The 111,239-nt window shown below is 71.5% G+C and carries 111 protein-coding genes, 3 tRNA genes and 2 pseudogenes (3 of these 116 cut by a window edge); 68 read left to right on the top strand and 48 right to left on the bottom strand.

Going from position 1 to position 111,239, the window contains the following annotated elements:
* Position 1 carries a 1-nt sliver of a response regulator gene (locus tag BJY16_RS07130; RefSeq protein WP_185038307.1) on the bottom strand. The gene continues 674 nt to the left of window position 1, outside the view, so just 1 of its 675 coding nucleotides falls inside the window; the start codon is cut by the window's left edge — 1 of its three bases falls inside, at position 1; its stop codon lies off the left edge, out of view.
* A protein-coding gene (locus BJY16_RS07135; protein WP_239177417.1) for a sensor histidine kinase crosses the window boundary here: on the bottom strand, positions 1-1,131 show its 5' portion. The gene continues 3 nt to the left of window position 1, outside the view; 1,131 of the gene's 1,134 nt are visible here — the first part of the coding sequence; its start codon is at positions 1,129-1,131; its stop codon lies beyond the left edge, outside the window. The genes BJY16_RS07130 and BJY16_RS07135 overlap by 4 nt, the downstream gene beginning before the upstream one ends.
* A 124-nt stretch (positions 1,132-1,255) precedes the next feature.
* On the opposite strand from BJY16_RS07135, the gene BJY16_RS07140 reads away from it, so the two are divergent.
* Entirely contained in the window at positions 1,256-1,813 is a 558-nt protein-coding gene (locus tag BJY16_RS07140; RefSeq protein ID WP_185038308.1) for a DM13 domain-containing protein, read from the top strand.
* Positions 1,814-1,903: 90 nt separating this feature from the next.
* On the opposite strand, the gene BJY16_RS07145 is transcribed toward BJY16_RS07140, so the two are convergent.
* Positions 1,904-4,168 (bottom strand): Ig-like domain-containing protein, encoded by a 2,265-nt coding sequence (locus BJY16_RS07145; RefSeq protein WP_185038309.1) that lies wholly within the window; start codon positions 4,166-4,168, stop codon positions 1,904-1,906.
* 244 nt (positions 4,169-4,412) lie between these two features.
* On the opposite strand from BJY16_RS07145, the gene BJY16_RS07150 reads away from it, so the two are divergent.
* The 6 genes from BJY16_RS07150 to BJY16_RS07175 all read left to right on the top strand — a co-directional run bounded on the left by BJY16_RS07150 (position 4,413) and on the right by BJY16_RS07175 (position 9,115).
* Positions 4,413-5,570: an acyltransferase family protein gene (locus BJY16_RS07150; RefSeq protein ID WP_185038310.1), complete on the top strand. Its 1,158-nt coding sequence runs from the start codon at positions 4,413-4,415 to the stop codon at positions 5,568-5,570.
* Positions 5,567-6,145, top strand: coding sequence for an RNA polymerase sigma factor (locus BJY16_RS07155; RefSeq protein ID WP_185038311.1), 579 nt, complete (start codon positions 5,567-5,569; stop codon positions 6,143-6,145). The genes BJY16_RS07150 and BJY16_RS07155 overlap by 4 nt, the downstream gene beginning before the upstream one ends.
* Positions 6,142-6,930, top strand: coding sequence for a hypothetical protein (locus BJY16_RS07160; protein WP_185038312.1), 789 nt, complete (start codon positions 6,142-6,144; stop codon positions 6,928-6,930). The genes BJY16_RS07155 and BJY16_RS07160 overlap by 4 nt, the downstream gene beginning before the upstream one ends.
* A 127-nt stretch (positions 6,931-7,057) precedes the next feature.
* Positions 7,058-7,711, top strand: a complete 654-nt coding sequence (locus tag BJY16_RS07165) for a fasciclin domain-containing protein (protein ID WP_185038313.1) — start codon at positions 7,058-7,060, stop codon at positions 7,709-7,711.
* A 650-nt stretch (positions 7,712-8,361) separates the two neighbouring features.
* Positions 8,362-8,619, top strand: a complete 258-nt coding sequence (locus tag BJY16_RS07170) for a hypothetical protein (RefSeq protein WP_185038314.1) — start codon at positions 8,362-8,364, stop codon at positions 8,617-8,619.
* A 325-nt stretch (positions 8,620-8,944) separates the two neighbouring features.
* The gene (locus tag BJY16_RS07175) at positions 8,945-9,115 is read left to right on the top strand and encodes a hypothetical protein (protein WP_185038315.1); all 171 of its coding nucleotides are present in this window, start codon (positions 8,945-8,947) and stop codon (positions 9,113-9,115) included.
* Positions 9,116-9,226: 111 nt separating this feature from the next.
* Here the strand turns inward: BJY16_RS07175 and BJY16_RS07180 are convergent, their stop codons facing one another.
* The 3 genes from BJY16_RS07180 to BJY16_RS07190 form a co-directional block, all read right to left on the bottom strand.
* Positions 9,227-10,162: an NADP-dependent oxidoreductase gene (locus tag BJY16_RS07180; protein ID WP_185038316.1), complete on the bottom strand. Its 936-nt coding sequence runs from the start codon at positions 10,160-10,162 to the stop codon at positions 9,227-9,229.
* Between the two features lie 636 nt (positions 10,163-10,798).
* Entirely contained in the window at positions 10,799-11,944 is a 1,146-nt protein-coding gene (locus tag BJY16_RS07185; protein WP_185038317.1) for a hypothetical protein, read from the bottom strand.
* Positions 11,941-12,513 carry an RNA polymerase sigma factor gene (locus tag BJY16_RS07190; protein WP_185038318.1) on the bottom strand — a complete coding sequence of 191 codons (573 nt, stop codon included), beginning with the start codon at positions 12,511-12,513 and terminating at the stop codon, positions 11,941-11,943. The genes BJY16_RS07185 and BJY16_RS07190 overlap by 4 nt, the downstream gene beginning before the upstream one ends.
* A 341-nt stretch (positions 12,514-12,854) precedes the next feature.
* On the opposite strand from BJY16_RS07190, the gene BJY16_RS07195 reads away from it, so the two are divergent.
* Both BJY16_RS07195 and BJY16_RS07200 read left to right on the top strand, forming a co-directional pair.
* Positions 12,855-13,433 carry a SigE family RNA polymerase sigma factor gene (locus BJY16_RS07195; RefSeq protein WP_307835728.1) on the top strand — a complete coding sequence of 193 codons (579 nt, stop codon included), beginning with the start codon at positions 12,855-12,857 and terminating at the stop codon, positions 13,431-13,433.
* Positions 13,430-14,185, top strand: a complete 756-nt coding sequence (locus BJY16_RS07200; protein ID WP_185038319.1) for a hypothetical protein — start codon at positions 13,430-13,432, stop codon at positions 14,183-14,185. The genes BJY16_RS07195 and BJY16_RS07200 overlap by 4 nt, the downstream gene beginning before the upstream one ends.
* Before the next feature lie 113 nt (positions 14,186-14,298).
* On the opposite strand, the gene BJY16_RS07205 is transcribed toward BJY16_RS07200, so the two are convergent.
* The 4 genes from BJY16_RS07205 to BJY16_RS07220 form a co-directional block, all read right to left on the bottom strand.
* Positions 14,299-16,770, bottom strand: a complete 2,472-nt coding sequence (locus tag BJY16_RS07205; RefSeq protein ID WP_185038320.1) for an ABC transporter permease — start codon at positions 16,768-16,770, stop codon at positions 14,299-14,301.
* Positions 16,767-17,501: an ABC transporter ATP-binding protein gene (locus tag BJY16_RS07210; RefSeq protein ID WP_185038321.1), complete on the bottom strand. Its 735-nt coding sequence runs from the start codon at positions 17,499-17,501 to the stop codon at positions 16,767-16,769. Before BJY16_RS07210 ends, BJY16_RS07205 begins: the two co-directional genes overlap by 4 nt.
* 105 nt (positions 17,502-17,606) lie before the next feature.
* Positions 17,607-18,263, bottom strand: coding sequence for a response regulator transcription factor (locus tag BJY16_RS07215; RefSeq protein ID WP_185038322.1), 657 nt, complete (start codon positions 18,261-18,263; stop codon positions 17,607-17,609).
* The gene (locus BJY16_RS07220) at positions 18,251-19,468 is read right to left on the bottom strand and encodes a sensor histidine kinase (RefSeq protein WP_185038323.1); all 1,218 of its coding nucleotides are present in this window, start codon (positions 19,466-19,468) and stop codon (positions 18,251-18,253) included. Before BJY16_RS07220 ends, BJY16_RS07215 begins: the two co-directional genes overlap by 13 nt.
* Before the next feature lie 118 nt (positions 19,469-19,586).
* Between BJY16_RS07220 and BJY16_RS07225 the strand changes: the two genes are divergently transcribed.
* Together BJY16_RS07225 and BJY16_RS07230 are read left to right on the top strand one after the other, a co-directional pair.
* Positions 19,587-19,811 carry a hypothetical protein gene (locus BJY16_RS07225; RefSeq protein WP_185038324.1) on the top strand — a complete coding sequence of 75 codons (225 nt, stop codon included), beginning with the start codon at positions 19,587-19,589 and terminating at the stop codon, positions 19,809-19,811.
* 448 nt (positions 19,812-20,259) lie between these two features.
* Positions 20,260-21,102, top strand: coding sequence for a hypothetical protein (locus BJY16_RS07230; RefSeq protein ID WP_185038325.1), 843 nt, complete (start codon positions 20,260-20,262; stop codon positions 21,100-21,102).
* Positions 21,103-21,116: 14 nt separating this feature from the next.
* Here BJY16_RS07230 and BJY16_RS07235 read toward each other — a convergent pair.
* From BJY16_RS07235 to BJY16_RS07245, 3 genes and pseudogenes are all read right to left on the bottom strand, one after another.
* Positions 21,117-21,386: pseudogene (locus tag BJY16_RS07235) on the bottom strand (transposase family protein); the annotation flags it as partial.
* A 91-nt stretch (positions 21,387-21,477) separates the two neighbouring features.
* A tRNA-Arg gene (locus tag BJY16_RS07240) sits at positions 21,478-21,553 on the bottom strand.
* Between the two features lie 40 nt (positions 21,554-21,593).
* Positions 21,594-21,684, bottom strand: a tRNA-Ser gene (locus BJY16_RS07245).
* Positions 21,685-22,300: 616 nt separating this feature from the next.
* On the opposite strand from BJY16_RS07245, the gene BJY16_RS07250 reads away from it, so the two are divergent.
* Complete coding sequence (locus BJY16_RS07250) at positions 22,301-23,422, top strand: hypothetical protein (protein WP_185038326.1); 1,122 nt, start codon at positions 22,301-22,303, stop codon at positions 23,420-23,422.
* Here the strand turns inward: BJY16_RS07250 and BJY16_RS07255 are convergent.
* The gene (locus tag BJY16_RS07255) at positions 23,417-24,190 is read right to left on the bottom strand and encodes a CPBP family intramembrane glutamic endopeptidase (RefSeq protein ID WP_373873447.1); all 774 of its coding nucleotides are present in this window, start codon (positions 24,188-24,190) and stop codon (positions 23,417-23,419) included. The two genes, BJY16_RS07250 and BJY16_RS07255, sit on opposite strands and share 6 nt — an antisense overlap.
* 117 nt (positions 24,191-24,307) lie before the next feature.
* Between BJY16_RS07255 and BJY16_RS07260 the strand changes: the two genes are divergently transcribed.
* The gene (locus BJY16_RS07260; RefSeq protein WP_185038327.1) at positions 24,308-25,417 is read left to right on the top strand and encodes a globin domain-containing protein; all 1,110 of its coding nucleotides are present in this window, start codon (positions 24,308-24,310) and stop codon (positions 25,415-25,417) included.
* A gap of 131 nt (positions 25,418-25,548) precedes the next feature.
* On the opposite strand, the gene BJY16_RS07265 is transcribed toward BJY16_RS07260, so the two are convergent.
* Positions 25,549-27,081, bottom strand: a complete 1,533-nt coding sequence (locus BJY16_RS07265; protein ID WP_185038328.1) for a peptide deformylase — start codon at positions 27,079-27,081, stop codon at positions 25,549-25,551.
* Positions 27,082-27,453: 372 nt separating this feature from the next.
* Between BJY16_RS07265 and BJY16_RS07270 the strand changes: the two genes are divergently transcribed.
* On the top strand, positions 27,454-28,170 hold the full coding sequence (locus BJY16_RS07270) for an IucA/IucC family C-terminal-domain containing protein (protein WP_185046314.1): 717 nt from the start codon (positions 27,454-27,456) through the stop codon (positions 28,168-28,170).
* Positions 28,171-28,359: 189 nt separating this feature from the next.
* Here BJY16_RS07270 and BJY16_RS07275 read toward each other — a convergent pair whose 3' ends face one another.
* Positions 28,360-30,348, bottom strand: a complete 1,989-nt coding sequence (locus BJY16_RS07275) for a DUF6311 domain-containing protein (RefSeq protein WP_185038329.1) — start codon at positions 30,346-30,348, stop codon at positions 28,360-28,362.
* A gap of 279 nt (positions 30,349-30,627) precedes the next feature.
* Here BJY16_RS07275 and BJY16_RS07280 point away from each other — a divergent pair, with 279 nt between their 5' ends.
* Positions 30,628-31,341 carry a class I SAM-dependent methyltransferase gene (locus BJY16_RS07280; protein ID WP_185038330.1) on the top strand — a complete coding sequence of 238 codons (714 nt, stop codon included), beginning with the start codon at positions 30,628-30,630 and terminating at the stop codon, positions 31,339-31,341.
* A 60-nt stretch (positions 31,342-31,401) separates the two neighbouring features.
* Here the strand turns inward: BJY16_RS07280 and BJY16_RS07285 are convergent, their stop codons facing one another.
* The 4 genes from BJY16_RS07285 to BJY16_RS07300 form a co-directional block, all read right to left on the bottom strand.
* Positions 31,402-31,932, bottom strand: coding sequence for a YbhB/YbcL family Raf kinase inhibitor-like protein (locus BJY16_RS07285; protein WP_185038331.1), 531 nt, complete (start codon positions 31,930-31,932; stop codon positions 31,402-31,404).
* A 306-nt stretch (positions 31,933-32,238) separates the two neighbouring features.
* A complete protein-coding gene (locus tag BJY16_RS46950) occupies positions 32,239-33,114 on the bottom strand; it encodes a C40 family peptidase (RefSeq protein ID WP_239177412.1) in 876 nt (291 codons plus the stop codon).
* Between the two features lie 237 nt (positions 33,115-33,351).
* A complete protein-coding gene (locus BJY16_RS48310) occupies positions 33,352-33,963 on the bottom strand; it encodes a DUF4352 domain-containing protein (RefSeq protein ID WP_185038332.1) in 612 nt (203 codons plus the stop codon).
* A 154-nt stretch (positions 33,964-34,117) separates the two neighbouring features.
* A complete protein-coding gene (locus BJY16_RS07300; protein ID WP_185038333.1) occupies positions 34,118-35,080 on the bottom strand; it encodes an NAD(P)H-quinone oxidoreductase in 963 nt (320 codons plus the stop codon).
* A 77-nt stretch (positions 35,081-35,157) separates the two neighbouring features.
* Between BJY16_RS07300 and BJY16_RS07305 the strand changes: the two genes are divergently transcribed.
* A tRNA-Ser gene (locus tag BJY16_RS07305) sits at positions 35,158-35,242 on the top strand.
* Positions 35,243-35,295: 53 nt separating this feature from the next.
* On the opposite strand, the gene BJY16_RS07310 is transcribed toward BJY16_RS07305, so the two are convergent.
* The gene (locus tag BJY16_RS07310) at positions 35,296-36,297 is read right to left on the bottom strand and encodes a PKD domain-containing protein (RefSeq protein ID WP_185038334.1); all 1,002 of its coding nucleotides are present in this window, start codon (positions 36,295-36,297) and stop codon (positions 35,296-35,298) included.
* A gap of 48 nt (positions 36,298-36,345) precedes the next feature.
* Positions 36,346-36,789: a redox-sensitive transcriptional activator SoxR gene (gene soxR / locus BJY16_RS07315; protein WP_185038335.1), complete on the bottom strand. Its 444-nt coding sequence runs from the start codon at positions 36,787-36,789 to the stop codon at positions 36,346-36,348.
* Positions 36,790-36,836: 47 nt separating this feature from the next.
* On the opposite strand from soxR, the gene BJY16_RS07320 reads away from it, so the two are divergent.
* Positions 36,837-37,490, top strand: coding sequence for a thiamine pyrophosphate-binding protein (locus tag BJY16_RS07320; protein WP_185038336.1), 654 nt, complete (start codon positions 36,837-36,839; stop codon positions 37,488-37,490).
* A 2-nt stretch (positions 37,491-37,492) separates the two neighbouring features.
* Positions 37,493-38,362, top strand: coding sequence for a transketolase family protein (locus BJY16_RS07325; protein WP_185038337.1), 870 nt, complete (start codon positions 37,493-37,495; stop codon positions 38,360-38,362).
* On the opposite strand, the gene BJY16_RS07330 is transcribed toward BJY16_RS07325, so the two are convergent.
* Positions 38,354-38,767, bottom strand: coding sequence for a hypothetical protein (locus tag BJY16_RS07330; protein WP_185038338.1), 414 nt, complete (start codon positions 38,765-38,767; stop codon positions 38,354-38,356). The genes BJY16_RS07325 and BJY16_RS07330 overlap by 9 nt on opposite strands.
* An 88-nt stretch (positions 38,768-38,855) precedes the next feature.
* Here BJY16_RS07330 and BJY16_RS07335 point away from each other — a divergent pair, with 88 nt between their 5' ends.
* Positions 38,856-39,257 (top strand): PH domain-containing protein, encoded by a 402-nt coding sequence (locus BJY16_RS07335; RefSeq protein ID WP_185038339.1) that lies wholly within the window; start codon positions 38,856-38,858, stop codon positions 39,255-39,257.
* 27 nt (positions 39,258-39,284) lie between these two features.
* Here the strand turns inward: BJY16_RS07335 and BJY16_RS07340 are convergent, their stop codons facing one another.
* Positions 39,285-40,193, bottom strand: coding sequence for a rhomboid family intramembrane serine protease (locus tag BJY16_RS07340; RefSeq protein WP_185038340.1), 909 nt, complete (start codon positions 40,191-40,193; stop codon positions 39,285-39,287).
* A 22-nt stretch (positions 40,194-40,215) separates the two neighbouring features.
* Positions 40,216-40,740, bottom strand: a complete 525-nt coding sequence (locus BJY16_RS07345; RefSeq protein WP_185038341.1) for a peptidylprolyl isomerase — start codon at positions 40,738-40,740, stop codon at positions 40,216-40,218.
* 130 nt (positions 40,741-40,870) lie between these two features.
* Between BJY16_RS07345 and BJY16_RS07350 the strand changes: the two genes are divergently transcribed.
* Positions 40,871-41,467, top strand: a complete 597-nt coding sequence (locus BJY16_RS07350; protein ID WP_239177410.1) for a hypothetical protein — start codon at positions 40,871-40,873, stop codon at positions 41,465-41,467.
* 6 nt (positions 41,468-41,473) lie between these two features.
* On the opposite strand, the gene eccB is transcribed toward BJY16_RS07350, so the two are convergent.
* The 3 genes from eccB to BJY16_RS07365 form a co-directional block, all read right to left on the bottom strand.
* Entirely contained in the window at positions 41,474-42,694 is a 1,221-nt protein-coding gene (gene eccB, locus BJY16_RS07355) for a type VII secretion protein EccB (protein WP_185038342.1), read from the bottom strand.
* A 9-nt stretch (positions 42,695-42,703) separates the two neighbouring features.
* Entirely contained in the window at positions 42,704-43,831 is a 1,128-nt protein-coding gene (corA, locus tag BJY16_RS07360) for a magnesium/cobalt transporter CorA (RefSeq protein WP_185038343.1), read from the bottom strand.
* A gap of 166 nt (positions 43,832-43,997) precedes the next feature.
* Positions 43,998-45,092 carry an aminotransferase-like domain-containing protein gene (locus BJY16_RS07365; RefSeq protein WP_185038344.1) on the bottom strand — a complete coding sequence of 365 codons (1,095 nt, stop codon included), beginning with the start codon at positions 45,090-45,092 and terminating at the stop codon, positions 43,998-44,000.
* 72 nt (positions 45,093-45,164) lie between these two features.
* Here BJY16_RS07365 and BJY16_RS07370 point away from each other — a divergent pair, with 72 nt between their 5' ends.
* From BJY16_RS07370 to BJY16_RS07380, 3 genes are read left to right on the top strand one after another with little or no spacing between them, the layout of a single operon-like run.
* Positions 45,165-45,896 carry a phosphocholine cytidylyltransferase family protein gene (locus BJY16_RS07370; RefSeq protein WP_185038345.1) on the top strand — a complete coding sequence of 244 codons (732 nt, stop codon included), beginning with the start codon at positions 45,165-45,167 and terminating at the stop codon, positions 45,894-45,896.
* Entirely contained in the window at positions 45,884-46,945 is a 1,062-nt protein-coding gene (locus BJY16_RS07375; RefSeq protein WP_185038346.1) for an iron-containing alcohol dehydrogenase family protein, read from the top strand. Before BJY16_RS07370 ends, BJY16_RS07375 begins: the two co-directional genes overlap by 13 nt.
* Positions 46,920-47,651, top strand: coding sequence for a CDP-alcohol phosphatidyltransferase family protein (locus tag BJY16_RS07380; protein ID WP_185038347.1), 732 nt, complete (start codon positions 46,920-46,922; stop codon positions 47,649-47,651). Before BJY16_RS07375 ends, BJY16_RS07380 begins: the two co-directional genes overlap by 26 nt.
* Here BJY16_RS07380 and BJY16_RS07385 read toward each other — a convergent pair.
* Entirely contained in the window at positions 47,623-48,804 is a 1,182-nt protein-coding gene (locus tag BJY16_RS07385; RefSeq protein ID WP_185038348.1) for a glycosyltransferase family 4 protein, read from the bottom strand. The genes BJY16_RS07380 and BJY16_RS07385 overlap by 29 nt on opposite strands.
* Positions 48,805-48,828: 24 nt before the next feature.
* On the opposite strand from BJY16_RS07385, the gene BJY16_RS07390 reads away from it, so the two are divergent.
* From BJY16_RS07390 to BJY16_RS07405, 4 genes are all read left to right on the top strand, one after another.
* The gene (locus BJY16_RS07390) at positions 48,829-49,692 is read left to right on the top strand and encodes an Fpg/Nei family DNA glycosylase (protein ID WP_185038349.1); all 864 of its coding nucleotides are present in this window, start codon (positions 48,829-48,831) and stop codon (positions 49,690-49,692) included.
* A 190-nt stretch (positions 49,693-49,882) separates the two neighbouring features.
* Positions 49,883-51,478 carry a sugar transferase gene (locus BJY16_RS07395; RefSeq protein ID WP_185038350.1) on the top strand — a complete coding sequence of 532 codons (1,596 nt, stop codon included), beginning with the start codon at positions 49,883-49,885 and terminating at the stop codon, positions 51,476-51,478.
* A gap of 313 nt (positions 51,479-51,791) precedes the next feature.
* Entirely contained in the window at positions 51,792-52,985 is a 1,194-nt protein-coding gene (locus BJY16_RS07400) for a sensor histidine kinase (RefSeq protein WP_185038351.1), read from the top strand.
* Positions 52,982-53,719: a LytR/AlgR family response regulator transcription factor gene (locus BJY16_RS07405; protein WP_185038352.1), complete on the top strand. Its 738-nt coding sequence runs from the start codon at positions 52,982-52,984 to the stop codon at positions 53,717-53,719. Before BJY16_RS07400 ends, BJY16_RS07405 begins: the two co-directional genes overlap by 4 nt.
* A 665-nt stretch (positions 53,720-54,384) precedes the next feature.
* Here the strand turns inward: BJY16_RS07405 and BJY16_RS07410 are convergent.
* Positions 54,385-54,765: a hypothetical protein gene (locus tag BJY16_RS07410; protein WP_185038353.1), complete on the bottom strand. Its 381-nt coding sequence runs from the start codon at positions 54,763-54,765 to the stop codon at positions 54,385-54,387.
* A gap of 554 nt (positions 54,766-55,319) precedes the next feature.
* On the opposite strand from BJY16_RS07410, the gene BJY16_RS07415 reads away from it, so the two are divergent.
* From BJY16_RS07415 to BJY16_RS07450, 8 genes are all read left to right on the top strand, one after another.
* Positions 55,320-56,015, top strand: coding sequence for a response regulator transcription factor (locus BJY16_RS07415; protein WP_203759044.1), 696 nt, complete (start codon positions 55,320-55,322; stop codon positions 56,013-56,015).
* Positions 56,012-57,064, top strand: a complete 1,053-nt coding sequence (locus tag BJY16_RS07420) for a HAMP domain-containing sensor histidine kinase (protein WP_239177408.1) — start codon at positions 56,012-56,014, stop codon at positions 57,062-57,064. The genes BJY16_RS07415 and BJY16_RS07420 overlap by 4 nt, the downstream gene beginning before the upstream one ends.
* Before the next feature lie 121 nt (positions 57,065-57,185).
* Positions 57,186-58,661, top strand: a complete 1,476-nt coding sequence (locus BJY16_RS07425; protein WP_239177406.1) for a DUF4153 domain-containing protein — start codon at positions 57,186-57,188, stop codon at positions 58,659-58,661.
* Between the two features lie 31 nt (positions 58,662-58,692).
* Entirely contained in the window at positions 58,693-59,076 is a 384-nt protein-coding gene (locus BJY16_RS07430) for a DUF485 domain-containing protein (protein ID WP_185038356.1), read from the top strand.
* Complete coding sequence (locus BJY16_RS07435) at positions 59,073-60,698, top strand: sodium/solute symporter (RefSeq protein WP_185038357.1); 1,626 nt, start codon at positions 59,073-59,075, stop codon at positions 60,696-60,698. Before BJY16_RS07430 ends, BJY16_RS07435 begins: the two co-directional genes overlap by 4 nt.
* Before the next feature lie 56 nt (positions 60,699-60,754).
* On the top strand, positions 60,755-61,423 hold the full coding sequence (locus BJY16_RS07440) for an SCO2207 family protein (RefSeq protein ID WP_185038358.1): 669 nt from the start codon (positions 60,755-60,757) through the stop codon (positions 61,421-61,423).
* A 383-nt stretch (positions 61,424-61,806) separates the two neighbouring features.
* Positions 61,807-62,586 (top strand): ABC transporter ATP-binding protein, encoded by a 780-nt coding sequence (locus BJY16_RS07445; RefSeq protein WP_185038359.1) that lies wholly within the window; start codon positions 61,807-61,809, stop codon positions 62,584-62,586.
* Positions 62,577-64,181: an ABC transporter permease gene (locus BJY16_RS07450; protein WP_239177398.1), complete on the top strand. Its 1,605-nt coding sequence runs from the start codon at positions 62,577-62,579 to the stop codon at positions 64,179-64,181. Before BJY16_RS07445 ends, BJY16_RS07450 begins: the two co-directional genes overlap by 10 nt.
* Here BJY16_RS07450 and BJY16_RS07455 read toward each other — a convergent pair.
* Complete coding sequence (locus BJY16_RS07455; RefSeq protein ID WP_185038360.1) at positions 64,165-64,392, bottom strand: hypothetical protein; 228 nt, start codon at positions 64,390-64,392, stop codon at positions 64,165-64,167. The genes BJY16_RS07450 and BJY16_RS07455 overlap by 17 nt on opposite strands.
* 116 nt (positions 64,393-64,508) lie before the next feature.
* Here BJY16_RS07455 and BJY16_RS07460 point away from each other — a divergent pair, with 116 nt between their 5' ends.
* Positions 64,509-65,216: a GntR family transcriptional regulator gene (locus BJY16_RS07460; RefSeq protein WP_185038361.1), complete on the top strand. Its 708-nt coding sequence runs from the start codon at positions 64,509-64,511 to the stop codon at positions 65,214-65,216.
* Here BJY16_RS07460 and BJY16_RS07465 read toward each other — a convergent pair.
* Complete coding sequence (locus tag BJY16_RS07465; protein WP_185038362.1) at positions 65,164-65,442, bottom strand: hypothetical protein; 279 nt, start codon at positions 65,440-65,442, stop codon at positions 65,164-65,166. The two genes, BJY16_RS07460 and BJY16_RS07465, sit on opposite strands and share 53 nt — an antisense overlap.
* A gap of 100 nt (positions 65,443-65,542) precedes the next feature.
* On the opposite strand from BJY16_RS07465, the gene BJY16_RS07470 reads away from it, so the two are divergent.
* The 9 genes from BJY16_RS07470 to BJY16_RS07510 all read left to right on the top strand — a co-directional run bounded on the left by BJY16_RS07470 (position 65,543) and on the right by BJY16_RS07510 (position 73,460).
* On the top strand, positions 65,543-66,052 hold the full coding sequence (locus tag BJY16_RS07470; protein ID WP_239177396.1) for a flavin reductase family protein: 510 nt from the start codon (positions 65,543-65,545) through the stop codon (positions 66,050-66,052).
* Between the two features lie 109 nt (positions 66,053-66,161).
* The gene (locus BJY16_RS07475; protein ID WP_185038364.1) at positions 66,162-66,527 is read left to right on the top strand and encodes a DUF485 domain-containing protein; all 366 of its coding nucleotides are present in this window, start codon (positions 66,162-66,164) and stop codon (positions 66,525-66,527) included.
* Positions 66,527-68,194, top strand: a complete 1,668-nt coding sequence (locus BJY16_RS07480) for a monocarboxylic acid transporter (protein ID WP_185038365.1) — start codon at positions 66,527-66,529, stop codon at positions 68,192-68,194. Before BJY16_RS07475 ends, BJY16_RS07480 begins: the two co-directional genes overlap by 1 nt.
* A gap of 126 nt (positions 68,195-68,320) precedes the next feature.
* Positions 68,321-69,460, top strand: a complete 1,140-nt coding sequence (locus BJY16_RS07485; RefSeq protein WP_185038366.1) for an LCP family protein — start codon at positions 68,321-68,323, stop codon at positions 69,458-69,460.
* Positions 69,461-69,488: 28 nt separating this feature from the next.
* A complete protein-coding gene (locus BJY16_RS07490) occupies positions 69,489-69,824 on the top strand; it encodes a rhodanese-like domain-containing protein (RefSeq protein ID WP_185038367.1) in 336 nt (111 codons plus the stop codon).
* A complete protein-coding gene (locus tag BJY16_RS07495; protein WP_185038368.1) occupies positions 69,821-70,612 on the top strand; it encodes a glycerophosphodiester phosphodiesterase in 792 nt (263 codons plus the stop codon). The genes BJY16_RS07490 and BJY16_RS07495 overlap by 4 nt, the downstream gene beginning before the upstream one ends.
* A 48-nt stretch (positions 70,613-70,660) precedes the next feature.
* Positions 70,661-71,857: a sensor histidine kinase gene (locus BJY16_RS07500; RefSeq protein WP_185038369.1), complete on the top strand. Its 1,197-nt coding sequence runs from the start codon at positions 70,661-70,663 to the stop codon at positions 71,855-71,857.
* Between the two features lie 141 nt (positions 71,858-71,998).
* The gene (locus tag BJY16_RS07505; RefSeq protein WP_185038370.1) at positions 71,999-72,445 is read left to right on the top strand and encodes a hypothetical protein; all 447 of its coding nucleotides are present in this window, start codon (positions 71,999-72,001) and stop codon (positions 72,443-72,445) included.
* Between the two features lie 142 nt (positions 72,446-72,587).
* Positions 72,588-73,460: a DUF5926 family protein gene (locus BJY16_RS07510; RefSeq protein ID WP_185038371.1), complete on the top strand. Its 873-nt coding sequence runs from the start codon at positions 72,588-72,590 to the stop codon at positions 73,458-73,460.
* A 111-nt stretch (positions 73,461-73,571) separates the two neighbouring features.
* Here the strand turns inward: BJY16_RS07510 and BJY16_RS07515 are convergent, their stop codons facing one another.
* Both BJY16_RS07515 and BJY16_RS07520 read right to left on the bottom strand, forming a co-directional pair.
* Positions 73,572-74,750, bottom strand: coding sequence for an IS110 family RNA-guided transposase (locus tag BJY16_RS07515; protein ID WP_185038372.1), 1,179 nt, complete (start codon positions 74,748-74,750; stop codon positions 73,572-73,574).
* A 545-nt stretch (positions 74,751-75,295) separates the two neighbouring features.
* On the bottom strand, positions 75,296-76,489 hold the full coding sequence (locus BJY16_RS07520; RefSeq protein WP_185038373.1) for an arginine deiminase: 1,194 nt from the start codon (positions 76,487-76,489) through the stop codon (positions 75,296-75,298).
* 325 nt (positions 76,490-76,814) lie between these two features.
* On the opposite strand from BJY16_RS07520, the gene BJY16_RS07525 reads away from it, so the two are divergent.
* From BJY16_RS07525 to pheA, 5 genes are all read left to right on the top strand, one after another.
* The gene (locus tag BJY16_RS07525) at positions 76,815-77,552 is read left to right on the top strand and encodes a hypothetical protein (RefSeq protein WP_185038374.1); all 738 of its coding nucleotides are present in this window, start codon (positions 76,815-76,817) and stop codon (positions 77,550-77,552) included.
* A gap of 80 nt (positions 77,553-77,632) precedes the next feature.
* On the top strand, positions 77,633-78,094 hold the full coding sequence (locus BJY16_RS07530) for a PAS domain-containing protein (protein ID WP_185038375.1): 462 nt from the start codon (positions 77,633-77,635) through the stop codon (positions 78,092-78,094).
* Between the two features lie 83 nt (positions 78,095-78,177).
* The gene (locus BJY16_RS07535; protein ID WP_185038376.1) at positions 78,178-78,564 is read left to right on the top strand and encodes an ACT domain-containing protein; all 387 of its coding nucleotides are present in this window, start codon (positions 78,178-78,180) and stop codon (positions 78,562-78,564) included.
* A 150-nt stretch (positions 78,565-78,714) separates the two neighbouring features.
* Entirely contained in the window at positions 78,715-79,308 is a 594-nt protein-coding gene (locus tag BJY16_RS07540; RefSeq protein WP_185038377.1) for a hypothetical protein, read from the top strand.
* 168 nt (positions 79,309-79,476) lie between these two features.
* Entirely contained in the window at positions 79,477-80,424 is a 948-nt protein-coding gene (gene pheA / locus BJY16_RS07545) for a prephenate dehydratase (RefSeq protein WP_185038378.1), read from the top strand.
* A gap of 318 nt (positions 80,425-80,742) precedes the next feature.
* Here pheA and BJY16_RS07550 read toward each other — a convergent pair whose 3' ends face one another.
* Both BJY16_RS07550 and BJY16_RS07555 read right to left on the bottom strand, forming a co-directional pair.
* Complete coding sequence (locus BJY16_RS07550) at positions 80,743-81,084, bottom strand: metallopeptidase family protein (RefSeq protein ID WP_185046319.1); 342 nt, start codon at positions 81,082-81,084, stop codon at positions 80,743-80,745.
* 74 nt (positions 81,085-81,158) lie between these two features.
* Positions 81,159-81,587 (bottom strand): OsmC family protein, encoded by a 429-nt coding sequence (locus tag BJY16_RS07555; protein WP_185038379.1) that lies wholly within the window; start codon positions 81,585-81,587, stop codon positions 81,159-81,161.
* A gap of 66 nt (positions 81,588-81,653) precedes the next feature.
* Here BJY16_RS07555 and BJY16_RS07560 point away from each other — a divergent pair, with 66 nt between their 5' ends.
* From BJY16_RS07560 to BJY16_RS07575, 4 genes are all read left to right on the top strand, one after another.
* Positions 81,654-82,340, top strand: coding sequence for a hypothetical protein (locus BJY16_RS07560; RefSeq protein ID WP_185038380.1), 687 nt, complete (start codon positions 81,654-81,656; stop codon positions 82,338-82,340).
* 33 nt (positions 82,341-82,373) lie between these two features.
* A complete protein-coding gene (gene serS / locus BJY16_RS07565; protein WP_185038381.1) occupies positions 82,374-83,636 on the top strand; it encodes a serine--tRNA ligase in 1,263 nt (420 codons plus the stop codon).
* Between the two features lie 104 nt (positions 83,637-83,740).
* Entirely contained in the window at positions 83,741-84,553 is an 813-nt protein-coding gene (locus tag BJY16_RS07570) for an HAD family hydrolase (RefSeq protein WP_185038382.1), read from the top strand.
* A complete protein-coding gene (locus BJY16_RS07575) occupies positions 84,553-85,380 on the top strand; it encodes an HAD family hydrolase (protein WP_185038383.1) in 828 nt (275 codons plus the stop codon). Before BJY16_RS07570 ends, BJY16_RS07575 begins: the two co-directional genes overlap by 1 nt.
* Positions 85,381-85,633: 253 nt before the next feature.
* On the opposite strand, the gene BJY16_RS07580 is transcribed toward BJY16_RS07575, so the two are convergent.
* Complete coding sequence (locus BJY16_RS07580; protein ID WP_185038384.1) at positions 85,634-86,179, bottom strand: bacterial proteasome activator family protein; 546 nt, start codon at positions 86,177-86,179, stop codon at positions 85,634-85,636.
* Positions 86,180-86,183: 4 nt separating this feature from the next.
* Entirely contained in the window at positions 86,184-87,047 is an 864-nt protein-coding gene (ddaH, locus tag BJY16_RS07585) for a dimethylargininase (protein ID WP_185038385.1), read from the bottom strand.
* A 68-nt stretch (positions 87,048-87,115) separates the two neighbouring features.
* Here ddaH and BJY16_RS07590 point away from each other — a divergent pair, with 68 nt between their 5' ends.
* A complete protein-coding gene (locus tag BJY16_RS07590; protein WP_185038386.1) occupies positions 87,116-87,568 on the top strand; it encodes an Lrp/AsnC family transcriptional regulator in 453 nt (150 codons plus the stop codon).
* On the opposite strand, the gene BJY16_RS07595 is transcribed toward BJY16_RS07590, so the two are convergent.
* The 3 genes from BJY16_RS07595 to mobA form a co-directional block, all read right to left on the bottom strand.
* On the bottom strand, positions 87,565-88,647 hold the full coding sequence (locus BJY16_RS07595; RefSeq protein ID WP_185038387.1) for a T3SS (YopN, CesT) and YbjN peptide-binding chaperone 1: 1,083 nt from the start codon (positions 88,645-88,647) through the stop codon (positions 87,565-87,567). The two genes, BJY16_RS07590 and BJY16_RS07595, sit on opposite strands and share 4 nt — an antisense overlap.
* A 63-nt stretch (positions 88,648-88,710) precedes the next feature.
* Complete coding sequence (locus BJY16_RS07600) at positions 88,711-88,947, bottom strand: DUF6457 domain-containing protein (RefSeq protein ID WP_185038388.1); 237 nt, start codon at positions 88,945-88,947, stop codon at positions 88,711-88,713.
* Positions 88,944-89,525, bottom strand: coding sequence for a molybdenum cofactor guanylyltransferase (gene mobA / locus BJY16_RS07605; RefSeq protein WP_185046320.1), 582 nt, complete (start codon positions 89,523-89,525; stop codon positions 88,944-88,946). The genes BJY16_RS07600 and mobA overlap by 4 nt, the downstream gene beginning before the upstream one ends.
* A 92-nt stretch (positions 89,526-89,617) precedes the next feature.
* Between mobA and fdhD the strand changes: the two genes are divergently transcribed.
* Both fdhD and BJY16_RS07615 read left to right on the top strand, forming a co-directional pair.
* The gene (gene fdhD, locus BJY16_RS07610) at positions 89,618-90,448 is read left to right on the top strand and encodes a formate dehydrogenase accessory sulfurtransferase FdhD (protein ID WP_185038389.1); all 831 of its coding nucleotides are present in this window, start codon (positions 89,618-89,620) and stop codon (positions 90,446-90,448) included.
* A 72-nt stretch (positions 90,449-90,520) separates the two neighbouring features.
* Complete coding sequence (locus BJY16_RS07615; protein WP_185038390.1) at positions 90,521-92,170, top strand: alkaline phosphatase D family protein; 1,650 nt, start codon at positions 90,521-90,523, stop codon at positions 92,168-92,170.
* Positions 92,171-92,208: 38 nt separating this feature from the next.
* Here the strand turns inward: BJY16_RS07615 and BJY16_RS07620 are convergent, their stop codons facing one another.
* Together BJY16_RS07620 and BJY16_RS07625 are read right to left on the bottom strand one after the other, a co-directional pair.
* Positions 92,209-93,228, bottom strand: a complete 1,020-nt coding sequence (locus BJY16_RS07620) for a DUF4192 domain-containing protein (RefSeq protein ID WP_185038391.1) — start codon at positions 93,226-93,228, stop codon at positions 92,209-92,211.
* An 81-nt stretch (positions 93,229-93,309) separates the two neighbouring features.
* A complete protein-coding gene (locus BJY16_RS07625; protein WP_185038392.1) occupies positions 93,310-93,813 on the bottom strand; it encodes a GNAT family N-acetyltransferase in 504 nt (167 codons plus the stop codon).
* 56 nt (positions 93,814-93,869) lie between these two features.
* Here BJY16_RS07625 and BJY16_RS07630 point away from each other — a divergent pair, with 56 nt between their 5' ends.
* From BJY16_RS07630 to BJY16_RS07660, 6 genes and pseudogenes are all read left to right on the top strand, one after another.
* Complete coding sequence (locus BJY16_RS07630) at positions 93,870-94,754, top strand: fructosamine kinase family protein (RefSeq protein ID WP_185038393.1); 885 nt, start codon at positions 93,870-93,872, stop codon at positions 94,752-94,754.
* Positions 94,755-94,875: 121 nt separating this feature from the next.
* The gene (gene moaA / locus BJY16_RS07635; protein ID WP_185038394.1) at positions 94,876-95,892 is read left to right on the top strand and encodes a GTP 3',8-cyclase MoaA; all 1,017 of its coding nucleotides are present in this window, start codon (positions 94,876-94,878) and stop codon (positions 95,890-95,892) included.
* A 5-nt stretch (positions 95,893-95,897) separates the two neighbouring features.
* Positions 95,898-96,140, top strand: coding sequence for a MoaD/ThiS family protein (locus tag BJY16_RS07640; RefSeq protein ID WP_275408071.1), 243 nt, complete (start codon positions 95,898-95,900; stop codon positions 96,138-96,140).
* Between the two features lie 522 nt (positions 96,141-96,662).
* A complete protein-coding gene (locus tag BJY16_RS07645; RefSeq protein ID WP_185038395.1) occupies positions 96,663-97,343 on the top strand; it encodes a 4a-hydroxytetrahydrobiopterin dehydratase family protein in 681 nt (226 codons plus the stop codon).
* A 1,466-nt stretch (positions 97,344-98,809) separates the two neighbouring features.
* Positions 98,810-99,625, top strand: a pseudogene (locus tag BJY16_RS07655) (metallophosphoesterase); the annotation flags it as partial.
* Between the two features lie 65 nt (positions 99,626-99,690).
* Positions 99,691-102,816, top strand: a complete 3,126-nt coding sequence (locus BJY16_RS07660; protein WP_185038396.1) for a UvrD-helicase domain-containing protein — start codon at positions 99,691-99,693, stop codon at positions 102,814-102,816.
* A 44-nt stretch (positions 102,817-102,860) separates the two neighbouring features.
* On the opposite strand, the gene BJY16_RS07665 is transcribed toward BJY16_RS07660, so the two are convergent.
* Positions 102,861-103,415, bottom strand: a complete 555-nt coding sequence (locus BJY16_RS07665) for a prepilin peptidase (RefSeq protein ID WP_239177489.1) — start codon at positions 103,413-103,415, stop codon at positions 102,861-102,863.
* Between the two features lie 127 nt (positions 103,416-103,542).
* Here BJY16_RS07665 and BJY16_RS07670 point away from each other — a divergent pair, with 127 nt between their 5' ends.
* The 4 genes from BJY16_RS07670 (at position 103,543) to BJY16_RS07685 (ending at position 107,583) form a co-directional block, all read left to right on the top strand.
* On the top strand, positions 103,543-104,187 hold the full coding sequence (locus tag BJY16_RS07670; RefSeq protein WP_185038397.1) for an LppU/SCO3897 family protein: 645 nt from the start codon (positions 103,543-103,545) through the stop codon (positions 104,185-104,187).
* A 101-nt stretch (positions 104,188-104,288) separates the two neighbouring features.
* Positions 104,289-105,494, top strand: a complete 1,206-nt coding sequence (locus BJY16_RS07675) for an ATP-binding protein (protein ID WP_185038398.1) — start codon at positions 104,289-104,291, stop codon at positions 105,492-105,494.
* A gap of 28 nt (positions 105,495-105,522) precedes the next feature.
* The gene (locus BJY16_RS07680; protein ID WP_185038399.1) at positions 105,523-106,101 is read left to right on the top strand and encodes a DoxX family membrane protein; all 579 of its coding nucleotides are present in this window, start codon (positions 105,523-105,525) and stop codon (positions 106,099-106,101) included.
* Positions 106,102-106,308: 207 nt separating this feature from the next.
* Positions 106,309-107,583 carry a glycosyltransferase 87 family protein gene (locus tag BJY16_RS07685; protein ID WP_185038400.1) on the top strand — a complete coding sequence of 425 codons (1,275 nt, stop codon included), beginning with the start codon at positions 106,309-106,311 and terminating at the stop codon, positions 107,581-107,583.
* Here BJY16_RS07685 and BJY16_RS07690 read toward each other — a convergent pair.
* From BJY16_RS07690 to moaC, 4 genes are read right to left on the bottom strand one after another with little or no spacing between them, the layout of a single operon-like run.
* Positions 107,570-107,989 (bottom strand): molybdenum cofactor biosynthesis protein MoaE, encoded by a 420-nt coding sequence (locus BJY16_RS07690; RefSeq protein WP_185038401.1) that lies wholly within the window; start codon positions 107,987-107,989, stop codon positions 107,570-107,572. The two genes, BJY16_RS07685 and BJY16_RS07690, sit on opposite strands and share 14 nt — an antisense overlap.
* A complete protein-coding gene (locus BJY16_RS07695; RefSeq protein ID WP_185038402.1) occupies positions 107,986-109,212 on the bottom strand; it encodes a molybdopterin molybdotransferase MoeA in 1,227 nt (408 codons plus the stop codon). Before BJY16_RS07695 ends, BJY16_RS07690 begins: the two co-directional genes overlap by 4 nt.
* A 53-nt stretch (positions 109,213-109,265) precedes the next feature.
* Positions 109,266-109,763 carry a MogA/MoaB family molybdenum cofactor biosynthesis protein gene (locus BJY16_RS07700; protein ID WP_185046323.1) on the bottom strand — a complete coding sequence of 166 codons (498 nt, stop codon included), beginning with the start codon at positions 109,761-109,763 and terminating at the stop codon, positions 109,266-109,268.
* Complete coding sequence (moaC, locus tag BJY16_RS07705) at positions 109,736-110,227, bottom strand: cyclic pyranopterin monophosphate synthase MoaC (protein ID WP_185038403.1); 492 nt, start codon at positions 110,225-110,227, stop codon at positions 109,736-109,738. The genes BJY16_RS07700 and moaC overlap by 28 nt, the downstream gene beginning before the upstream one ends.
* Before the next feature lie 462 nt (positions 110,228-110,689).
* On the opposite strand from moaC, the gene BJY16_RS07710 reads away from it, so the two are divergent.
* On the top strand, positions 110,690-111,239 hold the beginning of the coding sequence (locus BJY16_RS07710; RefSeq protein WP_185038404.1) for a putative bifunctional diguanylate cyclase/phosphodiesterase. 1,979 nt of this gene lie beyond the right edge of the window; 550 of the gene's 2,529 nt are visible here — the first part of the coding sequence; it begins with the start codon at positions 110,690-110,692; the stop codon falls past the right edge of the window.

Below are 111,239 nucleotides of genomic sequence, written 5' to 3' on the forward strand. Positions count from 1 at the left end.
TCGGGCCACCTCCACAGCCTTGCCGGGCAGGCTCGCCCGGACCTCGAATCCCCGGCCGCCGGGCGCCGGGCCGGTCGTCGCGGAGCCGCCGCAGGACGCCGCGCGCTCCCGGATGCCGATCAGCCCGTGCCCGTGCCCGCCGGTCCGCTGCGGACCGCGGCCGTCGTCGGTCACCGTGATCACCAGCGGGTCGACGCGCCAGTCCAGGGTCACCGCCACGGTCCGGGCCCGCGCGTGCTTGAGCACGTTGGTCAGCGCCTCCTGGACGATCCGGTAGGCGGCGACCTCGGCGTCCGGCGTCACCTCGCCGGGCTGACCGAGAACGGTCAGGGTGACCGGCGTACCGGCCCGGGACACGCTGTCGACCAGGGCGGGGATCTCGGCGAGTGTCGGCTGCGGCGCGCGGGCGCCCTCGCCGCCGGCGTCCAAGACGCCGAGGATCCGGCGCAGCTGGGCCATCGCCTCGCGGCCGGCCGCGGCGATCGCGTCGAAAGCCTCCTCGGTACGGGCCGGCCCCTGCTTCATCAGCACCGGGCCGGCCTCCGCCTGGGCGATCGTGATGCTCACCGCGTGGGCCAGGATGTCGTGCATGTCCCGGGCGATCCGGGACCGCTCCCGCTCGGCCTCCAGCTCCCGTTCCCGCTCCAGGTGCCGGGCCCGTTCCTGCAGCGTGCGGACCTCCTCCTGGCGGTTCGCCCAGGCCCGGCCGGCCACGTAGGCGGTGGTCCAGAGCAGCAGTCCGCGGGCCGCCGTCTCGATCGAGCCGGTCAGCAGGAACGCACCCCAGCCGATGATCACGATGGCGGTGATCCGCTGCCAGCGCGGCGCCTGCGCGGCCACGGTGAACATGGCGATCAGCGCGCCGTACCAGAGCGGCTGCCGCGGGCCACCCGGCGCCAGGTCGTAGCCGGCCGCGGCGATCTCGGTGACCAGCAGCACCAGGAACGGCGCCCGCCGCCGCCAGATCACCGGCACCGAGACGGCGACGGCGATCGCGTAGGCCGGGAGCGGCCAGTGCCGATCGCCGGAGAGGAACGGCGCGAGCTGGGCGATCAGCGCGATCACCATGAGACCGGCGTCGACTGCTGGGGGTGGCAGGCCGCGGACCCGGGCCAGAACTCGCTCGTACACGACAAGATTCTGACGTACGCCGATGTCCCCCGGCTGCCCCGCTCGGTCGCCGGTTCCCGTGGTAAGCGGTTCGTAAGCACCGCGGGTCTGTCGCACCCGGCCGGCCCTCGGTTGACTGAGAACCGTGATTCGCGGACTGCTCACCAAGCCGGCCACCTGGATCGTCGTCGCGCTGCTCAGCGCCGGAGCGCTGTACTGGTTCCAGCCGTGGCGGCTGGTCACCGACACGACCGTGACGGACACCCTGGCCGTCGTCGCCCCACCCTCAGCCCCCGCCTCCGCCGACGCCTCGGTCGCCGCCGCCCCCTCGGCCGCGGCTCCGGCCGTCGCCGTCGTGGTGGCGCAGGGGTCGTTCACCACCCACGAGCACGACACCACCGGCGCCGCCCGGGTGGTCCGCAAGCCCGACGGCAGTCACCAGCTGGAGCTGGTCGGCCTGGACACCAGCGACGGCCCGGACCTGCGGGTCTGGCTCTCCGACCAGCCGGTCCGGGAGGGCGCCGACGGCTGGCACGTGTTCGCCGACGGCAAGCACCGCGAACTCGGCCGGCTCAAGGGCAACCACGGCGACCAGGTCTACCCGATCCCGCCCGGCGTCGACCCGGCCGACTTCCGCAGCGTCACCATCTGGTGCAAACGCTTCTCGGTCTCCTTCGGCGCCGCCGCGCTCACCACCACCTGACCCGCCCCGCCCCGCGACGAACCGGCCGCGCCGGCCGTTCCCAGGACACCCTGATCAGCGACGAGAACTGATCAGGGTGTCCGTCGTCACCTAGCGCCGGTAGGTGCGGGTCGGGCTGTACTTGACGTTGCCCGCCTTGTCGTAGGCCCGCAGCCGCACGGTGAACTTCTTGCCGTACTTCTTCGGGTTCAGCGTGAACGCGTAGCCGGCCCTCGTGTCGGTGGCCACCACCTTGCCGTTGACCAGCAGCTGCACCTTGGCGACGCGGTTCCGGTCGCTCGCCGAGGCCTTGACGGTCACGCTCCTGGTCAGCTTCGACTTGTTCTTCGGCGCCTTGGTGATGGTGAGCGCGGGGGCGGTGTTGTCGACGATCACCGTTCGGGTCAGGCTCGCCTCGTTGCCCAGCTTGTCGACGGAGAGCCAGGTGATCGTCCGGGCGCCGTCCTTGCCGGCCGCCACCCGTACCGAAGTCGCCGTGCCGCTCGTGCCCTTCAGACTGGCGACCGCGACGCCGTGCTCGTCCCACGCCTTGACCGAGGTGACGTACGAACTGCCCCGGATGAGCGCGTTCGGCCCGGGCGTGACGGTCATCAGGGGACCGGTCTTGTCGATGCCCACCCGGAACGACTTGATCGCCGTATTGCCCGCCGTGTCCCAGACCTGCAGCTGCACGGTCGCGGTCGCAGCGGTGATGGTCCGCGCGTCCCAGGAGAAAGCTGGGGCGTTCGACTTCAGAACGCCGTCGACCGTCCACTCGGTCCGGGCGACCGGCGAGTCGCTCTGGACCGTCGGCTTCAGGATGCTGACCGCGCCGACCCAGCCCGTGCCGGTGTCCAGCCGGATCGTCGAGTACAAGCCGACGAAGTCCACCTGCTCGATGACCGGCGCCCGGTCGTCCAGGACATAGTCGGTCGTGAGCGTGGTGGTGTTGCCGGCCAGGTCCTGGAGGACGAACCGCGGGAAGGCCGCACCGGGAGCTGCGTTCCACGTGTAGGCCCACGGCGCGTCCGGCAGCGACGTGCGCTTCCCGCCGTCGATCACCTCGACGCGCCAGACGTCGCCGGGCACATCGGTCAGGGTGATCGTGGTCGGTCCGCTGCGCACCGATGAGCCGGCCGCCGGCGAGAAGCCCGCGGTCGGCAGCACGTTGTCGACGTGCACCTTGACCGACTTCTCAGCGACGTTGCCCGCGGCGTCGGTGGCCCGCACCGTGACCGTGGCGTCGGTGTCGTTGCGCAGACCCGCCAGTGACACCTGGCAGCCGGTCTCCCGGATGCAGGTCGCCTCGAGCGAGCCGTTGACGGTCGCCGTCAGCTCGGTGACGCCGACGTTGTCCGAGGCCGCCGGGTGGAAGACGAGGTGCGCGGGAGCCAGCTGACCGTCGAGGAGGCCGGTGTTCGCGATCACCGGCTTGGTCTGATCGGTGTCGCCCGTGGCCGGGTTCGCCACCAGCAGCGCCGTGTCGTTGGCATCGTTCCGGTCGGCGACGCGGACGCACTGGCAAGGGGGGTTCACCTCGACCGTGCCCTGCGCGTCCGGCACCACCTTGTCGATCTCCAGGGTGAAGGTCCAGGTGGACGTCGTACCGGCCGGGAAGCGGAGCGGCGCCGAACAGGAGTAGTGCGCGGCGTCGCCACGGCGGCAACCCGGAGCGCTGACCACCGAGGTGCCGGCCGGGAGTGTCACCTCGACGTCGGCGAGCGAGCTGCCGCCCCCGGACGCGTCGAGCGACGCCGGGCCGTCGTTGCGCACGCCGACCGTGGCCTGCACCTGATCGCCGGCCGCGCCGGAGACCGCGTCGCCGATCGCCACCAGGTCCACGCCGTTCGTGCCGGTCACCGCGACGTCGACGGTCTGGAGCGAGCCGCTCTCGCTCTCGCCGGCCCGGTCGCCCTCGTGCAGTGGGAGTACGCCGCCGGTGCCCGCGGTGCCCGCGCCGGGCCCGCCGCCGGTCTGCCAGGCGAACTGGCCGCTCAGCCGGCCGGGCGCGTAGGTGTCCGCGCGGACCTGGTACGGCAGGACGACCCGGTAGCTCTTGCCCGGTTCCAGCGACTCGTCGAAGGTGCAGGAGGTCGGCGTTCCCTGGCTGTTGTAGTAGCAGTTGGAGAACTGCTCGGTGGGCTCGAAGCCCCGATCGGTGTACAGCGTGACGCCGACACCGCGCAGCGCCGTGGCGCCGGTGTTGGTCACCGACAGGGTGACCTCGAAGTCATCGCCCAGCGCCGCGCTGAGTTCCTGGGGCGCTCCGGCGAGCAGGACCGGGCCGGTGGCCGCGAGGGCCGGGGCGGCCAGCACGGACGACGCCACGGCGGCAGTCGTCCCGGCCAGCGCCCAGCGAAGAAGAGAGTGCGTCAACGGGTTCCTTTCGAACCAACCCGGAAAGACCTTCGGGACCCGAAGATCGAAGTAGACGCATCCTAGGAGACCGCGGTCGCCCGCGTTGCCCCTCAGCGACTGCGCCGGGTCCTGCCGGGCTCGGGGGAGGGCTTCGGCGCGCCTCGTCGCCGTTGAATCACCTCACGGGATGTAGCAACCCGGGGCGGTGCCGCACATGTACGTCCCGGATGCACCCGGCATCCCGGACCACAGGGAGCGGCCGATGACCTCGACCACCCGTGAACGACCGGCCACCCCGGTGCCGCGGATCGGCGCGCCGGCCCGGCGGGCATCGCGACTGTCGGCGTTGGACGGCTTGCGGCTGCTGTGCGCACTGGCCGTGGCCGGCTATCACTTCGGCTGCTCCTGGCGGCTGGACGGCATCCATCCCCCGGCCCACCACCTCCCGGACGCCGCGCCGGTGCTGATCTACGGGTTCCTCGGGGTGGAGACCTTCTTCCTGATCAGCGGCTTCGTCATCCTGATGAGCGGCTGGGGACGCACGGTCCGCGGGTTCGCCGCGTCCCGCGCCGCCCGGCTCTACCCGGCGTTCTGGGCGTGCGTGCTGGTCACCAGCGTGGTGGCCACGCTCCTGCCGATCGACGGCGGGCTGCCGTTCGCCCGGCTGCCCGGCCCGGACGACGTACTGATCAATCTGACCATGCTGGCGGAGCCGCTGAACACGCCGCTGGTCGACACCGTCTACTGGACGCTCTGGTACGAGCTGCGCTTCTACCTGATCGTCGCGTGCCTGATCGGCGGCGGGCTCACCGACCGGCGGGTGAAGCTCTTCGCCACCGGTTGGCTGCTGACGGCGGTGGTGCTGCCCGCCTTCCCGGGCGCCGCGCTGGCCCAGGTCGTGATGCCGGACTTCGCGCCGTACTTCATCGCCGGGATGACGATGTTCCTGCTCCGCCGCGATCGGCGGGACCCGTGGCTGTGGGGCCTGCTGCTCGCCTGCTGGCTGCTCGGTCTGCACCGGGTGCACGGCCGGGTGCTGGACCTCGACCCGGGTTTCGCGGTGCCGGCCTGGCCCGCCTATGCCACGCTCACCGCCGTGTTCCTGCTTCTGCTCGCCGTCGCGCTCGGCGCCACCGACCGGCTCCGGCTGCCCGGGCTGGCCACGGCCGGCGCGCTGACGTACCCGTTCTACCTGCTCCATCAGCGGGCCGGGTACAGCCTGATCCGTACCGTGTCGGAAGCGACCGGATGGGGTGCCGGGACGGTCATCGCCGGGGTCGTCCTGGCTCTGCTCGGCATAGCCTGGGCGGTGCACCGCTTCATCGAGCGCCCGCTGGCACCGGTGCTCAACGGATTCCTCGGTGAGCGACGCAGACCACATGTAGCAGCACCGGCGCGGCCGGACATGAGGGAAGTATGAGACGACCACCCTCGGACGCCGAGACCGCTTATCGCGAGCTGTTCGAGGCGGCGTACGACGACCTGCTCTGTTTCGTCGAACGCCGCACCCACCCCGCGGTCGCCGACGACGTGGTCGCCGAGGTGTTCCTCACCGCGTGGCGCCGCTTCGACGACGTGCCCGGCCCGCTGAGTGATGCCCGCGCCTGGCTGTTCACCGCCGCCTACCACGTGTTGCGCAACCGGCAGCGCAGTGAGCAGCGGCAGCAGAACCTCACGCTGCGGATCCTGCGCGAGCCGGACGATCCGGGGCACGCCGAGGCCGACGGGGTGGCCGCCCGGGTCGACCTGGTCCGGGCCTGGCACCGCCTGTCCGTGAAGGACCAGGAGGTGCTCACGCTCACCGTCTTCGAGGGCCTGACCGGAACCCAGGCGGCCCGGCTGCTGAACATCTCCCGGCCGGCGTTCAGTCTGCGGCTGCTCCGGGCCCGCCGCCGGCTGCACCAGCTGTTACGCCCGCACCTCGACCTCGACGCCCGGATGTCCGAAACCCCGCCACCGGCCCAGCCCAGCACCGCAGCAGGAGTCTCCGCATGACCTCGCACCGCGATCTCGACCAGATCCTGCGCAACGCGGCCGAACCGGTGGCCCCGCGCGGCCGGCAACCGCTCGCGCAGCAACTCCTCGACGACATCGTGCGCACCGACCCGACCACCCCGGCCGCGCCGGTCACGATGACCGCGCGGACCCGGCGCCCGCGACTGGCCCTGGCCGGGGCGGCACTCGTGCTGGCCGCCGCCGCGGTGTTCACCGTCAACGCCGTCGGCGCGGACGGCGCGTACGCCTCCTGGACCAACGACCCGAGCCCGCTGCCCGCCAGCGAGGCGCAGAGCATCGCGGCCCGCTGCGTCCCCGCCGGCACGCAGAGTGCTCAGGTCGCGATCGGCGAGCGGCGCGGGGAGTACGCGTACGTCAACGTCCGCACCGCCGACGGCAGCATCACCTGCTTCCGGGACCACGACGGCCGGGTGCACGACACCAGCGTCCTGGCCTCACCGGTCGACGCCGCCCTGCTCGGCACCCGGGGCATCGAGCTGTACGCCTGGCCCCAGCTGCACACCGAGGAGGGATACGCGCGGCTGATGGCCGGCCGTCTCGGCACCCAGGTGAAGGCCGTCGAGGTCACCGTCCGGCACCAGGACGGGACGTCCGGGCCGGCGATCCGGGCGACGGTGAGCGACGGCTACTTCGCCGCCTGGTACCCGGAGGGACTCGAGGAGTCGAACACCAACAGCACCTCGCTGACCCTGCGGCTCGCCGACGGCAGCACCGTCGGCGGCCTGGCCGCCCGCGACCTCATGGAGGAGCCGATGCTGAACTGAACGGACCGGCTCGGGGGCGCCTCACGAGTTCGCGAAAAGAAGTGCATCCATCCGATCGGGAGCGAGCGAAGTACGGGTTGGTGGCTGTCGGAGCCACCGCCCGTACCGATCGGAAAGAGGCTCGAAGATGAGGTTCAGCCGTCTCGGCAAGCAGGCCGCCGCTGTCGCCACCGCCGCGATCGTCGCCTCCGCTCTGGGCGCCGCGCCCGCGCAGGCCGCCGGCAAGAAGCCGCTCAAGACCAAGTCGCTCGCCGCGGTGCTGACCGCGGACAAGAGCGGCTTCGACCACAACGGCCACGACTACGACATCCTGACGGCCGCGGTGAAGGCGGTTCTCAAGGCCAAGCCGGGCAGCAAGGTCGCGGTGCTGGCCGACGGCAAGACGCCGGTCACCGCGTTCCTGCCCAACGACCGGGCGTTCCAGCTGCTGGTCAAGGACATCACCAAGGCCAAGCGGCTGCCGGGTGAGAAGAAGGCGTTCACCGCGGTTGCCGGCCTGGGCATCGACACCGTCGAGGCGGTGCTGCTGTACCACGTGGTGCCGGGCGCCACGATCACCAAGAAGGCGGCGCTGAAGTCGGACAACGCCAAGCTGGCCACCGCGGCGGGTTCGACGATCAAGGTCAACGTGTACGGGCCGCGCTGGCACAAGCGGATCTCGCTGATCGACGCCGACCGCAGCGACCGCAACCCGCGCATCAACCGCTTCGACATCAACAAGGGCAACAAGCAGATCGCGCACGGCATCGACCGGGTCCTGCGCCCGATCAACCTCCCCTGATCCTTACTCCTCAGCACGGCCCGGGCGGGAGACGCAGCTCCCACCCGGGCCGTCCCTTTGTGCGGCGCTGTGCACCACGGTCAGCGTGTCGTCATGTGCTCCGTGCCAGGCCGGCCGGCTCCCGGCCAAAGTTTCCGGAACGGTGAGGCGATCCAGGAATTCGCGCGTCTTGGGATGCACCCGGACCGGATGTGCTGGTAGATCCCCCGCATCCGCACACCGCGGGACAGGATGCCCATGTCGTGCGGGAAGGACGCGGCCATCGCCTGCTCCGAGGGGATGCCCGGGTGAGCGCTGAACAACTCCACCTTGCACCGGCCAGTGATGTCGGACAGGACGCTGCGCGCCCGGTCCACACACGGCCTACACCAGCACCCAGGAGATCGCTTCCGAGCTGTTCGAGGAGGCACCGGCCGCGTCGCCGGTGCTGTCCTTCATCGCCGCCTCCACCTGGGCCTACGGCGCCGGCATCGGCGGAGCGGTCAGCGTGACGGCGGCCAAGGGCTGCTGACCCGCTCTCCCCTGGGGTCGATGCCGTCTCCCCGTGACCGTCGACCCGATTCGATAATGAATGGCTGTCAGTCAGGTCGCCTGAGCCGGCGGCAGCACGGGCACCGGGCAGAAGCGAAACAGTTGGTTAAGGAGATCTCATGGCCGCTATAGCAGCAGTCGTCGCCGGGGTGGTTCTGCTTGGCGGGTACGCCTTCACCGAAGCAGTACTGAAAAATCGGCGCCAGTCATTCCGCGCCCGTTTCGGATCTTTCAACGACTTCCGGGACGCCGTGGATCAGGACCGGTTCCGGGCGATCCGGGACACCGAGGGCGAGACGAAGGCGATCCGGGCGCTCCGCCAGGAATTCCCCGGCGTTCCGCTCGACGAGGCCGTCCGACTCATCCGCGTCATCTGACCACCGAACAATTCCGCACCACCACACCCCATCACGAAAGGGACCACCATGGACACCACCAAGTCGCTCATCTCCGGCTACACCTAATACGTCACCGCGGAGGAGCTCGCCGCGATGGAGACGCCGGACGCGCCGGCCCTCACCCCGCTGACCGTCGCGACCGTTGCCGCGGGTGCGGGCACCATCGCCGTCTCGGCCAGCATGACGGTCTACAAGGGCTGCTGATCACGGTCGTGCCGGGTGGGCGGCGACGCCCACCCGGCAGGGGCTGCCGGCAAGAAGGAGACCGGCTCAACGTCACCAACCGCCCGTACGGCGGCTTTCCGTGGAGCCCGGATGGCTCCAGTCATTCCCGGACCAGCTGCGCGAGGTCACCCCGGAAGGGATAGCCGACGTCGCGCAGGAGCTCTACGACCCGGCGCGGTTCGCCGGCGTGGTCGTGGGCCGCCTACCGGACCTCACGACCGCCGGCTGGCAGCCGGCTGGAGGTGCCTGAGCGGCGGTCGAGGTCTGACCAGGGCTGGATCGTCCCGCAGGAGATCAGGATGACGGTCGACGCATCGGCGCAGGGCGGCGACCATCCGGAGAGTCGCGGGGAGATCGCTTCCTATCGGGAGGTGGGGGCGAGGACGACGACCTTGCCGGTGATCGGCGCGGTGAGCGTCTCGGTGTGCACCCGCGCCAGGTCGGCCAGCGGCACCCGCCGGGTCGGGCCGAGGCGCAGCGCACCGGAGTCGAGCAGCGTCACCAGCTGGGCGAGCTGTCCGGCGTCGGGGTGGAAGAAGAGGTTGATGCCGCGCACGCCGCGGGCCTCGTCGGCGGGGGCGGGCATCCAAACCGTCGTGTTCACGGCGACGCCGCCGTCGCGGATCAGGCCTGCGGTGGCGGCCAGCTGCTGCGGGTCGACCGGCGCCAGGTTGAGCACCACGTCGACCTGGTCGGCCAGTTCGGGCAGGCCCGGGCCGTGGACCTCGTCGGCGCCCGCGGTCTTGGCCTGCTCGGCGCTGCTCGGGCCGGTGGTGGCGATCACGTACGCACCGGCGTTCTTGGCCAGCTGGACGGCGTAACCACCGACGACGCCGCCCGCACCGTTGATCAGCACCCGCTGGCCCGCGGTCAGGTTCGCGTGCTCGAACAGCGCCTGCCACGCGGTGAGACCGACCAGCGGCAGCCCGGCGGCGTCGGTCAGCGGGACGCTCGTGGGCGCCGCCGCCAGGATCGCGGCCGGGGCGATGACGTACTCGGCGGCGGCGCCGGTACTGGTCAGCGGCAAGGCGCCGATGACCTGGTCACCGACCGCGAGGCCGGTAACGCCGTCACCGAGAGCGTCGACCGTGCCGGCGATGTCGATGCCCGGGGTGTGCGGCAGGGCTACCGGGATCGGGCCCTGCATGCGTCCGGCCCGGATGTTGCCCTCGACCGGGTTGAACGACGTCGCCGCCACCCGGACCCGCACCTCCCCGGTGCCCGGGACCGGCTGGTCCACGTCCTCGTAACGCAGGACGTCGGGGTTGCCGTACTCGTGGAAACGCACTGCCTTCATGGCGGGACTACCCTTCCGAGAGGTTGCTTCGAACTCGAAGCACGTTCAACGTAGCACGCTTCGAATTCGAAGCAACACTGATGCGGTGTGAGCCGGGCTACAGCCGCCGGAGCTTCTCGTCGGTGACCGAGCCGGAACCGCGGTGAAGACCAGCAGCAGCTGGCGCTCCACCGGATCCACGAGCAGCTGGCGATGCAGCGTGAGCACGCCCAGCTCGGCGTGCCGGTAGCGCCGCAGACGCCCGTACGCGGGGCCGACCTCGACGAGATGGCGTCTGCGCGCCAACGGGTCCCGCCACCGGCGATCGACCAGGTGACGCGACGACCCGTCGGCCCGCTGTAGTCGCCGAACAGGGCGATCGCCCGACGCGTCTGCAGCAACACCTCGCCGAACCCGGAGAACACCGCCGCGAGGTCATCCGGCAGGTGCTCGACGACGAGGTCCAGAACCGGGCTGACCCGGCATGCAGGTTTTGCCCGGTCGCGGCGTACCCGGAGAAGGTACGCCAGCAGTTCCCGATCCAAGATGGGAACGAGAAAGGCCGCGACCCCTGTTTCAGCAGGTCACGGCTTTTCTGAAGTGTGCCCGAAGGACTCCAACCCCTAACCTTCCGATCCGCAAACGGCAGATCGCCGTCTACAGGTCGGCGTGCGTCACCCGGGAGGATTCATAGGTCGTGGTGGCCTGGGGAAGGCCCGGCACGGTGGAGACGCTCTTGACCAGCATGCCGGTCGTGGCGTCGACGGTCAGCACCTGGCTTCCCTCGCCACCGAACACCTCCGGGCCGGCGGTGATCGTCAGCGTGGCTTTGCCGTCAGTGGCCGACTTCTTGACGTCGACCGCGGCGATCGTGGACAGCAGGCGCAGCACACCGGCGCGGACCTGCGTGTCGCCCTCTCCGGCGGACAGCGCCTCGGTGCTGTACGTCCACAGGGCGTTGTCGAGGTGCTGCTGGACGGCCTGCGGGCTGTACGGCTTCGGCTTGGCGGTGCCACCCTTCTGCTTGATGATCACCTGGGCGGCCGCCTGCTGTTTGTCCCACTCCGCCTTCTGCGCTGCGGGGTCGAGGCCGACCAGCGGATCTTTCGCTGCCTTGAGCATCTGGGTCCGGCCGTCGGCCGGGTCGCTGTCCGCCGCGGCGGCCGCCGCCTGGAGAAGGGGGGCGTACCCGCCGTCCTTCATTTGGTCCTGTCGAGCGGTGATCGCCAGCTTGATGTCCTTCACGCTGTTGCCGGTGTAGATCGCGTGATCGTCGGTGTACAGCGTGTAGACGACCTGCATGGTCTTCTTGCCGTTGACCTGAGTCGCTTTCACCAGCCAGGCGTCACCCCCCGAGGGGGCGAGGGTCTTGATGGACCCGGCCAGAGTCATCAGCGGCGCGCGTTCGGCGGACCCGTCGGCGGCGACTGCGCCCGAGGCGGCAGCCGACGGATCGCCGGCGGCCGTCACGCCTCCCGTCGCCGACGAGTTGAGCACCACAGCGACGACCGCTGCGGCGGCGGCCGCCGCCACGCCGGCGCCGATGCCGAGCCGGCCCGCCAGGCCCAGCCGACGGCCGCGCCCGATCGCCGGGCTGGACTCGTGATGCCGGGTGGTTGTCGTCGTTTCCATGGTCGAATTCGTCTCCATAGTCGTTTCCTCCGCTGATGTCGCGCCCAGCAACCGCACGGTTCCGGGATCGGCCATCGCCGCGCACAGCACCGCCCGCGCCCGCTGATAGGCCTCCGGGCGCAGTGGTTCTGCGCGGCCCAACTCACCGACCAGATCGAGCTCGTCGGTCATCGGTGTTTCTCCTTCGCGCTGTTGCGTTCCTTCAGAAGCGCGGACACCCCTGGCGCCTCGCGTAGAGCCGCTCTGGCTTGACTCAGCAGCCGCCGTGCGGTGCCGGCCGGCATGCCGAGCGCCCGGGCGGCGTCGGCTGCGGTCAGGTCCTCCCAGGCGACGAGCCTCAGGACTTCCCGTTCCTCCGGCTTGAGCCGCATCAAAGCCGACGCGAGTACTGCCTGGGCGTCCATGCCGAGGTCCACCGCCGACCACGGATCCCATCCGCTGACCAGCTCCGTCACGTCCTCGACCAGGTCCTCAGGCGGCTGGGACCGCCAGAAGCGACGCAAGCGGTTCAACGCCACCCCGTACAGCCACGGTCGCGCGTCGTCGTACGACCGGTCGTACGATCGCCGCGACTCGAACGCGGCGACCCAGACTTCGCCCAACAGGTCCTCCGCCGCGTCGCGACCCACACGGCGAGCGAGGTACGAACCGACGGCGACCTCATGACGACCAACCACCTCCACGAAGGCGTCGACATCGCCGTTCAGCGACCGGCCTATCAAATCCGCATCCGACGCCATGGCCCTCCTCGGCGAGATCCGCGCTTCCAACCTGCCATTGCCAATCGGCCAGAGAAGTGTTCAGGCTTCGCGGAGCCAAGGTCCGGAACAAGCACTCGTGCTGCACGAATCGCCGACCTGACCGCTCTCCGGTCGATCCTGGCCTCTGCCGCTGCGGAGCCCGAGATGACTTCCGCGCTGCGCTCAGCTTGTTGTCCACCGTCCCGCGGGAGCCGCGGCAGATTCGACGGCACGGGCAGCCGGCAACCCGCAGCCGCGGACAGCGGTGAGTTCTAGGCTCCGCTGATCTTTTTCGGCAGGTCTCGGCCTCATGCAACCTCGGGCCGTGCGAAGGGGTCAGGGTGGGTGTGAAAGAGGACAGCGGCTCGGGCAGGTCCGAGCGCGACGAGCAGTTCCACGAATTCGTGGCCGATCGGCGTAAGTGGCTGCTGCAGACCGCTCGGCTGCTGACGGCCGGCGATCCGCACCTCGCGGAAGATCTCGTGCAGACGGCGCTGACCAAGCTCTACGTCTCCTGGGCGGCGTTCCGGCGGGCGGACAACCCGGACGGCTACCTGCGCCGGGTGCTGGTCAACGCCTTCCTCAGGGAACGCCGTCGATCGTGGTGGCGATTCGAGCGCCCGTCGAACCGGCTACCGGACCGCGCCGACCCGCAGGCGGCACCGGCCGACCTGGATCCGGAGCTGTCCCGCGCGCTGGGTCAGTTGCCGCGTCGGATGCGCGCCGCGATCATCTTGCGCTTCTTCCACGAGCTGGACGTCGCCGAGACAGCGGCGGCCCTGGGCTGCTCGACCGGAACGGTCAAGAGTCAGACCGCCCGAGCTCTCGACAAGCTGCGAGTGGCGCTGAACCAGCCCGCAGCACCACGTAACCCGCCTGCCCCCAACGCCCGATCCAAGGAACAGGAACTCATCCGATGATGGATCTTCACAGCCGCCTGCAGCACCTGGCCGGTCCCGCTGACGAGACACCGGCCGGCGTCATCGAGGACGACCTGGCTCGCGGACGCCACGCCGCCCGGCGCAACCGGGTCGTCCGGGTGGCCGCCGGGTCGGCATTCAGCGTCGCGGCCGTCGCGGCCGCGTTGTCACTGGGACCTGGGCTTGTCGGCGGGCCCGCCGACAAGCCGCCCGCCGCGGCCCAGAGTGGGAACGGCGCGTCCGCCAGTGTCGAACTCGTCAGTTACACCGGAGAGCAGCCCCGCCTGTTCACCATCGACACGGTGCCGCAGGGGTTCTTCATCCAGAGCCAGAACGAGTACGAGCTGGTCATCGCGCCGGAGCAGGCCAAGACTCCCGACTCAGCCAAGCCGTACCTGTCCGATCCCACGGTCTACACCGGCAAGATCGCGGTCTATCTGCAGAACAAGGACTTCACGGTCGAGCCCGATGGTGACGAAGAACTGACGATCGACGGCAAGCCGGCCGCGCTGCGTTACATCCACACCGACGAGGGCACCGCAGAGGAGGGACCCACCGTGGAAGCGACCCAGGTCTTCGTAGTCCAGTCGCCCCACGTCTACCTCACCGTCCAGTTCGACGCCAGTACCGGCCTGACCAAGGAACAGATGATCAAGGTCGCGGGCGGTATCAACCTCACCGCCGAGGCCGTCGCCAAGGCCGAGAAGGGGTACGCCGCACAGACCGAGAACCCCAAAACGGGCAAGAACTGAACGGCACCGCACCAATACCGGCCGCGTCGGCGATCCGCTGACGCGGCCGAAAGGGTGGGCGATGCGTCCCTGGCCGCTCGAGCCGACCGATCTCGATGGCGCCGACGACGGGCCTACTCCTTGACACCCAGGTGTTCCAGCGGCGGCGTCCGCAGCAGGTAGCCGATCGGGAGGATCGTCGTGGTCAGCGCCAGCAGTGCGGTGCCGCCGACCACGACGGCCAGGCCCAGCGGCGGAACGTACGGGACGAGGTCGCCGGTCAGGGCGTGGACCACCGCGACGAGCGTGAGGGCGGCGATGGTCCCGCCGATCACCAGGGCCACGCCGAGCAGGCCGGCCTGTTCGGCGCGCACCATCCGGCGGGCTTGCCGGGGTGTCACCCCGACGATGCGCAACAGCGCCAGCTCGCGGCGGCGAGCCAGGGCGGCCATCACCATGGTGTTGGCCACCGCGAGCACGGCGTAGCCGACCATCACGCCGACGAGCATCTTGTTGAGCCAGGCGGACAGGGTGAGGTCGGCGGCGAGCCGGCCGGTGCGCCGGCCGGTGTCGACCAGAGTGGCCGCCGGACCGAGGGTGGCCAGGCGTGGATCGACGACGGCGCCGGGCGCGAGCGTCACGAGCACCTCGTCGTCGGTGTCGCCGGCGGTGTGGCCGGTCACCACGTCGCGGGGCAGCACGATGTCGCCGAAGCCGAGTCCCCGCTCGTAGATCGCCGCGACCCGCAGGGTGACCGGGGTGCCATCGCCCAGCCAGAGTGCCACCTCCTCGCCGAGGTGCCAGCCCTGACTTCCGGCGCGGATCGCGGAGACGGCCATCGCGGGGCCGCGCAGGTCCGCCATGCTGCCCTCGTCGACGCCCAGATCGAATGCGGACACGTCGTCCACCGCCATCACCGGTACGGTCTCCGCCTCCCCACCGAAGATCTTGACCACGACGGACGTACGCCGGACCGCGCTGACCGCCTGTACGCCCGGCAGTTCCCGGGCCTTCGCCGCCGTCGTGGGTGCCAGCCCGGCGGGCGAGCTCAGCGCCCAGGAGGCGAGCATGCCGTCCCGGGCCTGGACGACAGCACTGCGCTCGATGTTGTCCTGAAGGAACCAGACCGAGCCCCCGAAACCGACCGCGAGCACGAGTCCGGTCAGCACGGTGGCCGTTCCACGGGCGTTGGCCCGCAGATTGGCGACGGCCAGGTGTCCCCCTGCCCCCCAGATCCGCGACAGCAGTGGCTGGAGCAGGCGGGTCGCCGCCCGGTTGATCCAGGGGGCCAGCAACGCGACCGTCATCACGTACAGATAGAGCATGCCGATCGCCCCGGCGAGCGCGACCTGTCCGCCGGCGCCGACCGTGACGGTGCTGGAGCCGGCCGCGCCGGCGAAGACGACCAGGCCGCTGATCAGCCGCACCCGGCTGCGGCCGCCGGGTTCGACGGCGACCTCTCCGAGTGCCTCAACCGGGCGGATCCCGGTGACCCGGCGCGCTGCGACCAGGGCCGCCAGCACGGCGACCAGGATCGTGGTCAGGGCGACACCCGCTGCCGAGAGCAGACCGGGCGCCAGCGGGAAACCGTCCGGCAGGAAGGCGCGGGCGGTGAGTTCGCGCTGTACCCAGCGGGTGGCGAACAGGCCGGCCGGCACACCGGAGGCGACACCGGCGACGCCGATCAGCGCCGCTTCGGCCATCACCATCCGGCGGACCTGGGCCGGTGTGGCGGCGATGGCACGCAGCAGGGCGAAATCGCGGCGGCGATGGCGCACGGAGAGGCCGACCGTGCCGGCCACCACGAAGACGACCAGCATCACGACGTAGCCGCCGAACGAGGCGCCGATCTGCACGAGCAGGCCGGCGGCCACCGTGTCGCCGGTGCGTTCGAGCCGGCCCCGGGCTGCGCCGGCGTACACCTCGGTGCCGGCCTCGGCAGCCAGCCGGTCCACCGCGCCGCGGTCGGCCCCGGGCGCCAGCGTGAGACCGATGGCATCGACACGATCCGGGCGCGGGGCAAGCGCCGTCGCACGGCCTTCGGTGAAGAACACCCGGGGCGCGGTGGCTTCCACGATGCCGCTGATCCGATAGCTCGCGGCGACCCCGCCGATCACCATTTCGGTACGGGTACCGGGAGCTGCTCCGGCGGCGGTGCCCGCGTCGAGCACGACCTCGTCGTCCCGCTGCGGCGCTCGCCCATCGACGAGGCGGTACGGTGCCAGCGCGGCACTGTCCCAGCCGTGGCCGGTGGCCGGGCCGGCCGGGGTGAACAGTGGGATGGCCCGGTCGGCGACGGCAGCCGTCACGCCCGGCACCCGCCGCAAACGCTGCGCCAGGTCGATCGCGAGGGTGCCGCCCTCCGGCAGATCCACCCGGCTGGTCAGTGTGGTGCCGTCGAGGTCCTTGCCGGTCACGGCGAGTTCCGGCCGGGCGACGACCAGGTCGGCCGCGGCGTAGTGCCGTGGCTCCGGCCGGTGGAGCAGCCCGGACTCGACCAGGACGGCCATCGAGACGAGGATCGTCGCGCCGACGGTGAGGGCCAGGAAGGTGGCGAGCGCGGACCCGGGGCGGTGCCGGAGCATCCGGAGGGCGAGTCTGATCATCGGAGGGCTCCGCGGCGGTCCAGGGCGGCGAGCTGCTCGGCGATGCGGGCCACTCCGAGCTGCGGTGTGTCGGACACGATCCGGCCGTCCGCGAGGACCAGGACGCGGTCAGCGTACGAGGCGGCCACCGGATCGTGGGTGACCATGACGACCGTCTGCCCGTGCTCGTCGGCCATCGCTCGCAGCAGCCCGAGGACCTCCGCCGCGGTGGTGCTGTCGAGCGCGCCGGTCGGTTCGTCGCAGAAGATCACATCGGGCCGGGTGGCCAGCGCCCGGGCGATCGCGACGCGCTGCTGCTGGCCGCCGGACAGTTCCGCGGGCCGGTGACGCAGGCGTTCGGTCAGTCCGATCCGCTCGACCACGTAGGCCAGCCAGGCGCGGTCGGGGTTCGCCCCGGCGAGCCGCAGCGGGAGCACGATGTTCTCCTCGACGGTGAGCGCGCCGATCAGGTTGAACGCCTGGAAGATGAAGCCGATCCGGTTCCGGCGCAGCTCGGTGCGCTTGGCCTCGGCCATCCGGGAGATCTCGATGTCGCCGATCCAGACCTGACCGGCGTCGGGCCGGTCGAGGCCCGCGGCGCACTGCAGCAACGTGCTCTTGCCGGACCCCGATGGGCCCATCACCGCCACGAAGGTGCCCCTGCTGAAGGTGACGTCGACGCCGGCCAAGGCGGTCACCGCCGCCGATCCGCCGCCGTATGTGCGGGTGAGTTTCTCGACCCGGACCGTCATGTTCTGTCCTCCGTGTGTCGTGGCTTCGATGCCCACGGAGAACGCTATGGAGACCGGCGGCCGGGACCCATCCCGCTGGCCGCCCGATCACCAGTACAGCAGGCGCTACCGCCGCGCGGTGTCGTCGAGGTAACGCAGGACCGCGATGACCCGGCGGTCGACCTGGTCGGTAGGTGCGAGACCCAGCTTGGCGAAGATGCTGCGGATGTTCTTGTGCACCGCGCCGTCGGTCACCACCATGCGCTCCGCGATGGCGGTGTTGCCGAGCCCTTCGGCCATCAGCGAGAGCACCTCGCGTTCTCGCGGGGTGAGCCGGCCCAGCCCGGCGTCGGAGCGGCTCCGGGCCAGCAGTTGCCCCACCACCTCGGGGTCGATCGCGGTGCCGCCGGCGGCCACCCGATCCAATGCGGCGAGGAACTCCTCGACCCGGCCGACCCGTTCCTTGAGCAGATAACCGAGCCGTTCGGCGCCGCCGGCCAGCAATTCGGTGGCGAAGGTCTGCTCCACGTACGCGGAGAGCACGAGCACCGCGAGGCCGGGACGCAGACCGCGGGCCTCGCGGGCGGCCACGATGCCTTCGTCGGTGTGCGTGGGCGGCATCCGCACGTCGACGATCGCGACGTCTGGTTCGTGTTCGCTCACCGCCGCGAGAAACTCCGCGGGCGTGCCGGCGGTGGCCACCACATCGAGGCCTTCGGCCCGCAACAACAGCGCGAGGCCTTCCCGCAGCAGGGCGTCGTCCTCGGCGATCACGATCCGCACGGCAGCTCCACGTCCATCGTCGTCGGCCCACCGAGTGGGCTGGTCAGGGCGAACCGCCCGTCGTGCGCCTCGACCCGGCGCCGGATGCCCGCCAGCCCGGTCCCGGCACTCTCGTCGGCGCCGCCCCGTCCGTCGTCACCGACCCGGATCACCAGCGTGTCCCGGTCGATGCGGACCGAGACGGTCACGCCCGTGGCGCCGCTGTGCCGGACCGCGTTGGTCAGCGCCTCGGCGACCACGAAGTAGGCGGTGGCCTCGACCGACACCGCACAGCGAACCGGCAGGTCAACGGCGACGCCGCAGGGCAACGCGCAACCGGCCACGAGACCGTCGAGCGCGCCGGCCAGACCACGGTCGTCGAGGACCGGGGGAAGGATGCCGCGAACCACCGTACGGAGTTCGCCGAGCGCCTGCTCAGCAGCCTGTTGTGCCCGATCCAGCAACTCCACACCGGTCGCCGGATCGCGGGCGAACGCTCGCCGCGCCGCGCCCAGCAGCACGGTGACCGCGACCAGCCGGTTCTGTGTGCCGTCGTGCAGCGAGCGCTCGATGCGGCGCAGCTCGGCGGCATGGGCATCGAGAGCCGCGGCCCGGGTCGCGGTCAGCTCGGCGACGCGCAGACTCAGGTCTGCGCCGGGCACCGGGCCCAGCAGACGACGACCCGGCCAGGCCTGCGCCCGGGCGAGCCGGCCACCGAAGAAGAGCAGCACGGCCAGCCAGCCCACTCCGGCCAGCGCCACGCCGATCGAGTCGGCGCGGGAGTCGACCGTCCAGAACGGAATGTTGGGGGCGGCCTCGCCGGGTGGCACCAGGTGGTACCAGAACGGGAACGTCAGGGATTGCACCGCTGACAGCGGCAGCGACAGCCCGAACAGGCCGATCACGAAGCCGAACGTGGCGTGCACCGGCACCCAGATCAGCTCGCGGCGGACAGCCGGATCACGCAGGGCGGCCAGCGGCCGGTCCGGTATCGGCACCGGGCCGACGAGGCCGGGACCCCAGCGAGCGAGGCGGCCGCGCTCCCGGTCGGCGATCGAGCGCACGATCCGCAGCGACCCCGGGACCAGCAACAGCCCGACGCCGACCAGGCTCAGCACCACGACGGCGAGCAGCCAGAACAATCCCGCCATGGCCAGGATCGAGGTGCCCAGGCCGCCGACGAGATGTTCCAGCGCGTCAACCGCGATGCGCACCCGCCGCCGCATGCCACCTCCCCGCAGAAGACTAGGCCGCCGCGGCACGCCGGGCAGTACAGCAGGCTGTACCACTGATCGTCGCGGTGGCGGGATCGTCACGGCACGCCCGGATTCCTAGCGTGAAGCAATGACGAACCGCTACCGCATCACCGACGCATCCGGGCCTACCTCGAACCTGGCGGGCGCCCGGCGCCTACGCCCGGCACTGTGGCTCCTGTTGATCATCAGCCTCGCGGTCAACGCCGCCTCCTCGACGATCGGAGCGACGGTGGTCAGTCTGATCTTCGGGCTGATCACGCTGGCCTGCGCCGCCGGACTGGCGGTCGACCACTACCGGCGCCGTGACCGATGACCGATGTCCGGTCGTTGCCGCCTCTCGCCGAGCACCCCGACGAGCAGGGCTTCTCCTAGCGCCCAGCGAAGGCCGGCGACACCGCCCTGAGGTGCAGCATCATCTCCCAGGCCCGGAAGCCGTGGACCCGAGCGATGCGGCTGCGGTCGACCCGGAGAAGAACGGGCCCCTCTCTATTCATTGACACAACCGGGACCGCCCGGCTTCGCTCAATCGTGCTGGTTCAGCCGCCTTAAATCGGCCGGTAGACCCAAGGTCAAGATTCGTTTTCCTTCATGACAGTCCTCGATCACTGACGACAACAAGTATCGGGTTCCGAATGCCTCGTACGTTGGTGTGATCACTGCGTCTTGCGCGAAGAACAACAAAAAGTGAAGGCCGAGAAATGCCGTGAGTGGATTAATAAGATCAAGTAGGATTTGTCGTCGACGCCGTGCGGAGGAGTGTTATGAGTGAGGATCTGGAAGGCCACCTGCATGAGCGGTTCATGCAGGCGCTGGCCCCCCTGATGATCGCACCGATCGGACGGCAGCCGGCTGAGGTCCGCCTTGCTGGCATCGTCCGCGCCGGCGTCAACGAATCCAGGCTGATGCTCGTCACCGGAGATTCCGCGCCGGCCAGGGTGGCCGTTGCCTTTCGCCTGACTCGGGACGAGCGAGAACTTGACATCCATGCCGCATTCGACTGGATTCGCACCCTTACGCGCGCCGATTTGGCAGACGTCGCTGGTGAGCGCGACAGTCATGGCTACGTGATCATCGCCGCCGAGGAGCTCGGCTTCTCGGCGGCCCACGGCGCGACCCGCTACGACTCTGACTACTTCACCCTGCTACGGATGATGCTGTACGGCGGCTCGGTGTGGTTCAGGGAAGTATTCAGCCTTGCCGGCTACCTACTTATCGGATCACAGCGGCACCGACTCTACATCCGAAACTCGACTACCAATGTCGTCACTGGCATAGAGCTACCGTTGACCGACACTGATGGATCTGTTTACCCAGGCATGGGCGGGACCTTTCCGACCATTTTGACATCCCTGGTGGAGAATGATGAGCTGAACTTTGAGATTGAAGTCCCGGAACATGACGACTATTGTTCGAAGGTCTATGACCTGAGCGCATGGGTGAGCCGCCCCAACCCCACCGGACCTGATCAGCCTGATGAGGTCGTTCCGGAGGATTTCAGCGATCTCGTGATCCTCAGCCCTGATCAATACACCGCCATGATGAAGGCGAGCGAGGAGAAGCGGCAGGACGCGGGCCAAAATCAGCCGGAAAGCGGGAATCCGTAGGCTCCTCGATCCACCCGACGTCTGACATGAGCCTTGTTCACGGCTGTCTGCCGGGCTGACAGCTTCGGCCGGTAGCGGTGCCGCTTGAACGGCGTGCGCACGGTGCCGCCGGCGCCTGGCAAGCCTTGTCCGCGAAGGTCATCACCTCGGCGCTGGTCAGCGCCGTGATCATGCCGTGCTTGCGGGTGGCGGTCAGGTCGGCGGCGAGCCGGGCAGGGCCGGTGAGGCCCAGGCAACCGGCCCGTGGCGTCCGGGATGGCCTGGACGTTCATGCCGTGGCGGACTACACGAGTCGCAGATTTCGGGTCACCGATGGCCAAGGTAGGAACGAAAAAGGCCGTGACCCTTGTTTCCGCAGGTCACGGCCTTGATCTTTGGTGCGCCCGAAGGGACTCGAACCCCTAACCTTCTGATCCGTAGTCAGATGCTCTATCCATTGAGCTACGGGCGCTCGTTCAGTGCTCGGTCAGCCTACAACACTGACTTTCGCGCGGAGACTCCGGGATTCGAACCCGGGAGGGGCTTTAAAACCCCAACCGCATTAGCAGTGCGGCGCCATAGACCAGACTAGGCGAAGTCTCCCTGGTGACCCGGTCAGAGTCACCGAGGATTGAGGATACCGGACCGTCTCAGGGCCGCACAAAGAGGTCCGCCCGAAACCTCCCGAAGATCTGCCGCGAAGGCTGCGAACAGGCGAAACGTTGCGCTTGCGACTACGCTGCGCAGGATGGAGGAGAAGCAGAGGGGGCGTGGGCGGGATCCGCGCGCGCCGTTCAGCGCACCGGGTTCCGAGGAGCCGGCTCCCCCGCCGGCGCGGCGCGGCGCGCCGCCGGCGGTCACCTTCCAGCCCCCACGGCCCGGGGCCAGTGCGGAAGGTCACCCCCAAAACCCCCTTTCCGGTACGACGGAGCGCCCCGCCCGAGTGCCGAAGACCACACAAGCCGCGGAGCCCGCAGCTCCCGAAGCCGAAAAGTCACCACGTCCGGCGACAAATCCGGAAAAGCCGCCCACTCGGAGAGCCGCCCGCACCCCGAAGCCCCCGGCAAAGGCACCGGAAGCAACGGCAGCCCCAGCCCAACCCACCGAAGTCCCCACCAAGGCGGCGGAGGCCCCGGCCCAACCCACCGAGATCCCCACCAAGGCGGCGGAGGCCCCGGCCCAGCGCACCGAAGCCCCACCCAAGGCGGCGGACGCTCCGGTGAAGGCGACTCCAGCCCCGGCGAAGAAGGCCGCCCCACGCGCCCGCACCGCCGCGAAGAGCGCCACCGTCGACTCGGCGACCAGCAACGATTCACCGGTTAAGCGGACCGCCCCGGCCAAGCGCGCCCGGAAGACCACCCCCGCCAAGGCAGTGGTCGCGCCCACCGCACCGGCGGATCAGCCGAAGACGGAAATGCCGGCCCAGACGGCGCCGACGGAGACGACAACCGCCGGACCGACAACCGACGCGCCCCAAGTGACCACCGTCGAGTCGCCCCCGGTGAGCGCCACCGAAACACTCCCGGTGAGCGCCGCCCAGACGCCGGCGGTAAGTGCAGCCCAGACGCCACCGGTAAGTACCGCCCAGACGCCAGCGGTAAGTAAGGAAAGCCTCCACCCCATCCCCACCCAGCCGACCCGGGCCACCCACCCGGTCACCCCGACCCCGGACCAACTGGCCGTCGACCTCTGGCCCCGCCTCCTGGCCGACCCCCGCAACGCCGCCAGACTCCTCGCCGAGACGGCCGTCCAGACCCTCGGCCCCCGGGCCGGCGCCTGGGCCGCCCACACCCGCTCGGCCTACCCGACCGCCACCCCGCAGGCGCTGGCCAGGCTGGCCACCGCCCGGTTCACCCGGACGGCGACGCTGCGCGGCGGCCTCAGCGCGCTCTCCGGCGCCTACGCCCCGGTCGCTCTGGTCGCGACGGCCTCGTTGACGCACGCCGAGCTGGTGCTGCACCTGGCTGCGGCGTACGGTCTCGATCCCACCCACCCGGACCGGGCGGCGGAGATCCTGGTCCTTCTCCCGGGTTACCGGGGTGGCGCGGTCTGGGCCGGTCTCCGGCTGGCCGACCGGGTGCTGCCCGGCACCAGCCTGCTCGGCGCGGCGCTCGGCGGCCACAACGCGGCGGAGGCGGTGGCGACCCGGGCGGAGCGGCGCTACGGCGGGTATGCCGGCCAGACAGCCCAACCCGCAGGCCAAGCAGCCCGCACCGTCGGCCAAGCACCCGAAACTGCCGGGCAGCCAGCCCAAACGGCAGAGCAAGCAGATCAGGCAGACCGAGCAGAGCAGGCCGGCCCAGCAGAGCAGGCAGGCCGGCGACCGGCCGGCCGCTCATAACCGGAGCCAGCTCAGCCAGGAGTCCGGCAGCAATTCGTAACCGACGAACGCGGTGATGTCGAGCAGGCTGTGCGCCACGATCAGCGGCATCACCCGTTTCGTCCGCAGGTAGAAGAGCGCGAAGATCACGCCCATCACCACGTTCCCGATGAAGCCGCCGAACCCCTGGTAGAGGTGGTAGGAGCCGCGCAGCACGGCGGACGCCGCGATGATCCACGCCGTGGACACCTCGAGCTGCCGCAGCCGGGTGATCAGGTAACCGACCACGAGCACCTCCTCCAGCACCGCGTTCTGGAGCGCGGAGAGGATCAGCACCGGCACCGCCCACCAGTACGGCTGCAGCGCGGACGGCACGATCTGCGCGCTGATCCCCAGCTGCAGCGCGGCGTAGACCAGCAGCAGCCCGGGCAGTCCGATCCCGGCGGCGAGGGCGACGCCCCAGCCGGTGTCGTAGCCGGGCCGGCGGAAGTCGATGCCCAGGTCGCGGCCGGGGCGCATGCCGTCGCGCCGCAGCAGGTACCACGCCAGGGCGACCGGGACCAGGTCGAAGAAGATGTTCAGCAGCTGGTAGGTCAGGTCCAGGTACGGCCGGGGCGAGAGCGGCGCGTTCAGCGTCGCGGTGTGGCTGGCCAGCGGCTTGCCGTCGGTGAGCGTGGCGGTCAGCCGGACCAGGGACCAGATCGCCGACTGCCCGAGGGACAGCAGCATGACGATGACGATCTCGGCCGGGTACGCCGATCGGGTGGACCGCTGTCCTTCTAGAGTCACGGCCCTAACTGTAGGGCGGGCCGAATTCGGCCATTTCGGCGAACGACGCGCCGGAAGACGTGACGAGTCGCACTTTTGGTGCGTCGTGTTCCCGACTGTGCTGACCACCCTGAATGCATGGGAGACCTCGCACGCTTGCTCAAGGAGAGCTGGAGCCTCGTCGAGGAACATCAGGACAAGGTCGCCGGATACTTCTACGCCCGTATGTTCCTGTCGCACCCCGACCTGCGCGACCTGTTCCCGGTGCAGATGGATGTGCAGCGCACCCGGCTGCTGTCGGCGATCGTCACCGCGGTGCAGACGCTCGAGGATCCCGAGCGGTTCGACGACTACCTGCGGGCGCTCGGCCGGGACCACCGCAAGTTCCACGTGCTGCCGGAGCACTACGAGGTGGTCGGCGGGGCGCTGATCGAGTCGATGCGGTCGTTCGCCGGCGAACAGTGGGGTGTCGAGTACGACCAGGCCTGGGCCGACGCCTACGCGGTGATCGCCAGCAAGATGCTGGCCGGTGCGGACGCCGATCAGAATCCCCCCTACTGGTACGGCGAGGTGGTCGCCCACGAGCGCCGCTCGCACGACATCGCGGTCTTCACCGTGCTCCCGTTGCAGCCGCTGGAGTTCCGCGCCGGGCAGTACCTGAGCCTGGAGGCGACTCCCTATCAACCGCGGCTGTGGCGCACCTACTCACCGGCGAACGCGCCGCGCCGGGACAACTCGCTGGAGTTCCACGTCCGGGCGCTGGGCGCCGGCTGGGTGTCCAGCGCGCTGGTCCGGCGGCTCAAGGTCGGCGACATGATCAAGCTGGCGGCGCCGATGGGCACCATGACCCTCGATCGGCGATCGACCCGGGACGCCGTCTTCGTGGCCGGCGGCACCGGGCTGGCCCCGGTGAAGTCGCTGCTGGAGGAGCTGACCCGGTACAACCGGACCCGCTGGGTGCACGTCTTCTTCGGCGCCCGGACCCGGGACGACCTGTACGACCTGGCCGACCTGAACCGCCTGGCCGCCCGCTATCCCTGGCTGTCGGTGGTGACCGCGTGCAGCGAGGACCCGACCTTTCCCGGCGAGCAGGGCAACATCTCGGACATCGTGGCGCGGTACGGCCCGTGGAACGAGCACGACTTCTTCGTCTCCGGTTCCGGCCCGATGGTCAAGGCCACCCTGAAGACGCTCGCCGAGCTGCAGGTCCCCCCCATGCGCATCAAGTACGACAGCTTCACCGACTAGCCGCCGGCCAGGGCACGAGGCGACCAGCCGCCGGCCAGGGCACGAGGCGACCAGCCGCCAGCCAGGGCACGAGGCGACCAGCCGCCAGCCAGGGCACGAGGCGACCAGCCGCCGGCCAGGCGACGAGCGGATCAGTAGTCCCAGGGCCGCCCGGTCTGCTGGTACTGCGTGATCGGCACCAGTTTCGCGTCCGGCTCCATCCGGTCCACGTACAACCGGCCCTCCAGGTGATCGATCTCGTGGCTGATCAACCGGGCCAGGGCCCGTTCGAAGACGGTCACCACCCGGGTCCCGTCGAAGCGCGCGTGCTCCACCTCGATCCGCAGCGGCCGGGCCACCATGCCGCGGTAGTCGAAGAACGACAGGCAGCCCTCGTACTGCTCGTCGCCGTCCCCGGACTCGCCGACCACCCGGGGGTTGAGCAGCACCACCGGCTCGACCTCACGCTCCGGCGGGCGGACCACGGCGGCCGCCACCGGCAGCCCGATCTGCGGCGCGGCCAGGCCCACCCCCTTGCTGAACTCGTGCAGGTCCTCCAGCTTGGCGAGCGAGGTGAGCAGCCGGGTGACGGTCTCCCGGGCGGCCGGGCCCTCGCGGGGCAGCTGGAAGTGACGGGCGCGCTGGCGGAGCAGGTCGGAGCCGCGCTGGATGATCCCGATGCCGAGCATCCGGTGCGAGGCGCGGGGCAGGGCGGGTGGCTCGGGCGGGCCGAGCTCGTCGTAGATCGGGGCGTCGGCGCCACGGAACCGCCACTCCAGGCGGTACCGGGCGTTCAACAAAGGCTGATCGGTGGACCACTCGAAAATGGCGCGACCTCCCTCGTTGCGGCGTTCCAGGGGACTGCGTACCGGGACCTCGGCGGCCAGCGACACCTCGACGCCCCAGACCTGGGGTTCGAAGCGCTGCGGGAAGTCCAGGCGGACAGTGAGCTGCCGGGTCGGCAGCCGGACGGCGCGCTGGAACCACTGGCCCCACTTCTTCTCGCCGACCGTGTAGGCGTACTCGATCGTGGTGCGTTCACCGGGGTAGAGCGGGAACTGCCCGCGCTCGTTCGCGAACAGCAGCCAGATCTCCTTGGCCGCGTCCCGGTCCAGCTTGACCCGCCACTGCATGGACTCGGCCGCGTCGCCCTCGCCGGCCATCGCGTGGACGTCCATCTCCTCGAAGGTGAGCGGGTTCTCCCGGTGGTGGCGGTTGGAGCCGGCCGGGTCGTTCGGGTAGCGGTCCACCGAGATCTTCACCAGGTAGCGCGTGACCGGCTCGACACCGGCGTTGTAGAGCGACCGGATCACCCGGCAGCGGTACTCACCGCCGAGGTAGGTGAGCTCGGCGATCTCCCGTTCCACCACCAGGCCGGTGCCGGGCGGCAGCCACTGGACCGGCACCGGCGGGTCGCGGTGCAGTGCCGAGCCGCGGGCGTGCCGGAGCTCGTCGTACTCCTGGAAGCGCTGCCAGATCGCCCCGCCGGCACCCAGCACCGCCTCGGCCCGGCGGGCGAAGTCCTCGGTCGGTTTGTGGCGGCGTCCTTCGACGTGGCTGACGTAGGAGGGATCGAAGCCCATGCGCGCGGCGAGCTGCTTCTTGGTCATTCCGCGCTCGACCCGCCATTGCGCAAGCGCCGTAACGAACTGATCTGCGGCCCTGTCAATGGGCGAGGTGGTCATCACGGATGTCCCCTTCGCGACGGCACCATCAGTGTCGCTGGCGTCGGGTATCCGGATGGGGCTAGTAGCGCGTTGCCGACAGGTACCTTGACAAAACCGGCATCATCGCAACGCTACGTTAGGTAAACCTTGCAGAGGGTATTCGCCCGAAAGATCCTACCGGAGATGTTGGTTAGGCTAGCCTTAACCGGGTACTCTCGGTCGCCTCGGGCCGTAGCCGCAGTGCCGGTCCGACCAGGGCGCCGGTCTGCCGACGGGAGCCGGGGCCACTGCAGGGAGCGGTGAGGTGGAAAAGCTGGTGAACGCGTGACCGCCACCCTGCTGCGCACCGGTGCCCACCCACTCGCTCCGGTCACCGCCACGTTGCACACCATGTTCGGCGGCGTTCAGGTCCCCGCACTGGCGCCCGGCCTGATCGTCACCGACCGCGCCGGCTGGATCCCGGCCACCGAGCTGTCCGGTCCGGCGCTGACCAGCCTACTGGAGTCGGCCGGCCGCCAGTGGGGCGCGCAGCCGCACGCCGCCGCCGCGCTCGCCTGGAAGTCGTACACCTACTGGCTGGCCCTGCCCGCCGTGCTCGGCTGGGCCTCGGCCCGGCGGGTCCCGCTGATCACCGCGGACAACGTGCTGATCAGCTTCGACCGCCCGGGCGTGCTGGTCCGGGTCGGGCTGCGCCCCGGGACCCCGGTCGCGGTCCTGCCCGACGATCCGCTGGCGCTCGGCGGCCACCCGGACGCGGTCGTCGTGCCGGACCAGAGCGCGCTGCTCGGCGAGTTCCGCCGGGCCGTCCTCGACGAGCACCTGACCCCGCTGCTGGACGCGATCCACGACCGGGTCCGGGTGGGCAAGCGGACGCTGCTCGGCTCGCTCGCCTCCGGCGTGGCCTACGGCATCCTGCGCTCGGCGGACGCCACGCCGGGCCGGTCCGCCGAGTCGGTCGGCCTGCTGCTCGGCGCGCTCGGCATCGGCGACCTGATCGAGCTGGTCCCGGGCGCCAACGGGCAGCTCGACGTGCAGCGCAAGACCTGCTGCCTGGCCTTCACGCTGCCCACCCCGAAACTCTGCCCGGGCTGCTGCATCAAGCCGTAAACCGGATTATCGGATTACCGCCGCACGGTTCCGTAATCCGGCATTCCCGCACGGCGCGCGATTTCCACGGTTGCGACGACGCTCCGGTCGTACCTCAGGCAAAGAAAAAGACGACCGCGAGGTCGGCGCGAACCTTGCGGTCCGCGGCCCCTCGAGATCGTCAGAGACAGCGCTTGACGGTACGACCCGTCAGCTGCTGGCCTCGGCGGTGAGCACCGCCTCCGGGTCGTCGACCAGATTGCGGACATCCCACATCCACAGGCCACCGGTCCACGTCGGGCGGAAGCCGAGCAGGTCGGACATGGCGCGGATCATTTCGATGTCCCGGGTCTGCGGGGTCAGCACGACCACCCCGGCTTTCCAGAAGCGCAGGTCGGCGAGGGTCATCTCGCGGCGCGCGTCGGTCACCTGGGGGGTCGGGTTGCCCTGCCGGATCGAGGCCATCAGCCCACTGGTCGGGCGCCACGGCGGAGCGAACGTCGCGGTGCGGTCGGTGGGGTCCTGCGGGTTCTCCACCGGCAGCAGCGCGTAGGCGCCGGCGATCCGCAGGTCCTGTCCGGTGAAGGCGCTCCACCGCAGCGGGTCCGGATAGCTGCTGTCCGGCAGCGGCAGGGTGACCATGGTGTGCTGGTCGTCGACGTAGCGCTGCCACGCGCCGGAGGTGACGAAGGCCGGCACCGGCTCCATCGGCACCGTGGCCAGCTGGGTCGGCACGATCGGGACCAGCGCCATCGCCACCGCGGTGATCATCGCGACCCGGATCGGGCCACGGGTGTGCGGCTGGGTGCGGATCAGGTCGGCGGCGCGCTGGCAGCCGAGGGCCAGCACGATGCCGACGATCGGCGCGATGGCCATCGCCCACCGGGTCGGGACCGCCGAGTTCAGCACCGGCAGGTGGTGCAGGAACGCCCAGATGCCGGGCACCTGGGTGTCCGCGCCGTCCAGGTGCACGCTGGGGCCGAGCGACATCGCGGCGAACAGCACCGCCAGCCCGCCCAGGGTCAGCACCGCGGCGCTGCGCCGCAGCCAGAGGATCAGCCCGAAGAAGAGGATGACCAGGCCCCAGCCGAAGAACGCGTTCTGCTCGGACGGGTTCTGCGCCAGGCGCAGCGGCAGGTCGCCGCGGCCGGCCACCGAGTGCGTGGAGTAAGCGGTGAACGAGCCGAGGTCGGCGCCGAAGGCCCGCACCGACTCGGCCAGGCCCTGGTACGACTGCGGGCCGAAGAACTGGACGCTCAACGGGTACGCCAGGACGGCGAGGGCGAGGACCGCGGCCACCACGAGCCCGCGCACGAAGGCGACCGCCTCGCCACGGTGCCGCCGGCGCCGGACCAGCCCGAGCACCACGCAGAAGACGCCGAGCCCGACCGCGGTCATGAACAGGATTTCCAGGTTGATGAACGCCTGCCAGACCAGCAGGCCGCCGAGCAGCAGGCCGTTGCGCACGGCCCGGCCGGGAACGCGCAGCTCCAGCGTCCGCCAGATGATCAGCGGGACCAGGAACTGGGAGACGATGTTCGGGTGGCCACCGGCGTGCGAGATCATGCTCGGCGCGAAGGTGCAGAGCAGCGCGCCGACCCAGGCGGCCAGCCGCGAGGTGACCAGGCGGCGGGCGAGCACCAAATACCATGAAGCACCGGTTAATGCCAATGCGCCGGTCAAGAATACGTTGAACGCCACATGCGGGCCGAAGAGAAGAGTGATGGGCGTCAGTGGCAACGAAACGGCCAACACCGAGGTGTTGGCCATCATGTTCACCCCATCGGGGTAATTCATGCGATCCGAGAAGAACGGATAAGCGCCATCCGTGAGCACACGAGCACCGTGCGCCAGCATCCACTCGAAGAAAGCCTGATCCTGTGGATCATCGCGCAACTCATGATCAAGATTGAGCCACAACGGGGCCGTGACGAAGAGCGCAACAGCCAGGAAACTTACTATTGCGAGAACGTCCTGCCAGGCGAGCGTGCGCCACACAGGACGGCGCCGGACAGGCTCCGTGGCCTGCTCTTCGGTCTTTTCCCCGGCGGGTGCGGCGGAGACCGGCGCCGCCGTGGCGATGCCGTCCTCAAGGGCGCGCAGCTCGGCGTCCAGGTCCTCGGCAGCGGTCACTTGGCGCGGCGGCAGAACGGTCTCACCGGTCGACTGGCCCGTCGAGTCAAAACCCGTAATCGTCATAGCATCGGCGAGCCTAACCGAGGTTGGGAAGAGTTCCACGATGAGCGCCCGCAGCGTGATAGAGACGATATGTACGCGTGTTTTCCGCGTGTCCGTGGATCACTCGCTCGCCAAGCGGTCGGCGGCGGGTAACCATCGAAGTCACCAGCACCGGCTATGTCTCAATCAGGCCAAAAAATCGGCGCCCCCGGGCGCTCAACTTTCGGATAGCGGCGGTAGATGGTTAACTTCTCCGGTCCCGCTGTCAGCTCAGATCGGCAAGATGAGGGAACCTCACCTATGGCAGACATCACTGGAGACCAGCGGATCCAGTCCGAAGTGCTCGAAGGCCTCGCCACGGCCGTGAACCACCGCCGGTGGTTCGTCGAGCTCGCTCTCCCATACCTGGGGAACAACCCCATCGAGATCGGCAGTGGTCTCGGGGACTACGCCATCGAGTGGGCCGAGCACCTTCCGCGGTTCACCGCGACGGAGGCCGACCCCGACCGGCTCGTGCTGCTCAAGGAGCGGATGGCCGAGCACCCGAACATCGAGGTGCGGCAGATGCTGCTCCCCGCGCAGGACGCCGCCGGGCAGTACAGCGCCGCCGTGTCCTACAACGTGCTGGAGCACATCGAGGACCACGTCGGCGCGCTGCGCAGCATGCGCGACCTGGTCCGCCCGGGCGGCCACGTGATCATCATCGTGCCGGCGTTCATGTTCGCGATGAGCCAGGTCGACATCGCCACCGGGCACATCCGGCGGTACACGAAGAAGACCCTGGGCGCCGCGTTCGCCGAGGCCGGCCTGGAGATGGAGAAGATCCACTACGCGAACGCGCTGGGTCTGATCGGCTACTACGGCGCGACCAGCATCTTCAAGCTGGCTCCGAAGGAGGGGCCGATGGTGAAGGTGTACGACTCGCTGGTGCTGCCGGTGACCAAGGCGGCCGAGCGGCTGGTCAAGCCGCCGTTCGGGCAGTCGGTCTTCGCGGTGGCCCGCACCCCGCGCTGACCCCACCCGCACAGCATTCGAGGCGCCGGCCAGCTGGCCGGCGCCTCGCTGCGTGCTCGGTCAGCCGCGGACCTCGAAGGTCGGCCGGATCGTGGCCCGGGCCAGGGTGTGGAAGGCCAGGTTGAACCCGACGTACGCGGGAGTCGCGTCCGGGGTCACCTCCAACCGGTCCACGTCGATCGCGTGCACCGCGAACACGTACCGGTGCGGGCGGTCGCCGGGCGGCGGCGCGGAACCGCCGTAACCGCGCTCGCCGTAGTCGTTGCGGACGCAGAACGCGCCGTCCGGCAACGGGTCGACGCCGCGATCGAGAGCGGTCACCGAGACCGGCAGATTGACCAGCACCCAGTGCCAGAAACCACTGCCGGTGGGTGCGTCCGGGTCGAAGCAGGTGACCACGAAACCACGCGTCTCGTCGGGGAAGCCCGACCAGGACAACTGGGGCGAGAGATTTTTGCCGCCCACGCTGGTGTGCGCGTACAGCTCGTCGAGCGGCTGCCCGTCCGTCACGTCCGCGCTGGTCACCGTGAAGGACGGGACTTGCGGCAGGAGGTCGTACGGATCGGGGGCCAGAGCTCGGTCAAGACTCATGGGGTCCTCCGGCGAAGTGGCTTAACTGATCTGGCTTTCCCACGATGAGCCGAGAGTAACCGCCGGACGTGTCGGCCGCCTTTCCCGAGTGTTGCGGGCCCGGGTCACCCGTCCGGGTAAACGCACAGGTGGTGCGCACCGCCGTCGTGGTGGTCGGCGATGCTTCTGTCAGACATCCGACCGGGTGCGTGCGGCAGAGATCCCCGTGCTCGGTTGCGATCGGTGGGCGACAGCGCGCCAAGCAAGCCGGCACCCGTCTCCTGGCGGGTGCCGGCTGCTGTCCGGCCCAACAGGGCCCGACAGCCGTCAGGAGCCGGGGATCCGCTCCACCCGGAGCCCGCGGTACATCTTCCGGTAGACCACCCCGGTCCGGTGGTTGCCGGCGTCGATCATCATGCCGCGGCCCATGTAGATGCCCACGTGCCCGCGCCCGACCACCAGGTCGCCCGGGCGGGCCTGGGCGCGCGAGATGCTGCGGGCCCGCGCCGCCTGAGCGCGGGACGAGTGCGGCAGCCGCATCCCGGCCCGGGCGTACGCCTGCCGGGTCAGCCCCGAGCAGTCGAAGCCGCTGCGGCCCTCGCCGCCGGTCACGTACCGCTTGCCGAGCTGCGACCGGGCGTACGCGATCACCGCGTTCATCCCGCCGCGGGCGTACCGCCGGACCGGACGCTCGACGGTTCGCCGGACCGTCTTGCGCACCATGCCGCGGTGCGACACCGTGGTCCGCCGCTGGGCCACCACGAGCCGCCGCTGCGGCGCCCGGTACGACCGGATGCCGCGGTCCTGCCGCGCGGGCGCCTCCCGGGCCACCCGGACCCCCGCGCGCGGGGCCGGTCGCCGGGCGGCCGGCTGGAGCCGAGTCGCCGGCGGTGCCGCCGGGCGCGCCCGCAACGGGGCCAGGGGCGCCGGCCGCACCGCGGCTGCCCGGCGCTGCATGGCCCGGGTCACTCGCGCGGCGGCCGACTGACGCTGCTGGTAGAGGCTCTCGTCGAGGCCACCGAGCGCGGCGATGCCACCGCCGGCCGGGGCCACGATTCCGCCGGAGAAGTGCCCGGAGTGCGGAGCCACCGGCTCCGGGTTCGCCGGCAGTGCGGGCGGGGCTTGAACCGCCTCCGCGCCGTGCTCGGCGGGGTCTACGGCCGGTGCGATGACGGCCAGCGCGAGAGCGCCGACGGTCAGCACGCGGCGAGTGGACGTACCGTGCAGTGTTGCCTCCGAAATCGGCCCGGGGCACTCACGCGAATCCCATCTTCAGCGCGACGCCAGGTGCGTCGCCGCGCTATTGCCGCCGTCGAAGGAAGGCAATGGGAACCCGGACAACTTTGTGTATTCCGTGGACCATGCCAACACACCTTGAAATACGGCGTGGCTGGATTCAGATAATTAATCCCCCGATCTCGAAAAGATAACGGGGCTCAGTCAGTCCGCGGTGGGCAGTGACATCCGGATCCCCGGCGTGGCCGACGACCCGTTCAGCGAGACCTCGCTGAGCTGGGCATTCTTCGGTACGTCGAACGGCAGGACGCCGTTCACCGAGGATCCCGGCTCGATCTCGTCGAGCAGTGTCGGACTGTCATCGTTGAGAAAAACCGCAGCCTCGTCGGCGACGGCGTACGCTGCACCGTTGGTGTCGTAGACCCGCTGTGCGGCGCTGTCGAACAGTTCCGGCTCCAAGCCGTTGTTGGTGACCCGCACGTCGAGCAGACAGAACTGCCCGGCGGCGCGCTGTTCCAACCCGTCCGGGCCGATCGCGGAGACGCCGCACCGCACGTTCCGCACCCGCATGCCGAAGCCGCCGGGCGCGGCGTCGGCCGGTCCGGCCGCGGGCAGGCCACGGATCACCGCGGGACCGCCGGCCGGCCGGTCGGCGGTGGCCACCGCCCAGATCCCGAAGGTGATCAGGGCCAGGGCGACGAACACGCCGCCGCCCACCCAGATCCGCGCCCGCCAGCGCAGCGCCCACTCGTCCACACCGTCGTCATCCGGGTCGAGCACCCGAATGGTCGTGGCACGGTGCGGTGTGTACGTCACGGCGTCCCCCAGCGAACGGATCCTCAGGCGCGGCCGAGGGTCGGACGCGCTGTCCGTCCATGCTGGGTTCGCCGCGGCCGGACACCGTCGCGACTCGCCGCAAAACCGACTTTATCGGCTATATCGCCGCGAGGATATTCCCTCGATCGGGTGATCAGCGGAGCAACACCAGCTTGCCGAGGTGGTCACTGGACTCCATCACGCGCTGCGCCTCGGCCGCCTCGGCGAGCGGGAAGGTGGCGTGGATGATCGGTTTCACCAGACCGGCCGCGACCAGCGGCCACACCTGGTCGCGCACGCCGGCCACGATCCGGGCCTTGTCGGCGACCGGACGGGCGCGCAGCGAGGCGGACCAGATCGTGCCGCGCTTGGCCATCAGCGCACCCAGGTCCAGCTCGGCGCGGGCGCCGCCCTGGAAGCCGATCACCGAGATCCGGCCGCCGGTGGCCAGCGCCTCGACGTTGCGCGCCAGATATTTCGCGCCGATGATGTCGAGCACCACGTCGGCGCCCCGGCCGTCGGTGACCTCGTGCACCACCTGGACGAAATCCTGCTCCCGGTAGTCGATGGTGTGGTCGGCGCCGAGCGCGCGCAGCCGCTCGTGTTTCGCCGAGCGGGCGGTGACCAGCACGGTCGCGCCCAGCGCCCGGCCCAGCTGGACGGCGAACGTGCCGATCCCGCTGCCGCCGCCGTGCACCAGGAACGTCTCGCCGGCCCGGAGCCGGTCGTGGGCCACCACGGTGGACCACACCGTGCAGGCCACCTCGGGCAGCGCGGCCGCTTCCACCAGGGAGAGTCCGACCGGCACCGGCAGCAGCTGGCCGGCCGGCACCGCGACCCGCTCGGCATAGCCCCCGCCGGCCAGCAGCGCGCAGACCCGCTCGCCCACGTGGTGATCGTCGACACCCGGCCCGAGCGCGCTGACCACCCCGGAGCACTCCAGCCCCGGATAGGCCGGGGCGCCCGGCGGGGGTGGGTAGTGCCCCTGGCGTTGCAGCAGGTCAGCCCGGTTCACCGCGGCGGCGGTGACGTCGATGACCACCTCGCCCGGGCCCGGCTGCGGGTCCGGCGCCTCGGTCCAGCGCAGCTGTTTGTCCTCGATCACGATGGCGTGCATGGGATCGACTTTGCCGCACGGGTCCGACACAAACGACAGCCCGCCCGGAACGTCTGGCAGACTGGAGCGGCACCACGGGAGGATTCGCCTAGTGGCCGATGGCGCCGGTCTTGAAAACCGGTATGGGGAAACTCATCGTGGGTTCGAATCCCACATCCTCCGCAAGCCTGTGAGCAGCGCGAAGGCCCGGCATCCGCCGGGCCTCCGCGAGCCGGTCAGCCGGTCAGGCTCACCCGCTTGCCCACCGGGGCGTAAACGTTGCCGACCTTGTCGATCGCGGCGTACCAGACGATCAGCGAGCCCTTGGCCGGCGCGACCACCGGCTTGAAGGACCACGTGCCGTTCGAGCCGGCCCGGACGATGAAGGCCTTGGCGTTCTCCGCCGGTCCCTTCACCCACTTCTTGCCGTTGTAGTAGTACTCGGTCCGGCCGTGCACCTGGGCCAGCCCGACCGCGGCCAGGTGCAGGCCGGAGGCCTTGTCGCCGACGGTGCCGCGGACGGTGCGCCAGGACGACGCCTTGGACTTCTTCGCCGGCGTGGTGACGGTCATGTAGGGCCGGGTCAGGTCCGACTTCACCGCGACGCTGCCGACCGCGCGGGCGGCCGAGTCGCCGTTCTCGTCGGCGAGCGTCACGGTCACCTGCTGGGTGCCGGCCTTGGGGTAGGTGTGCACCACCCGGGTGGTGGTCCGGGGCACCTCGCTGACCGACCCGTCGCCCCAGCCGATCTTCACGGTGTCGGCGGCCGCCGGGACGCCGCTGAGCGCCAGCGCCGTCGCCTGGGTGCCCTCCGGGCCGCTCCACACCGTGCCGACCAGCAGCTTGTACGTCCCGCCCACCGCCGCCACGGTGACCGTGTCGCCGTCGGTCACGGTGCCGGCGCTGTCCCCGTCCAGGTCGGTGATCGCCACCTTCACCGGATAGCTGCCCGGGGTGGCATAGCGGTGTGCCAGGCTCACCGCGTCGCCCATCGGCTCCTGCGTGCCGTCGCCCCAGTCGACCTGGCGGTTCTGCACCGAGTCGTCCTCGTCGCCGGTCAGCGACAACTGGGTCAGGGTGACCGCCTGCCCGGCGAACACGCTGCTCGCCCCGAGCTGGTAGACGCCCTCCGCCGGGGCGCCGGCGGCGTGTGCCGGGGCGGCCAGCCCGGCCGAGAGCAGGGTGCCGAGGCCGGCGGCGAGCAGGGTCGCGGGGCGGCCCGGTCGGGTGGTGCGCATGGATCTCCCTGACGGGGTACGACGATGGGGGTCGCCCCGGAAGATCGGTCAGTCCCGCGGCGGGTTGAGGATCATCTGCGGACCGGTGCCGCGGGTCGCCAGCCGGTCCCGCGGGTTGATCAGGTGGCACCGCTGCAGCGACAGGCAGCCGCACCCGATGCAGCCGGTCAGCTGGTCGCGCAGCCGCTCCATCATGGCGATCCGCTCGTCCAGCCGGTGCCGCCAGTGGCTGGACAGCCGGGACCAGTCGGCCTTGGTCGGCGTCCGGTTCTCCGGGAGCTCGGCGAGCGCCTCGCGGATCTCGTCGAGCGACACCCCGACCTGCTGCGCGATCTTGATGAACGCGATCCGGCGCAGGTCGGCCCGCTCGTAGCGGCGCTGGTTGCCGCCGGTGCGCGCGGCGTGCAGCAGGCCCTCCCGCTCGTAGTAGCGCAGCGCCGAGGGCGCCACCCCGCTGCGGGCGGCCATCTCGCCGATGGTGAGGGTCTCCATCCGCTCCCCTTGAGTTGAAGTGAGCTTCAAGTTGCAGCCTATCCGACATGACCGTCACGATGCTGCGACGCCTCACCGGCGACGAGAAACACGCGCCCAGCGCGCACTCCACTGTGGATGTGCTGCGGGTCCTCTACGAACGGGTGCTGCGGGTCAGCCCGGAGACCGCCGACGCGCCGGACCGCGACCGGTTCCTGCTCTCCAAGGGGCACGGGCCGGCCGCCTACTACGCGGTGCTCGCCGACCGCGGTTTCTTCCCGGACGAGTGGCTGGACACGATGGGCCGGTGGCACAGCCGGCTCGGCACCCACCCGGACCGGGTGTTGATCCCCGGCGTCGAGGTGGGCACCGGCTCGCTCGGGCACGGTCTCGGGCTCGCCGTCGGCACCGCGCTCGGCCTGCGCGCCCAGGGGTTCGCCGAGGCCCGGACGTTCGTGCTGCTCGGGGACGCGGAACTGGACGAGGGGTCGAACCACGAGGCGATCGCGTACGCCGCCGCGATCCGGCTGCCGCTCACCGCGATCGTGATCGACAACCGGTCGGCCACGCACGGCTGGCCCGGCGGCATCCCGGCGCGCTTCCCGGGCTGGTCGGTCGCGCTCGTCGACGGGCACGACCACGACCAGATCGAAAGAGCCCTTTCGGTACGGCGTGAGCAGCCGCACCTAGTCGTCGCCGCGGTCGAGGCGAAGTGGAGCTGATCATGCGAGAGACCTTCGTGGCGACCACCACCGCACTGCTCGACGAGGACCCGCGGACCGCGCTGGTGCTCGCCGACATCTCGGCCGACGTCTTCGCCCCGGCGCTGCGCCGGCACCCGGACCGGGCGCTGAACGTGGGCATCCGGGAGCAGTTGATGGTCGGCGTCGGCGGCGGGCTGGCGCTCACCGGGATGCGGCCCTACCTGCACTCCTACGCGCCGTTCCTGATCGACCGGGCCTACGAGCAGATCAAGCTGGACCTCGGGCACCAGGACACCGGCGCGGTGCTGGTCAGCATCGGCGGGTCGTACGACGCGGCGGCCGCCGGCTACACCCACCAGTCCCCCGGCGACGTCGCCCTGCTCGACACCCTGGACGGCTGGACCGTGCAGGTGCCCGGGCACCGCGACGAGGTCCCGGCGATGCTGCGTACCGCGGCCCGGCACGACGACCGGGTCTACATCCGGCTCGGGCTGCAGGAGAACGCGCGGGCGCACGCCGACGCCGGGCGGCTGCGGGTGCTCCGGCGCGGCGGGCCGCTGGTCCTGGCGGTCGGGCCGATGCTCGACCAGGTGCTGGCCGCCACCCGCGACCTGGACGTGACGGTGGCCTACACCAACACCCCGCGGCCACTGGACGTCGAGGGGCTGCGCCTGCTCGCCGGGGCCGAGGTGATCCTTGTCGAGCCGTACCTGGCCGGGACCTCCGCCCGGCTGGTCAGCGAGGCGCTGAGCGGCATCCCGCACCGGGCGCTGCACCTCGGCGTGGGCCGGGCCGAGATCCGCGATTACGGGACCTGGGCGGACCACGCCCGGGCGCACGGACTCGACGCGGCCGGTCTGCGCACGTCGATCACCGCGTTCCTAGGCTAGGAAGACGTCGCGCAGCACGCCCTCGAAGCGCCACACCGCCTCGGTGTCGGCGAACTTCATCCGGAACCGCTCGCGCACGCCGTCCACCGCGGTGGCCGCCATCTCCAGCGCCGGGCGGGTCAGGTCGGGGCGCCAGGTGACGTTGCTCAGGTGCCGCAGGTTCGCGTTCAGGTGCAGGCGCAACCGGTGCAGCACCGGCGTCTTCTGGATGACCACGAGCCGGCGCCGGGTGAGCAGCAGCAGGTGGTCGCCGGAGAGCGGGGCCTCCGGCCGGGTGCACCGGGCCACCAGGACCGCGTCGTCGTCCGCATCGACACAACGCTCGACGATCGGGAGGTGCCGGCTGGGGATGACCACGCCAGCTTCGGTGGTGGCGGGAAGGAACGTACGCGAGATCACGTCCATGACCTGATTAACGGCCTGTGAACGGGGCAGGCAGCGGCCTGAGCTGCTGAATAAGGAATTACAGCGGTCGTGCTGCCATAGTGTCCCCATGCAGTGGCGTGTGCGACCGGTGTTGCCGGTCACCAAGCTGATAGGTGCGGTCGCCGTGGTGGTGCTGGCCGTCGCGTTCGGGGGCGGCGACCGGCTGCGCTGGGTGGTGGCCGCGGTGGTCGCCCTGGCCCTGCTCGTCTGGGCGCTGCGCGACCTGGTGGTCCCGATCCGGCTCGCGGCCGACGCGGACGGCGTCACGGTGGTCACCGGGTTCGCCCGCCGGCGGCGGCTGAGCTGGTCGCAGGTCGAGCGGGTGCGGGTGGACCGGACCACCCGGCGGGGCCTGCGCAGCGAGCTGCTGGAGATCGACGCCGGTGACGCGGTCTACCTCTTCGGCGCGCACGAGCTGGGCGCCATGCCGGAGGACGTGGTGACCGAGATCGCCGAGCTGCGCGCTTAGCGCGTACGCCACAAGGCGAATGTGATCCTAATTGAGGATCTGGACGGTGCGGGCGATCGCGACGGCGACCAGGACCACGAACAGGATCGAGCAGCCGATCACCTGTTTCGCGGTGCGGTGCGGCAGCTTGGCATAGGCCAGCACGACGGTGGCGGCGGCGCCCGCGGCCAGGCCGCCGAGGTGGCCCTCGACCGAGATGCCGGGCAGGGCGAAGGTGTAGATCAGGTTCATCACCAGCAGCGGGACCAGCGAGCTGATGTCCAGTGCCAGCCGCCGGTTGACGATGATGATGCCGATGACCAGGCCGAAGGTCGCGGTGGAGGCGCCCGCCGCGGGGATGTAGGGCTCCTGCAGCGCGTAGACCGCGACGTTGCCCCCGAAACCGGCCAGGAAATAGAGCGCCAGGAACCGCGCCGGGCCGAACTTGGCCTCCAGGTAGCTGCCGATCTGCCACAGCAACATCATGTTGAGCAGCAGGTGGAGCGCGCCGTAGTGCACGAACATGGCGGTGACCAGCCGGTACCACTCGCCGGCCGCGATGCCGTGCCAATCGCCGCCGTAGCGCGCGTAGCCCAGCACCTCGAACGCCCTGGTGACCCGGGTCGGGGCGCCGCCGGTGTTGAAGAAGCCGCCGGCGCCGGCGATCGCACGCAGCCCGCCGAAGGCGACCGAGACGGCCATCACCAGGAAGTTGAGCGCGATGATGGACCGCACCGCGTAACCGGCGCGGCCAGCGACAAGGCTCCCGCCGAAGGCGGTGCGCGCCTGCCGCTGGCTACGCCGTCCGTCCTTGACACAGTCCGGGCACTGGAAACCGACCGCCGCGTCGTTCATACATTTCGGACAGATCGGTTTCTCGCACCGGCTGCATCGGAGCATGGTCTCCGTGCCCGGGTGTCGATAGCACACCGGTGACGTGGACGGAGCCTCACTCATGGCACCAAAGGTACCGTGCGGGTCAGGCCCGCTCGATCTCCACCCGCTCGATCACCACGTCCTCACGCGGCCGGTCGCCCGGGCCGGTGGGGGTGTTCGCGATCGAGTCCACGACCTTGGCCGACTGCTCGTCGGCGACCTGGCCGAAGATGGTGTGCCGGCGGTTCAGGTGCGGGGTCGGGCCGACCGTGATGAAGAACTGCGAACCGTTGGTGCCGGGGCCCGCGTTCGCCATCGCCAGCAGGTACGGCCGGTCGAAGGAGAGCTCCGGGTGGAACTCGTCGGCGAACTGGAAGCCCGGGCCGCCCCGGCCGGTGCCGGTCGGGTCGCCCATCTGGACCATGAAGCCGGCGATCACCCGGTGCGAGATGGTGCCGTTGTAGTACGGACCGTTGCCCGGCTGACCGGTGCGCGGGTCGGTGTACGCCTTCGTGCCCTCGGCCAGCTCCACGAAGTTCCGGACGGTCGCCGGGGCGTGGTCCGGGAACAGCTGAAGCCGGATCGGACCGTGGTTGGTGTGCAGGGTGGCGTAAATCGTCTCGGCCACGGGTACTCCCAACTGCGTTGAATGGGAACTGCCTCGTCAGTCGGATCCTCCCCCATGTGACTGATCCGGCCGCGCGGGGGTACCCGAGAAGGCACCATGAGCTGGGAGAAACCACAGGAGGTGGGCACTGGTGTTCGCAACGATGCGCCGCAAGCGCCGGAGCGCGAAGATGCGCAACGAGCTCGGGCAGGGCGTGGATCACTTCAAGCGCGCCGCTTCGATCGCCGCTCAGGAGACCACCGCGACCGTCGGGCCCCGGCTCAACGCCGCGGTCGAGCGGGTCCAGCCGGCCGCCGGTAAGGCGAAGGACGCCGCGTCGCAGAGCTGGGACAGCGCCCTCGCGGCCCTGACCCCGCTGGTCGCCGCGGCCACCGACACCGCGCGGCAGGCCGGCAAGACCGGCAAGAAGGTCAGCAAGAAGGAACTCAAGGAGCAGCGTAAGCGCGCCGACAAGCTGCAGCGCAAGGCGGCGAAGGCGACCGGCCGCAAGAAGGGCCGGGGCAGCAAGCTGGCCGGGTACGCGCTGCTCGGCACCGCCGTCGGGATCGGCGCCGCGTGGTACGCCAGGCGGCGCAGCGAGGCCCAGTGGGAGGAGTACGACGCCGCCCCCAACCCGGCGCCGGCCGGTGCGGACGACGCCGCCTTCGAGCCGCTGGAGCCGACCGTCTACACCACGGCGAACGGCACCTCGACCGAGCAGGCCGGGAAGACCAACCCGGCGAAGTAGGACAGCTCAGCGCCGGCCGGCCCGCTCCCGATCCAGGAGCGGGCCGGCCGGCAGCTGTGCGAGCAGCTCGGCCGGCACGGTGACCGGGCGCACCCCGGGGTAACCGAGCCGGGTCAGCAGGTCGCCGCTTGCCAGCGGGTAGGCCCGCCCGGTGTCGGTGACCACCTGGACCGGGCCGGCCGGCGAGGTGACCACCGCGCCGTGGCCACGAGGCACGTGCACCGGGCCGGCGTCCGGGACCGCCGGGTTCAGGCGTACGGTGGCCGGCCCGTCCGCCGGGCGGGTGACGCAGGCCCGTACCGGAAACTCGGCGATCGGAGGAACCACGGCCGGCAGGCCGGCGGCGGACCGCACGCCCCGATCGGACGGCCGCAGCCCGCGGAATGCCGCGCCCACTGCGATCGGCGGCCCGAGCAGCCGGGCCTGCAGCTCGGTGACCGCCGCGATGCCGTCGCCCAGCACCACCGCGAACTGCCCGGCGGAATCGGTGAGCACCTCACCCACCCAGCGGCCGGGCAGCGCCGACGCGGTGCCGGCGGCGGGCACCTCGGGCGCGATCAGATCCGGACCGGCCGGCACCGCGTCGATCCAGCCGGTGGCGACCGGGCCGGGCGTGCGGCCATACCAGCCGAGGGCGCGCAGCGTGGCGTCCACCCGGTCCGCGGGCAGCTGGAACCGGTGGCCGGCGTGCACCAGGAAGGTCCGGCCGGTCGGGTCGCGGACCAGCAGTGCCTGCTCGGCGACGGTCCCGCCGGTCGGGGTCGTCCCGACCAGCACGGTGCCCGCGCCGCCCGCGGTGCAGACCGTCCAGGCGCCGTCCAGCAGCTTCCCGGCGAGCGGCAGGTCGTCCGGGGCGTCCGGGATGCCGAGTGTCCCGCCCAGCGGCACCCCGGCCAGTTTCCTGGTCGACACCGCTTTGACCCGCGGGCTCTCCGCGGCGGCGAGCAGCAGGCCGGAGGTGTAGTTGAGGATCGGGTGCAGGCGGCGGTCGGACTCCAGGTAGACGTAGCGGGCGCCGGAGTGCCGGTCGAGCAGGATCGCGGTCGGATCGGTCGGCTCGGCCAGGGCCGCGCCGGTGACCATGCCGTAAGCCGCCAGGACGCCTGCGGTGAGCGCGGCGATCAGGACCCCGGTCAGCACCACCGGAGCGGGCCGGCGCAGTGCCGGGTGGGGCGGGTCCGCGTCGTGAGCGATCAGGGCGCCGGTCAACCGTTCCAGGTCGGACACCCGGTCACTTTACAGCCAGCCGTTGCGGCGGAAGGCCCGATAGAGAACGACGGTGATCACTGAGAGCAGGGCCACCAGGCCGGGATAGCCGTACTGCCACTTGGTCTCCGGCATGTACTCGAAGTTCATCCCGTAGACGCCGGCGGCGGCGGTCCACACCGTGGCGATACCGGCCCAGGCGGCGATCTTGCGCATGTCGTTGTTCTGGTCCACGGTCACCTGGGCCAGCCGGGCCTGCAGGATCGAGTTGAGCAGGTCGTCGTAGGAGGAGACCTGCTCCACCGTCCGGGTCAGGTGGTCCTGCACGTCCCGGAAGTAGCGGCGGATCTCCTTGGGCACCACGCCCTGGCTGGCGATGATCCCGGAGAGCGGCCGCTGCAACGGCACCACCGCCCGGCGGAACTCCACCAGCTCCCGCTTGAGCTGGTAGACCTGCTGGATCGGGGCGCTCTTGTCGCGCGAGAAGACGCCCTCCTCGATCAGGTCCAGGTCCGCCTCGACCTGCTCGGCCACCTCGAGGTAGTGGTCGACGACGCGGTCGGTGACCGCGTAGGCCACCGCCCACGGGCCCTGCTCCAGCAGCTGGGCGCGCTGTTTCTCCAGGTCGGCGCGGACCGGCGACATCTCGGACGCGTCGCCGTGCCGGACGGTGATCACGAACCGGTCACCGATGAAGATCATCATCTGGCCGGTCTCGACCACCTGGGAACTCTCGGTCAGCTCCTGGTGCGGCACGTACCGCGCGGTCCGCAGCACCAGAAAGTGCACGTCGCCGAACTGCTCCAGTTTGGGCCGCTGCTCGGCCTTGACGGCGTCCTCGACGGACAGCTCGTGCAGCCCGTAGGTCTGCGCGATGGTCGTCATCTCGTGCTCGGACGGCTGGTGCAGGCCGAGCCAGACGAAGGCGTCGTCGCGCCGGCGGGCCTCGGCGAACGCCTGGTCCGGGGTGAACGCGCCGGGAATCCGCTCGCCGGCCACGTAGACCCCGCAGTCGACCACCGCGGAGCCGTCCGGACCGGCCTCACCGGACTGCTGACCGGCGTCCGTGGAGCCGAGGAAACGGTTCATCGCCCGGGCCGCCCAGGCCTTGGACAACGGCCGGCCACGACCCCACGTGGTGTTCTCGCGGTCGCTCATGCCAACCTCCCCCGGTTGTCCCCGACAAACCAATCGAGGCTACTTCGTCGGGGAGGCGGGGAGTACGGCCGGGCGGGCCGCCGTCGGTCGGCGGGGGGTCAGACCATTCGCGGCCCACCCGGACGGTTCCTGTGTTCCCCGAACCGCCCGGGCGGAAACGCGTGACTCAGGCGCGAACCTCGTCGATGGCCGCGGCGAGCCGCCGGACGCCCTCGTCGATCTGGTCCACGGTGACCGCGGAGTAGGCCAGGCGCACCGAGCTGTGCCCGCCCTCCAGCAGGAAGTCGCTGCCCTTGACGATCGCGACACCCTTCTTCATGGCCGCCGGGAAGAGCTTGTCCACGTCGACGTCGCCGGGCAGGTCCACCCAGAGGAAGTAACCGCCGTCCGGCTCGGTGAAGGTGGCGCCGGGGATGTGCTTGCGGATCGACTCGGCCAGCACCTTGGCCCGTTCGCCCAGAGCCGAGCTGACCTTCTGGACCGACTTCTCGATGTCGCCGGAGACGCAGAACTGGTGGACGATCGCCTCGGAGACCATGCCCGGGGAGATGTAGAGGTTGGTCGCCTTCTTCGCGATCGCGTCGATCAGCGCGGCCGGGCCGACCAGGTAGCCGACGCGCACGCCGGGGCAGACCGTCTTGGTGAAGCTGGAGGCGTGCACCACCAGGTTGTTCGTGTCCATCGACAGCATCGAGGGCAGCGGCTCGCCACGGAACCGGATGTCCACGTACGGGTCGTCCTCGAAGATGATGAACTCGTACTGCTCGGCCAGCGCGAGCAGCGCCCGGCGCTTCTCCGCGGAGAGGGTGAGACCGGCCGGGTTCTGGTAGTTCGGGATGATGTGCGCCAGTTTCGGGCGGACCCCGGACTCCAGCAGCGTGCGCAGCTCGTCGATGTCGATGCCGTCCGGCCGCAGCGTCACCTGGTGCACCTTGGCGCCCAAATTCTGCAGGTTGAGCAGCGTGCGGTCGTAGGTCGGCTTCTCCACGACCACGTCGTCGCCGGGCTGCACCAGGTGGCCGAAGAGGAACGCGTCGGCCTGCAGCGAGCCGTTGGTCACGATGACCTGATCCGGCGAGACACCGTGTTTGTCGGCGATCCACTTCCGCAGCGGGAGGTAACCGACGGACGTGCCGTACGCGGTGACCCCGGCCGGATCGGCGTCGAAGGCACGGGCCGCGGCGGCCTTCAGGCCCTCCACGTCGACGATGTCCAGCGACGGAGCACCACGGGCGAACGAGATGAGCTGCTCTGCGGTCATGGTGCCAGCTTAGAAGTGAACGGTGGGTATCCTTCCGGGGCACACCCCTTTTCCACTTGGAAGGACCCACCCATGATCGGTCTGGTGCTTGCCGCCGGCGCCGGGCGCCGCCTGCGCCCGTACACGGATACGCTGCCGAAGGCGCTCGTCCCGGTCGACGGGGAGACCACGATCATGGACATCTCGCTGCGGAACCTCGCCGCGGCCGGGCTGACCGACGTGACCATCGTCGTCGGCTACTGCGCGAGCGCGGTGGAGGAGCGGGTCGAGGCGTTCCAGAACAAGTACGGCGTGAAGATCTCCCTGGTGCACAACGACAAGGCCGAGGAGTGGAACAACGCCTACTCGCTCTGGCTGGCCCGGGACCACTTCGCGCAGGGCGCCCTGATGGTCAACGGCGACACCGTGCACCCGGTCAGCGTCGAGCAGACGCTGCTCGCCAACCGGGGCCCGAGCATCCTGCTCGCCGTCGACAACGTGAAGAAGCTGGCCGACGAGGAGATGAAGACCGTCTTCGACGCGGACGGCCAGCTCACCAAGATCACCAAGCTGATGGAGCCGTCCGAGGCCTTCGGTGAGTACATCGGTGCCAACATCATCGAGGCGTCCGCCGCGTCCGCCCTGGCCGACGCGCTGAAGACGACGTTCGAGCGGAACCCGGACCTGTACTACGAGGACGGCTTCCAGGAGTACGCGAACCGCGGTGGCGAGGTCCGCGCGGCGACCATCGGCGACCTGCCCTGGGTCGAGGTGGACAACCACGACGACCTGGCGAAAGCCCGGGACATCGCATGCCGCTACTAGCCCGTAGCGTCCAGACCCCGCTGCACATCGACGTGCGGCGGGGCGCGGTCGCCGACCTCGGCCGGATCCTGGCGGACGGCCGGATCTCGGCGGGCGGGGACGTCGCCGTGGTGGTCGGTCCCGGGCTGGGCGAGCGGATCGTCGACCTGCTGCGCCCGTCGCTGCAGTCGGCGAGCGTCTACGTCACCACCGGCGGCACCCTGGACGCCGCCCTGGAGCTGGCCGACAAGCTGCGCTCGGGGAACTTCGACGCGGTGGTCGGCATCGGCGGCGGCAAGACGGTGGACACCGCGAAGTACGCCGCCAGCCGCTGGGGCCTGCCGATGGTCTCGGTCGCCACCAGCCTGGCCAACGACGGCATCGCCTCGCCGGTGGCCAGCCTGATCAACGACGGGATCAAGGGGTCGTACGGGGTGCACATCCCGTTCGGCGTGATCGTCGACCTGGACTTCGTGGAGAACGGGCCGGAGCGGGTCAACCGGGCCGGCATCGGCGACGTGATCAGCAACATCAGCGCGCTGGCCGACTGGGAGCTGGGCCGCCAGGTGCGCGGCGAGCCGGTCGACGGCATCGCCGCCTCGCTGTCCCGGATGGGCGCCGAGGCGATCCTGTCGATGCCCGGCGACCTCAGCGACGACGCGTTCGTCACGGTGCTCGCCGAGGCGCTGATCTCCAGCGGCCTGGCGATGGCGGTCAGCGGCAGCAGCCGCCCGTGCAGCGGCGGCTGTCACGAGATCATCCACGCCACCGACTCGCTCTTCCCGGACACCGCCTCGCACGGCGAGCTGGCCGGGCTGGGCGCGCTGTTCTGCACCTTCCTGCGCGGCGACGAGCGTCGCTTCGGCCAGATGGCCGACTGCCTGGCCCGGCACCAGCTCCCCCGGACCCCGTCCGACGTGGGGCTGGACGCCGACCAGTTCGTGCAGGTCATCGAGTTCGCGCCGCGGACCCGGCCGGACCGCTACACCATCCTCGAGCATCTGGCGATGTCGCCGGACGAGATCCGCCGACAGCTGGCCGAGTATGAGCTCGCCCTCGCGGCCCGCTGAGCCGGGCGCCACGCCCACCGCGGCTGACTACTACGCGGTCAACCGCGGTGGCGGGCTGTTCAGCGAGGCGGTCAGCCAGCGGATCGGGGCGCGGCTGGCGGTCTTCGCGTACCGGAACAAGCTCAGCCCGACCGTGATGACGATCGGCAACCTGGGCATCGGCTGTCTCACCTCGTTCGTGGTGATCGCGACGGCCGGCCCGGTCGCCGACGGCCGGGTGTGGGGCTGGCTGATCGGTCTGATCGCGCTGGTCGGCTGGCAGCTGGCGTACGCGTTCGACTGCTCCGACGGCCAGCTGGCCCGGGTCACCGGCCAGACCAGCGTGGCCGGCGGCCGGCTCGACGTGCTCTGCGACGTGGCCGTGCAGTCCGCCCTGGTGGCCGCGCTCGCGTCGGTCGCCAAGGCGCAGGAGCCGGACACCCCGGCCTGGCTGCTCGCCGGGTTCGCCGCCACCTGGATGGTCAACCTGGTCACCTCGGTGATGCAGGGCGGCGAGCAGGCGGCCAGCATGGTGACCAGCCGGTCGCTGCCGGTCCGGGCGGTCAAGCTGGTCCGCGATTACGGCGCGGTGATCGCCCTGGCCGGCCTGCTGCTCACCGTGGCTCCGCAGTGGACGGTCTGGTTCGTCGCGCTGTTCACCCTGGTGAACGCGGGGTTCCTGGCCGCCAGCATCGCCTTCACCGGGCGGACCGCCCTGCGCGGCTGAGCTCCGCGTAAACCTCGATCAGCCGCTTCGTCAGCACGTCCGGATGGAAGTGGCGCAGATAGCGCTCGCGCGCCGCGGTCGCTGTCCGGGCGGCGCCGTCCCGCGCCACCGGCAGCGCCGCGGCCAGCGCGCCGACCTCCGGCCGGGCCAGCCAGCCGGCCGCGTCCGGGCCGTCGCCGATCATGTAGGGCACCCCGCCGACCGCGGTGCCGAGCACCGGGCGGCCCGCCGACATCGCCTCCAGAACCACCGTGGGCAGCACGTCCTCCCAGGTGGGGACGGCGACCACGACCGCCGACGCACGGCGCGCCGCGGTCATCCCGGCCCGGTCCAGCGGACCCAGGTAGCTGACGTCGGCGCGCTCGGCGGCGACCTGCTCGGCCAGCGGGCGCAGCTCGCCGTCGCCGGCGATGCGCAGCGTGCCGAGGGCGCCGTCCGGGTGCTGCCGCCAGGCGTCGAGCAGCAGGCCGAGGCCCTTCTCCGGGGAGAGCCGGGCGCCGTACAGGAAACCCTCGCCGAGCGGGGCGGGCTGACCCGGGTCGGGGAGGCCGTTGGGTTTGATCACGATGCGCCCGGCCGGGATGCCGTAGTCGGCGAGGTGCGCGGCGATCTTGTCGGTCAGCGCGATGTAGCGGTCCACCGAGCGCCAGGTGGGGCGGTGAACGGCCAGGGTGGTGGCCATGATCGCGCTCTGCGCGGCCGAGCCGCGGTAGCACCGGTTCTTGATCGCCGGCCAGCCGAGCAGCTTGCCGCGGCAGTCGTGGCAGTTGTGCCCGTCCCGGAAGTAGAGGCCGGAGGAGCAGACCTGCCGGTAGTTGTGCACGGTCTGGATGACCGGGACGCCGAAACGGTGGGCCGTTCTGATCACTCGCGGCGAAATAAGCGGATATGGGTTGTGCAAGTGCAGAATATCTGGTTTCTCCGCTTCGAGCAGCGCCGCCAGATCCCGCTGCGCCGCCACACCGAGCATCGGCGAGACCGGCAACAGCGCCTTCTGCCCCGCCGACATCGCGCCGATCGAGTCCGAGCTGCGCTGGAAGGACACCACTTCCAGGCCCGACGCGCGCAACTGCTCGATCTCGGTGTCGACGATGACGTTCTCCCCGGAGGGGATCGCCTCGCGGTACCGGTTGTGTGCCACCACCACCTTCACGGGTCAGAACGCTACCGTGGACGGGTGCCCGAACTCCCCGAGGTCGAGGCGCTCGCCGCTTACCTGCGGGAGCGCGCGGTCGGCCACACCGTGCAGCGCTTCGAGGTGTCCTCGTTCAGCGCGCTGAAGACCTACGACCCGGCGCCGTCCGCGCTGACCGGCCTGCCGATCACCTCGGCCGGCCGGCACGGCAAGTTCCTGGACGTCGGCATCGGCCCCGAGGTGCACCTGGTCGTGCACCTGGCCCGGGCCGGCTGGCTGCACTACCGGGACGCGTTCAAGTCACCGGCCCCGCTCAAGCCGGGCAGCGGCCCGATCGCCATCCGGCTGCGGCTCGACGACGGCTCCGGCTTCGACCTGACCGAGGCGGGCACCCAGAAATCCCTGGCCGCCTACCTGGTGCGCGACCCGCTGACCGAGGTGCCCGGGGTGTCCCGGCTGGGCCCGGACGCGCTCGCGGTCAGCCGCGACGAGTTCGCCGCCCGGCTGAGAGAGCGGAACGGCCAGGTCAAAGGCGTGCTCACCGACCAGGAGGTGCTGGCCGGGATCGGCAACGCCTACTCCGACGAGATCCTGCACGTGGCGAAGATGTCGCCGTTCGCGCTGACCGGCAAGCTCACCGACGAGCAGATCACCACGCTCTACGAGGCGATGCGCGAAGTGGAGACCGACGCGGTCCAGCGCTCGGTCGGGCAGCGGGCGGCCGAGCTCAAGGGCGAGAAACGGGCCGGCATGCGGGTGCACGCCCGGACCGGCCTGCCGTGCCCGGTCTGCGGGGACACCGTGCGGGAGGTCTCCTTCGCCGACAAGAGCCTGCAGTACTGCGCCACCTGCCAGACCGGTGGCAAACCGCTCGCCGACCGCCGCCTGTCCAAGTTGGTCCGGTGACCGCCGCGGCCGATATCGCCACCGCTCGCTTACGGACCGTGGCGGTAAGGATTGCTACCACAACGTCACCTTCTCTCCGGCCGATCCATCGGTATAGTGGCCCGGTCCCTGGATACCGTTGTGACGCGAACGGGTGCCGGTGGACCCGACCACGATCCCGAGGTCGTGGCGGTGCGTAATCTTTTTCCGGATGCGGGAGGACGTAGGCGAAGTGACGACTAGCCTGCATCGCCCAACGACCGACAGCAGCCGGAGTAAACCCGTGGGGTACGACAGCTTCGAGTGGCCGCAACAACAGCAGCAGCCACCGAGCAACGGCGTTCCCCGGTCCGCGTGGAACCGCCAGCACCGCCGGCTCTCCCGGTGGCACCGGCCGTACACCGCGGCCCTGGTCTTCCTCGACCTGATCTCCACGCTGGCGGCCAGCAAGATCGCCGACGTGTCCCTGGAGAAATCCAAGAGCGGTTTCCAGGACAAGAGCTGGCTGTTCCTGCAGGGCGCCGACCTGTTCAGCTTCTTCGCCTACGTCGTCCTGCCGCTCGGCTGGCTGCTGCTGCTCTGGACCAACGGCACCTACGACCGCCGCTACCTGGGCCTGGGCAGCGAAGAGTTCAAGCGGATCGTGCGCACCTCGGTCACCGTGGTGGCCGCCGTGTCGCTGCTCGCCTTCGCCACCAAGACCGACCTGTCCCGCGGCACGGTCGCCACGGTGTCACTCTGCGCATTGCTGTTCATCCTGCTCTGCCGGGTCACCGCACGCCAGGTGCTGCACCTGGCCCGACGCCGCACCGGGCACGGCGCGCACCGGATGATCCTGGTCGGCACGCTGCCCGAGGCGCTCGAGGTCTACACCGCGGTCACCCGCAGCCCGGCCGCCGGCCTGATCCCGGTCGCCATCCACATCACCGACGGTTACGCGGCCGCCCGCGGCATCGAGACGCCGGTCCCGGTCTACGCCGGCCGTGACGTGCTCTCGCTGGTCCGGGAGGTCGGCGCGGACACCATCGCGGTCTGCGGCTCGGCCAGCGCCGAGCCCGGCGAGCTGCGCCGCCTGGCCTGGCAGCTGGAGGGCACCGGCGTCGACCTGGTGGTCGCGCCGCAGCTCACCGACATCGCCGGCCCCCGGGTGCACATCCGCCCGATCGAGGGCCTGCCGCTGCTGCACGTCGAGGAGCCCACCCTCTCCGGCCCCGGCTGGCTGGTGAAAAACCTGCTCGACCGGGTCGCCGCCGGCCTCGGCCTGCTGCTGATCAGCCCGATCCTGGGGATCATCGCGCTCGGCATCCGGCTCTCCGACCCGGGCCCGGTCTTCTTCCGGCAGACCCGGGTCGGCCACGACGGCCGCACGTTCAAGGTCTGGAAGTTCCGGACCATGTATGTGGACGCCGAGGAGCGCAAGGCCACCCTCGAAGAGCTCAACGAGTCCGACGGCATGCTCTTCAAGATGAAGCACGACCCGCGCATCTTCGCCTTCGGCCAGAAACTGCGCGCCACGTCGCTGGACGAGCTGCCCCAGCTGATCAACGTGCTCAAGGGCGAGATGTCGCTGGTCGGCCCGCGCCCGCTGCCCGCCGACGACGGCGACTACCTGGGCGACGTCCGCCGCCGCCTGCTGGTCCGCCCGGGCATCACCGGCCTCTGGCAGGTCTCCGGCCGCTCCGACCTGTCCTGGGACGAGGCGGTCCGGCTGGACCTGTACTACGTCGACAACTGGTCGCTCACCTACGACCTGAGCATTCTCTGGCGCACGATCTGGGTGGTCCTGAAGCGCAAGGGCGCTTACTAAGACCGGCAGATTCATGGACGCGCGTCCGCTGGGGTGCGGACCGCATGCTCCCGCGCGAGCCGGGCACGGCGATCTGGCCGCTGACGCGTCCAGAACGATCGCCGCACCCTTCATTGTCCGCGGCTGGTCACCGAAAACCCTGGCGGCGGCCTCAAGTGGACAGCCCGCGATGTCCGAACTGGAAGCTGCGGGCGTACCGAAAGCTCTGAACAGCGGTCGGCCACGAAGTGCGAACCGCAAGCGGGCGGCCGGTTATCCACAGGCGGGCGAGAGGGCATGGCGTAGACCGCTCCGAGGCGTCAGGATCTGTGCCGTGGCTGGGCAGATCGGAAGTGTGCTGGCGGTCGTCGCCGTGCTGGCGGCGCTGGCCGCCGCGGTGGTGGCCGTCCTACGGCTGCGTGCCCGGCGCGGGATCGCCACGACCATGCAGCGCGCGACCTATGAGGTGCTGCATACCGCGTCCCTGGCCGCCGAGCCGTTGCGTGCCGGGCTGACCCAGGCCACCGCCGCCAAGGCCGTTCGTCACCTGCGCACCCTGGTCGGCGCGGTCGGGCTCAGCCTGGCCGACGCCGAGCGCTGCCTGGCCTTCGACGGCCGCGGCCACCACCACACCGAGCAGCTCACCGCTGCCGCGCAGCGGGCCCTGAGCACCCACCGGTCGATCGTGCTGACCGCCTCCGACCTGCCCTGCGACCGGGTTGACTGCGTGGTGCGCGGCGCCGTGGTGGCCCCGCTGCCCGGCCCGGACGGCGCCGCCTCGGCCGCCCTGGTCGCGGTCGCCGACGATCAGCCGGCTCCGGGTCTGGTGCAGGCCGCGCTGGAGGCCGCCCGCTGGGCCGGTTCGCAGCTGGCGCTGGCCGAGCTGGACTCGTCCCGGGAGCGGCTGGCCCGGGCCGAGGTGCGGGCGCTGCGCGCGCAGATCAGCCCGCACTTCATCTACAACGCGCTGACCGCGATCGCCTCGTTCGTCCGTACCGACCCGGAGCGGGCGCGGGAGCTGATCCTGGAGTTCGCCGAGTTCACGCGGTACTCGTTCCGGGCGCACGGCGAGTTCACCACGCTGGCCGAGGAGCTGCGCTCGATCGACCGCTATCTGACCATCGAGCGGGCCCGGTTCGGCGACCGGCTGCAGGTCCGGTTGCAGATCGCGCCCGAGGTGCTGCCGGTCGGCCTGCCGTTCCTGTGCCTGCAGCCCCTGGTGGAGAACGCGGTCCGCCACGGCCTCTCCCGCAAACCCGGCGTCGGTATGGTGAGCATCGAAGCCCGTGACGCCGGCGCCGAGTGTCACATCACAGTAGAAGACGACGGGGTCGGCATGGATCCGTCGGTGTTCGCCCTGGAGAGCGCGGACGGCGACGACGGCCAGCACGTCGGTCTGGTCAATGTGGACGAGCGCCTGCGGTCGGTGTTCGGCGATCATCACGGCCTGATCGTCGAGACCGCCCCCGGCGCGGGGACGAAGGTGAGCATGCGAGTGCCGAAATTCCATCCGCAGGTGCGCGCATGAGCCTGGTGGTCCTGGCGGTGGACGACGAGCCACCGGCGCTCGACGAGCTGGCCTATCTGCTGAACGCGGACGGGCGGGTGGCCCACGTGCACCGGGCCGGGGACGCGACCGAGGCGCTGCGGGTGCTGCGGGACACCGAGGTGGACGCGGTCTTCCTGGACATCCGGATGCCCGGTCTGGACGGCATGGAGCTGGCCCGGATCCTGCGCCGGTTCGCGCATCCGCCGGCGATCGTCTTCGTCACCGCCTACGACGACGGCGCGGTCGACGCGTTCGACCTGGGGGTGACCGACTACGTGCGGAAACCGGTGCGGGCCGAGCGGCTCGGCGAGTCGCTGCGCAGAGTCGCCGGGTCGCGGACCGCGCCGGCGCCGGCGGTCGTTCCGGACGAGCAGGCCATCCCGGTCGAGCTGGCCGGCACCACCCGGATGCTGCCGCGCTCCTCGGTCCGCTGGGTGGAGGCGCAGGGCGACTATGCCCGGTTGCACACCGCGGACGCCTCGCACCTGGTCCGGGTCTCGCTCGCCACGCTGGCCGAGCGCTGGGCGAACGCCGGTTTCGTCCGCATCCACCGCTCCTACCTGGTCCAGCTGCGCCTGGTCACCGAGCTGCGGCTGACCGGCTCGGGCTACGTGGTCGCGGTCGACGGAGTGGAACTGCCGGTCAGCCGCCGCCACACCCGAGAGCTGAAAGATCGTCTGATCCGCTCAGCCAAGCACGACTGGACCCGCTAATCCACACGCTTATCCACAGCCCCACAGGCTTCTCCACAGAGTTATCCACAGGCAACAGGGGATAACTTGAGTCCCCCGTTAATCGGCGGTCCTCGCCCGTGGCCTCCCTGTGGAAAACATTTCCGCTGATCAACAGCGTGCCGACGACGTAGCGGCGCGGCGCAGCACCGATTCGGCATAGCCGCGCGAGACGGCATAGCGAAGCGGGACGTGACCAGTTGACCGCGGAAAGCGGTGACGCAGCGGGCGGTGGGCGCTCCGGGCGGCGCGACGGCGGGTGACGGAGTGATAGCCCGCGACGATGCGCTTCCCGGGAGGTGTGGTGCCGGGAGGGTGTGGTGGCGGGGAGCGGGCGGTGGCCGGGAGCGCGGGCGGTGGCCGGGCGGTGGCCGGGCGGTGGCCGGGGGCGGGGCGGCGGCCGGGAGGTGTGGTGGCCGGGAGCGGGCGGTGGCCGGGAGCGGCGCGGCGGCCGGGAGGTGTGGTGGCCGGGAGCGGGCGGTGGCCGGGAGCGGCGCGGCGGCCGGGAGGTGTGGTGGCCGGGAGCGGGCGGTGGCCGGGAGCGGCGCGGCGGCCGGGAGGTGTGGTGGCCAGGAGCGGGGTGGCGGCCGGGACGGGGTGGCGGCCGGGACGGGGTGGCGGCCGGGACGGGGTGGCGGCGCGGCGGGTTACTTGGGTGATTGCGGGGACGGGCGGTAGCGGGTGACCGTGCCGAAGGCTTCGTCTCGGAGTTCGACGAAGGTCAGCTGGGGGATCTGGGGGGAGAGTCGGTCGTAGAGGTCCCTGGCTACCAGCTCGAAGGTCGGGCGGAACGGGAACAAGGTTGTCCAGGTGGTGCCAGCCAGTTCGGCGCAATACTTGTCCAGCAGGTCGCCGGCCACGTCCGTGTCGAAGAACCAGCCGCGGTCGCTGAGCTGGGCATCCTCGAAGTCCACGCCGATCCGGAGCAGCACCGGCACCGGCTCACCCGGGGTCAGTACCGAGCGGACCGCGGCGGTCAGTCCCTGCCGGGCGCGGAAGCGCCGTTCCACCTCCACCGTGAACGCCATCCGGCCATCATCTCCACAAGTTGTTCACAACTCCACCTCCAGCCCTCCGCGACCGGTCAATAAGCTGCTGGCCACGCGGCGCGGCCGGTGAGTCACGGGGGCGCACCGGCCCGCGTCGCGAAGCAAGCAGGCTCCGGCGCGTCACCAAAGGCGCAAAACGAGCAGGACACGCACGGGCGCAGCCGAACACGGCCGGACAGAGACACCCGGCACGGCTGCGGACGGCACGGGAGCACAGCCCCCGGCATGGCCGCGAGGAACGGGCCCGCACGGAAAGCAAGGCCCGCGCGGGAAGCACTCCTCGCGCGGAAGCAAGGCCGCGCGGCAAGCACTGCTCGCGCGGAAAGCTAGGCCGCACGGAAGCAAGGCAGCGCGGGAAGCACTGCTCGCACGGAAAGCAAGGCCGCGCGGAAGCAAGGCCGCGCCGGAGGTACCGCTCGCGCGGAAAGCTAGGCCGCACGGAAGCAAGGCCGCGCGGGAAGCACTGCCCGGACAAAGGCACGGCACGGGAAGCACGGCACGGGGAAGCACGGCACGGACGGAGGGTGGGGCGCGTGGAGACGACCGAGCGGCGGATTCTAGTCGTCGAGGACGATCGGGCTATCGCGGACGCGGTGGCGGCCCGGCTGCGCGCCGAAGGGTTTCTGGTGCAGATCGTCGGGGACGGGCCGGGCGCGGTCGAGGCGGCCCGGCGCACCCCGCCGGACGTGATCGTGCTGGACGTCATGCTGCCCGGCTTCGACGGCCTCGAGGTCTGCCGCCGGATCCAGGCCGAACGCCCGACCCCGGTGCTGATGCTCACCGCCCGCGGCGAGGAGACCGACCTGCTGGTCGGCCTGGCGGTGGGCGCCGACGACTACATGGCCAAGCCGTTCTCGATGCGCGAGCTGGCCGCTCGGGTGCACGCCCTGCTGCGCCGGGTCCACAAGGTCGCTCCGGCGCCGAAGCCGGCCGGCCCGCCGACGCTCCGGTTCGGCGACCTGGAGATCAACCAGGCGGAGCGCCGGGTGCTCCGGGCCGGCGCCGAGCGGCACCTCACCCCGACCGAGTTCGACCTGCTGGTGCATCTGGCCCGGGCGCCGCGCACGGTACTGCCCCGGGAACGGCTGCTGGCCGAGGTGTGGGGCTGGGCGGACGCCTCCGGCACCCGGACCGTGGACAGCCACATCAAGGGGCTGCGACGCAAGCTCGGGGCGGACCTCATCCGTACCGTGCACGGGGTTGGTTATGCCTTGGAAGTCGATCGATGAGAGCCCGGCTGATGCAGCTGATCCACGACGTGGCGGCCCGGCTGTTCCGCTGGCTGCCACGCCCGCTGGACCCGGTGCGCTCGATCAAGGCGAAGCTGTCGCTGGCGCTGGGCTTCGCCGGCGGCATCGGCCTGCTGGTCTTCCTGTGGAGCATCGACTTCTACCGGGTCGACGTGCTGTGGGTCGGCATCGCGGCCGCGCTGGGCCTGGTCACCCTGCAGGTGATGGCGCACGGCGCGACCGTTCCGCTGCGCGAGATGACGGTCGCGGCCCGGGCGATGGCCCGCGGCGACTACACCCGCCGGATCCGCACCCGGTCACAGGACGAGGTGGGCGAGCTGGCCGAGGCGTTCAACCAGATGGCCGCCGATCTGGCGGCCGCCGACCAGCAGCGCCGTGAGCTGATCGCGAACGTCTCGCACGAGCTGCGGACGCCGATCACCGCGCTGCGCGGCCTGCTGGAGAACATCGTCGACGGGGTGGCCGACACCGACCCGGAGACGATGCGCACCGCTCTGACCCAGACCGAACGGCTCAGCCGCCTGGTCACCGACCTGCTGGACCTGTCCCGGCTGGACGCCGGCGTGGTGCCGATGCACCGGGAGCTGATCGACGTGCCGGAGTTCCTGGACGAGGTGGCCCGGGAGGCGAAGGTGAACGCCGGCGGCACCGGCCAGGACGTCCGGTTCGAGGTGGCCGCCCCGGCCCTGGTGCTGCCCGGCGACCGGCAGCGGCTGCACCAGGTCTTCGCGAACCTGCTGGACAACGCGGCCCGGCACAGCCCGTCCGGCGGCCTGGTCACGCTGCGCGCCGAGCGCCGTGACGAGCAGGTGCTGTTCGTCGTCACCGACCAGGGCGACGGCATCCCGGTGGCGGACCGGGAGCGGGTCTTCGAACGCTTCACCCGGGGTGAGCGCCCGACCGGGGGCGGCACCGGCCTGGGTCTGGCGATCGCCCGCTGGGTGGTCCAGCTCCACAACGGAACGATCGCGGTGGCCGAGCCGGCCGGGCGCCGCGGCTGCCACATCCACGTGCGCCTGCCCCTGTAGCAGCTCAGAAAAGGACTGATCCGACATGTCCCTGGCACCTCCAGCCCACCACAAGGCACAAATCCCCCTAAATGGGCCGCTGCACGGACCCTGGCCGGACGTCACGCTCTGGGGCCGTCGCATGCCCGGACCGCCCCGCCCGGCCTCCGCCAGCACCGTCGTCGCGATCGGCGCGGCCACCGCGGTCGCCGCGCTGAGCCTGCCGCTCGGCCAGGTAGGCGTCGGCTGGCTGGTCACCGCGGTGGCCGGCGCGATCGCCCTGCTCCTGGCCCGGCCCGCGGCGAGCACGATCCCGGTGCTGGTGCCCCGGCCGGCCGAACCGGTGCGCTGGGACCGGCCGCTCTGGGCGGTGGCCACGGTGGCCCTGCTCGGGGTGGGTACGTTCCGCGCCGCCGGCTGGCTCTTCGCGCTGTGCGTGCTGACCTCGACGATCACCTTCGCGCTGGCGATCGGGGCCGGCCGGTCGATGCGGGCGGTGGCCACCACGTACCTGATGGCTCCGGTGGCGATCCTGCGGTCCGCGCCCTGGCTGGGTCGTGGTCTGGCGCGGATGCGCCGGCCGGGTGGCGGCCCGGCGCCGATGCGGGTGATCGGCACCCTGGCCGTCTCGGTCCTGCTGCTGGTGGTCTTCGGCGTACTCTTCGCGTCGGCCGACCCGGCGTTCGCCGACCTGTTCGCGACGGTGCTGCCGGAGATCAGCGTGGACGGGGTGTTCCGCTGGATCTTCATCTGCTGCGTCACCGCGCCGGTGCTGGGCGGCGCCGCCTTCCTGCGCGCCGCCCCGCCGAACCTGACCGATCTCGATCGCACCGAGGGCCGCACCGTGAACCGGCTGGAGTGGGCCGTGCCGCTGGGCCTGCTCACCCTGCTCTTCGCCACCTTCGTCGCGGTGCAGCTGGCAGTGCTGTTCGGCGGCGAGTCGCACGTGCTGCGCACGGCCGGCCTGACCTACGCCGAGTACGCCCGCGGCGGCTTCTGGCAGCTGTGCTTCGTCACCGGGCTGACCCTGGTGGTATTGGCCGGCGCAGCCCGCTGGGCGCCGCGGCGGACGGCCGGCGACCGGGCGGTGTTCCGCGCGATCCTCGGCACGCTGACCGTGCTGACCCTGGTCATCGTCGCCTCGTCGCTGATCCGGATGCAGGTGTACATCGACACCTACGGCCTGACCCGGCTGCGGTTGCTGGTCGCCCGCTGCGAGGTGTGGTTCGGGGTGATCCTGCTGCTGGTCCTGGTGGCCGGGATCCGGATCCGGGCACCGTGGCTGCCCCGGGCCGCGATCGGCGCCGGGGTGCTGGCCCTGCTCGGCCTGGCGGCGGCGAACCCGGACCTGCTGATCGCCCGCAACCAGGTGGACCGCCCGGCCGGCCGGGTCGACGTCGGCTACCTGGCCGACCTGTCGCTGGACGCGGTGCCGGCGATCGACGGGCTGGCCGACCCGGAGGACCGCACCTGCGTGCTCTACCAGCTGAGCCTGAACCGGGGTGAGGACGGCTGGCGGACCTGGAACCTGGGCCGGGCCACCGCACTGACGTTGATCGGCGACGATCCGCACCCGATCAACCCGGACCGATGCGAGCGGACGCGGTACGGCTATTGACATTCCGCCGGGGGCGGCAAGACTGCCGGACATGGCCGACACACCGCCGCCCCCGCGCACCCGGGTGGTGCTGGGCGACGCGACGGCCGCCCGCCGTCCCGCCGACCCGGCGCGCACCGACCTCGCCGAGCAGACCCCGGTCGGCGAGGCGTTGGTGAAAGGCCTGGTCCGCGCGCAGCTCGCGCTGGCGCTGCGGTTGGCGCTGGTGGTGGTGGCCGGGCTCGGCGCGCTCCCGCTGCTGTTCGCGGTGGCGCCCGCGGTGGGCGGGCTCAAGGTGTTCGGCATGCACCTGCCGTGGGTGCTGCTCGGGGTGCTCTCCTTCCCGTTCCTGGTGCTGGTCGGCGCCGCCTACGTGCACTGGGCCGAGCGCAACGAGCAGGACTTCGCCGCCGTGATCCGCCGCCCGGAACGATGAACCCCTACCTCGTACCGGGGCTGGTGATCGTCGTCCTGGTGACCGTGGCGATCGGCGCGTACGGCCTCCGCTTCGCCCGCACCACCTCGGATTTCCTGGTCGCCTCGCGCAGCGTCAGCCCGTCCTGGAACGCCGCCGCGATCAGCGGCGAGTATCTGTCCGCCGCCTCGTTCCTGGGCGTGGCCGGCCTGATCCTGCGGTACGGCGTCGAGGTCCTCTGGTACCCGGTCGGTTTCGCCGCCGGCTACCTCGCCCTGCTGCTGTTCGTCGCCGCCCCGCTGCGCCGCTCCGGCGCGTTCACCCTGCCCGACTTCTGCGAGGTCCGGCTGGGCTCGGCCGGTCTGCGCCGGCTGGCCACCGCGTTCGTGCTGTTCATCGGCTGCCTCTATCTGCTGCCCCAGTTGCAGGGCGCGGGCCTGACCTTCGCCACGGTGACCGGCGGCTCGTACGCCTGGGGTGCCCTTCTGATCGGCGTGGTGGTCACCGGCAACGTGGCCTTCGGCGGGATGCGTGCGATCACCTTCGTGCAGGCGTTCCAGTACTGGCTGAAGCTGACCGCGCTGGCCGTGCCGATCCTGTTCCTGATCTTCCAGTGGCAGTCCGACGGCCGGCCCGCGGTGACCCCACCGGCCGGTGCGGTGTTCCCGGCCGCGACCAGCGTGGTGATCCAGCAGGACGCGGTGCTGGACGGGATCGGGCCGGTGGCCGCCGGCGCGACGCTGCAGTTCCAGGCCGGTGATCCGGTGCCGCGGGTGAGCACGGTCGACGCCCGGTTCGGCGACGACTGGCTGCGGCCGGGTGGCGAGTCCGGGCTGTTCGGCACGTACTCACTGATCCTGGCGACGTTCCTGGGCACGATGGGGCTGCCGCACGTGCTGGTCCGGTTCTACACGAACCCGGACGGGGCCTCGGCCCGGCGGACCACCCTGGTGGTGCTGGCCATGGTCGGGTTGTTCTACCTGTTGCCGACGCTCTACGGCGTGCTGGGCCGGATCTACACGCCGCAGCTGCTGATGACCGGGCGCACCGACGCGGTGGTGCTGCTGCTGCCGGAGGCCGCGCTGGGCGGCGGGCATCAGGGCCGGCTGCTCGGGGCGCTGGTCACCGCGGGCGCCCTGGCCGCCTTCCTGTCCACCTCGTCCGGGCTGCTGACCAGCGTCGCCGGGGTGATCTTCACGGACGTGCTGCGGCCCGGCCGGTCCGGGTCGGTGCGCGATTTCCGGGTGGCCACGCTGCTGGCCGCGGTGGTGCCGATCAGCATGTCGCTGTTCGTGTCCGACATGGACGTGTCCCGGGTGGTCGGCCTGGCGTTCGCGGTGGCCGCGTCGAGTTTCTGCCCGCTGCTGGTGCTGGGCATCTGGTGGCGGCGACTGACCGACGCCGGGGCGATCGCCGGGATCCTGATCGGCGGGGGCGCCGCGGTGGTGGCGGTCTTCGTCACGGTGTTCGGCGCGGAGCTGCCGAGCGGGCTGGCCGAGTTCGTCGGTCAGCCGGCCGCCTGGACGGTGCCGCTCGCCTTCCTGGTGATGGTCGTCGTGTCGCTGCTGACCAGCCGCCGCGTGCCGCCGGAGGTGGGCGCGACGATGCTGCGGCTGCACGCTCCGGAGTCGCTCAGGAATTAAGGATCTTTAAGGTACGACCCTCGGCCGCGCCGAATTCCCGCCTCGTACTGATGGGCATGAGGAGACCACGCAGGAACGCACAGCAGGGACTTACCGGGCGCAACCGCAAGATTGCCATCGGCGTCGCGATCGCCGCCCTGGCCGGTGGCGCGCTGGCCGTCGGCACCGGGATGAGCAACGCCGCCACCAACTGCGGCGGCCTGGACCAGTCGCTGCGCGAGAACCTCGCCTTCATGGCCGACCAGCGGGCGCATCCCACCGCGCAGACCGACGCCGTGCTGGCGAACCGGCAGGCCGTGGTCGACCTGATCAACCTGCAGCGGCGGGAGGCGGGCTGCACCGGCAACGTCGCCGCCCCGGCCGCGCCGGCCCAGAAGCCGACCACCAAGCCGCCGGCTCAGCAGGCGACGAAGCCGCCGGCTCAGCAGGCGACGGCGACCAGCGCCCCGGCCGGCGCCGCCAACGGCACCGGGGCCGGCGAGGTCGTCTGCAAGGGCTCGACCGTGACGCTGTCCGGCGAGGCCGGCGAGCCGTTCGCGTCCAGCGGCACCTTCCCGGTCGGCACCCGGCTGAAGGTCACGAACCTGGACAACAACAAGAGCGTCACGGTGACCGTGCAGACCACCTCGGGCAGTTGCGTGCTGCTCAACAACGCGGCCTTCGAACTGGTCCGCGAACCGGGCAAATTCCTGATCCGCCGCGCGGTGATCGAGCGGGTCGGCTGATCGGGTCCGGGTGTTCCGCGTTTCCCCCGTTTCGCCGCGGAACACCCGGCCCTTTCAGGCACCGGAAATAGCACCCGGTATTTCTGTGACGCAGCAAAGAAGTCGCGACGCAACCCCTGCTTCACATCGCGGAATCTCCGCTGGTCGCGCAGATCTTGCGCCGATCCGCGTCGATCGAGCAAGCGGAAACAGAGCGCTGTGACCAGCGTGACAGCCACTCGAAAATGTCAATTAACTGAACTTATCGTCGTACCGGATATCCATTGTGGAATGCGCCGGATTCGGCCGAACCGGCACGCCGTTCTGCCCGGACCGCCGCAACGTGCCGCCGGCCGGATGTTCCGGCTGGTCGCGGCCCGGATGCCCGGCTAGCGTCCGTAGACATGACGGCCCCGGCACCTCGCCCGCCCGAGCCACCCGCGGCGATGTCGTTGCGCGGGCTGGTCCGGCGCTTCGACACCAAGCTCGCGGTCGCCGGGGTCAGCCTGGACGTGCCCGCCGGGTCGTTCTACGGCCTGCTCGGCCCCAACGGGGCCGGCAAGACCACCACTCTCTCCATGGCCGTGGGCCTGTTGCGGCCCGACGCGGGTCAGGCCTTCCTGCTCGGGTACGACGTCTGGCACGCCCCCACCCAGGCCAAGTCCCTGGTCGGCGTGCTCCCCGACGGCGCCCGGCTGTTCGACCGGCTGAGCGGCCCGGAGCTGCTGGCCTACCACGGTCTGCTGCGCGGCATGCCGGCCACCGTGGTCGACCAGCGCGCCCGCGACCTGCTCGACGTCCTGGAGCTGGGCGTCGACAACCGCACCCTGGTGATCGACTACTCGGCCGGGATGAAGAAGAAGATCGGCCTGGCCTGCGCGCTGCTGCACGCCCCGCGCCTGCTGGTGCTGGACGAGCCGTTCGAGGCGGTGGACCCGGTGTCGGCCGCGCTGATCCGCGACATCCTGCAGCGGTACGTGGCCGGCGGCGGCACGGTGGTCTTCTCCAGTCACGTGCTGGAGGTGGTCGAGCGGCTCTGCTCGCACGTCGCGATCATGTCGGACGGCGTGCTCCGGATGCACGGCACGCTCGACACGGTCCGCGCCGGTCGCCCGCTGCAGGACGTGTTCGTGCAGGTGGTGGGCGGCCGGGTGGCCACCGGCTCGGAGCTGGCGTGGCTCTGACCGGCGAGCCCGGGGTGTGGCCGTTCGTCCGGCTGAAACTCCGGCTCACCGCGAACGGGTTGCGCGGCCGCCCGGCCCGGGTGGCGCTGTTCCTGACCGGCGCCGGCGCCGCCACCCTGCTGGCGGTGCTGGGCTACGCCGGGTTCGCGCTGCCCGGGGCGCTGCACGACGGGCGGGCGGCCGGGATGCTGCTGCCGTTCGGCGGCGCGCTGCTGATGCTCGGCTGGCTCTTCCTGCCGCTGCTGTTCTTCGGCGTGGACGAGACGCTGGACCCGGCCCGGTTCGCGCTGCTGCCGCTCCGCCGGCGCACCCTGATCGCCGGGCTCGGCGCGTCCGCCCTGGTCGGGCTGCCGGCCCTGGCCACCCTCGCGGCCACCGCCGGCATGGTGCACACCTGCGCGCGGCTGGGTGGTCCGGTGGCTGCGGTCACCGAGGCGTTCGGAGTGCTCGGCGGGCTGCTTCTCTGCGTGCTGCTGAGCCGGGCGGTGACCAGCGCGTTCGCCACCGCGCTGCGGTCCCGGCGGGCGCGGGACCTGGCCACCATCCTGCTGGCCGTGGTGGCCGCCTCGGCCGGGCCGCTGCAGCTGCTCCTGCTCGGCCTGGTGAATCGGGCCGACTGGGACAACGTGGCGGCGCTCGCCGAGGCCGGTGGGTGGACGCCGCTCGGGGCGCCGTACTCGATCGGCTTGGACGTCGCCGCGGGGCGCGCGTGGGCCGTACCGGTGAAGGTCCTGATCGTGCTGGCCGCCGTGAGCGGCCTGATCCTGTGGTGGAGCCGGAGCCTGGAGCAGGCGATGGCCGGCGCCTCGGCGGCCGGCGGCCGGCGGGTGGCGCGCGGCCGGGCGGACGGCCGCGGACCGGTCGCCCAGCTGGTCTTCCGGGGCTGGCCACGGACCCGGTTCGGCGCGCTGGTGGCCCGGGAGACGCGCTACTGGTGGCGGGAGAACCGGCGGCGGGCCGGGCTGGTCGCGCTGACCATGGCCGGGCTGTTCCTGCCGATCACCTCGATGCTCGGCCCGGACCCACGGCTGGCCGGCGGGATGGCCTTCATGGTCGGCGCGGTCGCCCCGGTCGCGCTGGCCAACCAGTTCGGCTACGACGGCAGCGCCTACGCCACCAACCTGGCGATCGGGATACCCGGCCGGCTCGAGATCCACTCCCGGGCGGCGGCGCACGCCCTGGTCACCGTGCCGCTGCTGGTCCTGGTCGCGGTGCTGGCCGGGCTGCTCGCCGGCGATCCGGCGCAGATCCCGGCGCGGCTCGGCACGCTGCTCGCGGTCTACGGCACCGGGCTCGCCGTGCTGCTGCCGATCTCGGTACGCGCCGCCTACGCCCTGCCCGAGTCGACCGGGCCGTTCGCCGTCTCGTCCGGCGGCGGGCTGGCCAAGGGCCTGCCCAGCGTCGCCGGAATGGCCGGCGGAATCATCGGCGCGCTGCCGGTGGTGCTGGCCGGATATCTGCTCGGCCCGGCGTGGACGTGGGCCGGTCTGCCGATCGGCCTGGGATATGCGGTAGCCACCTATCTGGTCGGTTCCGGAATTGCCGGAGATCTGCTGGACCGCCGGATGCCGGAAGTGCTCAGCGCAGTTTCTTGAGACCGTCCCGGCGGACGAATATCAGCCGCCGCTCGGTGGCGTCACCGGTCGGCCCGAGCACATATCCGTCGATCCACAACCAACCGGCATAGGTCAGTCGCGGATCGACGCGAATCACCCGGAACATCAGGGCCCGATCGCCGGCGAACTGGACACTCGCGGCGCCGCCGACGTGCAGCACATCGCCCGCGCGCGGCACGTCGTCGGTCATTGCGGCACCCCCGGACGACATTACACAAAATGTGTAATCAAAAGACACCCCGGCGACTGTCCACTTTCGAGGGTCGATGAGGCACCATGATCCTTTCTTGATGGAGGGGAGTGGCCTTGACTGCCGTTCCGGACGACGGTTACCGCTCGCGTCAGCGGCAGCTCGCCGGCGACCTGCGCGCGCTGATCCTGGCCGGCGACATCGGCCCCGCCCAGCGCCTGCCGAGCACCGCCGAACTGACCCGGCGCTACGCGGTCACCAACATGACGGTCACCCGGGCGCTGCGCATCCTCAAGGCCGAGGGCCTGGTCACCGGGCACAAGGGACGGTCGGTGACGGCGACCGGCCGGCGCCCGGCCACGGTGGCCGCCGGCTTCGAGGACGGCGAGGCCCGGCTGCTCGAGGTCGGCGAGACGCCGGCGCCGGCCCCGGTCGCGCGAGCCTTCGGCCTGGACCGGGCCGAGCCGGTGGTGGTCCGTCACCAGCTGCGGCTGCTCGACACCGAGCCGGCCGAGCTGAGCTGGACCTACTACCCGGCCACGCTGGCCCGCGGCACGGTGCTGGCCGGGCCGGACCCGCTGCCGGAGGGCTCACCGGCGGCGCTGGCCGGGCTCGGGCACCCGCTGCGGCGCGTCGTCGACCAGGTGTCGGTGCGCCCGGCCACGGTGGCCGAGTTCCTCGCGCTGCGGCTGCCCGAGGACATCCCGGTGCTCCGGCAGTTCCGGGTCGGTTACACCGACGGCGAGCGGCCGGTCGAGGCGACCGTGATGATCAAGGCCGGCCAGCAGTTCGAGATCCGTTACGAGGTGCCGGCACCCGGTTGACCCGGATCGGGCGCAGGCCGTCCTGCCGGACGAAGATGCGCCGCCGCTGCAACGCGTTGCCTGCCGGGCCGACGACATAGCCGTCCAGCCAGATCCAGCCGTCGTAGGTGACCCGCGGGTCGACCCGGATGATCCGGAAGGTCAGGGCCCGGTCGCCGGAGAACTGCACGCTCGCGTCGGGTCCGACGTGAACGACGTCGCCCGGTCGTAACACCACCTGGGGCATGCGCCGTCCCCTTCCCGCCAGAGGTCCCCAGGAAAAAATAGCCGTTGATCAATTGAATCGGGTAGCCGCGTGCACGATCTGTAATCGGGAGAATGTCCGGGTGACGATTCACTCCACCGACCCGTTCGCCGTGCCGGACGGGGAGAAGTCGCCGGTGCGGCGGCTCCGCGGCCGGCTCGCCGCCCCGGTCACGCTCTGGACCGCGTCCGGCCCGGCCGGGCTCACCGTCTCCTCCACCCTGGTCGCCGACGGTGACCCGGGCCGGGTGCTCGGCCTGATCGACGAGGAGAGCGACTTCTGGGACGCCGCCGAGCGGGCCGGGCGGTTCGCGGTCACCCCGCTCACCCCGGCCGACCGGCAGCTGGCCGACAAGTTCGCCGGGCTGATGCCGGCGCCGGGTGGGCTGTTCGCCACCGGCGAGTGGCGGGAGACCGCGTACGGGCCGGTGCCCGCGCACGCCGGGGCCTGGGCCGGCTGCCGGCTGGACGGCTCCCGGCCGTGCGGCTGGGCGCTGCTGGTCGAGGCGGTCATCGAGGAGGCGTCGTTCCCGGCGGCCACCCCGCCGCTGGTGCACTTCCGGGGACGGTACGCGGAGCTGACTGACCGCTGAGCGCAGTCAGACCACCACTCAGCGCAGACGCCGACCGGCGGGCCGGGGCGGGCGGCTTTCCTTCGTACCGTGCCGGAAAGTCCACTCCGCCCACGAAGGTGGTGACACCGTGCCGGCCACCCCCGAGAGATATCTCGAGGTGCAGAACTCCGAGGAATTCGGGCGACTGCGCCATACGCTCCGCCGCTTCATCTTCCCGACGACGATCGCGTTCATCCTCTGGTACGCGCTGTATGTCCTGCTCACCGCGTACGCGCGGGACTTCATGGCGATCAAGCTGGTCGGCAACATCAACGTCGGCCTGCTGTTCGGCCTGCTCCAGTTCGTCTCCACGTTCGTGATCGCCTGGTACTACGCGAAGTTCGCCGCGCAGAAGGTCGACCCGCTCGCGGACGACATCTACAAGGAGATCGACCACCAGGGCACCGCCGACACCGCCACCACCGCGGCCACCGATGAGGGGAGCACGGTCTGATGTTCCTCTCGGCCGAGGCCGCGTCCAGCACCTCGCGGACGCTGACCATCACGCTCTTCCTGATCTTCGTGGCGATCACCCTGGGCATCACCATCTGGGCGAGCCGGCAGACCAAGACCGCCACCGACTTCTACGCCGGCGGCCGGCAGTTCTCCGGCTTCCAGAACGGCATGGCGATCGGCGGCGACTACATGTCGGCCGCGTCGTTCCTCGGCATCGCCGGCCTGATCGCGCTCTACGGCTACGACGGCTTCCTCTACTCGATCGGCTTCCTGGTCGCCTGGCTGGTGGCGCTGCTGCTGGTCGCCGAGTTCCTGCGCAACTCCGGCCGGTACACGATGGCCGACGTGCTGGCCTTCCGGATGCGCCAGCGCCCGGTCCGGCTGGGCGCCTCGGTCTCCACCGTGGTGGTGTCGATCTTCTACCTGATCGCCCAGATGGTCGGCGCCGGCGCGCTGGTGTCGCTGCTGCTGGGGATCACCGCGGACCAGACCTTCCTGGGGATGAACGCCGGCACCGCCAAGACCGTCACGATCATCCTGGTCGGCGCCCTGATGATCGTCTACGTGGTGGTCGGCGGCATGAAGGGCACCACCTACGTGCAGATCGTCAAGGCGTTCATGCTGATGACCGGCGCCCTGGTGATGACCCTGCTGGTGCTGGCGCACTACAAGTTCAACCTGTCCGCGCTGCTCGGTGACGCCGCCGCGCAGTCCGGCAAGGGCGCCGCCTTCCTGGAACCGGGCCTGCGGTACGGCGTGGAGACGGCCGGCGACGCGACGAAGACCTTCTACAGCAAGATGGACCTGCTCTCGCTGGGCCTCGCGCTGGTCCTCGGCACGGCCGGTCTGCCGCACATCCTGACCCGGTTCTACACCGTGCCGACCGCCCGGATCGCCCGCAAGAGCGTGCTCTGGGCGATCGGCATCATCGGTACCTTCTACCTGTTCACCCTGGCCCTCGGCTTCGGCGCGGCGGCCCTGGTGGGCGGCAAGGCGATCACCGCGCAGGACAAGGCGGGCAACACCGCGGCGCCGCAGCTGGCACAGAAGCTCGGCATCGACTACCTGGGCGGGGAGACCGGCGGCGCGGTGCTGCTGGCGATCATCGCGGCGGTCGCCTTCGCGACCATCCTGGCCGTGGTGGCCGGCCTGACCCTGGCGTCGTCGTCGAGCGTGGCGCACGACTTCTACGCCAACGTGCTCAAGCGAGGCCAGGCGTCCGAGCGCAGCGAGGTCGGCGTCGCCCGGATCTCCGCCTTCGTGATCGGCGCGGTCGCGATCACGCTGTCCATCTTCGCGCAGAGCCTGAACGTGGCGTTCCTGGTCGCGCTGGCCTTCGCGGTGGCCGCGTCGGCGAACCTGCCGGCCATCCTCTACAGCCTGTTCTGGCGGCGCTTCAACACCGCCGGCGCGCTCTGGTCGATCTACGGCGGCCTGCTCAGCGCGGTGATCCTGGTGTTCTTCTCGCCGGTGGTGTCCGGTTCGCCCACGGCGATGTTCCCGGACCAGGACTGGCACTGGTTCCCGCTGTCCAACCCGGGCATCATCTCGATCCCGCTGGGCTTCTTCTTCGGCTGGCTGGGCACCGTGCTCAGCAAGGAGACCGACGAGAAGAAGTACGCCGAGCTGGAGGTCCGGTCGCTGACCGGGCACGGCGCCCACTGAACCCACCTCGGAACACCCCGGGCCGGCGTCGTCGCCGCGCCGGCCCGGGCCCGGGGGTACTCCCACGTTCGTGCCGAACCGGGTCGTGCGGCCGGATAGCTGGGCACGGCGACCTAACCTGGTGCCATGTCTGCGACCACCTCTCCCAGCGGCAACTCCTCCGGACGGGCCTCCGTCCCGCCGTCCGGGCCGACCGGACGCCCGGTCTCCCCCGGTGGGCCGGGTGAGCGGGGCCGGTCCTACGGCGGCGGCTCCTACAAGGGCGGCCGCACCAAGCCGCGCTGGGGCCGGATCGCCCTGGTCGCCGGCGCCGTGGTGCTGGTCCTCGCGGTGATCGGCGGCGTCTACGCGATCAACTACGTCAACGGCATCGACGACGACCTCAAGCGCACCGACGCCTTCGCCGGGCTCACCGGCGACCGGCCGGCCAAGACGGTGGACGGCGCGTTCAACATCCTGCTCGTCGGCAGCGACTCGCGGGACCCGGACGCCAAGGAGGACCAGGCGAACGCCTGGCGCGCGGACACGCTGATGCTCATGCACGTGCCGGCCGACCACAAGAGCGCCCAGCTCATCTCGATTCCCCGGGACCTGTGGGTGGTCGTGCCCAAGGCCAACGGCGCGGCGTGCAGCGAGGGCTCGCGGGCGAAGATCAACGCCTCGTTCGCCTTCGGTGGCCTGCCCCGCGCGGTGCACACCGTCGAGTGCCTGACCGGCGTGAAGATCGACCACGTGGTGGCGATCGACTTCGGCGGCTTCAAGGAGGTCACCAACGCGCTCGGCGGCGTCGACCTCAAAGTCGACAAGACCATCACGTCGATCCACAAGCCGTTCCGGGTGTTCAAGAAGGGCATGATGCACATGAACGGCGCCCAGGCCCTGGACTGGGTGCGCCAGCGGTACCAGTTCCCCCGCGGTGACTTCGACCGGCAGCGGCACCAGCAGGAGTTCCTCAAAGCGATCATGGACAAGGCGGCCAGCAGCGGCACGCTGACCAGCCCCGGCAAGCTGGACGACTTCCTCACCGCGGTGGCCGCCGCGGTCACCGTCGACCAGGACTTCTCGCTCAAGGACATCGCCCTGCAGTTCCGCAACCTGCGCTCGGACAACCTGACCTTCCTGACCAGCCCGAACAAGGGCAGCGAGACGATCAACGGGCAGTCCGTGGTGGTCTCCGACCGGGAGAAGGCGCTGGCCCTGTTCGAAGCGGTCAAGTCCGACAAAATGACGGACTACCTCGCGGCGAACCCGGTCAAGAAGTCCTGACCGGAACCGAAGCCTTAGGCTGGATGCCGTGTTCGGACCTCAGGTACCCAGCGTGACCCCGGATCAGGTCGGCGCCGACGCCTACCTCCTCGACGTTCGCGAGCCGGACGAGTGGGTGGCCGGGCATGCGCCCGGCGCCCACCACCTGCCGATGATGGAGGTGCCGGCCCGGATGGCCGAGGTGCCCGCCGACGGCGAGGTCGTGGTGATCTGCCGGGCCGGCGGCCGGTCCGGCCAGGTGGTGGCCTACCTGATGAACAACGGGTGGGACAACGTGCGCAACCTCGACGGGGGGATGCAGTCCTGGGCGGCGCACGGCCGTGACCTGGTCAGCGAGGACGGACAGTCGGCCCGGGTGCTGTGACCAGCGGGTACCGGCCACTCGTCTTCGCCCATCGGGGCGGCGCCGACGCGTTGCCCGAGCACACGCTCGGGGCCTACCTGCGCGCGCTGGAGGACGGCGTCGACGGGCTGGAGTGCGACGTCCGGCTCACCCGCGACGGCCACCTGGTCTGCGTGCACGACCGCCGGCTGAACCGGACCAGCAACGGCAAAGGGCTGGTCAGCCGGCGCACCCTGGCCCAGCTCGACGAGTTCAACTACGGCTCCTGGCACCCCGGCTACCCGGCCGACGAGGAGCTGCCCGACCTGAGCCGGCTGCTCACCCTGGAGCGGCTGCTGGAGGCGGTGGTGGACTCCGGCCGGCCGGTGCGCCTGCTGATCGAGACCAAACACCCGTCCCGGTACGGCGCCGAGGTGGAGCGCCGGCTGGTCCGGATGCTGCGCCGGTTCGGGCTGGCCGAGCCGAAACCGGACGACCCGGTGCAGGTGACGGTGATGTCGTTCGCGGCGCTGGCGCTGCGCCGGATCCGCGCCCAGGCGCCCGGCGTGCCCACCGTCTACCTGCTGGAGCTGCTGCCGCCCGGGGTGGGCAAGGGCAAGCTGCCGTTCGGCGCGCGGATCGCCGGGCCCGGCGTGGACCTGGTCCGCAGCCGGCCCGGGCTGCTGCCGGCGATGCGGGCGGCCGGCCACCGGACGTACGTCTGGACCGTCAACGAGCCGGACGACCTGGAGTTGGTCCTCCAGCACCGGGTGGACGGCGTGATCAGCGACCGGCCGAAGTTCGTGCTGGAGCGACTGGCACAGATGTGATCCTGGACACAGCTGCCCAACCCTGAGGAGCGAGGCAGACTCGCAGACATGCCGGATCGTCCCGACTATCCAGCGCTGACCCGGGGTCAGATCGCGGTCCTCGACCGCGTCAACGCCGGGGAGAGCGGCCTGCCCGTGCTGCAGCAGCTGGTCCGCCTGGCGCAGGACGTGCTCGGCGCGCGCGGGGCCGGCTTCGCGGAGTACACCGGCGGCCACGGCCGGATCATCGCGGCGACCGGGGTCTGCAAGCCGGCCGTCGGCCGCCGGGTGGAGCGCCGCCTGGAGGGCACCGGCCGCACCCAGCTGATCCCGCTGGACTCGGTGAACGACGAGTTCGCCCGGCAGATCGAGGGCGGCGACCTGCGGCACATGCTGGGCGCCCGATGCGAGGCCGAGGACGCGTTCGCCGGTTCGCTGCACGTCTACTTCGGCGCCGACGCCGGCGAGCCCGGAGCCGAGCACCACGCGGTGCTGGAGCTGCTGGCCGGGCACATCGGGCGGCTCTACCGGCTCGGCGCCGGGCTGCCGGTGCACCCGGCCCCGGCCCCGGAGGAGGCCGGCGCGCAGGCCGACCGGGACCTCTGGGTCGCGGTCACCAGCCACGAGCTGCGCACCCCGGTGACGGTGATCAAGGGGTACGCGGACACCCTCACCAACCACTGGGACACCCTGGGCGAGCCGGGCCGCCGGGAAGCGGTCCGGGTGATCGGCAACCGGGCCGGCGAGCTGGCCCGGCTGGTCGACCGGCTGCTCTCCGCGGCCAGCGACGACGGCGTGGTCGGTTCCGCCCCGGCCGGCCCGTTCGACCTGGTCGAGGCGTTGCGTGAGGCGGTCGGCGAGCTGCCGGCCGACCTGCGGCGCCGGATCGAGCTCGGCCGGATGCCCGGCGACCTGCCGAAGGCGTACGGGAACCGGGATTCGATCGCCACCATCCTCACCGAGCTCACCACGAACGCGGAGAAGTACTCGGAGCCGGACACCACGGTCGAGCTGTGCGCCGGGATGGACGACGACGTGCTGCGCTTCCGGGTCGCCGACCGCGGCGTCGGCATCGCGCCCGAGCACGTGGAGCGCGCCTTCGAGCGCTACTGGCAGGCCGAGGGCGGCGACCGGCACCACCACCCGGGTGCCGGCCTGGGCCTCTACCTGGTCCGGCGGATGGTGGAGCGGCAGCACGGCTGGGTGTCGCTGCGCCCACGCGAGGGCGGCGGGACGGTCGCCGAGGTCCGCCTGCCCCGCGCCTGACACCTCGCCGCACGGAAGTCATCAATACTCCTTCTTGTAAGTACTTCGATGCGCCGGTACGGTCTGTCCGGGCAGATGATCTTGCTGCCTGGATGTACCTAACGGGAGGTTTCGTTGCGTTTCAAAGCAATGGCTGCGGTCATGATGTCGGTTGCGCTCGGTGTCGCGGCCGTTCCGGCGTCGGCGTCGGCCGCGGACGCCGGCTCTGTCACGGTGCTCAGCACCGGCGGTGACTACATCAAGGTCACCGACAGCAAGTGGTACTGCAGCAGCCTCAGCAACGGCAGCGTCTGCATCCGCTACATCAACAACTTCACCGGCGTGGACGTGAAGTACGTCAAGACCGGCGGCAGCAAGCTCTCCGTCCGCTTCTCCTACGGCAGCCACGTCCGGGGCGCCGCCACCTCCCCGGGCGCCTGGCAGACCATCTCCTCCGGTCAGACCAAGTCGACCGTCTGGAACAACGCCAGCATCCTCGGCGACTGCCTCCAGGGCCACATGGAGACCAAGAACTCCAGCGGCGCCTCGGCCGGCAACTTCTACACCCCGGTGATCTCCAAGGGCACCACTGTCTGCGACGGCTGGTAAGCCGCAAGCAGCCTGAGCACCCGAATGGGCGGTGGCCGGACGGCCGCCGCCCATTTCCCTTTCCCAGCTCAGAGCCGGTCACCGACGACACGAGTGGCCCACGTCACCGGCTTCCCGGTGACACCGCCTAGGCTGGTCCCTCGTGAGCAAGCGTCGTAACCGCGAGTCCGCCCCCAAGACCAAGGTGCGCGACATCTTCGTCGCCCGTCCGTTCGAGGGCCTGGCCGACGAGCCCGAATGGGTCGCGCTGCGTGAGCTGGTCCCGGCCGCCTCCGCTCCGCTGACCCTGAAGCCGGAGATCCTCGAGGAGTACGGCGACCGCCCCGTCACCCTCTCCACCGTGCTGCCGATGGCCTGGCCGGCCATGTCCCGCCGGGACGGCGCGGTCTTCATCGGCCTGCAGCGGCACGTGCAGTCCGGGGACGTCTCCCGCGACCTGGCGGTGGCCATCCTGGCCGCGCTGCGCACCACCCCGGGCGACCCGGTGTCGGTGCCGGCGCTGCCCGGCGAGGGCCCGCGCCTGCAGGACGTGCTGGTCGACGGCCCGCTCGAGGTCACCATGCACGACGGCTTCGAGTACTGGCTGGACGCCGACCAGCTGCAGGACGCCAGCGTGAAGGCGTCGCTGGAGCGGGCCAACGCGTCGATCTACCCGACCGTCCGGCTGGCCGCGGCGAAGGCCGCGTACTGGTGCCGGATCGCGCCGGACAAGGGCCACGTCCGCTGGGTGCTCGGCGAGGGCGAGGACCGCGCGCTGGACACCCTGGCCCGCCTGTCGGCCGCCGGCGAGCTGCTGCTGCGCGACGACACCAAGTTCGCCGGCATGTTCCGCGCGCACGGCCTGCTGGTGCCGGTCTGGGACATTCCGGGCGAGCCGGAGGCCGCGGACTGGGAGGCCCCGCTGGCCGACTTCGCCAAGCGCTACCAGGACACGCTGGCGATCACCGAGCCGCTCGACGCCGCGGCCCGCCGCGCCCGCCAGGGCCTCATCGGCCGCCAGCTGACCCTCCGCTGACCGTTTCCCCTCCTCGCCCCTTCCTCCGCTTCCCGCACGAAGATCAAGTTCAAGATCTTCATTGACGCCGGTCCGCTCGGGTGCGGATCGCCTGCTCCCGGCACCCCTCTGTCAAGGGGTTGGTGTGGGGGATGTTTTAGGGTGGTGGTTGGCGGGTCCGGGTTGTGACTTTTCCGAAGTGTCGATCTTGGGGTTTGGGTCGGCCGCGCTGGAGTTTCGAGTCGCCCCCGTGTGTCCTCCCGGATCCGTCGCCGGGGTTGTTGCGGCTGCCGCGTCTTTGATCATTTGTCGGTAGACGGTGTCGGACAGGCGTCGTTTCAACGCTCGCATGGCTTCCATCGCGGTTTTGCCTTCGGCGCGTTTGTGCTGGTAATAGGCGCGTGCGGGGGTGTCGTAGCGGAGCTGGGTGATGACCATGATGTGCAGGACCCGGTTGATGCGCCGGTTCCCGGCCCGGTTGAGCCGGTGATGGTGATGGTCGCCGGAGGACACGTCGATGGGGGCGGTGCCGTTCCAGGTGGCGAAGTGTCCGCGGGTCGGGAAGCGGTGGATGTCGCCGATGTCGCCGAGCAGGCGGGCGGCGCCGGAGGGGCCGATGCCGTTGAGGCTGGTCAGCTGGGTGCCGGTGGCGGCCAGCACGGTCGTCAGCTGCCGGTTGGCTGCTTTGATCTTGGTGTCCAGGGTGGTGAGCTCGTCGACCAGGTCGCCGGCCAGCTGATAGCGGGTGGCGGTGACGATGTCGCCGGCCGGGACGCTGACGCGTTCGAGCAGGGTGCGGGCCTGGTCGGTGGTCAGGTTCTTCTTCGCGCCGCCGGGGATCAGTTCGAGCAGTAGCTGGTGCAGCCGGTTGATGGTCTCGGTGCGGGTGGCGCCGAGCTGGTCGCGGCGGTCGGCCAGCAGCCGCAGCGCGACGGTGGCGCCGTCGGCACGAACCTGGTGCAGGCCCGGGGTGCGTAGCGCTGTCACGGCGATGTGGTGGGCGTCGTGACCGTCGGTTTTGCGGCCGTGGCCGGTGTCGAAGTTGCGGGCTTTCGCGGCGAGTTTCGCCGGGACGTCCAGCACGGTTTCGCCGTCGGCGACCAGCCGCTGGGCCAGGTGCCGGCCGATGCCGTTACAGCCCTCGACCGCCCACACCCGGCCGGCGTGACGGCGGCCGGCAGCGAGCAGCTGCTGGTAGCCGCCGGTGTCGGTGCCGTACCTACCGCGGGCCAGTACCTGTTCACGCTCGTTGATGATCTCGATCGTCGCGGACCGCTTGTGCGGATCGACCCCAATGATCAGCTGACCCATCGTCGGTAACCTTCCCGTCGTCGCAGCACACAACGCCGGCGGGAGGGCATCGCTACTTACAGCTGGGCAAACCCCTCTCAAGCCACTCCGCGCCACGGTGACCGGCAGGGTTCAAGCCGGGAGAAAGCCACACCCCGCCATCTGAGTGGGCAGCGCGGGCCTGAGAATCCCTACCGATCACCTCGACCAAGCCTGGCCGGGCCGCGGTCGTACATCAATTCTCTTTAAGTAGCGCGGGCCGGGGTCGGCGATCTGGCCGCTGCGCGTCCACAGCGATCGCCGACCCCTTCACTGCCCGTGGGTGGTCCCGGAAATCGACCCCGGTCCGCTCAGGCAGCGTGGGTGAAGTCGGGGATCCAGTTGGTAGCCCAGGTGACGCCCTGGCCTGTCGGAAAGGCCTGCTCCCAGCGGCACGAGTCAGCGGCGTTCCGAAACCACCGGAAGCGGACCTTGCTCGGCCGGCCCTCCCCAGCGGCCGCACCCGTCCTCCTCGAAGCGGCCGACCATGGCCCGGCCGGCCAGCGAGCCGGCGCCGCCGCCTGCCCTCACCCGGCCAGCGGGGCTCGCTGGATCGGACAGCTCATGCAGCGCGGCCCGCCGCGGCCGCTGCCCAGCTCCGAGCCCTGGATCCGGACCACCTCGATGCCGGCGCGCTCGAGCTGCGCGTTCGTCTCCACGTTGCGCTCGTAGGCGACGCACAGCCGGGGCGCGATGGCCAGGGTGTTGTTGCCGTCGTCCCACTGCTCGCGCTCGGCGGTGACCGGGTCCAGCCCGGTGTCGATCACCCGCAGGTGGTCGATGCCCATCGCCTCGGCGGCCGCCTCCAGGAACGGGCGCGGCTGGCGGACCACCAGTTCGTCGCCGTCGCCCGCGGTGATCGTCCAGGCCCGCAGGGTGTCGGCGACGATCGGGTACATCACCACCGCGTCGGCGTCCACCATGGTGCAGACGGTGTCCAGGTGCATGGTGGCCCGTTCCTGGGCGATCGGCACGGCCAGCACGGTGTGCGCCAGGCCGGCCGCCAGCACCCGGCGGGCCAGCCGCTCGGCGCCGGCCGGGGTGGTCCGCTCGCCGACCCCGATGGCCAGCACCTGGGGCGCCAGCACCAGCACGTCTCCGCCCTCCACGTGCTCCAGGGCCGGCTCGTAGAGCAGCTCGGCGCCGGCGAACCGCGGGTGGTAGCGGTACACCGCATGGGTGAGCGTGGTCTCCCGGCGCCGGGCTGGCATCGCCAGGCTGGTGACCGCGACCCGGTCGCGCACCCAGACCGACGAGTCGCGGGTGAAGAGCAGGTTGGGCAGCGGGTCGATGACGAAGTCGTTGGGCTGCAGCATCTCGTAGACCAGGCTGCCGCCGCCCGGCTTCACCTCCTCGTGGGCCAGCCCGGCGATCAGCACCTCGGCCAGCCGGTCCGGGTCCTGGTCGGCCAGGTAGGCGGCGACGCCGGCGCGCAGCCCGTCGCCCAGCCGGCGATCGGCGAGCACCCCGGCGGTCAGCTCGGCGCGGGCCTCCGGGACGGCGAGCGTCTCGGCCAGCAGCCGGTCCAAGTGGAGCACCTCGACGCCGCGGGACCGCAGCGCCTCGGCGAACCGGTCGTGCTCCTCCTGGGCGCGACCCACCCAGGGGATGCCATCGAAGAGCAACGAGCCGCTGTTGCGCGGCGTGAGGCGGGCCAGCTCCTTGCCCGGCCGGTGCAGCAGGACGGTGTGCAGGCGGCTGACTTCACTGTCGACGTACACGACCTCGACGTTAACCCGCACCGAATGTTACCGCTCGATGACGGTACGACTAGATCTTGGGACGGGCATGCATCGAACGGACAGTAGAGATAACTTGGCAGAGTGCGACGAAACCGCGACCCGCTGGTGTGCGATCAGTCGGGTGTTGGATCAGGACAGGCGTCGGTCTGCACCATCCGCAAGAAGACGTTGTCCGTGAATGCGGTATTCATCCACACTCATTCGCCTTTCTTTCCCTCCCGCCACCCTGTTCCGTGAGGGCCCGAGCACGTACGGTAGTTGGAAAGAAAGCCAGCCCGAGAAGACCTTTTGCCGGAGGTCGAAAGTGACTGTCTTCCCTGCCCGCCCCGCTCTGCCCGTTCCGTCCACCAGCAGAGCGTTGACCCCAGTCAGCCATAGCTCGCCGGGCACCGACCTGGAACCGCGTCTCACCCCGATGGAGTGGGCGCGGCGTCGCCGTGCCGAGCGCGAGGCCCGCCGCATGGAGGCCGCCGGAGCCCGGGCCCTGACCCGGCTCGACCGCCTCGGTTCGGCCTGGCACATCGTGGACTGGCCGCGCACCGACCTGTCCCAGTCGTATTACGAGCCCGACCCGGCCGATGACCGGGCGGGCTTCCTCGCGATCGGCCCCGGTGGGGTCTACGCGGTGACCGTGGCCGACCACGGCCGCTCCCGCGTCCTGATCGCCGGGGACGTCGTCCAGATCAACGGCAAGCGCCCACAATATGTGGTGGAGGCTCGCCGCGACGCCAAGCGGGCGGCCAAGGCGCTCTCCGCCGCGGTCGGGCTGAACGTGCCGGTGACCCCGGTGCTCACGTTCGTCGGCTCCGGCGTGATCAGCGTCCACGGCCTGCCGAAAGACTGTCTGGTCGCCACCGATCGGGAGCTTGACCGCCTGCTTCTCGCCGGAGGCGCCCGCATCTCCGCGGCCACGGCGAGCAAACTCTCAGCGGTCGCCAGCAACCCGTCCACCTGGGCGAACGCACCCTACCGGCCGAGTGGTGACTACCGTTGGTACAGCAACGGACAGACGGCCGCTGACAAGCGGCCGACCCGCCGGTAACGTTCCTTGCGACGTCGCCGACACGGCGTCCCGGTCAGCCGGGGCGCCGCGGCCGGCGCGACGGAAGCGAGGAGGAGCGGGTGGCGCATGTTGAGCTCTCCCTCTCGGGAGCGTTCGTCCCTCAGGCACGCACACCGGCCGAGGCCGAGTTCATCACCAGCATCGAGCGCTGGTCCGGCACCGTGGCAGCGGCCGACGAGCCGTGCCTGGTCGTCGACGCCGGCGGCGCGATCCTGGCCGTCTCGCCGTCCGCCAGCGAGCTGCTCGGGCTGGGCAAACCGGCTGAGGCTCTCGGCAAGCGGCTGACCGCGTCGCTGCAGCTGATCGACTTTACGGCCGGCGCCGGCCCGCTCGAGGAGCCCGAGGCGGAGAAGATCCCCCCGCTGCTCGCGGTCCGCAGCGAGCGGCTGGCGCGCGGCCTGATGCGGGTCGTGCCGGAGGGCGGGAAGGCGCCGCTGACCGTGGACGCGATCTCCACACCGCTGCTGGCGGGCGACCGGGTGGCCGGTTCGATGACCTTCCTGTCCCCCGTGCACTACTGATGTCCGGTTTGTCTATGGCGGTGTGGTGTTCACCGCATCCGACAACCATTGGGTGTTACCGATCCGTAACGTAGGCTCCCGTCATGCTCGATCTAGACCTGTTACCAGGTGAGTACACGGTGTGCCGCCTGCCGGCCGGCTCCACCCTGCCCGCCTCGCTGACCACGGGTCCGGACGACAAGAGCGTCATCTCGGTGACGTGGGGACTCGACGAGATCTCGATCATCTGCCCGTCGGACCGCGTTCCGGAGGGCGCCGAGACCGACACGGCCTGGCGCGCGCTGCGGGTCGCCGGCCTGGAGCTGACCATGACCGGGGTGCTGGCCTCGCTGGTCGGCCCGCTCGCCGACGCCCGGGTCAACATCGTCACCTTCTCCACCTACGACACCGACTATCTGCTGGTGCCGACCGTCCGCCTCACCGAGGCGGTCAACACCCTCACCGCGGCCGGCCACCGCATCGCCGGCTGACGCCCGGCGTCACTCGCGGCCGCGCCCGGTTCGGCTCACCCCACTTCTTCGGTACGACCGCGGCCGCCCGCCACCGCCGGCCGGCCTCCGGTATCGAATCGTCAACCGGCGATCTGGCTTCGGGCCGGGCCGGGCTCCTACCATGAGCCGGTGTTCCCCCGCACACGCCACATTCCGGTGGCCGTGGGTGCTCTCCTGCTGACGGCCGCCTGCGGCGCGCCACCGGAGCCGCTGCCCACGAGTCCCCCACTGTCCCCGGTCAGCGCTCCGCCGTCGGGGTCGCTGCCGCCGCCCGCCCTGGCGCCGCTGACGCCGACCTACGCGCCCACCTACGCCCCGACGCCGGTCTCCACCCCGACCTACACCTATCCGCCGACGCCGACCGCGACGACCACGGTCACCGCGACGCCCGGGCTGACCAACTCGCCGACGCCGACCCCGTCGCACGCCCCCAAGTGCTCCGGCCGGCCCACCAAGGCGGAGATCCTCGCGTTGATCAAGGGCAAGCCGGGCATCCCGAAGGCGAAGCTGACCGTGCAGGACGGGCCGTTCTGCGCCGGGACCTGGTCGTTCACCACGGTGGAGATCGCCGGGCAGGGCGCCGACGAGCTGGAGCCGCTGATGGTGGTGGCCACCGGCAAGGGCAGCACGCTGGCCCTGGTCGCGGCCGGCACCGACGTCTGCAACGCGCAGGTCCAGGCCGGCGCCCCGGCCGGGATCCGGGTGCTGGTCTGCGGCTTCTAGACCCCACCCGGCCGCGCGACCCGAGACCAGGGAGTCCGCCGCGCCCCGGAACGCGCGATGGACGCGGTGTTCCGGTGGTCGCGGTGCGCGGTCGGTGCGGCGCGGTCAACACGCGGGACGGGTGATATGCGGCCCGGGGCCGGGACTTGTGGGCCATAGACTGACGGGATGCCCGGTACGCCGCCCACCCGCTTCACCTACCTCGGTCCGGAGGGCACCTTCACCGAGGCGGCCCTGCGCACCATCCCGGCCGCGGAGCACGGGCTGCGCACGCCGGCCCGGAGCGTGCCCGAGGCGCTGGAGGCGGTGCGGGCCGGGGAGGCCGACGCCGCCCTGGTGCCGCTGGAGAACTCGGTGGGCGGGGCCATTCCGGTCACCCTGGACGAGCTGGTCACCGGCAGCCCGCTGATGATCGCCCGGGAGGTGCTGCTGCCGGTCGAGTTCGTGCTGGCCGCCGACGCACTGAAGCCGCTGGCCGGGCTGCGGACCATCGCGGCGCATCCGCAGGCGTCCGCGCAGTGCCGGCGCTGGCTGCAGGCGAACGTGCCGGACGCGGTGGTGGTCGACGTGCTCTCCAACGCGGCGGCGGCGCTGCACGCGGCCGCCGGGGAGTTCGACGCGGCGCTCTGCGCCCCGATCGGCGTCCCGCGCAACAAGCTCACCGTGCTCGCCGAGAAAGTCGCCGACCGGGCCGAGGCGGTCACCCGGTTCGCCCTGCTGACCCGGCCCGCGACGCCACCGCCGCCGACCGGGGACGACGTCACCTCGCTGGCCGTGTCGATCCGGCACGACCAGGTCGGCGCGCTGCTCGCGGTGCTCACCGAGCTGGCAGTCCGCGGCGTGAACCTGTCCCGGATCGAGTCCCGGCCGACCGGCGAGCAACTCGGGACCTACTACTTCATCCTGGACTGCACCGGCCACGTCGCCGAGGCCCGGGTCGGCGAGGCGCTCCAGGGCCTGCGCCGGATCTGCGCCGACGTCCGCTTCCTGGGCAGCTACGCCCGCCACCGGCTGGTGCCGGAGCCCCCGGTCCAGGCCCCGGCCGGCCTCTCCGACGCCGACTTCGCCGACTCCGCCGCCTGGCTCCACCGCCTCCGCTCCGGTGACATCGCCTGACCCCAGAACGCGTCGCAATCGGTCCTGGGCGCGTCGCGCCAGGACGGCTGGGCCTGAGGGGTGTCTCAGGGCGGTTGAGGGACCCGTGGAAGCCAGCCCGGACCGCGGGCGCGGTGCGGTCCGGGACGATGCGGGGTTCGGGGTTGGCGGGTCGTGACCACCCGCGGACGTCGCCCTGGAGGGCCGGGCGTTCTGGACGCGCAGCGGCCAGCCCGGCCCGGAAGGGTCCCTGGCGGGAGCGACGATCAGTGATCAGCGCGGATCCGAGTCAGCAAGCTCTTGAATTTGATCTTGGAGATCCACCGGGCGAAGCCGAAGTCATCCCCAGCCGAGTTCGTGGAGGCGGTGGTCGTCGATGCCGAAGTGGTGGGCGATCTCGTGGACCACGGTGATCGCCACCTCCTCGACCACGTCGTCCTCCGAGTCGCAGACGCGCAGCGTGGGCAGGCGATAGATGGTGATCCGGTCGGGCAGCGCGCCGGCGTAGTCCCAGCCGCGCTCGGTCAGAGCGGTGCCCTCGTAGAGACCCAGCAGGTCGTCGCTGCCGTCCGGTGGGGCGTCCTCGACCAGGAACACCACATTGTTCATCAGGGAGAGCAGCTCCACGGGCACCTCGTCGAGGGCCTCACCGACCAGCTCCTCGAAGCGTTCCCGACTCATCTCGACCGGCACAGGCACATTGTGCCCTGTGTCGCCGGCGCGTCCGGTCACCCGGAAGCGCCGGCGGACATCGATCAGGCCAGTTTGGCCGAGAGGCTGATCGCCGCACCCGGGCTGAGCAGGCGGGAGATCGGGCAGTTCTCCTTCGCCCCCTCAGCGATCTTCTGGAACGTGGCGTCGTCGATGCCGGGCACGTCGCCGACGGTCTCCAGGTCGATCCGGGAGACGCCGAAGCCGGCATCGGTCTTGTCCAGGTGCACCTTGGCGACGGTCTCGACCGAGGTGGGCGTGAAGCCCGCGTCGGCGAGGCCCTTGGAGAAGGCCATCGAGAAGCAGCCGGAGTGGGCCGCGGCGATGAGCTCCTCCGGGTTGGTCCCCTCGCCCTCCTCGAAGCGTGACTTGAAGGAGTAGTTCCCCTGCAGGCCACCCTTACCAGTCTTTACCGTGCCGGAACCCTCGGTGAGGTTCCCTTCCCAGCGGGCCGAAGCAGAACGAATAGGCATGGACAGAACGCTAGCCCATCCGGGGGCCGCTGGATGGCTGACGACGCAGGGCTCATCATGGATCACATGTCCGAGACAGTGGTCGAATTCGGTCCGGCGGAACCACCGTCCGGGTCACGGGCCGGCGGGTTCCTTCGTGGGCTCGGCACCGACGCCCGGCTCGCCCCGCTGGTGGCGGCGCTGGGCGCGGTCGCCGGGTTCGCCTCGCTGATCTCCGAGTGGCAGGTGACCACGGTCGAGGGCCTGGAGTTCAACTCCGACGAGGTGGGCGAGACGAAGATGCTGCCGGCCGACCTGATCGACCTGGGTGGCATCGGCGCGGCCTACCTCGGTGGGCTGTTCCTGCTGGTGATCGCGGTGGTGCTGACGCTGTTCGGCCCGGAGGCCGGTCGGCGGTACGCCCGGGTGGCCGGTCTGGGCGCCGGTGGCGTGCTGCTCGCCCTGCTGCTGGCCATGGTCCAGCTGATCAACGACGCGACCCGGGTGATCGCCCGCTTCTACACCATCGATCTGAGCGCGGAGAACCTGAAGCTGGCCTACGGTCGCGGGCTGTGGTGCGCGCTGGCCGGGGTGGCAGCCGGGCTGCTCGCGTTGTGGCTGTCCGGCCGGGACTCCGGGCCGGCCGCGCCGTCGCGCTGGCGACGGTCCACGCCGGCCGACGACGAACCGGACGAACCGCTGGAACTGAGCATCATGCCGACCGCGCCGTTCGCCTCCCACCCGAGTGACCGGGACATGCCCCACCAGCAATAAATCGGGCGCGGCGGACCGGTAGGCTCGACAACTGTGATTGACCTCCGTCTGCTACGTGAAGACCCGGAACTGATCCGTGCCAGCCAGCGGTTGCGCGGGGAGTCCACCGAGCTGGTCGACGACCTGCTGCGCGCCGACGAGGAGCGCCGGTCCGCCACCCAGCGGTTCGAGACGGTCCGGGCCGAGCAGAACTCCATCGGCAAGCAGGTCGCGAGGGCTTCCGGCGACGAGCGGGCCGCGCTTCTGGCGCGCACCAAGGAGCTGGCCGCCGAGGTGAAGGCGGCCCAGGCCGCGGTGACCGAGGCGGAGCAGGCGCTCAAGCGCGCCCACCTGGCGGTGCCGAACGTGGTGGAGGACGGCGCGCCGGCCGGCGGCGAGGACGACTTCGTGGTGCTCCGCGAGGTCGGCACGATCCCGGAGATCGCCAAGCCGCTGGATCACCTGGAGATCGGCGAGGCGTTGCGCGCGATCGACACCGAGCGGGGCGCCAAGGTGTCCGGCTCGCGGTTCTACTTCCTCACCGGGGTGGGCGCGCTGCTCCAGCTCGGCATGCTGCAGCTGGCCATCCAGCAGGCGGTCGAGCACGGGTTCACCCCGTCGATCACGCCGACCCTGGTCCGGCCGGAGTCTATGGAGGGCACCGGCTTCCTCGGTGCGCACGCCAGCGAGATCTACCGGCTCGAGGCCGACGACCTCTACCTGGTCGGCACCTCGGAGGTGCCCCTCGCGGCCTACCACTCGAACGAGATCATCGACCTGAGCGACGGTCCGGCGCGGTTCGCCGGCTGGTCGACGTGTTACCGGCGGGAGGCCGGCTCGCACGGCAAGGACGTGCGCGGCATCCTGCGGGTGCACCAGTTCGACAAGGTGGAGATGTTCTCCTTCTGCCGGCCGGAGGACGCGCTGGCCGAGCACCAGCGGCTGCTGGCGATGGAGGAGGAGATGCTGGCCAAGGTCGAGATTCCGTACCGGGTGATCGACGTGGCGGCCGGCGACCTGGGCACCAGCGCGGCCCGCAAGTACGACTGCGAGGCGTGGGTGCCGTCGCAGGGGCGGTACCGCGAGGTCACCTCGACGTCGAACTGCACCACGTTCCAGGCCCGCCGGCTCAACATCCGGTACCGGGACGAGAACGGCAAGCCGCAGACCGCGGCCACGCTGAACGGCACGCTGGCCACCACCCGCTGGCTGATCCCGATCCTGGAGAACCACCAGCAGCCGGACGGCTCGGTGCGGGTGCCCAAGGCGCTGCAGCCGTTCCTCGGCGGCCGGGACGTGCTCGAACCCGTTAAGTGAGGCGTCACCGATCGGCTACCAATTGTCATGGTCGCTGGTAGCCGATCGGGTGTACCGTTCTCCTTCCGCCCTCCGCGGGGGTTTGTGAACCCTCGGAGGTACCCATGCTCAAGCCCGGGCTCCCCAAGCTGATCGCCACGGATCTCGACGGCACGCTGGTGCGCAGTGACGACACCGTGTCGGCGTATACGCATGAGGTCCTGGATCGGGTCCGGGCGGCCGGCATCCGGATCGTCGCGGCCACCGGCCGCGGCCCTCGGCTCACCTCGCTGACCCGCAACGACATCCGGGTCGCCGACTATCTGGTGCTGGCCCAGGGCGGCTGGGTGCTGGACCAGGCCGAGTCGCGTTATCTGCGCCAGGCCCGGCTGCCCGGCTGGGCGCTGGCCGACGTGCTGGCCCGGCTGGAGTCGGTGGCCGGTCCGCTCTCGGTGATGTTCGAGGCGCTGGAGCACGACGACGCCCCGCTCTGGGGGGACTACGACCCAACGTGGCGATACCCGGTGACGGTCGAGTCCCGGACCCGGACCGAGTGCCTGAGCGGCGACGTGATCAAGGCGTTCGCCCGGTCGTTCCAGCACCACGTGGACGAGCTGCTGGACTTCGCCCGCCGGGTGGTGCCGCCGGAGGTCGCCACGGTCACCCAGGCCGGCCTGGACTACGTGGAGATCTGCCCGGCGCAGGTGGACAAGGGCACCGGCCTGGCGGTGGTGGCCGAGGCGGTCGGGGTCGACCCGGAGGACGTGCTGGTCTTCGGCGACATGCCCAACGACCTGCCGATGTTCGGCTGGGCCGGGTGGGGCCGGGTGGCCGTGGCGAACGCGCATCCGGAGCTGAAGGCAGCCGCCGACGAGGTGACGCTCACCAATGATCAGGACGGCGTGGCGGTGTTTCTGGACCGGCTATTGTCGAGGTGATGGCAGAGCTTCCGCGCGGCAGAAAACCCGACGAAAACCAGCGATTCCGTCTGGTGGCCACCGATATCGACGGCACTCTGATCAACAGCGAGCGGCTCCTGAGCCGGCGGACCATCGACACGCTCGCCGCGGTGCCGGTGCCGGTGGTGCTGGTGACCGGCCGGCCGCTGCGCTGGCTCGAGCAGCTCTACGACCAGCTCCCGGCCCCGCTGCCGGCGGTCTGCCTGAACGGCGCGGTGATCTACGACCCGCACACCGACCAGGTGCTGCGGACCGAGCCGCTCTCCACCGAGCTGCTGATCGACGTGGTGGCCCGGCTGCGCGACGAGGTCCCGGACATCTCGCTCGCGGTGGAGATCGACGACGGCCGCGCCTTCCGGCACGAGGCAACCTGGCCGCGCCTGTGGGTCGACCACCGGGTCGAGGTGATCTCCGCGCCCGAGGAGCTGACCAGTGTCCCGGCGGTGAAACTGCTGGTCCGCTCCGCGACCGCGGACCCGGACGACTTCCTGGAGCTGGTCAGCAAGACGCTCGGCGGGGTGGCCGAGGCGACCCGCTCGTCGTCGTCGGCCCTGGTGGAGATCTCCGCGGCCGGGGTGACCAAGGCGGCCGGGCTGGCCTGGTTCTGCGAGCGGGACGGGATCGTCGCGTCCGAGGTGATCGCCTTCGGCGACATGCCCAACGACATCCCGATGCTGACCTGGGCCGGCCACGCGGTGGCGATGGGCAACGCGCACGAGGCGGTCCGCGCCGTCGCCGACGACACCACGTCCGGCAACGACGACGACGGGGTCGCCGCCTACCTGCAGAAAACCTTCAACCTTTAGACCCGGTTTTCGGTACGCCGCCAGGCCGCTTCCGCCACGGCCCGTGGCGCGCCGCCCGGCCCGGCCCACTTTCCCAGACCCCGCCCGCCCTGGGGGGACCGCCCGACGACAGTGTCGCGCGAAAAGCCGACCGCACGCGGCCACGCTGTGGACAGCGCTCCGGTGTGGATAACCGGCCACCATGCGGGCGGGGGCACGGACGGGACTTGAGCTGCGGGCGGGTGCTCCGGGCGTACCGAAAACCGGTTTTGATCTAGAGGTACTGACCGGTGGGGCGGTCCTGCTTGCCGGGGATGCCGGTGCCCATCGGGAGCGCCGGGCGCGGGCCGCCGGTGCGCATCTGCTCCAGCTGCAGGCGGGCAGCCATCTGCTGGGCGACCAGCGCGGCCTGGATGCCGTGGAACAGCCCCTCCAGCCAGCCGACCAGCTGGGCCTGGGCGATCCGCAGCTCGGCCTCGCTGGGCGGGGTCTCGCCCTCGAACGGCAGCGACAGGCGCTCCAGCTCCTCGCGCAGCTCGGGAGCGAGACCGTCCTCCAGCTCCTTGATCGAGCGCTGGTGGATCTCCCGCAGCCGGCCACGGCTGGCCTCGTCGAGCGGAGCGGCCCGCACCTCCTCCAGCAGCTGCTTGATCATGCTGCCGATCCGCATGACCTTCGCCGGCTGCTCGATGAGGTTGCCCGGCTCCTCCGGGCTCATCGTGCCGTCCTCCTCGATGGTGCCCATCGGGCGGCCATCCGGACCCATGACGATGACGGAGCCGTCTTCCTTGTGCTCAGTGGTGCGGGAGTCGTCGGTCATGCCCCTATCTTTGCGCACCCGGCTGACCGGCGTCCCCTCCGGTACGCAGCTCGGCGACCGCGCACTTGACGCTGCCTCCGCCGCGCTTGAGTTCGGAGAGGTCCACGTGCACCGGCTGGTAGCCCGCGTCGCGCACCTTGCGGCCCATGCCGATCGCGTCGGTGTTGAGGATCACATGGCGGCCGTCGCTGACCAGGTTCAGCCCGAACGCCTCGGCGTCCGCCCGGTCGGCCAGCACCGCGTCCGGGAAGAGCTGGGCGAGCACCCGCTGGGAGGCCTCGGAGAAGGCACCCGGGTAGTAGGTGACGTGCCGGTCGTCGAGCGCGGCCAGCGCGGTGTCCAGGTGGTAGAACGCCGGGTCGACCAGGCGCAGCGAGATCACCGGGCGGCCGAGCACCTCCTGCGCCTCGGCGTGCGCGGCCGGGTCGGTGCGGAATCCGTAGCCGGCCAGCACGATGCCGCCGTAGGCCGCGGGCAGGTACGCGAAGTCGCCCTCACCCTCGTTGACGTGCTGCGGAGCGAAGAACTTCCAGCTGCCGCCGGTCTCGTAGAAGGACCGGTGGGCGACCGCCTCGTCGGCGCGCTGCGGGTAGCGGAAGCGGGCGCCGTAGACGGCGCCGTCCACGGAGAACGCGCCGTTCGCCGAGTAGACCATGTCGGGCAGACCCGGGCGGGGATCCAGCACGTGGACCTCGTGACCGAGATTGACCAGAGTGCTGCGGAGCGACTCCCACTGCGTCAGGGCCCGGCCGGCGTCCACCGCGACGGTGGTGTCCATCCACGGGTTGATCGCGTACTCGACCGTGAAATGCTCCGGGGGACACATTAAGTATGTCCGCTTTCGCGGCAAACGCTCCAGGTGGCTCATGAGGTTTTAGCGTAGGTAGGCTGCGATGCGGCAAACAGCTCTAAACCTTGCTCCTCGGAGGCGAATCGTTGCAGATGGACGCCGTCGACCAGCGAATCATTGCGTTGCTCGTGGCGGACGCCCGCGCTTCGTACGCGGAGATCGGGGCCAAGGTCTCGCTCTCGGCTCCGGCCGTGAAACGCCGGGTGGACCGCCTGCGGGCGGCCGGAGTGATCAAGGGGTTCACCGCGGTGGTGGATCCGGCCGCGGTGGGCTGGACCACCGAGGCGTTCGTCGAGCTGTTCTGCACCGGGCGGACCACACCGGCGCAGATCACGGTGGCCACCCGGCGGCACCCCGAGGTGGTCGGGGCGTACACCGTCTCGGGCCAGGCGGACGCTCTCGTACACCTACGAGCGGCCGATATCGGTCATTTGGAGCAGGCGTTGGAGCGGCTGCGCGCCGAGCCGTTCGTGACCTCGACGCGCAGCATGATCGTGCTGTCCCGGCTGGTGGAGACGCCGACCGGGGTGCCCTTCTAGAGGTACATGCCGGTCCGGTGCTCGCCCTCGTTCTTCGGCGAGGCCGGTTTGTCACCCTCGCCGAAGAACCGCTTGCCGCCGAACTCGCCGTGCAGCCGGTCGTCCAGCTCGTCGGCGAGGCCGGTCATCACCTGCACCGCCAGCATCAGGTGGGTGGGCTGGAAATTGCGGCCGAAGACCGGGATGGACGCCCACACGGTGTCCTGCGCGCAGTAGAGCCGGCCGATCGGCATCCGGTTGGTCAGCTCGGACAGCTTCACGTAGAGCTGCTCGGTCGGCTCGACCTCGGTCAGGATCGGCGAGAAGACGTCGACCAGCGGCGGATTGTCCCGGACCCGGACGAAGACCATCGCCGAACCGGCCCGGATCCCGATGTCGCCGTCCGCGTCCACCTGGAGCTGGTCGATCGTGGTCTTCGACATGGTGGCGATCACCGTGCGCACCCGCTCCTCGAGCGGCACCAGGTCGTCGGCCGCCGAGGCGCCCATCGCCTCGGCCAGGGCCTGCTCGTCGTCGAGGTCGCCCAGGCCGATCCCGTCCAGCCCCGGCTCCTGCCGGGCGGTGGCCAGCGGGCCCACCTCGAGCGGCTCGTCCTCGGCGTCGTGCGCCAGATAGACCAGGAAGGCCGGGTGCGGCGCGCCGTAGACGTCGCGCAGGGTGCGCGAGATCGCGGCGGCCAGCGGGGTCGCCTTGGCCTGCTCGGACCGCAGGCCGAACGAGTCACCGGAGCCGGGCAGCACGCCCGGCGGCGACCAGCCGAGCGCCACCATGTCGGCGACGGTGGCCCGGTCCATCCGGAACTCGGGCGGCAGCCCGGCGTTGCCGACCGCGAGCGCCTCGACCACGCCCGCGTCCAGCACCCGGATGCTCACCGAATAGACCGCGGAGCCGGTGCCGGACGCGGTCGGATCCAGCGTCAGGTCGACCTGGGCGCCGGAGGGCAAGCCGGCCAGCACGCCGGCCAGGGCGCCGGCGAACTCGCGCCAGGCCTCGGTGACCTTGGCCCGTAGATCGGCCGTGGTCGGTTCGTCGAGCAACACACCCTCGGACGAATCGCCCGCCGCGGCTTCTGCCGTCATGATCGCACCTCCGTTCCCGTCACCCTATCGAGCGCGGCTGTGCTGTGAACGCCCCTCCCGCGGTCAGGACTCTTTCGCCCAGGAGCGGGCCAGAGCACCGATCTTCTCGGCTGCCTCCGCGGGGTCCGCGCCACGACCCACGGCCAGACCCATCAGGTACGACGTGAGCGGCGCCGCGGGCCGCAACACGTTGTGCGCGACATCCCGGGTCACGTCGAGCACCGCGGAGACCGCCAGCTCCTCCGGCGGCACACCCAGCTTGGCGCCGGCCGCCGCGATCCACCTGTCCAGCTCGTTCATCGAGCCCATTCCTCCGCGGTCCGCAGGTCGTCATCGGTGTCGCAATCGAACCAGGGCGGCGGCCCGGGCCGGCGCCAGGACACCTCGGCGACCCGGAGCTGCTCGATCAGCTCGCGGACCGGTGCGCCGTGCAGGCCACCGCGCTGCGCGGCGAGCCGGTCGATCGCCGCGCGCAGGGCCGCGGTGCGCCACACCCCGCAGAGGATCTGCAGCCGGCCGTCGGTGTCCCGGTAGACCGCGCCCTCCATCGGCGCCGACTCCATGGTCAGACGCAGCACGTCGATCGCCTCCCCGGTGAGGAACGGCAGGTCGGCGGCGAGCAGGGCGGTGTACGCGATGCGCTCCGGCACCAGCGCCAGCCCGGCCGCGGCGGCCGCGACCGGCCCGCCACCGGGCGGCTCCTCCCGGGTCACGTGCACTGGAACCGGCAGGTCGGCGGGCACCTTGCCGACCACCACCCGGGGGTCGGCGTCGTGCACGGCGGCGAGCACCCGGGTCAGCATCGACTGGCCGGCGACGGCCAGCGTCGGCTTGTCCGCACCGCCCATCCGCCGCGCCGCACCACCGGCCAGGACCACCGCCGCAAATCCCCCCACGTGAGTACCGTATCCCGAGCCGCCGGTACACGTGACCACGCGCTCGGACAGCCGGGGGTCGTAAGCTCCCGGCCATGGGCAGGAGCACGACGCGACGACCGGTGGTCCGGATCGATCTCGGCGCGTCGCCGGCCGCGAGCCGCCGGCGCCCGGACGAGCTCGCCGCCGAGGAGCCGCTGGAGATCCGGCTGCGCCGGCAGGCGCTCGCGGTCACCATGCGCACCCCCGGGCACGACCTCGACCTGGCGATGGGTTTCCTGCTCAGCGAGGGCATCATCGGCAGCGCGGAGGACGTGGTGACCGCGCAGCTGTGCGCCGGGACGGACACGCCGAACACCTACAACGTGGTGGACGTGGTGCTCGGCGCCGAGGTGCCGCCGCCGGTGACCGACGTGAGCCGCAACTTCTACACCACCAGCTCGTGCGGGGTGTGCGGCAAGGCCAGCATCGACGCGGTGCGGACCCGGTCGAGGTTCGACGTGACCGGTGACCCGCTGCGGATCCCGGCCGGCACGCTGGCCGAGCTGCCCGGCCGGCTGCGGGCCGCGCAGCGCGCCTTCGACCGCACCGGCGGGTTGCACGCGGCCGGGCTCTTCACCGCCGCCGGGGAGATGCTGGTGCTGCGCGAGGACGTGGGCCGGCACAACGCGGTCGACAAGGTGCTCGGCTGGGCGCTGCGGGAGGGCCGGCTGCCGCTGACCGGGCACGTGCTGATGGTCTCCGGGCGGGCCAGTTTCGAACTCACCCAGAAAGCCTGGATGGCCGGCGTGCCGCTGCTGGCCGCGGTGTCCGCGCCGAGCACCCTCGCCGCCGAGCTGGCCGAGGAGGCCGGGATGACGCTGGTCGGCTTCCTGCGCGGGGAGACCATGAACGTTTACGCCGGGGTGCACCGCGTCACGATCTGACCATGGGACGTTCGGATATCGGCAACATCCCGTGTCGATTTATTTTCATCCATGTCCGCGAGGCTGCGGGACATGTCGATCTCACGGCGCACCCTTCTGCTCAGTTCCGCCGCCGGCGCGGCCGGCGCCACCACCCTGTGGCCGCTCGCGGCGAGCGCCGCACCGCATCGGGGCCCGCTGCGGGCCGACCCGTTCACCCTCGGCGTCGCCTCCGGTGACCCGGAGCCGGACGGCTTCGTGCTCTGGACCCGGCTGGCCACCGACCCGCTCGCCGAGGACGGCCTCGGCGGCATGCCGGACCGGACCATCCCGGTCACCTGGGAACTGGCCGCCGATGAGCGCTTCCGCCGGGTGGTCCGCCGCGGCGTGACCGCGGCCCGGCCGGCGTCCGCGCACGCCGTGCACGTGGAGCTGCACGGGCTGCTGCCCGGACGGGAGTACTTCTACCGCTTCCACGCCGAGCGCTACACCTCGCCGGTCGGACGGACCCGGACCACGCCGCCGCCGTGGGTCCTCGGCGGCTCGCTGGCGATGTCCTTCGTCTCCTGCTCGCAGTACGAGCACGGGTACTTCACCGCTTACCGCCGGCTGGCCGAGGACGAGCCGGAGCTGATCCTGCACCTCGGCGACTACCAGTACGAATATCAGGCCGGCGTCTACGTGGCGGCGACCGGCAACCCGCGTGACCACCAGGGCCCGGAGACCGTGACGCTGGCGAATTACCGTCAGCGGCACGCGCAGTACAAGGCGGACCCGGACCTGCAGGCCGCACACGCGGTGGCGCCCTGGGCGGTGGTCTTCGACGACCACGAGATCGAGAACAACTGGGCCGACGAGGTGCCCGAGCAGCCCGACCCCACCTTCCTGGCCCGGCGGGCGGCCGCCTTCCAGGCGTATTACGAGAACATGCCGCTGCGCCGGACCTCGATCCCGCGCGGCATCGACATGCAGCTTTACCGCCGGCTCCGGTGGGGACGGCTGGCGAACTTCCACATGCTCGACACCCGCCAGTTCCGCGACGACCAGGGCTGCGGCGACGGTTACAAGGACTGCCCGGCCGCGATCGACCCGGCCCGCTCGATCACCGGCGCCGAGCAGGAGGCCTGGCTGCTCGACGGTTTCCACCGGTCCACCGCCCGCTGGGACATCCTCGGTCAGCAGGTCTTCTTCGGCCAGCGGGACAACAACGCCGGGCCGCAGAAGGTGCTCAGCATGGACTCCTGGGACGGTTACCAGGCGTCCCGGCAGCGGATCACCCAGGGCTGGGTGGACGCGCACGTGCGCAACCCGGTGGTGCTCACCGGGGACGTGCACGCGCACTGGGCCGACGAGCTGAAGCTGGATTACGACGATCCGACCTCGAAGACGGTCGGCACCGAGCTGGTCTGCTCGTCGATCACCTCGACCGGGGACGGCGCCGACGTGCCGAGCGGGACGCACCCGTGGGCGGCCTGGAACCCGCACCTGAAGTTCTACAACAACCAGCGCGGTTACGTCCGGACCCGGATCACGCCGGACTCGCTGACCGCGGACTTCGTGGTGCTGCCTTACGTCAGCACGGCGGGCGCGCCGGCGCACACCCGGGCCAGCTTCGTGATCGAGGACCGGGTGCCCGGCCTGCACCAGGTCGCCGACAACCCGACGCCGGGGGCCACACTGCGCAGCAAGTCCACCGAGGACCTGGGCGCCGCGACGGTGCGCCAGGAGACCGAGCGCCCCTGAGCCCGCCGGGCCGGCCGGGCGGTGCCCGGCCGGCCCGCTCATCGCCGTCTCCGGCCGTGCCCCGGGCGCGGCCGGCCCGGCAGCACCATGTGCGGGGACAGCCCGAACCCGAGCACTCTGTGCAGCAACTCGGCCAGCTGGTGCCCCGGCTCCACGGCCAGCGCCCGGTCCAGCGCGACCCGGGCCAGCGAACCGCGCCCGGCGCGCCAGGCGGTGCAGCTGAGCAGGCAGGCCGCCGGCGCGACATAGGCCGGCTCGACCCGGCGCAGCACCTCGGTCCAGAGCCGGATCCGCCACTCCTGCGGGGTCGCGCGGTCCAGCGCGAAGTCCTCCACCGCGCGATCCACCAGCAGCACGCCCAGCCAGGCGGTCTCGTCCGGGCTGAGGCTGCCGCCGGACCGGTGGCGCCGCTCCGCGGCCAGCACCGCCTCCCGTCCGTGGCGTAAAACCAGCCGCTCGTAGTCCGCGGCGGCCGGCTCGCTGGTCAGCAGCCCGGTGAACCGGCGCCGGGCCCGCTCGGTGGCCCGGCCCATCTCGGCGCGCTCGGCGCCCTCGACCGCGGCCACCTGGGCGGTCAGCTCGGTCCGGCTGGGCAGCGCGACCTGCCCACGGAAGGTGGCCTCGGCCGCGATCACACTGTCCGCGGGCAGGCAGGGGCGGCCCTCCGGCGGGCAGCAGTCCCGGTCGGCGCAGAGGTAGGACCACCATCGGCCGTCGGCGACCCGGCAGACGTCGAGCACCGGGACGGCGCGCCGGCGCAGCGCCTCGGCACAGCGCAGTGCGGCCGGGGTGACCCGTCTCAGCGAGCCGTAGCCGAGCACCACCACGGTGCTGACCCGCTGCCGGGCCACCGTGGCGGCGACGGCGGCGGCCGGCTCCCGGGCCGCGGCGCCGGTCGCCCGCGGTGGCGGCAGATCGTGGCAGAGGGCGAAGTCCACCCGGTCGCCGCGCACGCCGACGACGGCGAGGCAGTCACTGGGGTGATAACCCATCACGAACGGCACCACCGCGATCAGGTCGGCGGGCGTCCGGATGACGAGGCTGCAGTCAGGTGTCATGCCGGGCAGCTTGGCCCGGCCGGCCGGACGGCCGCATGCCTTTCCGGTCGCCTGTGGACAACCGCGCCGGCCCGGGGCGGATCAGCTGCGGAACGGCAGGCCCTGCAGCTCCAGGCCCTCCTGCTGCCAGGCGTGGGTGTGCCGGTCCAGGTCCATGGTCAGCTCGATCGAGGAGACCACGTCGTAGCCGGCCGCGTGCAGGCTGCGGATCGCCTCCACGTTCCGCGAGGACGGGGAGATGGTCAGCGAGGTCATGTTCCGCTTCTTCGCCTCGGCGGCGACGTGCTGCAGCAGGCGGCGACCCACGCCCTTGTGCCGGTGGGTGATCGTGACCACCACCGGCTCGACCTCGCCGGCCCGGTTCCGCATGATCAGGCCGACCATCCCGATCACGCCGTCGTCGGCGTGGTCGGCGACCCAGAGGCCGCTCAGATCGAGCCTGGTCAGGTACTCCTCGAAGCCGGCACCGCCGTCGTCCTCGGCCTCGCCGTACATCTCGTTCTGCTGGCGGGTCAGCTCGGCCCACAGCCGCCGGCCCGCGGAGTGGTCACTCGGGCGGTATGAACGCACTGCGACAGGGGCCATGCCGACATTTTGCCTCTGAAATGGGATGTCCGTCACCCGAAGCGCAAGATAACCGGGTGGACATGGCGTATCTGCGCGCGCACCCGGAGCACCTCCCGACATTTCTCACCCACCAGCGGATCCGGGAGACCCCGGTCCATCGTGGGGTCAGCTCGGCGTCCCGGCTGACGCTCGACGACGGGACCTCGCTGTTCGCCAAGACGTGGCCCGGTGGGGCGGCTCCGGAGGGGTTGTTCGCGGCGGAGGCGGGCGGGTTGCGGTGGCTGCGCGAGGCGGGGGCGGTGCCCGTACCCGAAATCTTTGTCGTCCTGCCCGAGATGATTGCGATGGAATGGGTCGAACCGGGCGACGCGCGCCCCACCCGGCAGGCGGCCGAGCGGTTCGGGCGTGAGCTGGCCGCGCTGCATCGCCGCGGCGCGGAGCGGTTCGGTGCGCCCTGGCCGGGCTGGATCGGGCCGCTGCCGCTGGACAACACGCCGTCCGACGGGCCGTGGAGCGCCTGGTTCGCGGAGCGGCGGCTGCTGCCCCCGCTGCGCGCCTCGGTCGATCAGGGCGCGCTGTCCGGCGCCGACGCCGCGGTGGTCGAGGAGGTCATCGACACCATTTCCCGGTACGGCGGGGAGGAGCCGCCCGCACGGATCCACGGTGACCTGTGGCCGGGCAACGTGCTGTGGGGTGCGGACGGGCGTGGCTGGCTGGTCGATCCGGCGGCGCACGGTGGCCATCGGGAGACCGATCTGGCGACGCTGGCGCTCTTCGGCGGAGTGGCCGGGCTGGATGTGATCCTCGGCGCGTATCGGGCGGAGTGGCCGCTGGCGGCGGGATGGGAGCGACGGGTGCCGTTGCATCAGCTGCATCTGCTGCTCGTGCACACCGCGGCCTTCGGGGCGGGGTATCGAGGAGCGGTGCTGGCGGCCGCCGACGCGGTCCTGCGCGGCTGATCCCGGCCGGCGGGTCACCCGGCCCGTTGTCCACAGGCCGATATGCCTAGCGGCAAGTCGGCCTGAGAGCGGCTAGATTCGATTTCGTGAGCGAGATCAGGGGATCAGTCGACCGGGCCGGGTGGCGGCCGTGATCGCGCTCGCCGACCGCTTCGGCCGGGTGGCGACCGACCTGCGGGTCTCGCTGACCGACCGGTGCAACCTGCGGTGCACCTACTGCATGCCCGCCGAGGGCCTGGCCTGGATGCCCCAGCCCGACCAGCTCACCGACGCGGAGGTGGTCCGGCTGATCCGCATCGCGGTGGAGCGGCTGGGCATCACCGAGGTCCGGTTCACCGGCGGCGAGCCGCTGATCCGGCGCGGCCTGGTCGGCATCGTCGCGGAGGTGGCCCGGCTCGACCCGCGGCCGCGGATGTCGGTGACCACCAATGGCATCGGGCTGGACCGGATGGCCGTCCCGCTGCGCGACGCCGGCCTCGATCGGGTGAATGTCTCGCTGGACACCCTGGATCCGGCGCGGTTCGCCACGCTGACCCGCCGCGATCGGCACGCCGACGTGCTGCGCGGCCTGAGCGCGGCGGTGACGGCCGGGCTGACCCCCGTGAAGATCAACACGGTGCTGATGCGGGACGTGAACGACGACGAGGCGCCGGCGCTGCTGCGGTTCGCGTTGGAGCACGGTTACCAGTTGCGGTTCATCGAGCAGATGCCGCTGGACGCCCAGCACCAGTGGGACCGGCACACCATGGTCACCGCCGACGAGATCCTGGCCGCGCTGAAGCCTTTCGATCTGCGGCCCGACGTGGTTTCACGTGGAACGGCGCCGGCCGAGACCTGGCTGGTCCCGGGGCACGTCGACGCGGCCGGGGAGCCGGCCCGGGTGGGCGTGATCGGCAGCGTGACCCGGCCGTTCTGCGGGGACTGCGACCGCACCCGGCTGACCGCCGACGGCCAGGTGCGCAACTGCCTCTTCGCCACGGAGGAGAGCGACCTGCGCAAGCTGTTGCGCGACGGCGCGCCGGACACCGAGATCGCCGAGGCCTGGCGGGTGGCCATGGCCGGCAAGCGGGCCGGTCACGGCATCGACGACCCGGCGTTCCTGCAGCCGGCCCGGCCCATGTCCGCCATCGGAGGCTGACGACTGTGCTGACCGTTCGCTATTTCGCCGGGGCTCGGGCCGCGGCGGGTGGGGTGACCAGCGAGGAGATCGCGGCGGGGTCGCTGGAGGAGCTGGCGCGGGTGCTCACCGATCGGCATGGGGAGCGGCTCGGGCTGGTGATGAAGGCGGCGAGCTTCCTGGTGGACGGGCTGACCTGTCACGACCGGCGGGCGGTGCTGCCGGCGGGGGCGACGGTGGATGTCCTGCCGCCCTTTGCCGGGGGCTGACCAGCGCGCACGGCACTTCCTGCCACCGGTCGCTTGGCACCGGTCGCTTGACACCGGTCGCTTGACACCGGTCGCTTGACACCGGTCGCGCAGAGGGCTGGCCGGCCGCTCAGAACCGGTCGCGGGAGACCGCGACAACTCTGGCGGGTCTCCTCCGGGTCCGCCGCTGACCGCGGCCAGTGTCATCGATCATGAGGGCGGCGGCTGACGGACGCCATCGGGTGGTGCCGTTGTTGTTCTTCGCACGGGCTTCGGCGGCGGCTTGGTGGGTTTCGGATCGCCACCCGGTCGTCACCGCACGGCTGGACCGTGCTGGTCGGCGCTGCTGGACGGTCGGCCAGCTGTCGGCGGATCTCGTCCGGCGTCATCGCCACGAGTCTCGGCGGCGGCCGCGTCGACGTCCGGTCTGTTGTTCGTCACGCCACCTCCAGCGGTCTCGGAGGGCGCGGTTTTGTCGTACCCCTCCGGCAGGATTCGGGGTGCTCCGGGGGAGTCATCGGCGAGTCAGCGAGGGAGGCCGGCGTGGTTCGGGTGGTGAGTCGGGCGGAGGCGTCCGCGGCGGTTCTCGACGGGGGGTGGCGGTTCCTGCTGGGCACGTTGCAGAGTGCCGTTCCGGTCGCCTCGCTGGCCGCCGGGGCTGAGGTCGTCACCGCCGCGATCCGGGCCGCCGGCGAGCACGCCGACGGGCACCTGCGGGCCGACCTGCGCGCCGACCGGGTGGTGCTCAGCCTGCAGACGCTCCGGCTCGCGTCGCTGACCAGCCGGGACATCCAGCTGGCCCACCAGATCTCGGCCGCGCTGGCCGAGCTCGGGCATTCGACCGGGTCCCAGGCCGGGCAGCGAGCGGTGCAGATGCTGGAGCTGGCGATCGACGCGTTGGACATCGCAGCGATCCGCCCGTTCTGGAAAGCGGCGCTCGGTTACACCCACGAGCCGTCGGCGGACGGGCCGACCGATCCGATCGTCGACCCGGCCGGGCAGGGGCCGGCGATCTGGTTCCAGCGGATGACCGAGCCACGGCCGCAGCGCAACCGGATCCATTTCGATCTCTGTGTTCCGCACGACGAGGTGGCTGGGCGGATCGCGGCGGCCCTGGCGGCCGGGGGACGGCTGGTTTCCGATCGGCGGGCTCCGGCGTTCTGGATCCTGGCGGATGCGGAAGGCAACGAGATCTGCCTGACCACCTGGCAGGGGCGCGACTGAGCGGTCGGATCGCTGTCCGTGACGGCGAGTTGTTTGTCGAGCCGGGCTGGGCGGCCCGACAGTGCTCCGGCACACCGCATCGCGTGAGGCGAGTCGGGCGGTGTGCGGCGCACAGGGGTGCGGGGGGTGCGGTGGGCTTGGTCGGCGACGCAGACGGGCGGTGTTCGGCTGGCACGGTGGGGTGAGACGGGTCAGGTTGCGCCGCGGACCGGCGTGCGGAGCACGCGGTGGGCTCGACGCGAGACGGGTCAGGCTGTGCTGTGCGCCGCGGACAGGGGTGCGGGGCGTGCGGCGGGCTCGGTCGGCGACGCAGACGGGCGGTGTTCGGCTGGCGCGGTGGGGTGAGACGGGTCAGGTTGCGCTGCGGACCGGCGTGCGGGGTGTGCGGTGGGCTCGGCTCGGTGGGGTGCGACGGGGTTGGGCGGTGCGGCGGACAGGGGTGTGCGGGGCGTGCGGTGGGCTCGGCTCGGTGAGGTGCGACGGGCTGGGCTTGGGCGGTTGACGGAGTTGGGTGGGGGCGCGGCCGGAAGGGTTCGGGTGGATCAGGGAGACTTGGCGTGCGGCGGGGAGGCCGCGCTTGGGGAGGAGTCCGGGTGGCAGCGTTCTTCGCGGTGATCCTGCTGGTCATCGTTCTGATCCACCTCTACCTGTACAAGCGCCTGGTGCAAGACCCGCTGCGGCCGGGCCGGGCACGCCGGGTGGGCACGGTGATCACCGCCGTCCTCATCCTGCTGGTGCCGGCGACGCTGATCGGGGTGCGGTCCGGGCACGTGAAGTGGCTGGCCTGGCCGGGCTACCTGTGGATCGCCCTGATGTTCTACCTGCTCGTCACGCTGCTGGTGCTGGAGATCCCGCGGCTGATCGTGCGGCTGACGTGGGTGCGCCGCGGGCGTACCGAGAAGGGGTCGGAAGCGAAGCCGGCCCGACGCGAACCGGCGGATGCCGGGGCCCGTTCTGCCGCGGGCGCACCGGCCGCGACGAGCGACGAGGCGCCGGCCGAGAAGACGCCGACTCTGGCGAGCGCGGCCGCCAACGCGGGCCCGCTCGCCGAGATCCGCCCAGTGACCGAGACGAGCACACCGGGCCCGGGAAGCGCCGCAGGGCCGGGAAGCGCCGCAGGGCCGGCAAGCGCCGCAGGGCCGGCAAGCGCCGCAGGGCCGGCAAGCGCCGCAGGGCCGGCAAGCGCCGCAGGGCCGGCAAGCGCCGCAGGGCCGGCAAGCGCCGCAGGGCCGGCAAGCGCCGCAGGGCCGGCAAGCGCCGCAGGGCCGGCAAGCGCCGCAGGGCCGGCAAGCGCCGCAGGGCCGGCAAGCGCCGCGGGCACGGAAGACACCACGGGCGCGGGAGGCGCGAGAGCTCAAGGCGCGCGCGAGGGAAGCCCGGACGCGGGTGGAGCGGATGGCTCTGATGGCGGGACGGGGTCGTCGGGTGAGGCCGGCACGGCCGGGGGTCAAGACGGCGGCGGGATGGATCGGCGGCTGGTGCTGGCTCGGGGGGCGGCGATCTTTGCGGGGCTGACGGCGGCGAGTGTGACCGGCTATGGGATTCGGACGGCTACCGGGGCGCCTCGGATCGACCGGGTGCGGATTCCGATTGCCCAGCTGCCCCGGTCCATGGAGGGGACGAGGCTGGCCGTGGTGTCCGACATTCACCTCGGGCCACTGACCGGAATCGGTCACACGGAGCGCATCACGCGGGTGATCAATTCGGTGAACGCGGACCTGGTGTGCGTCGTCGGCGATCTCGTCGACGGCAGTGTCGCGGAACTGGGACGGCTCGCCGAGCCGCTGCGCGGGATCGAGTCGCGGCACGGCGCCTACTTCGTGACCGGCAACCACGAGTACTACTCCGGCTATCAGGAGTGGATCGACGAGGTGGCCGAGCTGGGCATGCGCCCGCTGCGCAACGAGCGGGTCGAGATCGACGGGCTTGACCTGGCCGGGGTCAACGACCTGGGTGGGGAGGAGCACGGTGATCCGGCCGATTTCGGCAAGGCGCTCGGTGACCGGGACACCGGCCGGCCGGTCGTGCTGATGGCGCATCAGCCGCTGGCCGCGAAACAGGCCGCGCCCTACGGCGTGGATCTCCAGGTCTCCGGGCACACCCACGGCGGCCAGATGGCGCCGTTCAACTTCCTCGTGAAGGTGCAGCAACCGGTAGTCTCCGGCTTCGGACGGGTGGACGGCGTGCCGGTTTACGTGACCAACGGCGCGGGTTTCTGGGGCCCACCGGTCCGCGTGGGCGCGCCGCCGCAGGTCACGGTGGTCGAACTCCGCGTGGCGTAACTCATCAAGATCGGTAAGTGTGTTTGAGCGTGGCGATTCTTGCCGGAACCGACGGCCGTGACAGGATGCGAGACGTGGAGGTCAGCCCGGACACATACGTCGCGGACCTACACATTCACTCGCGATACTCGCGGGCCTGCAGTCGCGATCTGACCCTGCCCAACCTGGCCTGGTGGGCACGGCGCAAGGGCATCGCCCTGCTGGGCACCGGTGACTTCACCCACCCGGCGTGGTTCGAGCACCTCCGGGAGAGCCTCGATCCGGCCGAGCCCGGCCTCTACCGGCTGAACGACGAGCAGCCGGTCACCCAGCGCCTGCCCGGCTCGCTCAAGGGCACCGCGCCGGCCCGGTTCATGCTCAGCGTGGAGATCTCCACGATCTACAAGCGGGACGACCGCACCCGCAAGGTGCACCATTTGCTGTACGCGCCGGACTTCGAGTCGGCCGCGCGGATCAACACCGCACTGGGCCGGATCGGCAACCTGACCGCCGACGGCCGTCCGATCCTCGGCCTGGACTCCCGCGACCTGCTGGAGATCACCCTGGAGGCCGGCGGCTATCTGATCCCGGCGCACATCTGGACGCCGTGGTTCTCCGCGCTCGGCTCCAAGTCCGGCTTCGACGCGATCGCCGACTGCTACGCCGACCTGGCCGACCACATCACCGCGGTGGAGACCGGCCTCTCCTCCGACCCGGCGATGAACTGGCGGGTTTCCAGCCTGGACCGCTACCGCCTGGTCTCGAACTCGGACGCGCACTCGCCCGGTGCCCTGGCCCGCGAGGCCACCCTGTTCACCGGCACCCCGGACTACTTCGCGGTGCGCGACGGCGTCGGCCTGGCCGGCACCCTGGAGTTCTTCCCGGAGGAGGGCAAGTACCACGCCGACGGCCACCGCGCCTGCGGCGTGAACTGGGAGCCGGAGCGCACCCGGGAGGCCGGCGGCCGCTGCCCGGAGTGCGGTCGCCCACTGACCGTCGGCGTGCTCAGCCGGGTCGAGGACCTGGCCGACCGCCCGGCCGACTTCACCAAGGACACGCACGTCGAGCACCTGATCCAGCTGCACGAGATCCTCGGCGAGATCCACGGTGTCGGCCCCAAGTCGAAGACCGTCGAGTCGCAGCTCAACCACCTGGTCGCCACGCTCGGCGCGGAGCTGGACATCCTCCGCAAGGTCCCGGTCGACGAGATCGGCAGGGCCGGCGGCGACGAGCTGCGCGAGGCGATCACCCGGCTGCGGCGCGGCGACGTGCGGCGGGTCCCGGGCTACGACGGCGAGTACGGCGTGATCACCCTCTTCGAGCCGGGCGAGTTGCGCAACCGCACCAGCGCGCCGCAGGTGGAGACCCTTTTCGACATGCTCCCGATGGAGAAGTCGAAGCCGGCGGTCAAGGAGGAGAAGCCGAAGCCGAAGGCCAAACCGGCGAAGGAGAAGCCGGCCCCGCCGCCGATCGCCCCGCCGCCCAGCCCGCACGAGCCGTTCGAGCCGATGCTGGCCGGCATGGAGGAGGTCGGCACCGGCCTGCTGGACCGGCTCGACGCGATGCAGCGGGTGGCCGCGTCCGCGCCGGGCGGGCCGCTGCTGATCGTGGCCGGCCCGGGCACCGGCAAGACCCGCACGCTGACCCACCGGATCGCCTATCTCTGCGCCGAGCTGGGCGTCTTCCCGGAGCGCTGCCTGGCGATCACCTTCACCCGGCGGGCCGCGGCCGAGCTGCGCGAGCGGCTGGAGAGCCTGCTCGGCGACGTGGCCGAGGACATCACCGTGGGCACCTTCCACGCGCTGGGCCTGACCATCCTGAAGGAGAACGCCAAGGCGGCCGGCTTGGGCGCCGGCTGGCGGATCGCCGAGGAGCCGGAGCAGAAAGCGGCCCGCGAGCAGGCCGGCGAGGACGACACGGCGTACCGGAAATTGTTGCGCCAGCAGGACCTGGTCGATCTGGACGACCTGATCAGCGTCCCGGTGACGCTGCTGCGCGAGGACGCCGCGCTGGTCGAGCGGTACCGGAAGCGCTGGCAGTGGATCTTCGTCGACGAGTACCAGGACGTCGACGAGCTGCAATATGAGTTGCTCCGCCTGCTCTCCCCGGCGGACGGCAACCTGTGCGCGATCGGCGACCCGGACCAGGCGATCTACTCGTTCCGCGGCGCGGACGTGCGCTACTTCCTCCGCTTCAACCAGGACTTCGTGGACGCCCGGCTGGTCCGGCTGACCCGCAACTACCGGTCCTCGGCGCCGATCCTGGCCGCCGCGGTGCAGGCCATCGCCCCGTCGTCGCTGGTCCGCGGCCGTCGGCTGGACCCGGCCCGGCTGGACCCGGAGGCGCCGCTGGTCGGCCGCTACCCGGCGCGCAGCGTCGCGGACGAGGCCGACTTCGTGGTCCGGACCATCGACGAGCTGGTCGGCGGCCTGTCCCACCGGTCGCTGGACTCGGGCCGGGTGGATTCCCGCGCGGCCGTCGCCGGCACCCTCTCGTTCTCCGACATCGCGGTGCTCTACCGCACCGACTCGCAGTCCGGTCCGATCCTGGACGCGCTGCTGCGGGCCGGCGTGCCGGTGCAGAAGCGCTCGCACAACCGGCTGCGGGACCGGGCCGGCGTCGAGGTGATCGCCCGCGAGCTGCGGCACGCCGGCGGGCTGGGCGGCTCGCTGGCCGCCCGGGTGAAGCTGTCCGCCCAGGTGCTGGCTCAGCGCTACGCGGCGCCGACACTGGACGGCGGCCAGCTCACCCCGGAGGACATCTGGTCGGCGGCCGACCTGCTCACCCCGCTGGCCCAGCGGGTGGGCGACGACCTGCCGCAGTTCCTGCAACAGCTGGAGACCGGCGCCGAGGTGGACGCGCTGGATCCGCGCGCCGAGGCGGTCAACCTGCTCACCCTGCACGCCGCGAAGGGCCTGGAGTTCCCGGTGGTCTTCCTGGTCGGCTGCGAGGACGGGCTGCTGCCGCTGCGCTGGCCCGGGTCGACGCCGTCCGAGGAGGAGATCGCCGAGGAGCGGCGGCTGTTCTTCGTCGGTCTGACCCGGGCGCAGGACCGGCTCTACGTGAGCTACGCGGCGAAGCGGTCCCGGCACGGCAGCGAGCGGGAGCAGCAGCCGACGCCGTTCCTCGACGTGATCGATTCCGGCCTGTTCGAGCGGCTGGGCGAGGCAGCCCCGGCCCGGCCGAAGGATCGGCAGCTCAGGCTGCTGTGACGAGGCGGCCGAAGTAACGGCGGAGCGGCCGCGGGGCCGGCAGCTCAGGCTGCTGTGAGCAGTCCGGCCAGCGCCCCGAGCAGCAGCGCGGGCCCGAACGGGAAGATCCGGCGGCGCCGGGTGGCCAGCAGCACCACGGCCACCCCGCCGCCGATCAGGTGCGCCGCGAGCAGCGCGGCGAGCACCGCCGGCCAGCCCGCGACCAGGCCGACCAGCAGCGCCAGCACCGCGCCGAGCTTCACGTCGCCGAGCCCGAGCCCGCGGCCCGGCAGCAGCGCGATCAGCAGGTAGCCGGCGCCGACCAGCAGCGCGGCGAGCAGCGCCGGGCCGATCCGGGCCGGGGCGAGCAGGGCGAGCGGCAGCCCGGCACCGGCCGCCAGGGCGCCGACGAGCCGGTCGGGCAGCCGCAGCGTGCGCAGGTCGATCACGGCGAGCAGCACGCCGATCTCGACGCCGAACAGCAGGACCGGCAGCTGCGGGACCGGCCCGAGCCGGGCCGCCAGGAGCGCGGCGGCCAGCAGCGCGGCGAGAGCGCCGGCGAAGCACCGGCCGGCCGGGAAGACCACCGGCACCATCAAGATCACAAGCGGTAACCACACGATCCGGCAAGGTAACGGCCCGGCCGGGCGAACGCAGGTCGGGTTGTGGACAACCCCGGCCGATGTGATGTGTCCACAGGCGATTCCGGCACCGTCGGCGCAGGCCGCGCACGCTACCGTGACAGGCATGTCGCACAACGGCCCGCACTCCGGCCCGCCCTGGTCCGGCGGACGCCCCGAGGAGCCGTACGCGGAGCCCTCCGACCCGTGGGGGGAGAACAGCCGCGCCCTGCACGACCCGGCCTGGGACGCCGCCCCGATCCCGCACCAGCAGTACCCGGCGCAGCCGGCCTGGCAGCCGTCCGCGCCGCCACCGCCGCCACCACCACCGGCGCCGGAGCGGGGCGGGCGCCGCGGCATCGCGATGGGCGCCCTGATCGCGGTGCTCAGCGTGCTGCTCGGCGGCGGCCTGGCCACCACGGTGTGGTACCTGCTGGGTCGCAAGGACGACGGCGGCACCCCGGCGGCCAGCGCGACCACCGCCGCGGCGGTCACCGTGCCGCGCCCGCAGACCAGCGCCGACGCCCGGTTCGCCGCCAAGGGTCAGTGTGTCCGCAACGAGGGCACCAACACCGAGCCGGAGCTGCGCATCGTCACCTGCACGACGAACACCTTCGAGGTGTTGAAGCGGATCGACGGCCGGACCACCGGGGAAAAGGACGCGGTCGCCAAGTGCGGCAAGGTGCCCGGTTACACCAAGTGGTACTACTACGACACCGAGTACGACGACGTCGACTTCGTGCTCTGTCTCCGCGAGTACCCGGCTCAGTAGGTCGCTCTAGCGGACTCTAGCGGCAGAGCTAGACAGCTTTAGAGCGACATATCGAGCGGACTCTAGCGTTCGTCCTAGATGGCCCGATACGGTGCTACGTCATGGATCCGGTGCGGAACCCGTATGCCCCCGGCGCCGGTCAGCGCCCGCCCGAGCTGGCCGGACGCGGCCGTGAGCTGGACGCCTTCGACATCGTCCTGGAGCGGGTGGCCCGCGGCCGCCCGGAGCGCAGCCTGGTCCTCACCGGCCTGCGCGGGGTCGGCAAGACGGTGCTGCTCAACACGCTGCGCTCGGCCGCGATCGGCCGGCTGTGGGGCACCGGCAAGATCGAGGCGCGGCCCGACCAGTCGCTGCGCCGCCCGGTCTCCGGCGCACTGCACATGGCGATCCGCGAGCTGGCCCCGCACCACCGCGACCCGGAGCGGGTGGACGAGGTGCTCGGCGTGCTCAAGGCGTTCGCGCTGCGGGCCAACGACGCGAACGGCAAGATCCGGGACCGCTGGGCGCCGGGCATCGACGTGCCGCCGGCGCGCGGCCGGGCCGACTCCGGCGACATCGAGATCGACCTGGTCGAGCTCTTCACCGACGCGGCGTCGCTGGCCACCGACGTGGGCACCGGGATCGCCCTGTTCATCGACGAGATGCAGGACCTGAGCGCGACCGACGTGTCGGCGCTCTGCGCGGCCTGCCACGAGCTGTCCCAGCTCGGCGCGCCGCTGATCGTGGTCGGCGCCGGGCTGCCGCACCTGCCCGCGGTGCTGTCCGCCGCCAAGTCGTACTCCGAGCGGCTGTTCCGCTACCAGCGGATCGACCGGCTGGATCGGGACGCGGCCGACTACGCGCTCGCGGTGCCGGCCGAGCGCGAGGACGTGGACTACGAGCAGGAGGCGCTGGACCTGCTCTACGAGAAGTCCGGCGGGTATCCGTACTTCGTGCAGGCGTACGGCAAGGCCACCTGGGACCACGCGCCGCAGTCGCCGATCACCGCGGACGACGTCCGGGTCGCCGCGCCGGAGGCGGAGAGCGAGCTGGCGGTCGGCTTCTTCGGCTCCCGCTTCGAGCGGGCCACCCCGGCCGAGCGGGAGTACATGCGGGCGATGGCCGCGCTCTCCAACGATCCGGGCAACGACATGGACGCCGCGGTGCCGACCTCGGACATCGCCGTGGCGCTCGGCCGCAAGCCGGCCAGCCTCTCCCCGGCCCGGGACGCGCTGATCAAAAAAGGACTCATCTACTCCGGCGAGCGGGGCACGGTGGCGTTCACCGTCCCGCACTTCGGTCGCTACCTCAGAACGCAGCCGGTGTGATCTTCCTCGGACGGGTATAAGGGATCTCATGAAGCCCGTCCGCACCGCCGCCCGAGCCATGCTCGCCTCGATCTTCGTGATCAGCGGGGTCCGCGTGCTGATCAATCCCGGTGAGGCCCGCGTCCAGGCCGCCCGCCGGGTCACCGACCGGCTCACCCCGCTGCTGGAAAAGGCCGATCCACGGCTGCCCACCGACCCGCGGACGCTGGTCCGGGCCAAGGCCGCCAGCGACGTGGTGGCCGGTCTGGCCCTGGCCACCGGCCGGTTCACCCGGCCGGCCGCCGCGGTGCTGGCCGCCGGGCTGGTGCCGACCACGGTCGCCGGCCATCCGTTCTGGGCCGTGCCCCGGGACCGCCGGCCCGATCAGCAGATCCACTTCCTGAAAAATCTCGGTCTGCTCGGCGGCCTGCTGCTCGCCGCGGTCGACACCGAGGGCGAGCCGGGCCTGCGCTACCGCACCGTGCACGCGGTCGACCGCGGTCAGCGCTCGGTCAGCCGCGTGGTGGACCGGTCGCAGCGGTCGGTGCGGCGCGCCGCCCGGACCGCGAAGCGGGAGGCGAAGATCGCCGCGCTCTCCGCCGCCGCTGCCCGGAAGCTGCCCGGCTGACGAGACGCACCGGTTGCGCGCGGGCGTAATGTCCTAAATGACCGGATAACAACCTTGCGGCGACCTCTGCGTTAAAGCGAACGAGGGGCCGCACGCGGACGGTCTGCGCCTTCACCGCTCGCTTCCGCCCGGCTACAAACCCGCCACCACGTGACCCGCGCGGTGGCGGGCCGTGCCGCGCCCGGAGGACGAGACAGGGGTCGCGGCATGCCGGTCAGTCAGAAACGCGCGCTTCGCGCCGCGCCGATCAGGTCCGTCCTGGTGGCGGTGGGCGGGTTGGTCACCCTTGCGCTGGTCGCGCTCTTCCTTTCCCGGTACGGCCTGAGCGCCCTCGCCGTCACCCACGCCGCGGTGCGCGACTGGCTGGGCGGGGCCGAGCTCTACGCGTACCGGGAACCGGTGAGCCGGGCCGGCGCCGCACTGCCGCCCGCACTCGCCATCCTCCTCGCGCCGCTCGCCCTGTTGCCGCTGAAGGCGGCCGGCTGGCTCCTCGCCCTGGCCGGCGTCGCGGCGCTGCTGCTGGCCGCGGTGGTGCTGGCCGGCCCGATCGCCCGCCGGCACGGTCGCCGCCGCACCCCGCTGGTCCTCGGCGTCGCCGCGCTCGCCCTGCTCACCGAGCCGGTCCGGGCCGCGCTCGGCGAGGGACGCCCGGAGCTGCTGCTGTTCGGCCTGGTGGTGGCCGACCTGGTGGCGCTGCGGTGGCTGCGGGCCGGCCGGGCCCGGCGCGCGCCGTGGTGGCCGGCCGATCAGTCGCGGCCGCTGACCGACCGGGTGCGGCGGGGTTGGGCGGACGGGAGCTGGGCCGGGATCGGCAGCGGGCTGGCCGCGGCGTTCGCGGTGACCCCGCTCTTCTTCCTGGCCGGCCTGCTGGTGCTGGGTCAGCGGCGGGCCGCGCTGACCGCGCTGACCACGGCGGTCACCGTGACCCTGGCCGGGCTGCTGTTCGCCCCGCGGGAGACGCTGGCCTGGTTCGGCGGCACGCTGTGGAAGCTGAACCGCACCGAGCCGCTGACCGACCCCGGCAACCAGGCCCTGGCCGGCGTGCTGGCCCGGCTGGACAGCTGCCCGGCGCCGCCGGTCCTGGTCTGGCTGTCGCTCGGGGCGCTGCTGCTGGCGGTCGGCCTGATCCGGGCCCGGTCGGCGCTCGCCGCGGGCGACGAGGTGGCCGCGTTCACCCTGATCGGGCTGGCCGCGGCGGCCTTCGGCCCGATGAGCCCGCCGGCCGAGCTGATCTGGCTGCTGCCCGCGCTGCTGGTCCTCGCCGACAGCACCCGGCGCCGCCGGCGCGCTCTGACCGTCGCCGGGTACGCCCTGCTGGTCGCGCCGGTCCCGGTCCTGCTCGGCTGGAACGTGCCGGCCTTCGCGCTGATCGTGCTGACCGGCGCCCTGCCCTGGCGGACCGCGCCGGTCCCGGCACCGGCCGCGCCACGCCGGCGCGCCGCCATCCCGGTCCCCCGGGGCGGCCGGGTCACGGGCAGTTGACCCACTCCTCCTGACCGTCCAGGAAGACCTGACGTTTCCAGATCGGCAGGCGGGCCTTCACCTCGTCGACCAGCCGGGCGCAGGCCTCGAAGGCGGCGGCCCGGTGGGCGGTGCTGACCGAGGCGACCAGCGCCACGTCACCGATCTGCAGGGTGCCGATCCGGTGCGAGACGGCGACCGCGTAGACCGCCGGGTCGGCGGCGATCTCCTCGGCCACCTCGCGGAGGATCGCGGCGGCGGTCGGGTGACCCTCGTATTCCAGCAGGGTGACGTCACGCCCGTGGTCGTGGTCGCGGACCACACCCTGGAAGGAGACCACCGCACCGGCCCGGCGGTCGGCCACCGCGGCCTCGTGGGCGGCCAGGTCCAGCGGGGCGTCCAGGACCTCGGCGAGGGTGACGGTCATGCGCGCTCCCCGGGCAGCAGCGGAAGGGGCAGGAACGGGACCGGGTCACCGGCGGCCACCTTGACGCCGGGCCGGACCACGACGAAACCGTGGGCGTTGGCGAGACCGCGCAGCATCGCCGAGCCGACGTGCCCGACCGGGGTGGCGACCCGGCCGGTCGGGTCGAGGGCGGCCAGCGCCAGGTGGGTGTCGCGGCCGCGGCCGGCGACCGGGATGGCCGCCTCGACCTGCGGCAGCTCGGCCCGGAACGGCCGGCCGGACAGCCCGTCGAGCAGCGGCGCGACCAGGCTGACCAGGGCGATCACCGCGGACTGCGGGTTGCCCGGGAGGCCGGCCAGGAAGCGCGCGCGGCCGTCCGGCCCGGGGACCCGGGCGAGCAGCATCGGGAAGCCGGGGCGCACGCCGACGGTGTTGACCACATAGTCCGCGCCGAGCTCGGCGAGCGACGGGTGCAAATGGTCGACCGGGCCGTGCATGGTGCCGCCGGTGGTGCAGACCACGTCGGCGGTCTCCAGGGCGGCCCGGATCGCGGCCAGATGCGCCGCCAGGGTGTCCTGGACCGGGCCGTCGACCGAGGTCACCGTGGCGCCGCAGCGGCGCAGCCAGCCGGGGACCTGCGGGCCGAGCGAGTCGCGGACCCGGCCGGCGCCGGGCGGGCCGGCGGTGAGCAGCTCGTCGCCGAAGACCAGGAGGGCGGCGCGCGGCTCGGGGCGCACGGTCAGCGTCTCGTATCCACAGGTGGCCGCGACGCCGATGACCGCCGGGTCGACCGGGGTGCCGGCCGGCAACAGCTCCTCGCCCGCGGCGGCCTCCTCGCCGGGCAGGCGCCACTCCGGAGCGGGCCGCGGAGTGCCGGTGACCAGGCCGTCCGCGCCGGTGGCGGACTCCTCGACGCGGATCAGGGCGGCGGCGCCCTCGGGCACCATGGCGCCGGTGGCGATCTCGACGCAGGTGCCGTCGCCGGTCAGCGGCGGCGGCGTGCCACCGGCCAGCACCCGCCCGACCGGCCGCCACGGGCCGGCGCCGCGCACCGCCCAGCCGTCGATGCTGGAGGTCGGGAAGGCGGGCAGGGCGGTGAGGGCACGCAACGGCTCGGCCAGGGTGCGGCCGTCACCGGCTGCCAAGGGGATCCGCTCGGCGCCGGCCGAGGCGGCGAGACCGGCCTGATAGGCCAGCTCCCGAGCCTGGTCCCAGCCGACCGGGGGATTCACGTCAGCGCTCACCGGTCGAGCGTAGTCCGCGGGCCGGCGCCGGTGGATCACGTGGGTGCGCGGCCCTAGTGGTCGCCGCCCCGGATCTGGTCGACGGTGTGCTGGAGCAGGGGACCGAGGACCGCGAGACCGTCCTTGGCGCCGCCGGTCGAGCCGGGCAGGTTGACGATCAGGGTGCGGCCGGCGACGCCGGCCAGGCCGCGGGAGAGGGCGGCGGCCGGCACCCGGTCCCGGCTGTGCGCGCGGATCGCCTCGGCGATGCCGGGGATCTCGAAGTCGAGCAGCGGGCGGGTCGCCTCGGGGGTCCGATCGGTCGGGGTGACGCCGGTGCCGCCGCTGGTCAGGACCACGTCGACGCCGTCCTGGACGGCCGCCCGGAGCGCCTCGGCGACCGGATCGCCGTCCGGCACCACGACCGGATCGGTCACCTCGCACCCCAGCTCGCGCAGGCCGGCGACCAGGCGGGGGCCGCTGGTGTCGGCGTAGACGCCGGCGGCCGCGCGGTTCGACGCGACGATCACCCGGGCGCGGATCGTCACGGCCGGTCCTCCGGGCGTACCCAGAGTCCGGTCTTGCCGCCCTCCTTGCGGATCACCCGGACCGCGTCCAGGCTGGCGGCCGGATCCACCGCCTTGATCATGTCGATCATCGCGAGGCCGGCGGTGGCCACCGCGGTGAGCGCCTCCATCTCGACGCCGGTCCGGTCCGCGGTCTTGGTCACCGCGGTGATCTCCACCACGTCCGCGCCGAGCTCCAGCTCCACGGTGACCCCGTGCAGCCCGATCGGGTGACACAGCGGCACCAGATCCGGGGTGCGTTTGGCGCCCATGATCCCGGCCAGCCGGGCCACCGCGAGGGCGTCGCCCTTGGGCAGGTCGCCGCCCCGCAACAGCTCGATCACCCGGCTGGTGGTGTGCACCTGACCAGCCGCGACGGCCCGGCGGTCGCTCACCGCCTTGGCGGACACGTCGACCATCCGGGCGGCGCCGGTCTCGTCGACATGGGTGAGATGTGTTTCCTGGGGCATACCGGGAGCTTATAGAGCGATGCCGGAAACCGCGTTCGCATCGCCGCCGAGCTGGCTTCACACTTTGTCCATACCGGCTCCGTACCGTCTCCAGTTACTGCTCAGGGACCCTGCCCGGGGTATTGAAAATAGAAATCGGAACGGTTTTTCATCGCTTTCCGTCGCCATTGGGAAACCGTCAGTAACGATCCCTGGAATCGTTCCCGCATTATGCGCATAACGACACGATCTACTGGAAATCGGAAAGATCGCAGCCTAGCGTCGATCTCGTCGCGACGGACACCCCGCCGGCTCGTTGAAGACCCGGCCACCACTGAGCGGATTTCCGCACCAATGAGGATGAGGAGAACGCCATGCGCGGCGGCGACTGGATCTGAAAAAGACAGTGATGCGCAAAACGGCGCAGATGAATAGCCTTGAACCCTGAGCGACAGCTCAGTTGCGTTCGGCGACAAGGACACCATGCCTGACACCGGCATCAACGACGACGCGACCGATCGGCGGCTCCGGCTGCTCATCGGTCTCGTCGTCGTTCTGGGCCTCGGCGCCTCCGCCGCCTGGGCCCACCAGGCCTATCTGCATCCCGGCCCGGTCCCGCCGCTCGGCTTGCTGGCCCTGCTCGGCGGCACGGTGATCGCGGCGTACCGGCTCCGGGTCTCGGTCCGGGTGCGATCCGGCCGCGAGGGCCTCGCCTGGGACGAGATCCCGGCCCTGGTCGGCCTGATGCTGATTCCGGCGCCCTGGGTGGTGCTCTGCGCCACGGTCAGCGTCCTGGTCCTCAAGATCTGGGACCGGCCCGGCCTCCGCAAGACCGTCTTCGCGACGGCCAAGGAGGCGCTGACGGTCAGTGCGGCGGGCGCCGTCTTCGCGGCGTTCGGGGTCCGTCCCGACCTCTCCACCCCGCAGGTCCCGGTGCTCGCCGTCCTCACTGGCCTGGTCGTCTTCACCCTGGTCGACCAGTTGGTCTTCCTCCCGGTGCTGGCGACCGACAACCGGACCAGCATCCTGCGCG

It is taken from the genome of Actinoplanes octamycinicus (assembly GCF_014205225.1).
In the GTDB taxonomy this organism is placed as follows: Bacteria; Actinomycetota; Actinomycetes; order Mycobacteriales; family Micromonosporaceae; genus Actinoplanes; species Actinoplanes octamycinicus.

What these genes read in the sequence shown, in the direction of transcription:
- BJY16_RS07150 (WP_185038310.1), top strand. Translation starts at nt 4,413, where the DNA reads ATGACCTCGACCACCCGTGAACGACCGGCCACCCCGGTGCCGCGGATC.
- BJY16_RS07155 (WP_185038311.1), top strand. Translation starts at nt 5,567, where the DNA reads ATGAGACGACCACCCTCGGACGCCGAGACCGCTTATCGCGAGCTGTTC.
- BJY16_RS07160 (WP_185038312.1), top strand. Translation starts at nt 6,142, where the DNA reads ATGACCTCGCACCGCGATCTCGACCAGATCCTGCGCAACGCGGCCGAA.
- BJY16_RS07165 (WP_185038313.1), top strand. Translation starts at nt 7,058, where the DNA reads ATGAGGTTCAGCCGTCTCGGCAAGCAGGCCGCCGCTGTCGCCACCGCC.
- BJY16_RS07170 (WP_185038314.1), top strand. Translation starts at nt 8,362, where the DNA reads ATGGCCGCTATAGCAGCAGTCGTCGCCGGGGTGGTTCTGCTTGGCGGG.
- BJY16_RS07180 (WP_185038316.1), bottom strand. Translation starts at nt 10,162, where the DNA reads ATGAAGGCAGTGCGTTTCCACGAGTACGGCAACCCCGACGTCCTGCGT.
- BJY16_RS07185 (WP_185038317.1), bottom strand. Translation starts at nt 11,944, where the DNA reads ATGACCGACGAGCTCGATCTGGTCGGTGAGTTGGGCCGCGCAGAACCA.
- BJY16_RS07190 (WP_185038318.1), bottom strand. Translation starts at nt 12,513, where the DNA reads ATGGCGTCGGATGCGGATTTGATAGGCCGGTCGCTGAACGGCGATGTC.
- BJY16_RS07200 (WP_185038319.1), top strand. Translation starts at nt 13,430, where the DNA reads ATGATGGATCTTCACAGCCGCCTGCAGCACCTGGCCGGTCCCGCTGAC.
- BJY16_RS07205 (WP_185038320.1), bottom strand. Translation starts at nt 16,770, where the DNA reads ATGATCAGACTCGCCCTCCGGATGCTCCGGCACCGCCCCGGGTCCGCG.
- BJY16_RS07210 (WP_185038321.1), bottom strand. Translation starts at nt 17,501, where the DNA reads ATGACGGTCCGGGTCGAGAAACTCACCCGCACATACGGCGGCGGATCG.
- BJY16_RS07220 (WP_185038323.1), bottom strand. Translation starts at nt 19,468, where the DNA reads ATGCGGCGGCGGGTGCGCATCGCGGTTGACGCGCTGGAACATCTCGTC.
- BJY16_RS07225 (WP_185038324.1), top strand. Translation starts at nt 19,587, where the DNA reads ATGACGAACCGCTACCGCATCACCGACGCATCCGGGCCTACCTCGAAC.
- BJY16_RS07230 (WP_185038325.1), top strand. Translation starts at nt 20,260, where the DNA reads ATGAGTGAGGATCTGGAAGGCCACCTGCATGAGCGGTTCATGCAGGCG.
- BJY16_RS07260 (WP_185038327.1), top strand. Translation starts at nt 24,308, where the DNA reads ATGGGAGACCTCGCACGCTTGCTCAAGGAGAGCTGGAGCCTCGTCGAG.
- BJY16_RS07265 (WP_185038328.1), bottom strand. Translation starts at nt 27,081, where the DNA reads ATGACCACCTCGCCCATTGACAGGGCCGCAGATCAGTTCGTTACGGCG.
- BJY16_RS07270 (WP_185046314.1), top strand. Translation starts at nt 27,454, where the DNA reads ATGTTCGGCGGCGTTCAGGTCCCCGCACTGGCGCCCGGCCTGATCGTC.
- BJY16_RS07275 (WP_185038329.1), bottom strand. Translation starts at nt 30,348, where the DNA reads ATGACGATTACGGGTTTTGACTCGACGGGCCAGTCGACCGGTGAGACC.
- BJY16_RS07280 (WP_185038330.1), top strand. Translation starts at nt 30,628, where the DNA reads ATGGCAGACATCACTGGAGACCAGCGGATCCAGTCCGAAGTGCTCGAA.
- BJY16_RS07285 (WP_185038331.1), bottom strand. Translation starts at nt 31,932, where the DNA reads ATGAGTCTTGACCGAGCTCTGGCCCCCGATCCGTACGACCTCCTGCCG.
- BJY16_RS07300 (WP_185038333.1), bottom strand. Translation starts at nt 35,080, where the DNA reads ATGCACGCCATCGTGATCGAGGACAAACAGCTGCGCTGGACCGAGGCG.
- BJY16_RS07310 (WP_185038334.1), bottom strand. Translation starts at nt 36,297, where the DNA reads ATGCGCACCACCCGACCGGGCCGCCCCGCGACCCTGCTCGCCGCCGGC.
- soxR (WP_185038335.1), bottom strand. Translation starts at nt 36,789, where the DNA reads ATGGAGACCCTCACCATCGGCGAGATGGCCGCCCGCAGCGGGGTGGCG.
- BJY16_RS07320 (WP_185038336.1), top strand. Translation starts at nt 36,837, where the DNA reads ATGACCGTCACGATGCTGCGACGCCTCACCGGCGACGAGAAACACGCG.
- BJY16_RS07325 (WP_185038337.1), top strand. Translation starts at nt 37,493, where the DNA reads ATGCGAGAGACCTTCGTGGCGACCACCACCGCACTGCTCGACGAGGAC.
- BJY16_RS07330 (WP_185038338.1), bottom strand. Translation starts at nt 38,767, where the DNA reads ATGGACGTGATCTCGCGTACGTTCCTTCCCGCCACCACCGAAGCTGGC.
- BJY16_RS07335 (WP_185038339.1), top strand. Translation starts at nt 38,856, where the DNA reads ATGCAGTGGCGTGTGCGACCGGTGTTGCCGGTCACCAAGCTGATAGGT.
- BJY16_RS07340 (WP_185038340.1), bottom strand. Translation starts at nt 40,193, where the DNA reads ATGAGTGAGGCTCCGTCCACGTCACCGGTGTGCTATCGACACCCGGGC.
- corA (WP_185038343.1), bottom strand. Translation starts at nt 43,831, where the DNA reads ATGAGCGACCGCGAGAACACCACGTGGGGTCGTGGCCGGCCGTTGTCC.
- BJY16_RS07365 (WP_185038344.1), bottom strand. Translation starts at nt 45,092, where the DNA reads ATGACCGCAGAGCAGCTCATCTCGTTCGCCCGTGGTGCTCCGTCGCTG.
- BJY16_RS07370 (WP_185038345.1), top strand. Translation starts at nt 45,165, where the DNA reads ATGATCGGTCTGGTGCTTGCCGCCGGCGCCGGGCGCCGCCTGCGCCCG.
- BJY16_RS07375 (WP_185038346.1), top strand. Translation starts at nt 45,884, where the DNA reads ATGCCGCTACTAGCCCGTAGCGTCCAGACCCCGCTGCACATCGACGTG.
- BJY16_RS07380 (WP_185038347.1), top strand. Translation starts at nt 46,920, where the DNA reads ATGAGCTCGCCCTCGCGGCCCGCTGAGCCGGGCGCCACGCCCACCGCG.
- BJY16_RS07395 (WP_185038350.1), top strand. Translation starts at nt 49,883, where the DNA reads ATGCGGGAGGACGTAGGCGAAGTGACGACTAGCCTGCATCGCCCAACG.
- BJY16_RS07405 (WP_185038352.1), top strand. Translation starts at nt 52,982, where the DNA reads ATGAGCCTGGTGGTCCTGGCGGTGGACGACGAGCCACCGGCGCTCGAC.
- BJY16_RS07410 (WP_185038353.1), bottom strand. Translation starts at nt 54,765, where the DNA reads ATGGCGTTCACGGTGGAGGTGGAACGGCGCTTCCGCGCCCGGCAGGGA.
- BJY16_RS07420 (WP_239177408.1), top strand. Translation starts at nt 56,012, where the DNA reads ATGAGAGCCCGGCTGATGCAGCTGATCCACGACGTGGCGGCCCGGCTG.
- BJY16_RS07425 (WP_239177406.1), top strand. Translation starts at nt 57,186, where the DNA reads ATGCCCGGACCGCCCCGCCCGGCCTCCGCCAGCACCGTCGTCGCGATC.
- BJY16_RS07430 (WP_185038356.1), top strand. Translation starts at nt 58,693, where the DNA reads ATGGCCGACACACCGCCGCCCCCGCGCACCCGGGTGGTGCTGGGCGAC.
- BJY16_RS07435 (WP_185038357.1), top strand. Translation starts at nt 59,073, where the DNA reads ATGAACCCCTACCTCGTACCGGGGCTGGTGATCGTCGTCCTGGTGACC.
- BJY16_RS07440 (WP_185038358.1), top strand. Translation starts at nt 60,755, where the DNA reads ATGAGGAGACCACGCAGGAACGCACAGCAGGGACTTACCGGGCGCAAC.
- BJY16_RS07445 (WP_185038359.1), top strand. Translation starts at nt 61,807, where the DNA reads ATGACGGCCCCGGCACCTCGCCCGCCCGAGCCACCCGCGGCGATGTCG.
- BJY16_RS07455 (WP_185038360.1), bottom strand. Translation starts at nt 64,392, where the DNA reads ATGACCGACGACGTGCCGCGCGCGGGCGATGTGCTGCACGTCGGCGGC.
- BJY16_RS07465 (WP_185038362.1), bottom strand. Translation starts at nt 65,442, where the DNA reads ATGCCCCAGGTGGTGTTACGACCGGGCGACGTCGTTCACGTCGGACCC.
- BJY16_RS07480 (WP_185038365.1), top strand. Translation starts at nt 66,527, where the DNA reads ATGTTCCTCTCGGCCGAGGCCGCGTCCAGCACCTCGCGGACGCTGACC.
- BJY16_RS07485 (WP_185038366.1), top strand. Translation starts at nt 68,321, where the DNA reads ATGTCTGCGACCACCTCTCCCAGCGGCAACTCCTCCGGACGGGCCTCC.
- BJY16_RS07500 (WP_185038369.1), top strand. Translation starts at nt 70,661, where the DNA reads ATGCCGGATCGTCCCGACTATCCAGCGCTGACCCGGGGTCAGATCGCG.
- BJY16_RS07505 (WP_185038370.1), top strand. Translation starts at nt 71,999, where the DNA reads ATGATGTCGGTTGCGCTCGGTGTCGCGGCCGTTCCGGCGTCGGCGTCG.
- BJY16_RS07515 (WP_185038372.1), bottom strand. Translation starts at nt 74,750, where the DNA reads ATGGGTCAGCTGATCATTGGGGTCGATCCGCACAAGCGGTCCGCGACG.
- BJY16_RS07535 (WP_185038376.1), top strand. Translation starts at nt 78,178, where the DNA reads ATGCTCGATCTAGACCTGTTACCAGGTGAGTACACGGTGTGCCGCCTG.
- pheA (WP_185038378.1), top strand. Translation starts at nt 79,477, where the DNA reads ATGCCCGGTACGCCGCCCACCCGCTTCACCTACCTCGGTCCGGAGGGC.
- BJY16_RS07550 (WP_185046319.1), bottom strand. Translation starts at nt 81,084, where the DNA reads ATGAGTCGGGAACGCTTCGAGGAGCTGGTCGGTGAGGCCCTCGACGAG.
- BJY16_RS07555 (WP_185038379.1), bottom strand. Translation starts at nt 81,587, where the DNA reads ATGCCTATTCGTTCTGCTTCGGCCCGCTGGGAAGGGAACCTCACCGAG.
- BJY16_RS07560 (WP_185038380.1), top strand. Translation starts at nt 81,654, where the DNA reads ATGTCCGAGACAGTGGTCGAATTCGGTCCGGCGGAACCACCGTCCGGG.
- BJY16_RS07570 (WP_185038382.1), top strand. Translation starts at nt 83,741, where the DNA reads ATGCTCAAGCCCGGGCTCCCCAAGCTGATCGCCACGGATCTCGACGGC.
- BJY16_RS07575 (WP_185038383.1), top strand. Translation starts at nt 84,553, where the DNA reads ATGGCAGAGCTTCCGCGCGGCAGAAAACCCGACGAAAACCAGCGATTC.
- BJY16_RS07580 (WP_185038384.1), bottom strand. Translation starts at nt 86,179, where the DNA reads ATGACCGACGACTCCCGCACCACTGAGCACAAGGAAGACGGCTCCGTC.
- ddaH (WP_185038385.1), bottom strand. Translation starts at nt 87,047, where the DNA reads ATGAGCCACCTGGAGCGTTTGCCGCGAAAGCGGACATACTTAATGTGT.
- BJY16_RS07595 (WP_185038387.1), bottom strand. Translation starts at nt 88,647, where the DNA reads ATGACGGCAGAAGCCGCGGCGGGCGATTCGTCCGAGGGTGTGTTGCTC.
- BJY16_RS07600 (WP_185038388.1), bottom strand. Translation starts at nt 88,947, where the DNA reads ATGAACGAGCTGGACAGGTGGATCGCGGCGGCCGGCGCCAAGCTGGGT.
- fdhD (WP_185038389.1), top strand. Translation starts at nt 89,618, where the DNA reads ATGGGCAGGAGCACGACGCGACGACCGGTGGTCCGGATCGATCTCGGC.
- BJY16_RS07615 (WP_185038390.1), top strand. Translation starts at nt 90,521, where the DNA reads ATGTCGATCTCACGGCGCACCCTTCTGCTCAGTTCCGCCGCCGGCGCG.
- BJY16_RS07620 (WP_185038391.1), bottom strand. Translation starts at nt 93,228, where the DNA reads ATGACACCTGACTGCAGCCTCGTCATCCGGACGCCCGCCGACCTGATC.
- BJY16_RS07625 (WP_185038392.1), bottom strand. Translation starts at nt 93,813, where the DNA reads ATGGCCCCTGTCGCAGTGCGTTCATACCGCCCGAGTGACCACTCCGCG.
- BJY16_RS07660 (WP_185038396.1), top strand. Translation starts at nt 99,691, where the DNA reads ATGCGAGACGTGGAGGTCAGCCCGGACACATACGTCGCGGACCTACAC.
- BJY16_RS07670 (WP_185038397.1), top strand. Translation starts at nt 103,543, where the DNA reads ATGTCGCACAACGGCCCGCACTCCGGCCCGCCCTGGTCCGGCGGACGC.
- BJY16_RS07675 (WP_185038398.1), top strand. Translation starts at nt 104,289, where the DNA reads ATGGATCCGGTGCGGAACCCGTATGCCCCCGGCGCCGGTCAGCGCCCG.
- BJY16_RS07680 (WP_185038399.1), top strand. Translation starts at nt 105,523, where the DNA reads ATGAAGCCCGTCCGCACCGCCGCCCGAGCCATGCTCGCCTCGATCTTC.
- BJY16_RS07685 (WP_185038400.1), top strand. Translation starts at nt 106,309, where the DNA reads ATGCCGGTCAGTCAGAAACGCGCGCTTCGCGCCGCGCCGATCAGGTCC.
- BJY16_RS07690 (WP_185038401.1), bottom strand. Translation starts at nt 107,989, where the DNA reads ATGACCGTCACCCTCGCCGAGGTCCTGGACGCCCCGCTGGACCTGGCC.
- moaC (WP_185038403.1), bottom strand. Translation starts at nt 110,227, where the DNA reads ATGCCCCAGGAAACACATCTCACCCATGTCGACGAGACCGGCGCCGCC.